Raw genomic sequence first — 89,080 nt, forward strand, 5'->3', positions numbered from 1 at the left:
CACCACCGGGCGGGAAACCGTGAAGAGCATCGATACGAGCGCTCGTAGCGGACCGCTAGGCTTAAACGCCGAAACGGAATAGAATAAGCTGCGCCAAGGTGGCAGAGTTCGGCCCAACGCATCCGCCTGCAGAGCGGAACCCCCGCCGGTTCAAATCCGGCCCTTGGCTTTTGTATCTCCCACTTCGAGAGCGACAGCGCCCATCGAACGGGGGAGATCCTACGGCTCGCTTTCGACGCCGCTGATCTCGAATCTGGCCCCGGCGCCTTCGTTATCGGACACCGAAACCTCCCAGCCGTGCGCGTCGACGATCTGTTTCACGATCGCGAGCCCGTAGCCGGTTCCGTCCGCTTGCGTGGAGTAGCCGTGTTCGAAGATCGACTCGCGGATGGTGTCCGGGATTCCGGGGCCGTCGTCTGCGACGTAGAAGCCGTTTCGATCGGCGAGGCGTCCGACGTCCACAGTACCGCGCCGTTCTGTTGTCTCAGTGTCCGGCGCTCCGTGTTCGATCGCATTCCGAAAGAGGTTCTCGAACAGTTCTTCCAGTCGACTCCTGTCCGCAGTGATGCTCCCGAGGTCAGCTTCCACGTGCAGCGTTGTTTCGCCGGTTTCGACGTTCCGCCAGGAGTCTCGAATGGACCGTTCGAGATCGACGACCTCCGTTTCGCCGATGAAGCGCCCCTGGCGCGACAGCGCCAATACGTCGTCGACGAGGTGGTCGATACGGTCGAGGGCGTCGAGGACCTGTTTCAGTTCGGGGCTCTCTTCGCGCTGTGTGGCCAGTTCCGTGTATCCACGCGCAACCGACAGCGGGTTTCGAATGTCGTGTGCGAGAATGTCCGCGAACTCGTCGAGCCGCTCTTTCTGATCGCGGAGTTCGTCCTCACGGCGACGGCGCTCAGAGATGTCGCGAACGATCCCCGTGAAATACTGTTCGCCGCCGTGGGTGTGTTCCCGCAGGCTGATGAGCGTCGGGACTTCGTGACCGTCTTTGTGTAACGCCGGGAGTTCGACGCCCGCCCAGTCGATGTTGCGGACGCCGGTGTCGACGTAGGCCGCGAGCGCCGCGCCGTGGACCGGTCGCAGTCGCTCCGGAATGATCTTCATCTTCGAGCTCCCGATCAGCTCCTCGGGCGTGTATCCCAGAATGTCTTCGATCGCGGGATTGGCGTACACGATGGTGCTGTCGGCGTCGATCGTTAGCATTCCCTCCGCAGCGCTCTCGACCAGGGTCTGATAGAATGTGTCCGGGCTGACCGGGAGCGCATTCGGTTCCATAGCGTGCTTTCCGTTACGATGTGGCCCGACCCCTAAACACTTGCTGGCGAACGAATGAGCTCCCGCGCTCGCCACCGTATCGCTGTTCTCGTCCGCTGTGACCCTCCCGCGAAACGGTAACCGTTATACGCCACGTGATCAAATCCGGAGATATGCAACGACGCGCCGCGGCGATCTACGTCGCACTCTTCATCGTTATCGGTGCGGCTTCGTACTCGCTCATCGCGACAGCGCAGACGCCGACAGTCGAGTTCGACAGCCCCGAGTACGAACTCGCACAGGACGACCAGCTCCAAGTCGGCGATCGGACCTACACCGTGTCGAGCGTCTCCGGCACGACTGGCGAACTCCAGTACACAGAGGAATCATCGGAGTACACCGAGACGTGGGAGAACGACTCCACGCAGACCGTCGACGATCAGGAGTGGCGAGTCCTCGTCGATAGCGGCGACGACCCCTCCGGGTTCACGCTGCAAGAAGAGATAAACGAGACCGCGATCCTGCAGGATGACCCGGACGCCAGCGAGGAAACGGTCGAGCAGAACGGCACGCGATACGTCGTACTGAACGACTCCGAACTCGTCCCGGCCGACGAGTACTTCCCGGAGCCCGAAACCCGATCGTACGCCGAAGGCGACACGCTCGACTACGAGGGGAACACGACGACTGTCGACTCCGTGGCGACCGACGCGGTCCAGTTGTCGTGGGCCGCCCCCCGAACGAACACGATCACCGCCGAGAACGAGGCGAACGTGACGCTCGGTGAGGAGACGTACCTCGCGTACTTCCCCGACGAATCGACGATGCAGCTCACGCAGGACTTCGAGAACTACAACCGTCAAACCGCCGAGATCGACCGCGTCCAGACGCAGACCAACGGGCTGTGGGGCGTGAGCATCCTATCGTTCCTCGCGGCCGTCTTTATGATCGGCTTCGCGTACCTGCCCTCGCGGTACTGAACTCGCTGCCGACTTCCTCTCAATTTTCGAACCATCGTTCGTTATAGATCGACAGAGTAATGTACACTTACCGGCTCCGTCCGGGTATGTCGATACAGCGGCCGCCGGGCGTCGACGCGAAGGCATGTCCCGACTGCGGCGAGGAAATGTCGTTCAACGGGATTCAACCCGCGGGATACGCGCAGTTCTTCTGTGATCAGTGTCGGTATCGACGGGATACCTTCGTCGGTACCGACGCCGACGCGTAACCGTCGCCATAGAACCGGTCGTCGGTGTCGTGTTCGGGGATCCGGACGTCGGTGCCGCGTCCGGGGAACCGAGTGGCCGGTGTCGCGTCGGGGGAATCGAACGCCGGTGACATCGGTGCCACTCCGACACTTATGGCGGTGGCCGCACTACCAAAGGTATGAGCGACGAACCGCCAGTCACCGCCGAGCGACCGGACAGCCCATTCCACACGACCGGCACGGATCACATCACCATCTGGGGGAGCAACGAGGAGGACACCCTGGCGTTCTACCGGGACCTCCTGGGGATGCCGCTGGTTCTCAGACAGCCGAACCTCGACGATCCCTCACAGACGCATCTGTTCTTCGACACCGGCGACGGCAGAATTCTGACCGTTTTCGTCGGGGACCGCGCCTCGAACCGCGGGCCGCAGCGCGGCGGCACTGGATCCGTCCATCACCTCTGTTTCAGCATTGCGCCGGAGGATTTCGAGGACGTCGCGGGCGCGCTCGACGACGCCGGACGCAACTACAACGTCTTCGACCGCGGGATCTTCTTTTCGCTCTACACCCACGACAACAACGGTCTCGTGATCGAACTGTCGACCGATAAGTACGACATCCCCGACGACCGCCGCGGCGAAGTGCTCGCGAAAGCCCAAGAGCTACGCGTCGAAGACGGCGCGGACTACGCGAAAGACGAACACCTCGCGGCCGCGCTCGAAGCGCTCGGGCTTGACGCCGATCCGTACGACCTCCCCGATGCGGCCTCGGGCGTCGGCGGCGTGAACTGATACGGACTGTCGTCCTCTCGGAGCCGTCGGTGGCGTGACCGGATACCGGCCGACGGCTCACCCCGCGCGGCCTACTCGACTTCGACGAGCACCTTGATCTCCTCGCGCTCGTCCATCGCGCGGTATCCTTCGGCGACGTCCTCCAGTTCGACGGTCTTCGTAAAGACGGGAGCGGGGTCGAGCGTCCCCTGCAACACGTCATCCATCAACTCCTCCGCGTACGCGCGCACGGGAGCGACGCCGCCGCGGAGCGCGATATTGTCGCCGAAGAAGCCGAAGAGGTCCAAGCCGCCGTCGAGGCCGTGCGGGACGCCGACGTAGCCGACGGTTCCGCCCGGCCGACAGACCGCCGCGGCCGTCTCCATCGACGAGGCCGCGCCGACGCACTCTAACACGTGGTTCGCGCCGCCGTTCGTCAGCTCCCGAACGCGTTCGACCGCCTCGTCGCCGCGCTCGGAGACGAGATCGGTCGCTCCGAACTCCGCCGCGAGTTCGAGTCGGTCGTCGTGGTGACCGACGGCGATGATCCGCTCCGCGCCGAGACGGCGCGCCGCGAGGACGCCGCAGAGCCCGACGGCCCCGTCGCCGACGGCCACGCAGGTGTCGCCGGTTCCGACGCCCGCGTTGACCGCCGCGTGGTGGCCCGTCCCCATCACGTCCGTCAGCGGGAGCAGCGATCGGAGGGCGTCCTCGTCGTCGGCGTAGCGGTCCGGCACCCGGACGAGCGTGCCGTCGGCGTGCGGGCAGCGGATCTTCTCGCCCTGTGCGCCGCCGTTGTCGCCGCCCCAGCCGTCGCCGTTGACGCAGGAGGTGTGCAGTCCCTTCCGACAAAACTCGCAGAAACCACAGCTGACTTTAAACGGGGCGAAGACGCGGTCGCCCGGTTCGACCGAGCGGACGTCGTCGCCGACGGCCTCGACGATTCCCATCGGCTCGTGACCCACGGCTGAACCTGGGTCCCGGTCACTCTCGCCCCGATAGAACCACAGGTCCGACCCGCAGACGGCGGTGTGGGTGACGCGGACGAGTGCGTCCGTCGGCGATTCGAGCTCCGGTTCGGCGACGTCTTCGACGCGGACGTCGCGAGGGCCGTGATAGACTGCGGCGCGCATATCGATACTCGGTTCGGCGCGAGGAAAAGTCCGCGGGTCGCGTGTCAGTACCGTGGGTCACGGTATTGAGCCGTTGCCCCGCTTCCTTGGAGGGTCGTAACGATTATCTCTCTTTAGGCATACCTAAAAATATGGCTGACATCGACGACGCCGTTCGCGACCTGACGGCCGCGCGGCGGGCCGTCCGCGACGAACGCCGCGAGACGGAGCGTCAGCAGCGCGGCTTCGAGCAGTTCAGACAGACTGTCGCCGCGTTGGAGGCCGACCGAAGCGTCGGAGGCGGGTCGACTACCCGTACCGTTTCGGCCACACCGGGGTGGTCGACTGGCTCGACGACGACTCTCGCGACGACGACGAACGACCAGTGTCGTCGCGTTCGATCCGCGTTCGAGGAGTACGTCCTCCCGCACGTCGACGACGAGGCCGGGAGCGTCAAGGCGACAATCGCCTCGGAGCTGAGCGCGGAGGTCGCGCTCGCGCTCGCCGCTGAGGGTGGTGGGAATCAATTCACCGAACCGCTTCGGCGGGCGATCCTCGAACGCGCCGACCAGCGCGTCGCCGAGAATCGGGTGATGCTCCGCGCGCTGACGCGCGAGCGCGATTCCCTCGACGAGGCGACCGGACTGCTCAAGCGCGTCGACCGGAAGCTTCCGACGGTCGATGAGTCGGTTCTCCTGCTCTCGACCGACGAGGAACTGTGGGATCGACGGCGACGTGCGGCATCGCTGGAAGCGGATCTCTCTCGCGCGCTCCGAGAGCGTCAATCGACGCTCTCGGCGATGACGGCCTCGGAGGTGAAGGCGGGAATCGCCCACGACACCGTCGTCGAGTACCTCTTCGGCGACCGCGACGTCACCTACCCCGCGCTCGACGCGCTGGTTCGGGGCAACCGCGCGTGTCGGCGACGGATCGAAGTCCTCGACTCGTCGCTCGACCGGAAGTGACGGGAGGGTTCTCTCCCCTCCTGGAAATCGTCGCTCTCACCACTCCAGGGAGCCGCCGGTCTGGTACTCGGTCACCTGCGTCTCGAAGAAGTTCTTCTCTTTGTTCAGATCGACCGCCTCGCTCATCCACGGGAACGGGTTGTCGGTGCCGTAGCTCTCCTCGAGATCCAACTGCCCGAGTCGGCGATCAGCGACGTGTTCGACGTACTCGACGAACTGCTCGGGTCCCATTCCGAGAACGTCCTCGGGGCAGGCTTCCCGTGCGTACGTCGCTTCGAGGTCGACGGCGGTCTCGATCAGGTCGCGCACCTCCGCGCCGAACTCCTCGGTCCACGCCTCGGGGTGCTCCCTGCGGATCTGGTTGATGAGGTCGACGCCGAAGCCGACGTGCAGCGACTCGTCGCGCATTATGTACTCGAACTGCTGGCCGATGCCGACCATTCGGTTCCTGCGCTTCAGCGCGAGCATCATCGCGAACCCGGCGTAGAAGAACACGCCCTCCATCACGACGTAGAAGCCGACGAGATCCCGCAGGAGGTCGCGGACGTCCTCTGTCCCCTCCAGTCGGAACTGCGGGTCGTCGACGTTCCGCGTGAGATCGACGACGAAATCGTCCTTCTCGCGGATCGAGGGGATGCGGTCGTACATCCCGTAGAGGTACTCGGGGTCGAAGCCGAGCGAGTCACAGCAGTAGATGAACGTGTCCGTGTGGATCGCCTCCTCGTAGGCCTGCCGGAGGAGGTACTGCCGACACTCCGGCGCGGTGACGTACTCGTAGATCGCGAGGACGATGTTGTTCGCAGTCAGCGACTCCGCGGTCGAGAAGAAGCCGAGGTTCCACTCGACGAGCTGTCGTTCGGAGTCGGTGAGGTCGTCGCCGTTCCACTGGGTGATGTCCTCCTGCATCGGGATCTCCTCGGGGACCCAGTTGTTGGCGACGCCGTCGCGGTAGTACTCGCGCGCCCAGTCGTAGTCGATCGGCAGGATCTTGTTCGGGTCGTGTTCGGCGTCGTGGTTGAGTAGTGGCATACGCGGTCACCTCACTGGCAGGCCTCGCAGGTCGGATCTTCGACGCCCGGGAGGTCGCTGTCGGCGCTGCCGACGTCGCAAGCGTCATCCGCCGTGTCATCGGATCCGTCCCTCGATGTATCGGCCGTCCCAACGCCGCGGCGTTGCGTCCGACCGTACTCCGCCATATCGAGCGTCGATTTCTCGATCTGTGATGCGCCCAGCGTCCGGAGGTAGTACGTCGTCTTGATTCCGAGCCGCCACGCCGTCTTGTAGACGTCGTCGAGCAACGAGCCGTCGGTGCTCGGGAAGAAGACGTTGTGAGAGATCGATTGATCGATCCACTGCCCACGGTGGGCCGTGAGCCGGAGTTGGTGCCGCGGGTCGATCTCGAACGCACCGCGGTACAGCTCTCTGAGGTCTTCCGGAATCTCCTCGATCTCCTGGATCGAGCCGTCGTGGAACTTGATTCGGTCGAGCATCTCGGCGTTCCAGAGATCCCGCTGTTGTAGCTCGGAGACGAGGTGGTCGTTGACGACCGTGAAGTCGCCGCTCATGTTCGACTTCACGTAGAGGTTCGAGTAGATGGGCTCGATCGATGGGGTGGTGCCGTTGATCGTCGAGACCGTCGCCGTCGGCGCGACGGCCATCGTGTTTGAATTTCTCATCCCGTACTCGGCGACGTGCTCGCGAACGCGACCCCAGTCCATCGTCTCTGATCGATCCGTCGGGATCTCTCGACCGCGCTCGGCTTCGAGCCGATCGACGGTGTCCTGCGGGAAGATCCCGCGGTCCCACTTGCTCCCCTCGAAGGTCTCGTAGGGGCCGCGTTCCTTCGCCAGCCGCGAACTGTTGAGGATCGCGTGATAGGAGACGAACTCCTGCCAGCGGTTCGCCCGCTCGATCGCTTTTTCAGTACTCATCGGCGTCTCGACTCGCATCAGCGCGTCGTGAAAGCCCATTACGCCGAGCCCGATCGGTCGGTGCCGCATATTCGAGCGTTCGGCCTCCTCCGTGGGATAAAAACAGAGGTCGACGACGTTGTCGAGCATCCGCATCGCGGTCTCGATCGTCTCCGAGAGCTTCTCGCGGTCGAGATCGGCGGATTCGCTTCCATCGCCTTCGCGGTGCGTGTTCCCGTCTCCTTCACGACCCGCGTTCTCGCCGCCCTTTCGATCCGTGTTTTCGTCGGCGACGTGGTTCGCGAGGTTGACGCTGCCGAGGTTACAGACCGCCGTCTCGTCGGCGCTGGTGTTGAGCGTGATCTCCGTACAGAGGTTCGAGGAGTGAACGGTGCCGACGTGATCCTGCGGCGAGCGGACGTTGCAGGGCTCCTTGAACGTGATCCACGGGTGGCCCGTCTCGAAGAGCCGCGTGAGCATCGTCCGCCACAGGTCGGCGGCGTCGACGCGCTCGTACTGCCGGAGGTCGCCCGCCTCGGCCTGCGCTTCGTACTCGCGATACAGTTCCTCGAACTCCTCGCCGTAGGTCTCGTGAAGGTCGGGCACTTCGTCGGGTGAGAAGAGCGTCCACTGCTCGTCGGCCTCGACGCGCTTCATAAAGAGATCCGGCACCCACGCCGCGGTGTTCATATCGTGGGTGCGCCGTCGCTCGTCGCCGGTGTTCCGCCGGAGGTCGAGGAACTCCGGGAAGTCGAGGTGCCAGCACGCCAGATACGCGCAGGCGGCCCCCCGGCGCTTCCCCGAGCGGTTGATCGCGGCGGTGACGTCGTTGCTGATCTTCAGGAACGGGACCGTTCCGGTGGACTCGACGCCGGTGCTCTGGATGAGCGCGCCCGCCGCGCGGAGGTTCGTCCAGTCGTTGCCGAGACCGCCGCTCCACTTCGAGAGCTGCGCGTGGTGCTTGTAGGAGTCGAAGATGTGTTCGAGGTCGTCCTCGACGGTCGTTAGATAGCAGGAGGACAGCTGCGGATGGGTCGTCCCGCTGTGGAACAGCGTCGGCGTCGAGGGCGTGAACCGGTGGGTCGAGAGTATCTCGTAGAATTCGAGCGCTCGCTTCTGTGGGTCGTCCTCCTCGATAGCGAGACCCATCGCGACCCGCATCCAGAAAGCCTGCGGGAGTTCGAGCGGCTCACCGTCCTGCTCGACGCGGAGGAAATACCGCTGCGTCAGCGTCGACGCCGCCAGGTACTCGAACTTCCGGTCGCGGTCGAGCGTGAGCGCCGCGGCCAGCGCGTCGAGATCGAAACGACCGTCGACCAGCCGCTTGTCGAGGCGGTCGACGTCCACGCCGCGTTCGACGTTCTCGGTGAACGTCTCTCTGTAAATCGTCTCGTAATCCCCGGTCGCCCCCTCGGATTCGAGGTCGATCGGCTCCTCGTCGGTCACCTCGTGGAAGTACCGATCGAAGTGAAGGTCGGCGGCGACTCGCTTGTAGGCGGGATCGCGCTCGATCCGTGCCGTCGTCACGTTGATGAGCGCCTCGTACACCTCCTCGCGGGAAGCGCCCTCGTATAGGTCGCGCGCCGCCTCTCGTTCCAACTCGGCGGCGGTGTCGTCGTCGACGACGCCCTCGTGGCCGCGTCGCGCTCTGTCCAGTCTCTCTCGCAACTCCGCGTGTCGTGTCGTTGATGCGCTAGCCATTTGTCGATAAGTCGTGATCTGCACCGGAGTCGCGGTCCGCCCGCGATCCCGGGTACGCGTCGGTTTCGTTCGATGCTTCGCTCTCGTCTCTGCTTCGGCTGTGGTCCGTGCGTCGGTTTTCGTCGGCGTTCCGGCCCGCATCGGCTCCGCTTCTCGCCCCGGAATCTTTGTCACCGTCTAACTCTTCGTCGAGAATCTGATCCAGTTCGCGGACGAACTCCTCGGGGTCGGAGAACGCCTTGTACACCGAGACGAATCGGATGTACGCGACGGAGTCGATCGCTCGGAGGTTCTCGGAGACCAGTTCGCCGACGAGCTTCGAGGAGACGATACGCGTTCCCCGCTCGCGGAGTTCGCGTTGGATGTCCTCGATCAGCCGATCGACGTCGTCGTCGCTCACCGGTCGCTTCTCGACGGCGCGCTCGACGCCGCCTCGTATTTTCTCGGCGTCGAACGGCTCGATCGAACCGTCTCGCTTCTTCACCTGAAGCGTCTCCCACTCGGGGCGCTCGTAGGTCGTGAATCGGAACGAACAGCGACTGCACTCGCGACGGCGACGGACGGTCGTCCCGTCCGCACCGCTTCTCGTGTCGATAACGCTCGTCCGGTCGTGTCCGCAGTCGGGGCACTCCATCGTTGTCACTCTTCGTTCCTCCTGGCGGGTAAACCCACATATTGTGGGTGTGCTACCTTGACCGCACTATGTCGTATTCGACGACCCGGCATAAACTTTACCCAATCAAATTGAAGTAAGACAAACTAAGTTGTATTCGATCCTATCCTACTGACTCTTCGGCGGGGCGCGAGAACACAACCCGCGCTGGACGCGAGTGGCCTGACTTGAGACCGGTCACCGCTTCGCGTCGGCGACAGACGTTGCGGCGGGGGAGGTACCGTCGATTCCCGCCGGTTCGGTCCGCCCCTCAACGGCGATGAGGTCGTATCTCGGCAGCGCGGGGTCGTATCGACGGAGCGCGGTCCGGTACTGCTCCGCCGCGCGGGCCGCGAATTCGGCGCGGCGACGAGTCTCGAAGCGATATCCCACGACCGGCACGGGCCGCTCGCCGGTCCGTCCGCAGACGACGGCGAACGCGCCGCCGTCGCTTGCGAGCGCTTCGATGCGGGTTCGGAGGGTTGTGAGCGTCGGTTCTGTCATATTGCGTGCTGGTGTTCGCGGCGGTTCCGCCGACCGCTACTCGTCAATCGCGCGGTGCGGCGCGATGTGCGGACCGGTCGGGCTGTCGGCGTCGACGCTGGCGTCGACGCGGAACACCTCCGAGAGCAGTTCCTCGGTGACGACCTCCCGCGGCGGGCCCCAGTCGTAGGGCTCGCCGTCTTTCATCGCGATGAGGTTGTCCGCGAAGCGCGCGGCCTGGCCGATATCGTGGAGGACGATCCCGACGGTGACACCCTGCTCGCGGTTGAGCGTCCTGACGACTTCCATCACGCGGAGTTGGTGGTGAAGATCGAGGTACGTCGTCGGCTCGTCGAGCAGGAGGACGTCGGTCTCCTGTGCGAGCACCATCGCGATCCACGCGAGCTGCTTTTGCCCGCCGCTGAGGTTCTTCATCGACTTCTCCCGGAGGTGCTCGACCCCCGCCAATTCGATCGCCCGTTCGACCGCGCGGCGGTCGTCGTCGCCGACGGATTCGAAGAACCCCCGGTGGGGGTATCGGCCGTGGTACGCGAGCTCCTCGACGGTGAGGCTCGCCGGGGAGTCGTGTTCCTGTGAGAGCAGGCCGAGGCGTCGCGCGAGCTCCTTCGAATCGAGCGACTGCACGTGTTCCCCGTCCAGTCGGATCGTCCCCGCGTCGGGAGCCAACTGATTCGCCATCGCCTTCAGCAGCGTGCTCTTCCCGCTGCCGTTGGGTCCGACGAGCGCGGTCACTTCTCCGGCTGGGAGCAGGACGCGCTCGCACTCGACGACGGGCTCCGTCGTCGCCGGATAGCCGATTTCGAGGTCTTTGCCCTGTAGTTCGACGGCGTCGGCCGCCGATTTGGCCGTCACGTCGTCGGTGGGTGTGGCTCCCACGCTGTCGGACGGAGCGGCCGTTTTCCCATTCGCGTTTGTCCTTCTCTTCGCGTCTGCATCCGAATCCGCTCGTCCGACGCGCTCGTTCCCCTGCATCAGTCCTCACTCCGTATTTTTCGATACTGCATCAGATCTCACCCAGCGCCTCCTGTTTCCGCATCAGATAGAGGAAGTACGGGCCGCCGACGAGCCCCGTGACGATCCCGACGGGAATCTGCACCGACGCGCCCACGAGCAGTCCCAGCCCGAGCCGAGCGCCGACGTCGGCGGCGACCATCAGCGCCGGACCGGCGAACAGGCAGCCGACGATCAGCTTCCGGTACTCGCTGCCGACGATGTTGCGGACCATATGCGGGACGATCAGTCCGACGAAGCCGACGATCCCGGCGACGGCGATGCTCGCTGCGGCCGCGAGAACGGCGACGCCGGAGAGCGCGAAGCGGACCTTCTCGACCGACATTCCGAGCGACCGCGCCGTTTGCTCGCCGAGGAGCAGGACGTTCAACTGCCGCGCGCCCAGGAGCGACAGCCCCATCGCGACAATCGTCCACGGCAGCGCCATCCGGACCTGTTCCCAGTCGGTGCCGGTCAGCGAGCCGGTCGTCCACGCGATGGCCGACTGGACCACGCCGATATCGTCGGCGAAGAAGAACAGTCCCGTCTGCAACGACTGGAAGACGGTCCCGACGATCACGCCCGCGAGCACGAGCCGCACCGGCGAGGTGCCGTTCTTCCAGGCGATCGCGTAGACGATGAGAAACGCGACCGCGCCGCCGACCGAGGCCACGAGCGGCAAGAACGCGGAGAGCCCCGAAAACACGACGAGCGTGAGCAAGATCAGCAGCCCCGCGCCCGAGGAGACGCCGAGGATGAACGGGCTCGCGAGCTCGTTTCGCGTCACGGCCTGGAAGATCGCTCCGGAAACGGCGAGGTTCATCCCGACCGCGACGGCGACGAACACGCGCGGAAGCCTGATGTTCCAGACGATGAGGCTCCGTTGTTCCATCTCCGGCAGGTCCGCATCCAGGAGGAACGCCTCCCACGCGCGGAGATCGAAGATCACGTCGGGATTGAACACCGCCTGCCAGGCCTGTATGGGGGTCATCGAGTACGAGCCGAAGCTCACCTGGACGAGCCCGCCCGCGACGACGACCAGGACGCTCCCGAGACAGAGCGTCGCGAGCGCCCCGTCGACGTGGTCGAGCAACCGCTCCCGCGGTGCGGTCGATTCCGGCCTCGAAGCGGTCTCCTCACGCATACTGTGTCCGTTCCACCGTCGGGCTGGTTGCGCTGTGAACGGATCGATGCGCTGTCGAAACGGCTCCCACCGACCGCGCGGCGGCCGCCCGGTGCCTCACGACTCGAACGCCCCCGTCACGATGTTTGCGACTCGCTGTCGATCGAACAGTTCCTCCTCACCGAACCGCTCCGGGTAGAGCCCCCGGGCAGCTTCCTCGAGTTGGAACAGGTGAATAATCGGCCCCTGATAGGTCAATCCGCCGTAGAACACGCGACCGTCCTGCACGGCCGTGAGCTGGCTCGCGACGTCGTGCGATTCCATGTGGGCGACGACGTTCTCCCGGAAGTACTCCTCGGAGATTTCCCCCTGAATTCGGACGGCGATCGCGTCGGGATCGATCTCCAGGAGCGCCTCGTAGTCGACTGTGCCGCCACCGGCCTGCGCGTCGGTGACGCCGTGCTGTGCGAGCGCGTCGCCAACCCGCAGGTCTCGCCACTGTTTCGACTGCGAACCCTCACCGACGAGGTAGGGATAGAACGACTCCGGCGGCAACTCCGCAGGGTACAGAACCGCGAGATCGGGCGTCGACGGCGGGAGCCGCGATTCGACGTCTGCGAGTACTTCGCCGTGGTAGCGCTCGAACGCCTCGAAGCGCTCGCGCTCGTCGAACAGGTGAGAGAGCTTCTCGAAGGCTTCATACAGCGAGTAGTACTCGTAGTCGTGCCAGTCGTACACCCTCGTAAAGACCGTGTTCCCGAAGAAGGGCGCGACGGCGGCTTCGATCTCGTCGACGTCCGACTGGCTCCACTGCAGTCGGTTGATCATAAAATTCGGATCGATGACGTGGACGTCGGCGTCGATTTCGTGGAAGAGTTCCTTGCCCGTGCCCCCCTGCCACAGTTCCGTGAGAGACGCGGCATCGACGTCGACCCCGGGCAGTTCGTCGTAGTGGTGTGTCCCGAAGCGGGCGCGAACGCCGATCCCGGCGAGGCCGTCGCCCTGTCCGAGTGCCACGCCCATATCGGCGTAATCGCCGGTGTACGGGAGCCACCGCTCGGGGACCCTCTCGAACGTGACCTCGCCGACGGGCTCCATCGCCACCACGTGCGACTCGTCCGGACGCGTCGTCGCGCTCGTCGACGTGGCGGTTTCGGTGGACTCTCCTTTCGCATCGTCCGCTGGCTCGCCGCCGCTGCCGCCCGTACAGCCCGCTAGCAACCCCGCCGTGAGGGCGGCACTTCCGAACTTCAGGTACCGACGGCGGGTGGGTGTCTTCACGTCCTTCGCGGTCATATTCAGGCGTCTCCGTTCACAATTTCGGCGACCCGCTCCCCGTCGAACAACTCCTCGTCGACGTCGTACAGCGTCCGCGCCAGCCGTTCGGTCACGACGAGGTTGGTGATCGGACCCTGATACAGCGGCCCCGCGCGGTAGACGTCGCCGTTTCCGACCGCGGTGAGTTCGCTCGCGACGTCGTGACTCTCCATGAACGCGAGTACCGTGTCGCGGAACTCTTCGGCGGTCTTCGCTTCCTGCCCGCGAACGAGGAGCACCTCGGGATCGACGTCCAGGAGCGTCTCGTAGTCGATGGCACCGCGGCTGCTGTGGAAGTCCTTGACGTCGGTTTCCGCGAGCGCGTCGCCGACTTCGAGATCGTTCAGGTGCTTGAAGCTTGTTCCCTCGCTCTGAACGTACGGGTAGAACGACTCCGGCTCGTCGCCGCCGCCCCAGACGACCGCCGCCGAGGGGCGTTCGCCCCGTGCCGGAACAATCGACGTCAGCGTCGACTGGAAGTCGTCGTGGACCGCCTCGAAGGCCTCGAAGCGCTCTCTTTCCTGGAAGACCTCGGCGAGTTTCTCGAAGGCCTCATACAGCGTGTAATACCGGTAATCGTCGTGCCAGGCGTACGTCCGCGAGAAGATGCTGTTTCCGAATATCGGGCCGAGCTGCGTCTCCAGTCGGTCAATGTCGTCCTGGGACCACTCCCCGCGGTTCCGCAGGAAGTTCGGATCGAAGACGTGGACGTCTGCATCGAGTTCGTAGAACTGCTCCTTGCCGACGCCGCCGTCCCCCCAGAGTTGCTCGATGGCGTCCCCTTCGACGCTCACTCCCGGGATCCGGTCGTAGTAGTGCGTGTGGTATCTGCTCGGGAGCCAGACGCCCTTCGGCGGCTCCTGTCCGAGTGCGATTCCCATATCGGCCCAGCTTCCGTTGTTGGCGACCCAGGTTTCGGGTACCTCCGCGAAGGAGACCTCGCCGACGGGTTCGATTTCGACGGAGTACGACGTGGATTCAGCGGTCGAATCCGCCTCCGTCGACTCCGACGTCTCTGATCCCGTCCCAGACGGTCCCGTCGTTGACTCCCCGTCCGCACTCCCGGCCGCCGACTCGGTGGAGCCGTCGGATCCGCCCCCGAGACATCCGGCGAGGAGCCCGGCCGTTGTGATTCCTGTGCCGTACTGCAACACGTCGCGTCGCGAAATCCCGTTGTCGCCTCGATTTGCCATACGATTTAGGCCACCCTAAAGGATAAAATCCCTTTCGAAGTTTCGGCGACCCTAAACTTGATAGCTCGGAAGAATTAAGCCCATTGACTATATAGCCTAAATAGAGAAAATACCAGTATATACCAATATGTTCTATCTACGTCGACGCGCTCGGGGGAAGCGGTTGTGATGCTGCAGCTCGGACCGGAGAGCGTCCCGATCAACGCGGACGTCTTCAACCTCTTCGTCGCGGGTGCGCTCGGAATGCTGCTCGGCTTAGAGCGCGAGTGGTCCAACAAGTCCGCGGGCATTCGAACGTTCACCCTGACGAGCCTCATCGGCGTCGCGGCCGCGACGCTCGGGCACACCGTCTTACTGGCGCTCGGTGGTCTCTTAGTGCTCACGCAGGGTATCCTCCTCGGTACGCGCGGGATTCTCGTCGAACTGTCCGACGAATCGAATGAGGGGGGCCTCGCGCTGACGACGTCGACGTCACTGCTGGTCGCCTACGTCGTGGGCGTGCTCGTCGGGATGGACCTTCTGTTGGTCGGTGTCGTCATCGCGATCACGTCGTCGTTCCTGTTGGTCCTCCGACGCGAACTCCACACGTTCGCGAACCGGCTCTCCCACGAGGAAGTGCGCGGTGCGGCCGAGTTCGCGATCATCGCGTTCGTCGTCTACCCGCTCCTCCCGGCCGGTACGTACGGCCCGTGGAACGCGATCGATCCACAACTCATCTGGATGCTCGTGATCGCGGTCAGTGCGATCGGTTTCGCGAACTACGCGATTATGCAGCGCTACGGCGGCCGAGGGATGCTGATCACCGGCTTCTTCGGCGGCCTCGTCAACTCGACGGCCGTGATCGGCGAGATCGCCAATCGGGCGAAAACCAACGCGGGGATCCTCGATCTCGCGGTGGCGACGATCCTCGTCGCCGACGCCGCGATGGCGGTCCGAAACCTCATCATCGTCGTCGCGTTCGTCCCGCAGTCCGCGTTCAGCGTCGGCCTCCCCCTGGGCCTCATCGCCGTCGGCGGCGTGGCGCTCACCGGCTACGAGCGCAACTGGAGCGGTGACATCGAACTCGACCTCGACTCCCCGTTCAGCAGCGCGAACGCGCTGACGTTCGGTGCGCTGTTTCTCGCCGTGCTCGTGATCACCGCGGGCGCACAGCAGATGTTCGGCACCGCTGGATTCCTGGTGACGAGCTTCCTCAGCGGCCTCCTCTCGAGCGGGACGACCACGACGACCGCTGTCTCGCTCGCGAGCACCGGACAGATCACTCCGGCCGTCGCGGCCCAAGGTGTGCTCGCTGGCACGCTCGCGAGTATCTTCGTGAAGGTCTGGCTCGCGGTCGGCATCAACCGAAACCTGTTCGCCCCGGTGGTGAAGCGCTCGGCGTATCTCTCCCTTCTGGGGCTGGCTGGCGTTCTCGCCGTTCAGATCCTGTGATCTCGGCGGAACCGCTCCACAGCTAACAACGCCCTTCGCCGTTGCAGATCGCCGCCAACTCACAGTCGCCGATTATCGCGCCGTCGACGCCGCGGTCTCTGAGTTCGCCGACCGTATCGCGGTCCGCGGCCGTCCACGCGTTGATGTCGAAGCCCCGCTCGTGCGCGCGTTCGACGATGTCGGTGTCGAGACAGAGATTCACGTGTGGGTGGACGTACGCACAGCCGAGATCCCCGGCGATGTCGAGCGCCGAACCGACGTCGAAGTCGTCGTCGATCAGGAACGCGAGTGACGATACCCCCGCCTTTCGAGCATCAGTGACGGTGTCGGGACCAAACGAGGAGACGATCACCTCGTGGTCGTACTCGCTCGCGATGTCGACCACGTCGGCGGCGATTCCCTGCACCTTCAGCTCGATGTTGAGTCCGACGTCTGGGGGAACCGCCTCGAAAACTTCTGACACCAGCGGGGGCGACTCGTCGGTTCCGAGCACGGAGACGTCTCGGAGTTCGTCGAGCGACGTCGAGGCGACCCCGCCGGTCGCGTCGGTCGTGCGATCGAGCGTCTCGTCGTGCAAGACGACCAGCTCTCCCGATCCGCATCGACGGACGTCGAGTTCGATCATCTCGACGACCGCGCTCGACGCTCGAAAGGCTTCGAGCGTGTTTTCGGGATACTGCGCCATACAGCCGCGGTGTGCGATCGCTCGCACGTCAGGGCCTCCGATCGTCCGCAAGCCGCAATCGGGCTCCGGCAACTCGTCGATCCCTCATACCGTGTGTGTTTCTCATACCGTATCCGTCTCTCACGCCCACTGAATAGCTCTTACTGCACAGCGAATACTGCGAGCAGAAACGGGATTTCACCGCATCGGTGCGGAAGAATACGGAAACTGCGGTCCCGGATCGGTTTCAGCGGGCCTTCCGACGCAGATACGCCGACACGACCTCGCTGAAGACGACGATCACGAGAATCGCGAGCAGGATCGTGAGCACCTGCTGCCACGCGAAGAAGTTGATCGACGTGTTGAGTTCGACGCCGATGCCGCCCGCGCCGACGAACCCGATGATCGTCGATGCGCGCACGTTGATGTCCCATCGGTAGGTGGAGACGCCGATGAGCGTGGGCTTGACCTGCGGGAGGATACCGTAGATCGCGGCCTCGATCGAGTTCGCGCCGGTCGCTTTGACCGCCTCGACCTGTCCGGGATCGATCTCTTCGATCGATTCGGCGATCAGCTTCGAACAGAAGCCGATCGAGCGAACGGCGATCGCGAGCGTCCCGGCGAGCGCGCCCGATCCGAAGATGATGACGAAGACCAGCGCCCAGATGATCACGTTCACCGACCGCGACGCGGAGATGATGAACTTTCCGAGGAGGAAGCTCAGCCTGTTGGGCGTCGTGTTCTCCGCACCGAGTAGCGCGACCGGGATCGACAGCAGCACCGCCAGCGTGGTCCCGAGGATCGCGATATGGATCGTCTCGATCATCGGCGAGACGATCTGCCCGGTGTAACCGACGTTCGGCGGATACATCCGGTTGATCAGATCCATAAACTCCGTCGGCGCGGTCCCGATGTAGTCGTAGTTGATCCGCAGCAACCGCCAGGAAACCGCGGCGGCGACGATGGTGAGCAGTCCGGCCAGATAACGGAGGAGCCGCTGTCGCGGTGTCCGCCGTTCCCACGTCCGGTAATCGGTCATTGTATCCGCCCCCGGATGTAGGTGCTGATCAGTTCACCGACCATCACGATGGCGATGATCGCGATGATGATCAACAGGAAGAAGTCGTAGTCGTACTGGTCGAAGGAGTTCAGCAGCGTCGCACCGATCCCGCCAGCACCGACGATGCCGACGATCGTGCTGTGTCGGATGTTGATGTCCCAGCGGTAGATCGTCAGACCGACGATGCGCGGCATCACCTGCGGGAGGACGCCGAAGAGCATCGTCTGGGTTCGGTTCGCACCGGTGGCCTCGGTGGCCTCCATCTGACCGCTGTCGATGTCTTCGATCTCCTCGGCGAGCAGTTTCGCGAAGAAGCCGACCGTCTTGTAGGAGAGTGCGATCACGCCAGCGAGCGCGCCGATGCCGACGGCCTTGACGGCGATGATCGCGATGATGAGCTCGTGGAACGACCGCGAGACGGTGATGATCCCCCGGCCAACCCAGTAGACGGGTTTCGGGGCGATGTTCTCGGCGGCCATGAAGGCGACCGGAATCGAGATGATCACGCCGACGATCGTCGCGATGACCGACATCGCGAGGCTCTCGATGAGTCCCTCGATCAACAGCTCGTTTTTGAACTCCGTGGTGTACTCGGGCGGGAACATCCCGTTGACGAGGCCGACGGCGGCGTCCCACCCGTCCATCACTCGCGCCATCGAAATCCGCATATTCCACGCGCTCCACAGGAGGAAGACCGCGATGATCACGTACACCGCCCACTTCACGTAGTGGTTGTAGAACGCCGTCGGGCGAGTCCAGGATCGACGGTCCGTTTGTTTCGTGGCCATATTAGCTACGTCTTATTTCGCCTTCGTCGCTGGAAACGCCCCCGACGTCCCCGGCTTCCGCGGCCACTTTCCCCGTCGGACCAGCGCCCTCCGGGATCTCTTCGCCGCGGTAGATCTGCCCGCGGGCGGTCTCGTCGAGATCGGCGGGCGTTCCCTCGAAGACCTTCTCGCCGAGGCGGAGGCCGACGATCCGGTCGGCGTACTCCTCTGCGAGGTCGACTTCGTGGATGTTGATCAGGACTGGAATGTCGTCCTCGGCGGCGATCTCGGTCAGCAGGTCCATCACCGCTCTGGACGATTCCGGATCGAGGCTGCTCGTCGGCTCGTCGACGAGCAGAATCTTCGGCCGTTGGAGGATCGCCCGGGCGATTCCGACACGCTGTCGCTGCCCGCCGGAGAGCTCGTCGGCCCGGTTGTTCTCGTGGCCGTCGAGACCGACGCGCTCTAACACCTCGTAGGCGCGCTCGATATCGTCGCCGTCGAAGTTCCGTCGGAACGCGTTCCAAGTGCTAACGTAGCCGAGCCGCCCCGAAAGGACGTTTTCCATCACCGTGAGCCGCTCGATGAGGTTGTACTCCTGGAAGATCATCCCGATGTCGCGGCGCGCGTTCCGGAGCTTTTTCCCGGACAGTCCGGTGAGCTCCAGTCCGTCGAGCTCGACGCTCCCGCCGGACGGTTCGGTGAGCCGATTCACACAGCGGATGAACGTACTTTTCCCGGCACCGCTCGGGCCGATCATCGCCACCGTTTCGCTGCCGGTGACCTCGAGAGAGACGCCTTTCAGGGCCTCGTCGCCGGACGGGTACGTTTTCTGTAAGTCAGTTACTGAGAGCATATCTAATGTGTCGTCGATATCGTGAATGCGTTGCTAAGGAAACGGGTAGAGAACCGACGTTACTCCGAGAGGTTACCCGTCTCGTACTCGACTTCGAGCGACTCCTGGATCTGGAGGATGATGTCCCAGACCGTCGCGTAGTCGATCTCGACCCACGTACCGCGGCCCTCGAACTCCTCGGCGATCGTGGTACCCTGGTAATCGTAATCGAGGAACGCCGCGCGGACGCCTTCCTGAATGTCGGGATGGAGCGTGTTGACGTAGGAGAACGCCGTCGTCGGGAATGGATCTGACGCCCAGATGGCCTTGATCTGCGTCGGATCGAGCTGATCGTCGCGAGCGACGCGAGCGTAACACGTTGAACAGACCGGGGCCGCCTCGTAGTCGTCGTTTGCGACGCCGAGAGAGCTCTGCTGGTGGCCGCCGGAGTAGCTGACCTCGTAGTCTTCCTCGGGCACGACGCCCTCGTTCGCGAACAGCGCGCGCGGGGCGAGGTTCCCGGAGTTCGAGGACGGATCCGCGTGGGCGACGTTCTCCATCGGATCGCCAGCGAGGTCTTCGAGCGAGCCGATATCCGGATTGTCGACCTGCGTGATCAGCCAGAGGCGGTAGCCGAACGAGCCGTTTTCGCCGCTGCCGTCGATCTGGACCGAGAACGGGACCGCGTTAGCGATGTTCACCGCGTACGGGACCGCGCCCGTCGAGAATCCGGCCAGGTGGAGCCGTTCGGAGCGCATCGCTTCGACCTGCGCCGCGTAGGAGTCGAGGGAGGCGTAATTGACCTCTTTGCCCGTCTCCTCTTCGATGTTGTCGAGCAGGGGACGGAGCGTCTCCTCGTAGACGGTCGGGTCTTCCGTGGGCGTCAGGGAGAACTCGAGCGTGTCGGGGTCGAGCCATTCGCTTTCGTCCTCCGGCGTTTCCGCCACCGGCTGTCCGTAGCGCGGCTCGTCCCGCGGGTTCTCCTGCATTCGTTCGAGATCCGACATCGCTCCGGTCTCGAACCCCGCCTCGAGGAGCGTGCTGGTCAACTGCGGGAACTCGGGACTGCTCGGGTCGAAGTCGGGATACGTCGACGGGTCGGTGTGTGCGGGAGCGTCCGAGCCGCCGTCGCCACTCGAGTCTCCGCTCGAGTCGCCACTCGAATCTCCCCCTGAGTCACCACTCGAGTCCCCACCCGAGTCACCGCCGTTTCCACCGCTACATCCCGCCACGCCTGCGAGCGCAGCAGCACCAATTCCACTGACAAACTTCCGTCTATCCACCTGACGCATAAATCAAGGATCGATAGTGACAGAACTTAATTCTTTGGATACGCCTCATAAGCAGTATTCACATAATTATTCTCTGCATATGATTGATACGAATACGTAGTGGAGACCGCGCTCCGGCGAGCATCCCCTTCAACCGCGCCTCGAAGCGTTTCGAGGCCGCTGTCTCTCGGGCACCTGTGCGTTCACCCCGAATCGTAGAGTCACCTCGCGTCGTAGAGCTTCCTGAACGCGCGGGTGGCGAACCGCGGCTCCACGCGGCTGGGCGGCCGCCCCTTCCCCGATGTCGTCCCGTGGGGGACCCGCTCGATGATGCCGGTTTCCGCGAGTTGATAGAGGAACCGCTTGACGGTACTCGGCGACAGCGACACCGACTCCACGGCCGCAATCGTCGACGCCGCGGTCGTGACCGAATCCCTGGCGCTCTCGTCCAGGTCGATCAGCGACCGCAACACCGACTGCTTGTTCTCCGGGAGCGCGAAGATGCGTCCCAGCGACACCCCCGGCCGCGGGACCGAGTCGATGCCCGCCTCGATGTCGGTCTCCCGTACGTGGTTGTTTCCGTCGGATATCGCGGCCTCGGCTGCTCCCAGCAGGGCTGACAGCGCGTCGTGTGCGTCTCCGTCCGCCCACTCCGCGATCCGTCTGGCTCCCGCGTGATTCAGGGATTCGCCGGGGAATCCCTCGTTAGCCCGCGTCATCAGCAGGTCGATCAACACCTGATCCTGATACCGCTTCATCTCGAACTGGGCGTCCGCCTCGACGGGGACTGACGGGCCGGGCGGCGTTCGTCTGATGGCGAGCCACGATAGCTTATCGAGCGGGGAGAGCGCATCGAGCAACCACTCGAGGTCCTCCGATTCCACCTCTCCGAGGTGATCTATCGCAACGACCACGCCCGAGGACTGCCGAGCGAGCGCGCGCTCCAGTCGCTCGAACATCCAGTCGGTGCCGACGCCTTGGTCGGGGACGGAATCGTCGCTCAGCCCGCTGAGGAGGTCGCGGTACAGCGCGAACCGGGTACTCGATTTCCGCGCGTCGATGTAGACGAACGACGGCACCTCGGTCATCTGCACCCGCGTCGCCGTGTGAATCACCGCTCCCGGTTGCAGCGACAGCGACGCGAGCCGATCAAACAGGACGGAGACGACGGCGGACTTTCCGGATCCTTTCGGCCCGTACACACACCCGTTCGGCGGAAGTTCGCCCCGAAACGCCGGATCCAGGTGATCGAGCAACCGCTCGACGACCGGGCCGCGGCCGACGGGGTCGTCCACGTGGGCGACCGGACTGAGTCGGTCGTAATCGACGATCAGACGACGATCGGTCTGCACGCGCTGTCGACGCCTGATCCGGGCATCGATGTCCATGTTAGCGCTCTCGCTCCCAGTTCATCGCTCGCTCGACGGCGTCGGTCCATCGCTCGTACTTGCGGGCCGCGATTTCGGTGTCAATCTGCGGCGAGAACCGACGTACGCGTTGGGTGACCTCCCGTAGCGCGTCCAGTGAGGGCCAGTACCCCACCGCGAGCCCCGCCGCGTACGCGGCACCGAGCGCGTTCGTCGCATCGACCTGCGGCCGCACCACCGGTCGGGCGACGAGGTCCGCCTGCATCTGACAGAAGTAGTCGTTCCTCGTCGCCGCCCCGTCGACGCGGAGTTCCGAGAGCGTGTCGCCGAGGTCGGCCTCGACAGCCGAGACGACGTCGCGAACGCGATAGGCGATCGATTCGAGCGTCGCCAACAACACGTGTTCGCGCCGGGTCTCCCGCGTCAACCCCAGGATCGTCCCCCGCGCCCGAGCGTCCCACTGGGGCGCGCCGAGCCCCGAAAACGCGGGGACCACGTAGACGCCCTCGGAGGAGTCGACGCGCTGGACGGCCGATGCGATCTCCGTGATATCGGTGAGCAGCGAGACGTCGCTGAGCCATTCCAGCGCCGAACCCGCCTCGAAGATCGGGCCTTCGAGCGCGTACCGGGCATCGCCGCCAGCGCGCTGGAACCCGATCGTCTCGATGAGACCGTTCTCCGACCGGACGCGCTCGCGACCCGTGCTCGCCAACAGGAACGAACCGCTCCCGTAGGTGTTCTTCGCCTCGCCCGGCTCGAAGCAGGCCTGTCCGAACAGCGACGCCTGTTGGTCGCCCATCGCGGCGGTCACGGGGACGGACGCACCCAGAAACCCGCTGGAGTCGGTCTCACCGTAAGCGTTCGGATCGCTCGACGGGCACACCGAAGGGAGAACTTCCATCGGGACGTCGAACGCCGCACATAGCCGTTCGCTCCACGACAGCGAGTCGATGTCGAACAGCATCGTCCGCGACGCGTTGGTCACGTCGGTGACGTGTCTCCCCGTCAGGTTGTACACCAGCCAGCTATCGATCGTTCCGAAGCGGAGTTCACCCGCCTCCGCGCGACGGTGGAGATCCCGCGATCCCTCTTCGCCGCCGCGTTCGAGCAGCCACGTGAGCTTCGCCGCCGAAAAGTACGGGTCGGGTTGGAGTCCGGTTATTCGACGGATTCGATGCCCCTCCGCGTCGAGCGTCGTCTCGAACCGCTCGGTCGCCCTGCGATCTCGCCAGCCGATGGCGTCGCCGAGGGGTTCGCCGGTCGACGCGTCCCACAGCAGGGCCGTTTCGCGCTGATTGGCGATGCCGATGGCCGCGATCTGCTCGGGATCCACCGCGGCGTCTCGAAGGCCCTCCCGAACGACAGACTTCGTACACTCCCAGATGCTGTTTGCGTCCTGCTCCATCCGGTTCGGTTCGGGCGTTGATTGTTCGTGCCGCGCGTACGCGCGGCCGACCGGGGCTCCCTCGCGGTCGAAGACGATGAACCGGGTTCCGGTGGTCCCCTGGTCGATTGCCCCGACGAATGTGTGCGTCGTCATTTGAATTGCCGTCCCAACCCGAAGCGGCCGCCTCCCAACAGCCAGATGTGCCTTCGTATATCACGGGTAGGAATAAATGGTTCGCACCGGCACGCGATCGCCGCCGTCCGTCGTTGGGCGCTCTCTCCTCGGATTCGACGTACTGCTCAGCGAGTGATTTCTTTACTGGTGGTATCTCGTTGTATGTGAAAATTAATACGGTGGGGCCGCGCAGACGGTGCTTGTGATGGACTCGTCCGTTTTCCGCTCGCGCCGAAGTCGGCCGTCGCCGCCCGCCCGCGATCCGTTCGCGGAGGCTCTCCGAGTCGGCTCTCGCGGTTTCGGCGTGCGAAACGCGGTGATGGTAACTGCTGAGCCGACACGTCCCGACGAACTGGCGCTCTCTGCTGCGATGGCACCGACCGCCGAATACGACGAGACACCGGGCGGACTCGACGGCGGCGGTGAGCGATGAGCAGACCCCTCGCCATCGATATCGACGGGACGATGACTCGCCCCGACGGAGGCATCGACGAGCGACTGTTCGCGCCGCTGCGCCAGTGGGATGAACCGGTGGTCGTCGCGACCGGAAAATCCTTCGCGTACCCCGTCGCGCTGTGTGCGTTCATCGGCATCCGCGAGCGCGTCATCGCGGAGAACGGGGGTGTCGTCCTCGTCGACGGCGATCTCACGGTCGACGGCGACGCCTCGGCCGCCCGGGCGGTCGCGTCGGACCTCCGCGCGGAAGGCTATCCCGGCGGCTGGCCCGAACCGGATATGCACAACCGCTGGCGGGAGACGGAGCTCTCGGTGACCCGATCGGTCCCGAGGGACCTACTCGAATCGCTCGCCGCCGAGTACGGCCAGACCATCGTCGACTCCGGCTACGCCTACCACGTCAAATCGCCCGACGTGAGCAAAGCAACCGGGCTGCGACGCGCCTGCGAGCGGTTGGACCGCGATCCCGAGGCGTTCGTCGCGATCGGCGACTCCGCGAACGACGCGGAACTGTTCGACCTCGCGGGCTACGCTGTCGCCGTCGCGAACGCCGACGAGACCGCCATCGCGCGAGCAGACACGCAAACGGAGGGCGCGTTCGCCGACGGCGTCCTCGAAGCGCTCGGAGAGGTGGCCTGATCGATGGCGCGCTCCCGGCGGTTCAGATGACCGTGCTCGATCGATTCCGTCGGCCCGAGTACACCGGCGCGAACCGCTGTCGCGCGTGCACGGTCGTCAACGTTGTCGTCTTGGTCGCCGTGGCTGCGGTAGTCGGCGTCTGGACCCCCGGTCTCGGCCTCGCGGTCGCTCTCGTGGGCCTCCTCGCGATCTGGCTCCGCGGGTATCTCCTTCCGTACACGCCGCAGTTCGCCCCGCGGATCGCCGAGCGGCTCCCCGGTTCGTTCTTCGGCCACTCGCGCCGCTCGGATACGCTGGGGGACGTCGGTGGAGTCGCAGATACCGCCGCCACAGATACTGATGATGCCGCAGACGACGGAAACGGGGACGCCACCGCCGAACACGTTCTCGAAGCCCTCGTCGCGGCGTCGGTCGTCGTCGTCGACGACGAGCGCCTGGAACCGGAGAACGCGTTCGCGTCCTCGTGGCGCGCGGAGATGGCCTCGTTGGCCGATCGCTCGGACGTCGCTCTCACCGACATCGTGACCGAGACGGTCGCGAACGCCGATTCGACGCGGGTCGAGGGGAGCGGTTCGGACGTCTTCCTCGTCGTCACCGGCTCCGGCGGATCGACGACGTGGCTCCGCCGACCGGTCGCACTCGCCGAGGTGGGGGCGCTGCGGGCGCTCGCTGAAACCGACGTCCCCGAGAGATTGCGAGCGCAGGCGGCGTACGCGCTGTGTGCGTTCCTCGACACCTGTCCGGAGTGCGGCGACGAACTGGTCGAGAGCAGGCCCGACGACTGCTGCGGACACACGGTCCCCGACCTCGACGGGGAGCCCGCACCGGTCGTCGCCTGTGAGACCTGCGGCGTCGTGTTTTATCAGTTCGAGTGACGGCGCCGCGCTCCACCCGTTTGACTGGGAGAACCCCGGCCTATCCGACGGCCACCGCTTAAGGTGCCCCGACGTGAGTCCGAGACAACGAGCCCATCCGTATGACTGACTCCGCTGATTCGATCGACGTCCTCCACGTCGACGACGACCCCGCGTTCGGCGATCTGGTGACAACGTTCCTCGAACGCGTCGCCCCCCGACTCACGGTCCGATCGGCCACGACCGTCGAAGACGGACGACGGATCCTCGCCGCGCATAACGTCGACTGCGTCGTCTCCGATTACGATATGCCGGGGCGGAACGGCATCGAGTTCCTCGAAACGGTCCGCGAGACGAATCTGGACCTTCCGTTCATCCTCTACACGGGCAAGGGGTCCGAAGAGATCGCCAGCGATGCGATCTCCGCCGGTGTGACCGATTACCTCCAGAAGGGGACGGGACCCGAGCAGTACGAACTCCTCGCGAACCGGATCATCAACGCCGTCGACGCCCGGCAGTCGAACCGGCTGTTGTCGGAGCGAACCCGGCGACTGGAGACGCTCATCGAAAATCTCCCGGGAATGGTCTATCGCTGTCGGAACGAACCGGGCTGGCCGATGGAGACCGTCGAAGGCGAGGTCGAATCGCTCACCGGCTTCACCGCTGAAGCGCTGGAGCGTAACGAGGTGCAGTGGGGGGACGAGATCATCCACCCGGAGGATCGAGACACCGTGTGGTCCTCCGCTCAAGAGGCACTCGCCGCGGATCGAAGGTTTGAGATCACATACCGAATCTCCACTTCGAACGGACACACTCGGTGGGTGTGGGAACGGGGCCGGGGGGTCTACGAGGGAGACGAGTTGATCGCGCTCGAGGGGTTCATCACGGACGTCACGGCACAGAAAGAACGTGAGGAGCGTCTGAAGCGGACGACGGCTCGGTTGGAGGCGCTGTTCGAGAACTCGCCGGATATGATCGATATCCACACCGGCGAAGGGACGATCATCGAGGTGAACAAACGGTTCTGTGAGGTGTTCGAACAGTCCGAGGACGAACTGATCGGAAAGAAGGTGTGGGACGTCGACCGCGACAGCGATCCCCAGAAACTGCGGGAGATCTGGGACGGGATGGACGTCGGCGATCGGTTCGAGATCGAGACCTCCTTCCTGCGCGCCGACGGCGAGAGCTTCCCGGTGAAAGTCCACCTCACTCGGATCCCCGCGGGCGACGCCGAACGGCGGTTTGTGGCTATTTCTCGGGACATCTCCGAACAGATCGAGCACGAGCGATCGCTGCGCCGCTACGAACGGATGGTGAACACGATGCGGGAGGCTGCCTGTATCTACGACGCGGACGGCCGTTTCGAGGTCGTAAACGAGCGGTTCGCGGAGATCTACGGGACGACTCCCGACGCGCTTGAGGGACAGTCGAGCGCGCTGTTAGACCAGCTCAGAGCGGCCGCCGATGGCGATCCCTACCGCGAACTCCTCGACGGCGACCGCGAGGAACTCCGCGGGGAGACTGAACTGTCGTTACCCACCTACGGTCCCACCGTGCTCGAATACCGACTGGCACCGCTCGTCGTCGACGGTGCGGTCGAAGGCGTCGTCGGCGTGACGCGCGAGGTCACAGAGCGCCGTACGCGCGAACGACAGTTCGATCGGATGCGCGATCTCCTCGTTCGAACCGAACACATCGCGGACGTGGGCGGCTGGGAACTCGACCCGGTCACGATGGAGGTGTTCTGGACTGCAAACCTCTATGAGATGTTCGGCGTGAATCGCGACCGCAACCTCTCGCTGGACGACATCATCGGCGCGCACCACGAGGACGACCGAGCGGTGATCGCCGACGCCATCGAAAATGCGCTCGACGCTGGCGAGTCGTTCGACGTCGAGGTACGGTTCTCCGAACCGGACGGTGAACGTCGGTGGCTTCGCGTGCAGGGCGTTCCCACGGTGGAGGACGGGACGGTCGTGACGCTCCGCGGAGCCGTCCAGGACATCACCGAGCAGAAAGTTCGAGAACGCGAACTCGACCGGGCACGCAGGCAGGCCGACGAACTGTTCCACGGGATGAACGACTCCGCGTGGGTCATCGGGCTCGACGAGAGGCTTCGAGCGGTCAACGACGCCGCCGTGGAGGCGCTCGGATACTCCCGCCAGGAACTGCTCTCGATGAAGCCGCAGGACATCGACGAAGGACTCGAAGGCGGTGATATCTCGCGGCTGATCCAAGAACTACCCGAAGACGTAGTGCAGGTCTTCGAGACGGTCCACGAGACGAAAGACGGAGTACGGATCCCGGTCGAAATCAGCTCCAACCTCATTAGCTACGAGGGTGAGAAAGCGGTGTTGAGCATCGCACGCGATATCTCCGAACGGAAGGACCGCGAACGACAGCTCGCGGAGTTCGCCTCCGTCGTGAGCCACGACCTCCGCAACCCGCTCAACGTCGCTCAAGGACGTCTGGAACTCGCCCGCGAGGAGTACGATAGCGAGCATCTCGACACCGTCGCGCGGACGCACGATCGAATGAACGCGCTGATCGACGACCTGCTGACGCTCGCACGGAAGGGGAAATGGGGAACTTCGCGTGACCCGATCGATTTGGCCAGCTTCGCCGCGACCTGTTGGCGAAACGTGGCCACTGCGAACGCGACGGTCGAGATACGGATCGACGGGACGGTTCGAGGGGATCCGACCCGCCTCCAGCAACTCTTCGAGAACCTGTTCCGGAACGCGGTCGAACACGGCGGGCCGGACGTGACCGTCACGGTCGGATCGATGGACGACGGCTTCTACGTCGCCGACGATGGTTCCGGTATCCCTGCCGAACACCGGTCTGACGTGTTCGAGATGGGCTACTCGACCGCCGAGAGCGGAACGGGTTTCGGTCTGAATATCGTCGCCAAGGTCGCCGACGAACACGACTGGACCGTCTCCGTCACCGAGAGCGAGTCGGGCGGTGCCCGGTTCGAGGTCCGAGGCGTCGTTTTCGAGTGAGGGCACAGACCTCGTTTTCGAGTGTGGATTCGAGGCGTCGTTTTCGAACGGCGAAAGAGAGTTCCGCGTTCGGAGGGATACAGACCGGTTCTCGGCTTCTCCGGGCAGCGGCGCACGAGCGGTATACCGCGCTACGTCGAACGCTCCGCGGTTGTATCGTACCGTTTCACCAGCACGCGGAGCCACCAGAACTTCAGCCCGATCGAGGCGATCGTTCCGACGATGGCCCCGAGCGGCCGCCGTCGATACGCGGCGTACAGTGCGTAGCAGAACCCGAACGCGCCCGCCGCGTTGCAGACGTTCGGGTAGTCGAGGCCGACCGTCGGGCGGTCTTCGTCTCGAATCCACCAGCGCTCTGCGAGGACCGCGCGCGTCATCCACGCATCGTCGCTTTCGGGCGGATTGAACAGGATCGGATTTATGACTAGCCAGACGACTGTCGCGAGTAGCAGCCGCCAGTTTCGACGGTAGAGTGCGTAGACGAGAAGCGGGCCCGTGGGTACGCGTGACCAGCCGCTCTTCGGATTCGAGTGTCGTTTCCAGAGGGTCGTTTCAGCACGCTCACGGAGAGACATAGGTGTCCTTGGGAGTTTGGACGGATATAGGTCGGTGCCCACACAATCAAAGCGCTGAGGACTGTGCCCCATCGTTCTTGAGAGGGCAACGTAGCCTTCCAGCGTAGGACCACGGGCGATTCGAGGCGGTACGCCGTCCTCTATTACCTCTGGGATCGGGAGGAAGTCGCTCGCAAGGAACTGGCCAGCGCGATCGACGATCCGCAGTTCGACCTCACGCACCACTTGGGGAAACTCGTCGAAGCTGGCCTCGTTGCTCGAACCGGTGCCCCCGAAGACCAGGATAGTCGGCAGACGTTCTACCGAATCACGCACCTCGGCCGCCAGGAAGTCACATCCGACATCGAAAATATCACCGGCTCTAACCCCCAGTAAGCGGCGTTTGACAACGCCGATATTCGAGACGATACCGGTTCATCAAACGCACATTCCACAAAACGGACCCGACGGGAGTCACGTGAGCGTCAGCGAACGTGACTACGTCGGGGGAGTGAGCGAAGCGAACGGACCCGACGGGATTTGAACCCGCGACATCCTGGTCCGGAACCAGGGACTCTGTCCACTGAGCTACGGGCCCTCGACGCCTCGTAGACCTGCCGGTGATAAAACGATTGTGAACAGAATACAAGAGAAAACCGCCCGTTTCAGGGCGCTTCGCCGGTCTCGATCGTGAAGTCCGCGCGGGGGTAGGCAACGCACGTGAGCGTGTAGCCCTCGTCGAGTTCGGTGTCGTCGAGCATCTGCTGGTTGTCGTGGACGACGTAGTCCTCGGAGTTCCCGCCGGAGGTAATCTGCCCCGCACAGGAGACACACTGCCCCTCGCGACAGGCGTACGGAAGGTCCCAGCCGTTATCTTCGCCCTGTTCGAGGACGGTCCGGTTGTTCGCGAGTTCGATCGTCTCGCCCTGTTTCACGAACTCGACGTCGAAGTACTCGATCTCGTCCTCGGGGATGTCGGCGGGACTCGGTTCGGCGTCGTCGCCGCCTTCTTCGAGTTCAGCGCCCTCCTCGCCGCCAGCGACCGCTCCCGCGGCGACGCCGCCGCCACCGATAGAGCGGTTCATCGGTTCGGGGAAATCCGTTTCCGGGACGGTGCGTGCCCGACGTTCGAGCACCTCCTGGGAGATGTCTCCGGTGGGGGCCCAGCCGGTGCCACGGGCGTAGTGAAGCGACACCGCCAGAAGCGTGAGGGCCACCCCGAGACCCAGCCCCACGAAATTGATTTCGACCATTAGCGGCGGCTACGGAGTCGGGGGTTAAGGAAATTGTGATTGCCGCGGCAGTACGAAGGTTCAGCGGTCGATTGTGGCGTCAGTGCGGCGAAGACGATTCCGGAAGCCCCCGCGGCGCTCGCTGCCTGCGACTCGCCGCGCTCCTCGTCGCTCGCTCTGCTCGCTCCTGCGGTGCTTACTTCGCCTCGGCTACCGAGCGCCGCGGCCCCTTCCAGTCCCATCCGGAGTGGTTGTGCGGTCGTTGTCGTCGGAGCAACGAGTCGTCGTCGACGGTGTTGGGCGTAGCCCTCACCGCGGGTGGCTGTGTGGGCTATTCGTCGCGGCGTTCGACCTCGTGACGGCCGAAACCGTAACGCAGGCGGTTGGCCAGCCGTCGACCGAAGCGGCCGTCGTCGGCTCGGCTGCCGAACCGCTCGGCGAGCGCCTGATAGATGAGCGGCACCGGTACCTCCTGTTCGAGTGCCTCCTGGACGGTCCAGGTTCCCGTCGATCCGCCGGAGACGTGATCGGCGACGTCGCCCAGTTCGTTGCCCTCCTCGCGGAAGGCCTCCTCGCAGAGTTCGAGCAGCCACGAGCGGATGACCGCGCCGTTGTTCCACGTGCGCGCGACGGATTCGAGATCCAGGTCGTAGCGACCGTTCGCGAGAAGTTCGAAGCCCTCACCGTAGGCCTGCATCAGCGCGTACTCGACGCCGTTGTGGATCATCTTCACGTAGTGACCCGAGCCGCTGGGGCCCATCCGGTCGTGGCCCGCCGATCCCGTGGCGACGGCGTCGAAGACGGGCGTCATCGTCTCGTAGGCCCACTTCGGGCCGCCGATCATCAGCGAGAAGCCCAGCTCCGCGCCCGCGGGGCCGCCGGATGTGCCGCAGTCGAGGTACGCCGCGTCCGTCGCGTCGGCCCGCCGGACCGAGGCCTCGAAGTGGGAGTTGCCGCCGTCGACGACGACGTCGTCGGGACCGAGATGCGGTTTGAGTTCCTCCAACGTCACGTCGACTGCCTCGCCAGCGGGCACCATCAGCCAAATCCGCTTGTCGGCACCGAGTCGCTCGACGAAGTCGTCGAGGTCCGCTGCGGGCGTCGCCCCCGCGTCCGCGGCGGTCGCGACCGCCTCCGCATCGAGATCGAACGCTACCACGTCGTGTCCGGCGTCGAACACGCGGTCGACGACGATCTGTCCCATCCGGCCGAGGCCGATGACGCCCAGTTGCATATCTCGAACTCCTCGGCGGAGGTGGTAGTGATTGTGGTTTCGTGGCGAGACGGGCGGTTCAACCGCCTCGACCGACGGTGAGACGGCTACAAACGGTCGAGAAGTGCGTCTGCCAGCCGTCCTCCGGCGTCGTCATCGACCCGGAAGAACAGCTCCGGTTCGATCAGTTCGACTTCCAGCAGTTCGAACTCTGTCGCGTCGGACCCGTCGCTGTCCGTTCCGATTTTCGACCCGCGTTCTTCCCTCGTGATGCCGTCGACCCGCGCGTACAGCGGAACCGGCCCGTCCAGTTCGTTCGTCACCGCGTCGACGACGTCGGCGGCCTGGTCTCGAAGCGACGCTCCCGGCGTCTCGGCATCGACGCTGCCGCCGTGGTCCTCTTGAACGCGGAAATCGCCCGCTTTCGGCCGCTTGACGACACCGTGACTGTACGCGCCGTCGAAGAACACCAGCGACCATTCGCCGTCCGTGATCCCGTCGGCGAACTGTTGGATGAGGACGTCGCGCTCGCCGAGCAGATTGTCGAGCCACGCCTGCTCGTCGGCCGCATCCGTGCGGGCGATTCGTTTCGTCCGAAACGCGCCCGCGCTCACCGCGGGCTTGGCGACGACTTCGTCCCAGCCGCGTTCCGCGAAGACCTCCGCGAGAGCGACGTCATCGCCCCGCTCGACGTACTCCGTCGGCAGCGTCGAGACACCGCGGGCGTCCAAGTCTCGAAGGTAGAACTTGTGGCGGTTCCACCGCACCGTCTCGGGCGCGTTCAGCACCGTCGTCGACGCCGCATCGAGTCGGTCGACCCACGCCGCGAACTCGTCGGGACGACGGTAGTAATCCCAGATCGATCTGATCACGACCGCGTCGAACCGGCCCCACTCCACGGATTTGTCGGACCAGACGACGGGGACCGCGGTTACGCCGCGTTCGCGCAGCGCGGCCAGGAACGAAGCGTCGTCGTCGACGAGGTCGGGCATATCGGCGGCGGTCGCCAGCGCGATAGTTGTCACGTTCGAGGCTCGGCCACGTCGGGCGATAAGCGTTTTTGACCGCGCCCGTCGAGTGGCTCGTATGGACGAACGCATCCGCGAGCACGCCGAGACGCTAGTCGACTGGAGCGCGCGCATCGAATCGGGCGACGACGTCGTTCTCAGCGTCGCCGAAGACGCCCACGACCTCGCCGTCGCCGTCGCCGCGGTGCTCGGCGACCGCGGCGCGAACGTGGTCACGACCTACGCCTCTGAAGAGATTTCTCGCGCGTACCTCCGCGCGCACGACGGCGACTTCGAGACGCCAGCGCACGAACTCGCCCTCTACGAGAACGCGGATTCCGTGCTCTTTCTCGGCGGCGGCCGCAACACGTTCGCCGCGGCGGACGTCGACGGCCAGACGCGGCAGGACGCCGCGCGGGCGAGCCAGCCGATCAAGGAGGCGCGGATGGACACCGACTGGGTGTCGACTGTCCATCCGACGCGATCGCTCGCCCAGCAGGCCGGGATGTCCTATGAGGCGTACCAGGAGTTCGCCTACGAGGCGATTCTCCGCGACTGGGAGTCGCTCGCCGGGGAGATGTCGCAGTTGAAATCGCTCCTCGACGACGGGAGCGAGGTCCGACTGGTGAGTGCAGAGACGGATCTCACGATGTCGATCGAGGGCCGAAGCGCGGTCAACTCTGCCGCCTCAGTCGCCTACGACTCCCACAACCTCCCCTCCGGGGAGGTGTTCACCGCGCCGTACGACGCGGAGGGCGAGGTCGTCTTCGACGTTCCGATGACCATCTCCGGGACACGCGTCCGCGACGTGCGGCTCCGATTCGAGGCGGGCCGCGTCGTCGACTTCAGTGCCGACACCGGGGCGGAAACCATCGCCGACTTGCTCGACACCGACGAGGGAGCGCGTCGGCTGGGCGAACTCGGAATCGGAATGAACCGCGGAATCGACCGGGTCACGGACAACATCCTCTTCGACGAGAAGATGGGCGATACGGTTCACCTCGCGCTCGGACGGGCCTACGACGCGTGTCTTCCGGAGGGAAAAAACGGTAACGATTCCGCAGTTCACGTCGACCTCATCACCGACGTGAGCGAGGATTCGCGCCTCGAAATCGACGGCGATGTCGTCCAGCGAAACGGACGATTCCGCTGGGAAGACGGCTTCGAGGCCTAATCCGCTGTCGGACCGAAGGCGAGCGTCGAAACCGACTCCAACGTCCCGTAGTCGCCCCCTCACGGCCGCATCCTGCCGGGAGTCGCTTTCGACGTACTTTTTATCGGCGGCCGTCTCCTCCCGTCTATGGCTGAATTCAAGGTCGTCGTCTCCAACGAGACCGGACACACAGAGCAGTTCGAGGTCGACGGACAGGACGCGAACCGATTCATCGGGCGCGAACTCGGCGACGAGGTCGACGCCGGTGCCGTCGGTCTCGACGGACAGACCCTGGAACTCACCGGCGGCTCCGACGAGGCCGGACGTCCGATGCGCGCCGACGTCGCCGGATCGAACCTGAAGGAACTCCTCCTCGAGGGCGGCGTGGGCTACGAGCCCTCGCGCGACGGCGAGCGAAAGCGGATCACTGTCCGCGGCCGACAGATCTCCGACGCGACCGCGCAGGTCAACGCGTCGCTCGTCGACGGCACGCTCGGCGACGACGAAGCGGAGGAAGGCGAGGACGCGGCCGACGAAGAGGCTGACGCCGATGCCGCTGCGGACGAAAGCGCCGAGGAGGACGCCGACGACGCCGAAGACGACGTCGAAGCGGACGCTGAGGATGAGGCGGACGACGCCGAAGCCGACGACGAGGACGACGAAGAGTAACCCCCGTGTCCGAACGCGTTCCGAGCGATCACGACTCAGTGCGGAGCCTCCGCGCGTCGCTCGCTCGGAGCGGCGGCACCAGACGACCCTGTCTCCGACTCCCCGACGGTGCCGTCGTCGAGGAGGGCGATTACATCCGGCTGTTGCTCGGCGGCCTGACGACTCACGCGCGAGTCGTCGCCGACGCGTCCGGGCTTCTTCTACGCGGATCGTACGACAATCGACGACTGGCTCGTGAACCGAGAGACGGCGAGAACCGGTTCACCGAGTGGTGTGAGACGCACGACCGCGGTCCGGGTGACGCGGTCGAACTCGACGAACTCGATCCGGGATTCTGCTACGGCCTCCGGGAACCGGGCGAACGGGTCGTCTACGATGTCCCGCGTCGGCCGAACCAGTCGCTGCACCATATCGCCTCGAACCTCGGTGAATGAGGAGCCACCCGGAGCGAGCCCTTGATCGCGATTTCGCCGGGTGAGTAACTCTTACCACGACGCCGAGGCTCTTTCGGGTATGAGCCAGGTTCCCGAGCGAAGCGAAATCGACACCGAGGACACGTGGGACCTCACGAGCATCTATCCCGACGACGAGGCGTGGGAGGATGCCTACGAGTCGATCAACGGACGGATCGAGGAACTCCGAGCCTACGAAGGTCGAGTGACCGAGGACCCCGAGACCCTCTTGGAACTGCTGGAACTCCAGGAGGAACTCCTCCGCGAAGTATCGAAGGTCAGCAGCTACGCGAGCCTTCGAAGTGCGGAAGACACCCGGAACCAGGAGTACCAGGCGATGAGCGCGAAGGCCGAGTCGCTCGCGTCGGCGACGCAGTCGGCGGTGAGTTTCCTCGAACCCGAACTCCAGCGACTCGACGAGTCGGACGTCGAATCGTTCGTCGAGAGCGAACCGACGCTCGCCGACTACGAGCATTATTTCGACGATGTGCTGCGGATGAAGCCGCACACCCGATCGGCGGAGGTCGAGGAGGTCCTCGCCGAACTGGGCGAAGTCGCTGGCGCGTCTTCGGACATCTACGGGATGCTCTCGAACGCGGATATGACGTTTCCGACCGTCGAACGCCCCGACGGCGAATCGGTAGAGATCTCTCAGGGCAATTTCACGAAGCTACAGAAACACCCCGACCGCGAGTTCCGACGGGAGGTCTACGAGCAGTTCTACGACGAGTGGGACGACGTCCGCAACGCCGTCGGGACGTCACTGAAGAACAGCGTCAGAAAGGACGTGAAGTACGCCCGTGCCCGCAACTACGAAACCGCTCGGAAGGCGGCGCTCGACGGCCCCAACGTCCCGGTCGAGGTATACGACACGCTGGTCGATACCGTTCACGACAACCTCGATAGCCTCCATCGACACGCAGAGCTAAAGCGAGACGCCCTCGGTGTCGATGAACTTCGGATGTGGGATCTGTATATGTCGATGACTGGCGACGAAGGGCCGGAGATCTCCTACGAGCGGGCGACGGAGTACATCGTCGACGCGGTCGCGCCCCTCGGCGAGGCCTACCAAGACCGTGTCGAAGCGGGCCTCGACTCCCGCTGGGTCGACGTCTACGAGAACCGCGGCAAGCGCTCGGGCGCGTTCTCCTCGGGCACCTACGACACCCAGCCGTTCATCTTGATGAACTACCAGGACGACATCACCTCGATGTTCACGCTGGCACACGAACTCGGCCACTCGCTGCACTCCGAACTCGCGAAGGACGCCCAGCCGTGGCAGTACGCGGACTACACGATCTTCGTCGCCGAGGTCGCCTCGACGGTCAACGAGACGCTCCTGACGCACCACCTCCTCGAAACCATCGAGGACGACGAGCTTCGAATGCACGTTCTCGACGAGTACCTTGAGCGCTTCCGGTCGACGCTCTTCCGCCAGACGATGTTCGCCGACTTCGAGCTCCGGATCCACGAGATCGCCGAGGACGACGGCGCGCTCACGCCCGATCGGTTCGACGAGACCTACCGCGAGCTCAAGGCGGCGTTCTACGAACCGGCCGCCCTCGACGGCCGGATCGACCGCGAGTGGATGCGCATCCCGCACTTCTACTACAACTACTACGTCTACCAGTACGCGACCGGCATCTCCGCCGCTGTCGCGATTGTTGAGCGAATCCTCGAAGACGGCGAGGACGCGGCGTCTGCGTACCGCGAAGCGTTGGCACTGGGCGGGTCGGAGTACCCGATCGACGTGCTCGAAACCGCGGGCGTGGACATGACTTCCTCTGAGCCGATCGAGTCCGCCATCGCCGTCTACGACGAGTACCTCGATCGGATGGGCGAGCTGCTCGACCAGTAACGGCACGGCTCCTCACCCGGGTAGATCGACCGATCGCGTACAGATCCTCCACGGTTGCCTGCGGTGCAGTCGCTCTCTGGAACGAATGGGCAAACAGTCGGTACCCGCTTGCGACGGCGCAGCATCTTCGAGCGACGTCCCTGGCGTCTCCGAACGAGGTCTCGTTACCGCCATCGAACGACGTCTCGTCACCGCCGTCGAACGATGCCCTCGCCTGCATCGCCGATCTCGAAACCCGCGCCGATGTACCGAACAACCGCTTTCCGGCGCGGGGTGACTCTCAGATCACGGGGGCACTGGCCGCGTGTTCGTATATAAACTCGCGTCCGATCACGGTCACCCCCCGCATCCGTTCGTGATCCCAATCGGTAAGCGACTCGGCTCGTTCGAACCCGTATGGACGCGAACCGGGAGGCGCGGGAAACCGCGTCGAAGCTTCCATTGGATGTGCTCTCCCAGAACCTCGACGGCACTGTCGTCGCTCCTGCTGAGGCTGTTGTCGCTCCCGGCGACACTGACGTCACTCCCGACGACGCCTATGCCGAGGCGAGACGAGTCTGGAACGGGATGATAAACGAGTACCCGGTCGCAATCGCGTACTGCGAATCCGTCGGTGACGTTCTCGCGTCGGTCTCGTTCGCCCGCGAGCGCGACCTCACCGTCGTCGTTCGCAGCGGCGGCCACAGCGTCTCGGGATCTTCGGTCGTCTCCGGCGGTTTCGTCGTCGACTGCTCGAAAATGGAGTGGGTCCGCGTCGACCCCGACGAACGAGTCGCCCGCGTCGGACCGGGTGCGACGTGGGGGACGCTCGACCGCGCGACGCAATCGTTCGGGCTGGCCACGCCCGGCGGTGTCGTCTCCGACACCGGCGTCGCAGGTCTCACGCTCGGTGGCGGCACGGGCTACCTGTCGCCGAAGCACGGGTTCACCGCCGACAACCTCTGCGAGGTCGACGTCGTCACCGGCCGCGGCGAGCGCGTGACCGCGAACGCCGACCGCAACGAAGATCTCTTCTGGGCGGCCCGCGGCGGCGGAACGCCCGGCGTCGTCACCGCGTTCGAGTTCGACCTCCACCCGCTCGATCACGACGTCTGCTACTTCGAGACGTGGCTGCCCGCCGAGGGGGCCGCCCCCGCGCTCGCGGAGTACCGACGCTACCAACGGGACGCACCTGACGAGTCGTGCGTTTCGCCGTATTTCGCACGCGTTCCAGCCGATTCCTGGTTCCCCGACGACCGCCGCGGAGAAGGCGCGCTCGTCCTCTCCGGCGTCTACACGGGCGACCCTTCAGAGGGCAGACTCGAATTCGACCAGTTCTGCGACCGCTCGGATTCCTTCGCCGAGTCCTTCGAGACGATGGCATACACCGAACTCCAGTCGATGATGGACGCGGAATTCCCGGCCGGACGTCGCTACTACTGGAAGTCGGTGCCGCTGGCCGAACTCGACGACGACGCCATCGGGGCGCTCCGGGGGGCGGCCGAAAACGCGCCATCGGATCTCTCGACGATCGTCGTCTGGCCGATGCACGGCGCTGTCGGGCGGTATCCTGACTCGTCGAGTCCGATCGTCGGACGCGACGCCGACGTGGTCGTCAACGTCGAGGCGGCCTGGGACGATCCGACTGCGACTGCCGAGAACGTGGCGTGGGTCAGAGAGGTCTGTCGGCGGTTTCGGAGTTCGACATCGATCGACGGGACGCTCCCGAACTTCGCGGGGGGAACCGAATCCGACGCCGTCGACGTGTACGCGTCGAATGCCGAGCGGCTACGAGCGATCCGCGATCGGCACGACCCCGACGACGTGTTCCTGTACGAGCGGACCTAGGGGCGTGGTCGGGGTGACCGTTCCGTTCGCGTCCCTTCTCGCTCGCTGAGACCAGCCGACACTCTCAATAAAACGCCGCCCAACGTTCGACTATGAACTTCCAGACGCTGGGCGACTCCGACGTCGAAGTGAGCGAAATCGGATTCGGCGCGTGGGTCGTCGGCACCGACTGGTGGGGCGACCGCACGCGAGAGGACTCGATCGAACTCATCCACCACGCGATCGATGAGGGCATCACCTACTTCGATACCGGCGACGTCTACGGTCACGGCGAGAGCGAAGCGCTTCTCGGCGAGGCGCTTTCGGAGCACAGAGACGAGGTCACCGTCGCGACGAAAGTCGGCTACGACTTCTACAACCACCCGCAGGCGGGACACGGCGAACTCCCCAAGGAGATCACCGGCGAGTGGGTCCGCTCGGCGACCGAGAAGAGCCTCGACCGACTCGGGATGGAGTACGTCGACGTCCTCCAACTGCACAACGCGAACGTCGACGAGGTCGACGAGGGCGTGTTGGAGACGCTGGACGAACTGAAAGAGGAGGGACTCATCCGTGCGACGGGCTGGGCACTTGGACCGTCGATCGGCTGGCTCGCCGAGGGCGATATGACCATCGAAGAGGAGTTCGACTCCCTGCAACTGGTCTGGAACCTCTTCGAGCAGGAGGTCGGCAACCACTTCCTCGACACCATCGAGGAGACCGGCTCTTCGACCAGTCTGATCCCGCGCGTTCCCCACTCCTCGGGGCTCCTGAACGAACAGGTGACGCCCGAGACGGGCCACGACCTTGACGACCACCGCGGCTTCCGCCCCGACGCGTGGTACGAAACGGGCTGGGAGAAGATCGAGACGCTCCGGTTCCTCGAACGGGATGGTGAACGGACAATGGGTCAGGCGGCCATCGCGTACCTCCTCAGTCACGACGAGGTCGCGTCCGTGACGCCGACGTTCCACACGAAGGAGGACATCACCGAGTGGGCCGCCGCGTCGGAGGTCCCGAAGCTCTCCGGGGAGGAGATGGCCCGCGTCGCCGACCTCTACGAGACGAACTTCGAAATCGACTGCGAGGATGGAATGGATGAGCTTCGATCCTCCGTGGGCGGCGAGGACATCCGCGCGGCCGGAATCGACAAGCGCGCGACCGCGGGGCCGCGAAACTCCGCGTCGTCGGACTGACCGAAACGATTTTTCTACCGGCAGACAGATCCCTCCGGGATGACAGTCCTCCATCGACTCGGAACGCGACTCTCCGAGTACGTTTCCGCCGTCGCGCGGAGCCCTCCTCTGTTCGGCCTCGTCGTCGGCGTCTGGCTCGCCGTGCTGACGATGTTCACCGCGACTAATCCTGTCACGGCGTTTCTGGTCGTGGCTCCGGCGACGATGATCCTCTGGTACGGCGTGCTGTACGCCGCCGGACGACTCCGTAGGCAGGCGGACGAACCGAATCGTTTCGAGCGGTCTGCAGACGGAGCTGCGTCGCGGACGCTCGGACGCTCGAACGGGTTATTCGGACTCCGCGGCGACGATGATCCGGTCGACGAACGTCCGATCCAGCGACTCCGGACGCGGTACGCCGAAGGTGATATCGACCACGCGGAGTTCGAGCGCCGCTTGGAGGCACTTGTCGAAACGGAGGATCTCCTCGACACGGAGTCCGATGAGGTCGCTACACGGCAAATCGAGCGCGAACGATAGCAACCCCTTCGTTTCGCTTCGAAACCGACACACTGAGCGGCGTCTGACGCTGCAGTCGCAGACGCGTCAGACAGTATAAAAAAGAGCGTCTGCTTCTACGCCAAGAAGACGTGTCGCGGCCGGTCAGCCAGGACGTCGCGACCCCACTGAACCGTGTCGCGGAACTCCTCGGAGCGGAAGAACTCCATCGCGTTCTCGCGGGCGTCCCACTGGCTGGAAATGAACATATCGTTCTCGTCTTCGACGTTCATCATCAGATCGGTATCCTGGTGGCCCTCCATCTCGTCGAGGATTCCCCCGACAGTGCCGAACGTGTCGACGAAATCGCCGTGGTGTTCGGGCTTGACCGTGTAGAACATCCCCATCGTCCCGAACCCGGACGACTCGCCCGCGCGGGAGACGATGCCGGGGAGTTCCGAGAGGAATCCGGCTGCGGTCTCCGCGGCCGACTGCGTCTCCCAGATACTCACGACGGCCGCGCGACCGCGCTCGTGCGCCTCGTAGACGGCGGTCTTTACGTGCGTGCCGTAGTGATCGAAGTTCGCGCGGAGCCCGTCTACCTCCTCGAACAGCTCGTCGGTATCGGCTTCCGAGTAGAGGACCGTCGCGTACACGTCCTCGCCGTGGGGCTGTCCGGCGTAGATGTTCAGGTCGGCGAGTTCCTCGCGGATGTCGTCCACGCCGCCGGATTCGTCGGAATGTCCGTCGTCCTCGGAGCCGTGCGGCGAATCGCCGTGTGCGCTTCCACCGCCGTGACCTCCGTGCGCACCCCCGTGGTCGCTCGACCCACCGTGCGCCGCGTCGCCGTGCGCGTGACCGTGGGCCTCCCCGTGAGCGTCGCCGTGCGACTGTCCGCCACCGTGCTCGCTCGTCGGCACCACGTCGCCGGAGAGATACGCGCCGAGGTCCGTCGGCGGGAAGCGCCGACCGACGTAGAACTGACCGAATTCGCCGTACTTCGAGGAGACTTCGTCGAAACGCATCTCGTAGACGATATCTTTGATGTGGGTCGGATCGTCCGAGAACAGCGTCACCCCCCACTCGTAGTCGTCGAAACCGACCGAGGAAGCGATGACCTGTTTGATCTTCCCGGCGTACTTCTTGCCCGTTTCGGCGTGAGTGGCCATCAGGTCCGCACGCTCCTCGAAGGAGAGGTCGTACCAGTTGTGCTCCTCGCCGCGCCGCTTCGACATCGGGTAGAACGAGACGTACTCGTTCTCGGGCATCTCCGGGTTCTTTTTGCCCTCCATATAGCGACGCAGGCCCTCATCGGCCGACTCGGGGTCCTCGAAGTAGTCGGGACTCGTGTAACCCGATATCTCGGTTACGGAGACGTAGGAGGTCGGTTGATCGGTGAAGCCTGCGAGCGCGGTTCGCTCGAACTGTCGCTCGGCGCGCGAGAGATCGTCGAGCGTCGGTCGGAAGTGGATGACGAGCAGATCGGCTTTGTGGCCGATCACTGAGAAGACGGCGGATCCGCCCTCGTCGGCCTCATCGGCGACGTCCTCGTGACGCTGGAGATACTCGGTCCCTTCCCGGACCGCGCGTTCGCGTTCGCGCTCGGGCGCGTCGCGCCACGCGTCCCAGTCGACGGTCCGGAAGTCGTGCAGCACGAACCAGCCCTCGTCGGTTGGTGGGGCCTCTGGCATACGTTCGCGTTAGGACGCCACCCGTATGGACGTTGCGAGTCCGTTTGCGGCTCGGCGACGGATTCGAAGTGTATGTCTGACATATATTTAAGTGACCCCCTGACCTTGGTAAAATATGACGCGGAAGAGCGGTCCCGTCTCCGAACGAGTTATCCAGTGCGTTGCAGCCACCACCGATCGCGACGAGCTCGACCTCCCGCCGCTGTACGATGCCATTGATCCTGACACGTTGGACGCGGTCGTCTCGACGATGTCGAACGGCGAGCTCACGTTCACGTACGCTGGCCACGAGATAACAGTGGACAGCGAGGGCGAGATCAGCGTCGACGACGAAATGACTCGCGGTTCCACGGCGCAATTCGCCGTCGGCGAAACCTGATCGCATAGCCGCTCGGTTCTGATCGCAATCGACACAGTGCCGTTTTTCCGCCCTTCTCGGAACCCCGTTCGAAGACTCGACCCTTCGAAGACTCGGCCGTTCGCCGACGAGTTCAGCCGAGGAGCGTCGGGCCGAACAGGAGCAGCAGCAGCGACAGCAGCATCGTCACGCCTACGCCGGTCGTGATCGTGCTGACTACCCGGTTTCGATCCGCGACGGGGAGTCGCGAGACGACCGCCTCGACGCTCGTCCGGAGGATTCGCCCCCCATCGAGCGGATAGCCCGGAATGCAGTTGAACAGTCCGAGCTGAAGGTTGATCCACGCCATCCAGAAGGAGACGTTGGCGACGACGAACACCCCGGTTCCGAGGAATCCGAGCGGTCCTCCGATGCTGTAGAAGTTGAACACGCTCGCCGTGAATCCGGGGAAGTTCGGGATTCCGAGCACCAGCGAGGCGAGCGGGAGCACGAGCGAGATGTACACCGTCGCCAGCGGTGAGTCGCCGATGGCTCCCGAGAGCGCGGCCGCATCGGGGCCGCCGTCGCCGCCGAGCAGTTCGAGGTACGTCCCCGCCGGATACGACTGCGTGCCGAAGTCAGTTAGCAAGAGGCCGCTCGTCCCCGGGAAGATGTTGACGCCGAGGAATCCGCTGCCGTCTTGCGGGTTCTCTCCCAGTGTCACCTCGTAGGTGTCGATCTCGCCGTCGTGATACAGCTCGACGGTCACGGTCTCCCCCGGCTCGGTTCCGTCGAGTACGCGCGTCAGTTCCCTCGAGGAGACCACGCGCTCCCCGTCGATCGCGGTCACGATCACGCCCGGCCCGGTGGGTGCGTCCGACGCCGCGAGCGGTCCGTCCTCGGCGATCTGCGTGAGGTACGCGCCGACCGGAATCGTCTCGGTCTGGCCATCGATTTCCAGTTCGACGAAGCGGTCCTCACCGACGACGTCCGCGAATCCAGCGCGCGTGTACACGGGCGACCCGTTGACCGCCGTGACGGGTTTCGCCTCTCCGTCGACACTCACGTTCGCGGGATTTCCTTCGACGTATCCGGTCACGACCAGCGACCGCTCGACGTCGACGGTCCGGGTCTCTCTGTCGGCGGCGCTCTCACCCCTGTCGAGTTCGACCGTCACGGTCCGCTCGTCGCTGGCGAGCAGCGCCGAATCCAATGAGCTCTCGTTGCCGACGGGGACGCCGTCGATGGCGGTGATGCGATCGCTCTGCGAGATTCCCGCTTCCGCGGCGGGCGAGCCGCCGTACGCCCCCTGGACGGCCATCCCCGGAGCGACGCCGACGCTGGCGATCACCGGTCCGAACAGCAGCGCGAACGCGAGGAACGTCACGAAGAAGTTGTTCGTCACGCCAGCGGCGAACATCCGCGTCCGACCGCCGCGACTCGCCTCCCGCTGGCTCTCCTCGTCCGGCTGGACGAACGCTCCGAGCGGGATAATCGTGAACAGAAAGACGCCCATCGACTCGATGTCGATCCCCTCGACCCGACAGAGGATCCCGTGTCCCCCCTCGTGGACCACGAGGCCGACGAGGAGCCCGAAGACGATTTCGGGCGCGACCGAGAGCGGTAGGAAGTCGTTGACCCCGGGGATGACGAGAAAGTTCTGCGGCTGGTTGACAGACGACGCCGGAGGCGGGTTTCTGGCGATTGCGATCCCCTGCACCAGGAGGAAGAAGAACATCCCCGCCATGATGACGAGCGCCGCGCCGACGCCGAGGTTGCTCCACGCCCGCCAGAACCGCTTCGGGGTCGCGATCCAGTCGATGAGGTCGCGCCCCCGCTTCGTGTGCACGGTCGTGAACGGCCCCTGTATGCGGATCGATTCGGGCAACAGCCCGCGCTGAGAGAGGTAGAGCGCGGCCGCCGAGTACGCGACGAGCCCGATGAGCACCCACAGAAGCGTATTCATTGGAAAAGCGAACGAGTCGAGCGCAAAAAGGTGTTCCTCATCCACTTTTTTCTCGGGGGTCCTCGGCGACGGCAGAGCCGTCGCCTCGACCCCTCGACAAAAACCTGGAGGAAAAAAGGCCGCTCGGCTCGCTCCGGCGAGCCTCGTGGTGCGACCGCTGGCTACTCTGCCGCTACCTCACCGCTCCGCTCCGCTCCACCCCGCTCTGCCCCGCACCGCTTCACTGCGTACGCTCTGCTCCGCATCCGCGACGGCAACATCTCCGTTCTGCAGTTGCGCCTCCGTGGTGCGAACCGTTTTAACGCATTCGGAAGAATTGCCCGTAGATGTTCGAGAGCCGCTCCTACGAGGTCCGCCAGAAGATCGCGATCGGGAACAAGTATCGCGTCTACGAGGACGACACGCCGATCCTCGAATCCGCACAGAAGAAGCTCCGACTCAAGGAAGATTTCCGCTTTACCGACCCCGACACCGGAGACGAACGGTTCCGCGTCAAAGCCGACAGCATCCTCGATATCTCCGCCGCGTACGACATCGTCGACTCACAGACCGACGAACGCGTCGGCTCGGTCAAACGCGAAGCGATCTCGTTTTTCAAACACGAGTACACGCTTCTCGGCCCCGACGGCGACGTCGTCGCCACGATCCGCGAGGACAACGTTCCGCTCGCGATCGCCCGACGCCTGCTGACGACGCTGATCCCGTTCTCCTACGAGATCGTGACGCCGGACGGCCGCGGGGTCGGACAGGCCAAGGGCGCGTTTTCGCTCCGAGACAAATACTCGATCGAACTCCACGGAGACGACATCGACCCCCGACTCGCCGTCGTCGGTGTCGTCGTCATCGACGCGATCGAAGAAAACTAACCCACCTTTTTACTGCGGAGGGGTCCGACGGACCCCTCCGCGCAAAAACCTGGAGGGAAAAAAGACCCGCGAGGCTCGCAAAGCGAGCCTCGCGGTACAATCGCTAGCGGCTTCCGCACCGCCTCCGCGACCGCGACAGCACCGTACCGCCTCCACGACCGCACCGCGTCGCTACGATTCGCGGCGCAGCCTGGCGACGACGAACTCGGTGTCGAGTTCGCCGAGGAACTCTCCCAGTCTCGGCCCCTGCGGCTGATCGAAGAAGAGCAGATACCCCGACTCGAAGAAGTCGCCGATCTCGATGTCGTGCGCTCGGGCGGTCTCGTACATCTCGCCCTGGATCTCCTCGCCGTCGTGCCCGGCCTCGACGTACGCCGCGAGGTCGTCGAGCGCGGCTGCGACGTCGTCGTCGAACTCGACGTCCGGGAGACCCTCCTGCAGGCGGTAGTTGTACGCGTTGTCCTCGCGGACCGCCCACGCGCGCGCCCGGTCGACCCGTTCGAGCGCCTCCTCGATCGCCCATTCGGGCGTGTCGTCGTCGACGTACCCCTCGTTCCGCGCCATCTCGATCCGCAGGTCGCGGTCGTCGGTCATCCCGAGAACGGCCGCGAAGGTGTACGGCAGTCGGACGCGATCTGCGCGCACCTCGCTGACGACGAACGGATAGGCCCGCTCGGCGAACGCCGTCAACGCCTCGTCGTCGACGTCGCCGAAGTACGCTCGCTCGAAGCGATCGAAGTCGTCGACGAGCTGATCCAACCGGGAGATGTCGAGATCACGCGCCTTCCGCGGGTTGAGCGCGAAGAAGTACTTGAGCACCTCCGGCTCCAACAGTTCGAGCATTTCTGATACCGTGACGATGTTCCCCGCCGACGAGGAGAGCGCCTCGCCGTTGAGCGTGAACCACTCGTACACCATCGGAACGGGCGGCTCGATGCCGAGAACGTTGCGCGCGATGTCCTCGCCGGAGGGCCACGACCCCTCGGCGTGGTCCTTCCCGAACGGCTCGAAGTCGACCCCGAGCACCTGCCACTGCGCGGGCCACTCGAACCGCCACGGGAGCTTTCCGTCGCGGAACGTCGCGGTCCCCTCGTGGCCGCACCCCTCGATGGTGTTGTCGCCGACGGTCATATCCGTGCAGACGTACTCGACGGTTTCGGCGTCGAGGTCCACCGACGTGACCGTCTCGGTGATCTTCCCGCAGTTCTCACAGACCGGATTGAACGGGACGTAGTCTGCGTCGACCTTCGATTGGTACTCGGATAACACCTCGCGCGCGACGTCGACGCGTTCGAGGACGTGACCGACGACCTCGTCGAAGGTGCCCTCCTCGTACATCTCCGTGTTCGAGAGCATCTCCACCGGGACGTCGAGTCGGTCCGCGTCGGCTTTCAGGAGCGCCGCGAAGTGCGCCGCGTACGACTCCGACTCGCCGAAGGGGTCGGGGATGTCGGTGTACGGCTTCCCCAGGTTCCGCCCGAGCGCCCCGGCGTCGACGTCGCCGAGGCCGACGATGTTGCCGTCGACGTCCGCGAGCTTTCGCGGCAGCTTTCGGAGCGGGTCGCGGTCGTCGCTCGTGAAGACCTGTCGAACCTCGTGACCGCGCTCCCGCAGGACGGCGGCGACGAAGTACCCGCGCATAATCTCGTTGAAGTTGCCGAGGTGTGCGACGCCGGAGGGAGAGACGCCGCCTTTGATCACGATCGGGTCCTCCGGACCCCGCGACTCGATCTCGTCTGCAACCTCGTCGGCCCAGAACGCGTGCCGCGGTTCGTCGTTCCCGCTGTTCGATTCGCGTCCGTTGTCCGATTCGCGTCCGTTGTCCGATTCGCGCCCGTTGTTCGGTTCGCCTTCACTGTCTCCACCGTTCTCGTCGGTAGAGACTTCGACGTCGGATTCTCCGCCCATCGCTTACCCCTGTGCCCAGTAGGTCGGTTCGCGTTCGACGCCGCTCGGTACGATATCGGTCCCGCCGTGTTCGCCGCGGAGGACGGCATCCTCGATTCGCGTGGGGTCGGTGCCGTCGAGGACGATCGTTCGCATCTCCGAGCGCTCGATGAGTTTCGCCGCGAGGAGATCGACGGGTGCGGACGCGCCCGCGTCGCGACTCATCGGCGCGATCACGTCGACGAGTTCCTTGCCGGTCAGCGTCTCGTACTTCTCGGCGTCCGCATCTGCGCTCGGATCCGCGCTGTAGACGCCGTCGACGCTCGTCGCGTAGACGAGCAGGTCGGCGTCGACGTACTCGGCGAGCGCCGCGGCGACGGCGTCGGTGGTCTGGCCGGGCATCACGCCGCCCATCACCGACACGTCGCCGCGTCGGATGGCGTCGCCGGCGCCCTCGTAGTCGTGTGCGACCTTGGGATCGACGTTCGAACCGAGCGCCGCGATGAGCAACCGCGCGTTGATGCGGGTCACGTCGATGCCGATCTGGTCCAACTGCACCTCGTTCGCGCCCAGGTCGCGGGCCGTCCCGATGTAATCGCGTGCGACGCCGCCGCCGCCGACGACGGCACCGATTTCACAGCCCTCGTCCGCGAGCGTCTCGACCACTGTTGCGTGTCCCTCGGCCCGTTGGGCATCGAGGTCGGGGGCGAGAACGCTTCCCCCGATAGAAACGACGACTCTCATTGTCCCGTCGTTGCCGCGAACCGGGCTTAAGGGTTGTCAACCGAGAACGACGAGACGGGGGCTCCGCGGCGGGCAACGCGTGTTACAGGGTGATGGCTGCGGCCACTCCGACCGTCTCAAACGCGGTGGCCGCTGTCACAGCCGACAGTCTCAAGCCGGTCGGTGCCCCGATTTCGGAGTATGCAACTCCTCGGTATCGTCGGCCCGGAGGCGCGATCGCTCTGTGAGCAACTCTCCGCGCATCTCGACGGGCGCGTCGCCCTCGTCGAACGCCGCGACGGAGGCGAAGGGCTGAACGCGCCCGCCAGTGGCGCCGACACGGCCTACGAACTCGACGCCGACGGCGGCTGGTCGGCCGTAGGAACGGACCGAACGTTCGACGATATCCTCGATGACCTCTCGGCGACGTACGATCACGCGCTCCTCGCTGGCTTCCCCGACGCCGACGTGCCGACGGTCGCACTCGGCGACGCGGACGTTACTGATCCGGCGATAGAAGCCGATACGGCCGAGGACGTCGATGTCGCTGAGGCCGTCGACGCGCTCGCGACGGCCGAACCGCACGTCACGCTCGAAACGCTCGTTGAACGGGTCAAGGCGTCGCCACGGGCGGCACACGCGGGCGCAATCGCGACGTTCACGGGTCGCGTGCGGACCAAGGACGGCGACGCGGATCCCGAAACGCTCAGTCTCACCTTCGAGAAGTACGAGGACGTCGCCGAAGAGCGACTCCACGCGATCGAGTCCGAACTGATGGAACGCGAGGGCGTCCAGGAGGTCGCGATGTTCCATCGGACCGGGCGAATCGAATCGGGCGAGGACATCGTCTTCGTCGTCGTACTCGCGGGACACCGCGAGGAGGCGTTCGAGACCGTCTCCGACGGCATCGACCGGCTGAAAGACGAGGTTCCGATCTTCAAACACGAGACGACCGTCGAGGAGGACTTCTGGGTGCACGATCGGCCCTGATCCGGCCGCGAACACCGTCTCGAAATGGACCTCGCCAGTCGAGAGCACTGTCTCGAAACGGCTCTCACAGCACCGCGAGCAAGATATTTCCACATTTTTTAGGAAGAAAGAAAGTCTAACACTCTCGATTTAACCGTTATCTGCGCACTATTATTTCTGTAAAATTAGGTGGAAATAAATCCTTAGAAAGTACAATAAAATTTCTAGACTATCCCAGGCCGGTATTGAAATATTCCTTTTTACATCGAGATCCGGTAAATAGAGCCGAATTGCACCTAACGTTCCTCCGTTTATATACTCCCCCGACTACAAGGCGGGGATGAGGTCACACAGATGAGCGCAACCGCGACACCCTCCACCGAACCCGTCAGCGACGATCTGTCCAAAGAGGAGCGACTGAAGTCGTACCTGCTCGCGAAGGCACAGGACGGCGAGATGTACTTCAAATCGAAGTTCATCGCCGACGAGGTCGGCCTCTCGCCGAAAGAGATCGGCGCGCTGATGGTGAAACTCAGCGACTCCGCGTCGGAGTTGACCGTCGAGAAATGGTCGTACACGAGTGCGACCACCTGGCGGATCGAACCTGCACAGGACCCCGCCTGATCCCCCACACGCTCGCGGCGTGAAGGCCACAGACTGCCCTGATTCCCCTCTTCGCTGTTCGATCGGAGAGCCTCCGGTTTTGAATCCCCTCGTCGTCACGGACCCCGCGGTGCGGTCTGTCGTGGCGTTTATCAGATCGCATCTCGTAATCCGTATCAATGGATTCCCCGGATTCGGCGGGTGAACCGCCGATCGAGGCCCTTCGAACCGTCTTTCACCTCCACGAGACGCAACACGATGGCGACCGACTGCTGTTTTTCGGCGAATCGCTCGTTCCCGAGCGAATGCTGATCGAGGAGGTGTGGACACCGTTCCGCGAGGCGGGTTACGAGATCCAGATCGCGAGCACCCGCGGCGGTCGCGAGGACGTCGTCGTTGCCCATCCCGTGAACCGAGGAATCGACGGCATTCCGTGGAAGAATCTCGGGCTCTTCGTGGCGACGATCGTTTCGACGCTGCTCGTCGGATCGCTGACGTGGTATTACACGCCGCTTTCGGAGCTTCTCGCCGATCCGCTGTTGGTGCTGCAGGCGTGGCCGTTCACCGCGGCCATCCTCGGCGTGCTCGCGACCCACGAACTCGGCCATTACGTGATGGGCCGGTACCACGGCGTCGACGTGTCGCTGCCGTACGTGATCCCCTTTATCTTCCCGTTCGGCACGCTCGGCGCGGTAATCCGAATGCGCGGGCAGATGCCCGACCGGAAGGCGCTCTTCGATATCGGCGTGGCGGGGCCGATCGCGGGGCTTGCGGCGACGGTCGTCGTCACCGCGATCGGCCTCTCGCTGCCGCCGATCGCGGTTCCCGAGTGGGCGGTACAGAACTCGGGGCAGGTGATCGTGTTCAATAATCCGCCGCTTTTGGATCTCATCGCCGGGGCGCTCGGTCGACCGACCGAGTACGCCGACGCGTCGACCGCGGTCAACCCGGTCGTCATCGGCGGCTGGGTCGGGATGTTCTTCACTGTCCTGAACCTGCTCCCCGTCGGCCAATTGGACGGCGGACACATCCTCCGCGCGATGTTGGGAGAGTCCCAAGAACGCGTCGCGGCGGTCGTTCCGGCCGTCCTGTTCGGCCTCGCTGCGTACCTCTACTACAGCCTCGGCTACGCGCTGAACGAGTCGGTCGGGCTGTGGGGGTTCTGGGGGCTGCTCTCGGCGCTGGTCGCGTTCAAAGGACCGGCCAACCCCGTGGACGACTCACCGCTCGGACCCGCGCGCCTCGCTGTCGGGATCGCGACGTTCGCGCTCGGTTCGCTCTGCTTCCTGCTCGTTCCCATCGAAGTGATCGCCGTCTGAGCGGGGTTGCTCCGGGCGGTGTTCGCGGTTCCGTCCTGACCGCTCGGCTTCCTCACCGTGTCGGGGACCCCCGGCGAGATCGATGCCGCGAACGACGATGTAGATGAGGACGACGCCGGTTCCGATGGCGAGTACGAACTGGCCGACGACGGCCAGCACCGCGCCGACGGGCGAACTTCCGAAGAGGAAATACACGAGCGCGAACGGTATCGCGGCGACGGCGACGAAAAACAACACGAGCTTCGCGAGCGGAACGGCTTCGAGGAGGACTTGGTTCCTGTCGACCGAGCCGGTTTCGGCGTCGATAAATGGGCGGCGAGAGGGCATCGTTCCCCCGTCCCGAGCGACGACATTAGAACTTGGTGTCCGGCTCTACTCGGTGTTCGACTCTATTCGTGCGTGTAACCCTCGTCGGGGAGGATCTCACCGTCCATCCGAATTCCGTCGTCGACGACGTCGCCGACGACCGTGAACGGGACGGAAACGGCGCTTTGGGCGTCTTCGATCGCCTCCCTCGGAACCGTGCACACGAGCTCGAAGTCCTCGCCGACCGTCGTCGTCATCTCTCGTTTCTCCGCTTCGTCGGCGGCGTAGTCGTCGACGGCGTCGTGGACCGGAACCGCGTCCCACGAGACGTCGAATCCGACCTCGGACGCTTCGGCGAGCTGATGGAGCGACCGCGCGAGGCCGTCCGAGGAGTCCATCATCGCGGTGGCGTACGGGGCGAGCGCGACGCCCGCGGCGACTCGCGGCGGAAATCGAAAGAGGTCGTTTCCGCGGTCGACGTCGCCGGACTCGAACGCGCGGAGTCCGGCGGCGCCCCGGCCCAGTGCGCCGGTCACGCAGACGACGTCTCCCGGTTTCGCTCCGGAGCGGCGAACGGGCGCGTCGGTCTCGCCCAGCGCCGTCGTCGAAACGGTGAACTCGCGCGTGGTGTCGAGGTCGCCGCCGACGTACTCGGCGTCGACGGACTCGCAGACGTCGACCGCGCCGTCGACGAACGCGTCGAGTTCGTCCGCCTCCAGCGTCGGAGCCGCGTAGGCCGCGACCGCGGCCGTCGCTGCCGCTCCCATCGCGGCGACGTCAGAGAGCGACGCGCCGACCGCCCGCCAGCCCGCCGTGTGGCGGTTCGTCCCCGCCGGGAAGTCCGTCGACTCGTGGAGCATATCGATCGTCACGACGAGGCCGTCCACGACGGCGGCGTCGTCGCCCGCGGTCGGGAGCGCGGCCGCGAGTCGACGGAGCGCCGATCGTTCGTCCATAGCGGGCGTGCGGTCCGGCCGGGCAAAAAGCCGACGTCACGCTCGTCGACGATCCGACGGACGCTCGTCTACGGTTCAACGGACGCTCGTCTACGGTCCAACGGACGCTCGTCTACGGTCCGACGCTCGCTTTGTAATCTGTCGGCGCGCACGGGTTTCGATGGCTTGATGCCGAGACGAACGGACGGTGTGATATGATCCGCGAGAACCTTCGAGCCACAGTCATCGGGTTCCTCGCGGCCGTCGGCGTCTTCGCACTGCTGTTCTACTTCGCGGGCGTCGACGAACTCGTTTCGACGCTCACGCGAGCCGAACCCGCGTATCTCGCACTCATCGTTCTTACGACGCTGGCGTGGCTGGTGGCGTGGAGCTTCTCTCTGAACACCGTTCTCGACGTACTCGGCGTCGAGCTCTCGTATCTCTCCTCGTTTCTCGTCTTCGCGGGCGCGACGTTCTCGAACAACATCACGCCGTTCGGACAGGCTGGCGGCGAACCGGTGACGGCGTACCTCATCTCCCGCGCGGCCGACGCCGAGTACGAACGCAGCCTGGCCGCCATCGCCAGCGTCGACACGCTGAACTTCGTCCCGTCGATCACGATCGCGCTCGTCGGCGCGGGCTACTTCGCCTCCGAGGTCGCGCTCGGGGCGAACGAGAACCTCCTCGCGGCGATCGCCGCTGTGGGAGGGCTCGCCGTGGTCGTCCCCGCCCTCATTTACGCTGGCTGGAAGCGACGCTACCGTCTCGAAGCCCGCGTTATCGACGCGTTGACGCCGATCATCAGGTCGATCGCCGACTGGATCCCGCGGATTCGCGTTCCCACTCCCGAGGGTATCGAACGCCGGATCAACGGGTTCTTCCGGGCGATCGAGCGCATCGCCTCGAACCCCCGCGGGCTCGCGCTCGCGCTCGCGGCGTCCACCGTCGGGTGGCTCTGTCAGATGATCGGACTCTGGTTGGCGTTCGCGGCGATCGGGGTCGACGTGCGGCTCTCGATCGCGCTCATCGTGGTTCCGATCGCGGCGATCGCGGGCGTCACGCCGCTTCCCGGCGGTGCTGGCGGGATCGAAACCGTGCTCGTGCTCCTCCTGCTCGCCGCGCCGCTCCCGCAGGTGACCGAACCGACCGCCGTCGCCGCCGTCGTCATCTTCCGCGGGGCCGTCTACTGGATCCCGACGGTCATCGGCGGACTCGTTGTCGGCTGGATCGGGACCGGTCTCGGAATCAGCGGGGACGAGTCCTAGGCGTCGGATTCGTGTCGGCCGATGGCGACGCCCCAACCACCCCAGACCGTCTGAGAGTCCGTCTCACGCGCCGTAGGCCCGATACGATGGCTTTAAACGACGCGGACAGGAACCAGTACCTATGGTAAGTGTCTACGACGTTCCGGCCGACGCCCTCATCGAGGACGTCGCCGACCGCCTCGCGGATCGAATCGAAGAGCCCGACTGGATCGAGTTCGCGAAGACCGGTGAAACCCGTGAACTCCCGCCCGCTCAGGACGACTTCTGGCACGTCCGCGCGGCGTCGCTCCTCCGCAAAGTCGCTAAAGAGGGCCCGATCGGCGTCGACCGACTCTCGACGGAGTACGGCGGCCGAAAGCGCGGCTCCACCCGCTACCGCGTCTCCGGCAACAGCTCCGCGCCGGGAAGCAAGAAGGTCATCCGGCAGGCGCTCCAGCAGCTCGAAGAGGAGGGTCTCGTCGAGACGGCGAAGGGACAGGGCCGCCGCATCACCAGCGAGGGGCAGAGCTTCCTCGACAACGCCGCGGCCGACGTCCTCGACGAGCTGGACCGACCGGAACTCGAACGCTACGCGTAGGCGCGACTCGCTGTTCGAGGCTGAACGACGTAACCGTTTTTAGCGCTGCGACAGAACCTTACGACGATGAGTGGAACCCCCGACGACGACCGACTGGAGGAACTGCGCGAAAAGAAGATGCAGGAGCTCCGCGATCAGGCCGACGGGCAGGGCGGCGGGTCCAACGAGGCCGCACAGGAGGCCGCCCGCGAGCAGGCGGAGGCCAAACAGGACGCGATGCTGAAGCAGTATCTGACCGACGGGGCGCGCCAACGACTCAACGCCGTCGAGATGTCGAAACCCGACTTCGCCGAGTCGGTGAAGAAACAGATCCTCGCGCTCGCACAGAGCGGCCGCATCCAGAACCGAATCGACGAAGACCAGATGAAGGACCTGCTCCGAGAGCTCCAGCCCGAATCGAAGAGCTTCGATATCCGCCGTCGATAGCGAACCCGTGGATCTCGCACTCCTCTACAGCGGTGGGAAGGACTCGACGCTCGCCGCGCTGTTTCTCGACTCTTTTTACGACGTCCAACTCGTCACCGGTCACTTCGGGATCACCGACGACTGGAAACACGCCGAAGCGGCGGCAGAACGCCTCGGCTATCCGTTCGAGGTCGTCGATCTCGACCCGTCCGCCGCCGAGGAGGCGGTCGAACGGATGCTCGAGGACGGCTACCCCCGAAACGGCATCCAGCGCGTCCACGAACACGCGCTCGAACGGGTTGCGTCCCTGGACGTCGACGCCGTCGCCGACGGCACACGCCGCGACGACCGCGTCCCCACGATCTCGCGCGCACAGGCGCAGAGCCTCGAAGACAGACACGACGTCGACTACCTCTCCCCGCTCGTCGGACTCGGCCGGAACGCCGTCGACACGCTCGTCGCGGAGCGCCTCTCGGTCGAAACCGGCCCCTCGGCGCAGGTTCCGAAGGGCGACTACGAGGCCGAGTTGCGGGCGCTGATCGCGGAGACAGCGGGTGCCGATGCGATCGGATCGGTGTTCCCCGAGCACGAGCAGTCGTACGTGCGCGGCCTGAGGGAGTGACCCTCTCGCCGCACTTCCAGTTCCGGATGACCGCACGGTATCGATCTCGAATCCGAACACATTTCTCCCGGTGAGGGTCATCTGCGAGCGTGTTCTCCCTCCCTCCCGGAATCGGTTACTCTCTCCTCGCGGCGCTCGTGTGGGGGACGTACATCTTCGTCCTCAAGCAGTACTTCGAGAAGTACCCCAGCACGGTCCTGACTGTCGGGATCAACGCCGCGGCAGTCCTGTGGTATCTCCCGCTCACGCTGCGGCGGACGGATCCGGCAGACGTCCCCTCGCTCTCGTCGTTCGGCGCGCTCGAAGGCGTGCTCGTCCTCGGTACGATCGTCGCGACGGCCGCGGCGTTCCTCGTCTTCCTCTGGGCGCTCGACCTCGGGGAGGTCTCTTACGTCGCGCCGATCAGCAAGATCGTCCCCGTCTTCGTCCTCCCGATCGAAGTCGTGTTCCTGCAGGAGCACCTCACCCCGGTCCAGGTGACGGGCGTCGTGATCGCCACGCTCGCGGTCTACGTCGCGAACTACCGGACCGGTTCCCTGCTCGATCCCGTCCGGAAGGCGGCGACCTCGCGAGCGGCGCAGTTCGGCCTGCTGAGTGCGGCCTGTTTCGCCGTCAGCGACGTCGGGAAACGCGTCGCGCTGCAGGAACTCGGATTCCCACTCGAACTGTGGGTCCCGACGGTCCTCGGCGGCGTGCTCGTCGTCGTCCTACCGCTCGCGGCGCGCGAGTGGGTGCCGATCCGCGACGCGCTTCCGAAGTTCGCTCTCGCGGGCGGCGGCGTCGCGCTCGGCGAGCACGCCACCTCGCTGGCGTTCTCGACCGTTCCCGCGTCGATCGCGTCGCCGATCATCAACACGCAGGCGGTCGTTGCGGTCCTCCTCGGCGGGATCTTGCTCCGCGAGGACTCCTTCGGAATCCGTCTCGTCGCCGCCGCCCTCGCCGTCGTCGGCGTCGGTTTGATCGCGGCGTAACGGGTAGGTGCTCCGCCATCGGCTGGATTCGAGTCTGGGTGCCCGCGGCGCGCTTCAACAGTTTCAAGCGCGCCACCGCCGAATCCGCCCGTATGTACGACCGACTCAAGGGCTTTCGGGACTTCTACCCCGAGGAGATGGCCCCTCGGCGGCAGGTCATCGACATGCTGGAGGACGCCGCCGCGAGCTACGGCTTCCGCGAGATTTCGACGCCCGCACTCGAACGAACGCAGATGTACGTCGACAAGAGCGGCGAGGAGATCGTCGACGAGCTGTACGCCTTCGAGGACGAGGGCGGCCGCGAGGTATCGCTGACGCCGGAGCTGACGCCGACGGTCGCGCGGATGGTCGTCGCCAAGCAGCAGGCGCTCTCGAAGCCGATCAAGTGGTACTCGACGCGGCCGTTCTGGCGCTTCGAGCAGGTCCAACAAGGGCGGTTTAGAGAGTTCTACCAGACGAACGTCGACATCTTCGGCTCTTCCGAGCCCGAAGCCGACGCGGAGATCCTCGCGTTCGCCGCCGACGGGCTCACGAACCTGGGACTCACGGGCGATGACTTCGAGTTCCGCGTCTCGCACCGCGACATCCTCGGTGGGCTGCTCCGCGCATTCGACGCCGACGTCGACACCCGCGCGGCGATCCGCGCGGTGGACAAGCGAGCGAAAGTCGAGGAGACGGAGTACCTCGGCCTGCTCTCGGACGCCGGACTCTCCTACGGACAGGCCGAGGAGTTCGACGACCTCGTCACCGCGGGCGACCTCGACGAAATCGCGGAATTCGGCGGCGACGACGTCGAGAAAGCGGTCGAGAACCTCCGAGAAGTGCTCGCGGCGGCCGAGGACTTCGGCGCGCGCGAGTTCTGTGACGTCTCGCTGACGACCGCCCGCGGACTTGATTACTACACGGGCGTCGTCTTCGAGTGCTTCGACTCCACGGGCGAGATCTCGCGATCGGTCTTCGGCGGCGGCCGCTACGACGATCTCATCGAGAGCTTCGGCGGTCAGCCGACCCCGGCCGTCGGCGTCGCGCCCGGCCTCGCCCCGCTGTCGCTGCTCTGTCAACGCGCTGGGGTCTGGCCCGACGAGGCGCTCGCGACTGACTACTACCTCCTCACCGTCGGCGACACCCGCGACGTCGCCTCCCGGATCGCTCGCGACCTTCGCGCGGGCGGCAACGTCGTCGAGGTCGACGTCTCGGGCCGAAGCTTCGGCGCGCAGATGGGCTACGCCGACGGCATCAACGCCGAAACGGTCGTCATCGTCGGCGAGCAGGACCTCGCGAACGGCGAGGTAACGGTAAAAGATATGGACTCCGGCGAGCAGACGACCGTTCCGGTCGAGGAGTTCCCGGGCGAGCGCGCGTCGCCGACGCTCGAGGATCTGCGCTGATCCGGGTGCGGGACGGCAGACAACGCCGTCGATCGTTCGTCCCTCGCAATGACGGTTTCCTGTCGCTCGCGGTGACGTTTTACCATTCCTCGCGTAATCTAGCGGTATGTATGAGAGGATTCTGGTCCCGGTCGATGGCAGCGCGCCGAGCGATGCGGCCGCCGACCACGCCATCACATTGGCTCGCGACGCTGATGCCGCGCTGTCGGTCGTCTCCGCTGTCGACGTCCACGCGCTCGAAGCGGCAAAGCTCGACTCCGAGGCGCTACTCGACGCCTACGAGGCGGAGGCCGAGAAGCACGTCGCGGCGGTCGCAGACCGCGCTCGCGCCTCCGGAGTCGACGTCGACACCGCTGTGATCCGCGGCGCGCCCTATCGCGCGATCCTCGACCGTATCGACGCCGTCGACGCGGATCTCGTCGTGATGGGTAGCCACGGTAGACGGGGACTCGAACGCTATCTGCTCGGTAGTACGACGGAGCGCGTGCTCCGACTCTCGGCAGTCCCCGTGCTCGTCCTCCGCCGCGACGAAGGTGATTATCGAGACCCCGAGGAACCGGAGTCGCTCGATCCGACCGGTTCGGATCCGACTGATGAGTAGCGACGCGAGGAAACCGGTCGCTGACGATCGAAAACGTGCCTTTCGAATCGCCTACGACGGGCGACCGTTCCACGGGTTTCAGCGCCAACCGTCGGTCCCGACCGTCGAGGACTCGATCTTCGATGCGCTCGATTCCCTCGGCGTGTTCGATCGCGAGGGGCGACACCGCCCGCGCGGGTACGCCGCCGCCGGTCGCACGGACGCGGGAGTCTCCGCGCTGGCGCAGACCGTCGCGTTCGAGTGCCCCGAGTGGTGCACGCCGCGAGCGCTGAACGCCGAGCTTCCGCCGACCGTTCGCGCGTGGGCGGCCGCCGAGGTACCCGCTGATTTTCACGCGACCCACGATGCGACCCGCCGGGAGTACGTCTACGACCTGTACGCGCCCGCCCTCGACGACGAACGCGCGGCTGCGGCCGCTGAGGCGCTCACCGGCGACCACGACTTCCACAACCTCACGCTGGATGACCGCGGGACGGTCCGCGACGTCTCGGTTTCCGTTCGACGCGACGGCGATTTCCTGTCGATTCGCGTCGTCGCTGGCGGCTTCCCGCGGGAGCTCGTTCGCCGTCTCGCGTCGGTGATTCGCGGTGTCGCCGCAGACGAGTTATCGATGGCGGATCTCGAACGGCTTCTGGGATCGGACCCGCTCGACGGACCCGACGGGATCCCGTCGGCCGCACCCGAACCGCTCCTCTTAGCGGCGGTCTCATACCCCGAGATCGACTTCGAGCGCGATCCGCGTGCTGCAGAAAGCGCCGCTTCGGTGTTCCGCAGTCGCCACCGGGACGCCCTCGTGCACGCCCGCGTCGCCGAACGCGTCGTCGAGGGGATCGTTCACGGCGAATCGGTCTGAAGGGTTTTTCACGACGCTGACTCACATTGAACGTATGAGCTCCCGCTCGTCGGTTCCCTCCAAGACACAGCCGCACCGCGACGCCGCGTATCAGTTCGCAGTGGGCGCGTTCTACTTCGCGATCATCTCCGGCGTCGGTTCGCTCCTCGCGCTGCTCTTCGGCGCGTTCGGCATCGTCGTGAGCGTTCTCGTCTCGCTCGTCGGCGTCTACTACGGGGGCATCGAAGTCGCCCGCGGCATCGACATCGTCGTCCGCCACGCTGTCAGCGAATCTGCCGCTCACTTACACGATGAGGGCGTCTAACGGACGCTGACCGGGACCCGATGGACACCCATCGGTACACGATCATCGTACACGATCGATTGGTCGGAGATAATATACTTGCCCCTAAATATTATCTCGATTCAATACAAATCGCCGACCGATGCCGAACTGCGAGAACTGCGGGTCCTTCGTAACCGCGGAGTACGTCCGGGTGTTCGCACCGAACGGGATGGACCAGCCGCGGGTCTGTCCGAACTGCGAGGACAAGGTCCGCGACGGGGCCGACGTCCGCGAGGCGCGCGCGACGAGACATTAGCTGATTTCACGCGGCTTTTAGCCCTCCGCGACCTCTCGGCGGTATGAGCAAACTCGACGAGTTTCTGGCGGGCGACAGACACGACGACGTCGCGCTGTTTCTGACCGAGGAGTACCTCGACAGTCAGGGGAAGCTCCCGAAGATGGGAGAGACGGTCGACGCGGGCTACGTGCTCGTCGTCCCCGGCGACGACGGCCGCCGGGCGTTTTCCGCCGGGACCGGGATGGACGCGATGGAGTTCGCCCGCGGCGCGATGGCCGCGCGCGGACACGTCTCTCGAACGCTCGACGGCGGCGAGTGTCCCGAAGCCGTCGCTGATGATGACGACGCGCACGACGTCGAGTTCATCTTCGCGTTCTCCGAGGCGCAGAACGAGGAGGTCGGGGGACTCTACGCCCGCGGTGAAGTTATCCACGCGTACGCGCACTGCACCTGTGGCGCGAGCTACTCGGACAAGTGGGTCGTCGGCGAGGAGACAGAGACGGGCGTCCAGCCCGGCGGCTCCGAACCGGTCGAAGGGACTGAGTAGGGCAAACAGCCGACAACCGCTCGCGCCGGGACCGCTCCCGGCGCACCACCCGCGTCGGCGTGTCGGACAACCGCTGATCGACGCGGGGCGAACGTCACGTCACGTCACGCGGGGTCTGGTCCCGCCACCGTATATAAACTCGCCGTCGGCCGGGCTGCTGTCTCTTCGATGCGGCGGTTTCTCCGCTCGATTTCCGAAGGTGATCCGTCCTACTCGTCAGTTCCGTCTTCGCTCGCGTCGCCGTCCGCGTTGTCATCGGCCACGCCGCTCTCTCCGTCGTCATCGGTTGCATCGCCGTCGTCGGTAACGACGTCCCCGTCGCGCTCGTCTGCTTCGGCGTCCGTCTCAGCGTCTTCGACCTCGGCGGCGACTCGCTCGAAGGCGCGAAGAATGACGCGCTTCGTCGTCGCACCCTGCGTCGTCCAGTGGTGGGCGTAATCCAGCATATCGTCGTAGATGTCGGGTTTACACCCCGCGGCTCTCGGATGGCCGCCGCCGTTGACTAACCGCGCGACCTCGTGGGCGCGCTCGAATCCCTCGGATCCGCGGATACTCGCGCTCCCGGCGGGTTTGACGACGACAGCCGCGTCCGCTCCCTCCTCGCGGAGCGCGTCGGCGACCTCGTTCTGTGAGCATCGACCGTAGGTGACGCCGACCGTCCACGGGCCCACCTGTTTTATCTCCGCACGGGAGACCGCGGCCTCGATCAGCGCCTGCTTTTCGACGCGCCGGAGGCTGATGTACTGCTCGACGATATCGGGGAGATCCACGCCGAAGTTCCCGATCACCGAGACGTACTCCTCCGCGTCCGTCCAGTAGGCGTAGTCCGCGAGGTCGTCGCTGCGGGCGTCTTCCTTCAGCCAGAGGTCGTGATCGCGCGTGACTTCGGCCAGTTCGATCCAGCGGTCCTCGAAGTCGTAGTCGAGCGATCGAAGCGTCACGTCGACGGTGCACTCCTCGTCGGATTCACCGATCACGAGGTCGACACCCGCCTCGCGGACGGCGTCTGCCGTTCCGTCGTCCCACTGGTGGTGATCGTACCAGGAGACTGATGAGGCGACCGACCGCGCCGCGTCGAGCTCCTCGGCGATCCACTTGTACTCGTCGGGACACAGATCGCAGACGTAGAGATCGATTCCCTCCGGCGCGTATTCCGCGACGTTTTCGAGGGCTTCGTCCAGCGAGTACGGACCGGCACCGACGAGCGCGACCGTCGACCGCGGTCGATCGGCGTCTTCAGATTCGGGGTCGGCGTCGTCGCTGCCATCGTCGTCGGAACCGGTGCCTTCCCAGCGCGCGACGCGTTCGACGAGGTCGTCCTCGAACGTCGCCCATTCGAGGGTCGCACCGTACGCTTCGCGGATCAGCGCGACGCACCCCAGTCCGTCCGCGTCGGTGTCAGCGACGACGACGGCCTCCGCACCCTCGACGGCCTCGGCGACCCGCTCTTCGGATCGGTCCTCGTCGAGGGAGTCCGGGTAGAAGAATCCCGTACCAGGAAGCTGCGATTTCCGGGTCAGCGAGAGACTCGCGCTATCGATGAGTTCGTCTTCCATATCAGAGAGCGACGGTCCCCCTCGTGAAAACCGGCGTGGTTCCGACCCCGGTGTGGTTTCGACCCCGGCGTGGTTGGCTGGCCGAGATCGGTGATCTCCGAGCGATTTCAGCTTCTCTCCGGCGTTCCGGTGAGTTCCGTCTCGCCCTCGTCGTCGGCGAGTTGGCGAACCGTCAGCACGGGTATCGGGCACGTCCGAACAACTCGCTCCGCGACCGAGCCGATGAGAAACCGGTTTTCCCCGTGTCGGCCGCGGGTCCCCATCGCGACGACGTCGGCGTCGACGTCGCGGGCGTACTCGTCGATCACGGAGGACGGGCGTCCCTCCGTGATCGCGGTGATGACGTCTCGGTCCGTCGACTCGCGGACTTCGTCGATCGCCTCTTCGCCCCGGTCGATCAGCGCGTTCTCCATCTCCTCGCGGAGGCGCTCCGGCGCGGACGCGACGTCGCCCTCGTCGACGACGTACAGACAGTGCACTTCGGCGTCGAAGCGATCGGCGAGATCGAGTGCCACGTCGACGGCCCGTCTGACGCTCTCGGAGCCGTCCGTGGCGATGACGATCGTCTCGAACATAGCCGTCCGTTCACCGTCGCTCGGGATAAACCCCGTCGGCTCGGAGCGGTCAGATCAATCGCTGTCCCGTGCAGATTCTTCGTTGTCTCCGCGCAGATTCTTCGTTGTCTCCGTGCAGACGCTGTATCTTCACTCCGAAACGCTATCTCGACTCCGCCATCGGCGGACGGATTCCGCGAGCCGACCGTCGTCGATGCGGACCGCGAGTTCGACGCTCGCTGCCGCGACGATAATTCCGGCGACGACGTCGGTCGCCCAGTGGATTCCCAGGTACATCGTCGAGATGATGATCGAGACGGCCAATACGGTCGCGATCGGCAGCCACCGCGGATAGATGGACCGAAACCGGTACGCGACCAGCGCGACCGTTGCCGACAGCGACGTGTGTAGCGACGGGAAGACGTTCGTGTTCACGTTGACCTGCGCGACCAGCAGCTGCGACTGCGGCCAACTCGTGTACAGCAGCGGCTCGACCAGTTCCGGCATATAGTTCCGTGGGCCGTATGCAACGACCAGGACGTAGCAGACGACGCCGATCCCGTAATTCAGGATGTAAGTGAGAAGCAGCACCCGAAGCGGTTGCGATCGCTCGTATACCGCGTACGCGAGGACGGGGAACGTCAGGAGGAACGTGTAGCCGAAAATGTATACGAACCCGAAATATGTCGTCAACAACGGATTCGCGTAGCTTTGCAGGACCGCGACGAACTGCGATTCGAGCAGGTAGATATATCGGGTCAGGTTGACTCCGAGGAGCCACGAGAGTTCGACGCCGATGTCTCGGACTACCTTGTTAATCGTGAGAACCACCGCGAGGACGCCGAGCGTCGGCATCACCTCCCGGAGGTTCCGTCGCAGGCGATACCGGAGGCGTGGCTCGTCCGACGCGGTCGGACGCGGGTCCCACCCGACCACGATGAGAAACGCGAGAAGGTGCCCGAGAGCGACGACGAGGCCGACCTGGAGGAGTACGTCTACGAGCGCCATTACGTTCCTCTCACGAGTACGCCGTCTTCGTACTGAAACCCCGCGTTTCTGAACTCCTCTCTGACCCGCGCGATGTCCAACTCGCCGTCCGTACCGAGGAACGGCGTCGTCGGATCGTCGCCGTCCCACCTGAGGTCTTCCGGTACCCATTCGGTCCCGTCGAGCAGCGTCACCGCGGGATTCGCGTATCCGTTGAAGACGTCCGAAACGAGGAAGGAACGATCCACCAACCGCGCGAGCGCGTGCCTGAATCGCGGGTTGGTGAGTGGGGGAATCTGGGTGTTGTATCCGAGGAGATACGGGGATGTCGACCGATTCACGACGAGTTCGAGGTCACTGGCCCGTCCGATCTGCGGAACGGTGTCCGCTCCGACGGGCGTCGCGGTCACGTCGGCGTCGGCGTCCGCGACGACTCCTACGGCCGCGTTGTCGGAGCCGACGATCTGCAACTCCAAGCGGTCGAATTGCGGGGCACCGATCTGTGCGATGCCCCTCTCGTCGGAGTCGTCGGCGAGGAAGTGATCCTCGAACGGTTCGAGGACGAGCGAGTCTCGGGGCGTGTTCTGGACGAACCGGAGGGGGCCGCTTCCGACGGGTTCGATGTTGTTCGTCACGAGCGCTTCGGTCGCATCGCTGATCTCGATCCCACTGATAGAGACCCGATCCGTTCGCTCTTCCCAGACGTGCTTCGGGAGGATCGGGACGGTGAACGCCCGCGTCGCGACTCGGGGGGAGCAGTCAGTGAACTGAATGACGGCGACGGTGTCGCTCGTGACGGTGACCTCGTCGACGAGCTCACTACGTCCGTAAAAGCGTGGCGACGGGACTTGCGTGTCCGCTTCGGTCTCGTCATCTTCGGTTCCGTCATCGGACGAGCCCAGCGTGGTATCCGAAAGCATCGCGAAAGTGAACGCCACGTCTTCGGCGGTTAGCGGTTCCCCGTCGTGCCAGGTCCGGTCCGGGCGCAATCGCACCGTCGCTTCGGGGCCGCCGTCGCCGTCGGAGAACGACCACGACTCCGCGAGCCACGGAGACATTCCGTCTGACGTGGCGTAGCCGATCGGATCGTACAGCAGTCCCGTCAGAACCCCCGAGCGCCGATGTTCCACCGAGAGCGGATTCAAGTTCTCCGTCGGACGCCTGTCCGTTCCAACGATTCGCAGCGTGGCCTCCTCGGATTCGCTCCCGTCGTCGGTCGACCCGGTCTCGGATACGCGTTCGAGCGCCAGATACCCGTAGGTCGAGTGGAGGCTCGCGCCGTACCAGTTCCGATAGTTCTCCCGACGTGCGGCCCGAATCTCGTCGGCGGAACAGAGGACGGTAAACGGCTGTGAGCGGCTGCTCGATTCCAAGAGGTCGCCAACGATATCCTGTCTCCGCTCGCCGGTCGCCCGCCGTTGCTCTTCGAGCCACTCGTCGACATCCAGATCAGCGAACCCGAACGGATTCTGCCAACCACGGGTGTCGGCGAAGCGAGAGTGGAGGAGTCCATAGAGGATATCGGGGTCCTGTTCCCGTGTCGGGCTCCTGGCGAGAAATATCTCGAAATCGTTCCCTAAGAGCACTTGCCGCAGGAGTTCTTCCTCGGAGACCGGAACTACTTGGGCGTCGATCCCGGCGGCCTGATACCACGACGTGATCATCCGAGCGGCGTGGAGCGCGTAGGGATCCGAGTCCGCTGGGAGGGTCTTGATCCGGAGCGAGACCTGCTCCATGGAATCCCACCCGGCGACAGACCGCGCGCGACGGAGGCAGCCGCTGACGCTCGCGGTCGCTCCCGCTGCGAGCGTCCCGAGCACGGCCCGACGCCGGATGCCCATCCCGTTCGACGACTGCACCATACCCAACTAGTTGCCGTACGACGGTAATAGCGCTTGGGTCTCGACCCGACCGACGGTGATTCGAGCGTGTCTCCGGTGACGATGAGAACGCGTTATTATCGTTCGGTGAGAGATCCGGATATGGCCCTCTCCCGTCGGACGTTGCGCATCTTTCTCGCTGCCGTCGTCGGCCTCTCCCTCCTCGCGCTGGTCGGCGGATACGTTCACGCCGAGCGCACGAACGATCAGGTGACGGGCGACCCCGCAGTCGAACAGGTGTTCCGCAGCGGCGATCGCTCGCCGGTCGTCGACTCGCGGTCGAACGTCACCGTGGTCGCCACCGACTCGAACGCCTTCGTCGCGGACGAGAACGACGCGCCCCGCGCACAGGCCGAACTCGTCGCGTTCGCCCCCGACGGGAGTATCTACTACTACGACGACCGGCACACGCGCTACTGGGACGTCGACCCCGTTTCCGGAACCGACGCGACCGTCGAGTTCGTCTACGCTGACCACCTCGACGCCGACGAGTGCGGCGGCGAATCCGTCTGCACCCGAAACGGCGTCGAGCGCGTCAATCTCACGACCGGCGAGCGGACGGACGTCTTCAGCCGGATCACGCCCGGCAAGCACTCGACTCGATGGCACGACGTCGACCGCATCGGCGACGCGCGTCTGCTCGTGGCCGACATCGATCGGGATCGGATCTTCGTCGTGAACACGACGACGGGACTCACCGAGTGGGAGTGGGACGCGCAGTCTGACTACGACGTCGAGAGCGGCGGGCCGTACCCCGAGGACTGGACGCACCTCAACGACGTGGAGCACGTCGAGATCGACGGGCGGGACGCCGCGATGATCAGCCTCCGGAACCACGACCAGGTCGCGTTTATCGACTTCGAGCGTGGCCTGATGGAGGACTGGACGCTCGGGACCGACGGCGACTACGACACGCTGTACGAACAGCACAACCCCGACTACATCCCGCCGGAAGACGGCGGTCCGGCGGTGCTCGTCGCCGACTCGGAGAACAGCCGAATCGTCGAGTACCAGCGCGCGAACGGCTCGTGGGAGCGCTCCTGGACCTGGAGCGACGAGCGGATGCAGTGGGCGCGCGACGCCGACCGACTGCCGAACGGAAACACGCTCGTCACCGACTCCAACGGCGACCGCGTCTTCGAGGTCGACACCGGCGGCGAGGTCGTGTGGTCCGCGACGGTCGGGTTTCCCTACGAATCCGAACGACTCGGCACGGGCGACGAGAGCGCTGGCGGACCGAGCGCGGCGTCGATCGACCTGCCGTCCCGCGCTCCCGACCCGGCCGCGGGATCCCTCACGGATCGCCTCGTCGACGCGCTTCCATCGAAAGTCGCCAACGGACTCTCGTATCTGTTCCCGCGGTGGATCGGCGTCGTCGAAGGGCTCTCCGCGGGCGCGCTGATCGTCGCGGTCCCCGCGTGGGCGCTGGCGGAGTACCGCTGGTCCGCGTACGCGATCGACCTCCGGACGCCGCTCCGACTCAAACGAAAATGAGCGAAAGCGACTCTCCAGCGTCCCGCGGACGCCGGATTTTCACTGCCCTCCGTGCGGCAATTCCGTTCGACAGCGATGACGGCCGGTGGCTCGCTCTGGGGTTGCTTCCCGGCGTCGTCGCGATCGCGATCTACCTCGCGACGAACCCCTACCCCGCCTACGGTGCGGGGCTGTACGCGAAGATCTCCGCCGAACTCGTCGCCAACGGGTACGCGCTCCCGGCGCGGATCCCGGGCTACACCGCCGACGGAGTGCCGTTCGCGTATCCGCCGCTGCAGTTCTACCTGTACGCCCTGCTCTTAGACATCGGTGGAGATCCGGTCGCAGTCTCTCGATTCCTTCCGGCCGTCGGGATGGTGACCGCGCTGGTGCCGACGTATCTGCTCGGCCGCGACGTCGCGGGCTCGCGACCGGCCGGAACCGCGGCGGCCGGGCTGGTGGCATTGAATCCGCAGATCCTGGAGTGGCACCTCTCGGCGGGCGGCGTGGTCCGCGCGTTCGCGTTCTGCTACGCGCTGGTCGCGGTCTACGCCGGATACCGGCTCTTCGCGTTCGACGGCGGCGCTGCGGCACCGTCGAACAACGAGCCAGGGGGGAACAACCCCAGTCGCTACCCGCGCGGTCTGGTCATCCTCGGTGCGCTCGCCTTCGGGCTGACCGTGCTCACCCATCCCGTGTACTCGCTGTTCGTCGTCGTGAGTTACGTCCTCTTTTGGCTCCTGTGTGACCGATCGATATCGGGCTTTCTCACCGGGCTGGCGGTCGGGCTCGGAGGTGCACTGCTCGCGTCGCCGTGGCTCGTCTGGGTCCTCACGACGCACGGCATCGACGTGTTCACGGCGGCGTCCGGAACGCACGGCGGCGTCGGAGGCGGCGCAGACGCGCTCTCGGGTGCGGTTTCGGTGGGTACGGCCGTCGCGTTGGTGCCCGCAATCTACCTCCTAATTCGACGCGACTACCTGCTTCCCGCCTGGCTCGTCGTCGTCGAAGTGTTGTTCAGACAGCCGCGGTTCGCCTACACGGTAGGCGCTGTGCTGATCCCCGCCACCGTTGTGATGGTCGTGCGGGCTCGCGACGTCGACCGGGACAGCACTTCTGCTCTCGACCGAGACAGCACTTCTGCTCCCCACCCCGACAGCGGCCCCATCACCGACCGCGACAGTGGACCCGCCACCGATCGCAAGCGAGCGGGAACCGCCTCCACGCCGGGAACGCGACCGGAACGCACCGCCCTCAACGCCGATCGTCGTGCGGTAGCGGCCGCGATTGTCATCCTCTTGGGGACGGTCGTCGGCGGGGCGTACTTCGCCTACGAGACGACGCTCGTGACAGACCCCTCCACGCCGGAGTTCCTGGACCGGGAGTCCGTCGAGGCGATGGCGTGGATTCAAGCCGAAACCGATCCCGACGCGACCTTCGTCGCGATGGGAGACGCCGCCGAGTGGCTCCCCGCGTTGACCGATCGAACACTACTCGTCGGTTTCTGGGGCGTCGAATGGGTCGATTCGGACCGGTTCGCACAACAGGAAGCGGCGTACGAGTCGGTATCGAGGTGTCAGAGCGTCGCGTGCGTCGAATCTATCGCCGACGACATCGGCGAACGGCCGACGCACGTGTACGTGCCGAAAGGTCAGTACACGGTCCGCGGTGACACCGCCGCGCAGTTCGGCACGGTCGAACGGTCCTTCGAGCGGTCCGACCGCTGGGAACGCGTCTACGAGAACGACGGCGTCGTTATTTACGCTGCGACAGGCGTCGAAAGATCGTAGCTCGACTCGACCGTTCCGGTTCGGATCGCTCGCTCACACCATCCCCAGAAGCGTCGCCGCCAGAACCCCGAGCCACAGGACCACTCCGATCCCGGCTAACTGCCGATCCCCGTCGGCGACGCCGAGCGTGAACAGTCCGAGGGTTCCCATCAGCGCCGTTCGTTGCAGCACGAGTTGGATCGGCACGACACTCACGCCGACGCTGCCCAAATCGAGCACGAAGCCAGCACCGAGCCCGACGGCTGCGAGAAGCGCTATGCGCGTGGCGGGGCGGTTGCGAGCCAAGATCCAGCTAGCGACGAGCGGCCCCGCGACCAGTACCGGATAGAGGAGTCCGGCGAATACCTTCGGATTAGTCGCGGGGAACACCCCTTCAGCGACGATTCCGAGCGATCGGACGCCGAGGACGAGCGCGATCAGAGCGATCGGGAGCGCGAGATCCCGCAGTTCCCGTAGGTCTCGCCGCCGAACCGGGGACGCAGCGACCGCGAGCACCGCCGCGGCGGGGACGATACCGACGACGCCGAGCGTCGTCGAACTCGGGCGTTCGGTGGACTCCTCTGCGGACGCCGACGGGACCAGTGACCAGTTCGCCGACGTCAGTCGGATCACCGAGAGCCAGCCGTCGCTCCCGCCGCCGCCGTTCCCGTGGTACACCCGGTTGACCTCCGCGACGAACGGTTCGTCTCGGAGGTCGCGCTCGACGGTCCGTCCGCCCTCCGAGATGCCGGTCACCGAGTGTCGCAACCGGAACCAGTCCCAGTACTCGGTGTGCGCCTGTAGCGCCGTCCAGTTGTCCGATGGTCCGGGATAGGCGCGAATGTGCGTCCGGCTGCCGAGGTACGCCCCGGTCGCGAGTTGATAATCAGCTTCGACCCACTCTCCCGAACTGAGATTGTCCGCCACGTAGGTGTACCGCGAGGACCCGCGGGCGGTCTGCCACGGTGATATCGACACCGATTCGTTGAGCTGGCCGAGTGACCCTGACCCGTCCAACTGCGCCTGCGACCCGGATTCGTTGTCCTGTGATCTCTGTAGAGATTCGTTGATGTCTGCGATCGACACGGTATCGTTTACGCTGTGGTCCTCGTCGGCGGTCGTCCACTCCAGTTCGGAGCGATCCATCAGGATGGTACGGACGTCGTCCGGCGTCCCGACGATCACGACGTTCAACGCGAGGGTTCGCCCCTCCACTGAATGACTCCGACTGGTGTACGGCCAGACGTAGCTCTCCGCCTCAGCTGGTCGGATGAGTTGCTCCGGTGGGGGGTCCTGGCCGCTCGCGACGCCCCCGGGACCGAGTAACCCGCTCCCGAGCGACGCGGCCACGAGGATGGCGACGAACAGCAATGCCAAGCGATACCGCACACACGTACTATACCAGTCTCGCTATTGAGCGTGTCGCCCGTCCGGATTCTCGGAGTGGCCCGTCCTGACTCTCGAAGCGACCGTTCGGACTCTCGGAGTGAACTGTCCGGATTCTCGAAGCGGACCGTTCGCCCGGCGACCTGATACCGTCGACGTCGAAGTGAGGATTTTTGCCGTCGGCCGCCACAGGTGCGGGTATGACCGAACGCCGACCGCTGTCTGTCGACCTCGTGCTCGCCCCCGTGGACACGAGCGACGAGTCGGACGACGCGGTAGCGCACGCCGTTGCGATCGCCGCGAAATACGATGCGACGGTTCACGTCGTCCACGTGCTCGGAGAGGACGTGGTTCGAGCGATCGAAGACGGCGTCGTCGACGACGCGCAGGTCGCCGCCGACGGCGAGGCGATCACCGAGACCGCAGCGCGGATCGCGGCCGAGCACGACGTCCCGCTGTCGACGTCGGTCGCGTACGGGTTCTCGACGAAAATGAAGCTCCGCCATCCCGGCAGCGTCGTCCTCGATACGGCCGACGAGGTCGATGCGGACTTTTTGGTGGTGCCGCGGGAACCGATCTCCGGCGATCCCGGCGAGGTGCTCGCGAAGGCCGCGGAGTACGTCCTCCTGTACGCGAGCCAGCCCGTCCTCTCAGTGTGAACGGCCTCGTCCTCTCAGTGTGAACGGCTCCATCCCTCGACTGGACGACAAACACCGTCGCCGAAGCGCGGTCTACGCCGACTAACCGCCGTTCGCTATCCGCTTTCGTCGGCGCCGTCGCCGATCCGGATCGCCATCTCCATCTCGAAGCTCTCGGAGTCGCTGATCTCGAAGCCGATCTTCTTGTACAAGCCGACGGCTGGCTGATTCCACCGTTCGACGGTGAGCCACACCGTTTCGACGCCGGACTCCGCACCGTAGCCGAGGAGGCCTTTCATCAGACGCGTCCCGATTCCGGCCTCCTGGTACGCTTGGAGGACGAAAATCGCCAGTTCGTAGTCGTCGTTATCGGGGACGAGCGTGGCGTGTCCCGCCGCCCGATCGCCGTCCCACGCGACGACGTTCAGGCACTCGCCGGAGAGGATGTTCTCGAGCCACTCGCGGATACGCCGCTCGTCGCTCGGGGGGATCCCCTGGGCGCGGTCCGCCGGATCGAACTCGTCGTACATCGACGCGATCGCCTCGTACTCGCGCTCGCTCTCGTCGTGCGCGCGGATCTCGATCTCGCGGCCCGCCTTGTCGGTGAAGCGTATCGGCGGGCCCTCGAACGGGCCGGTAACCGTGTCGGGGAAGCGGCGATCGTAGCTCATCTGATGAGGGTGACGCTGACGTGGGAGTTCAAGAGAACGAACTCTGCGATGCTTCCGATCTTGATCTTACCCATCGGACTGGTCGTCCCGCCGCTGAGGACGATCCGATCGAACCCCTCCGATTCGGCGATCGTCACGAGTTCGCTGCCCGGCTCGTCGTCGACGTGACGAACCTCGGCATCGACGGTTCCCGAATCAAGCGCCGCCTCGACGCGGGATTCGATCTCATCGGTCGAACGGTCTGGACTGTCGTCCTCGATGATCGCGACGGTCAGTTCGTCGCCCGCTTCGACCGCCCGTTCGACCGTCTGCTCCAGCGCCCGGAGCGACCCGTCCGACGCTCCGACGCCAACGAGGATTCTCATACGCCGAGATGTCGTCGGGGGAGTAGAAAAATCGTCGGGTGTCGCCCGCGTCCTGTGAGCCAGATCCTCGGCGTGACCTCGCTCGCTCGAAATCGATCGCGACAGAACGCTTTTTTGCGTCGGCGCGACACCCGGCAGTATGGCAAACGACGACGCCGACGCGTCACCTCCCGACACCTCACCGACCGCGGCGGATGAGTCGATGTCCGCCGCCGACACCGACGCGACCGGGTCGGCCCCCGAGACAGCCTCCGAGGAAGACGCGTCGAAGTCGCCACCGGGCGATGCCGACGACTCCGGCGTCGAACCACCATCCAACGAGGATACTTCGGATTCGCCCGAGGGGGGTCCCGCGTCCGGTTCTGCCGCGGCTGCCGAGGAGGCGGAAGCACCAACCCACGAATCAGGAGTACCATCTGACGGAGCACCATCTGACGGAGCGGAACCGCCGTCGGACGTCCAGAAGTATGCCCGGTTCAAAAAAGTAGACGGCGCGCAGTACGACCGCGTCAACGACTTTCTCCGGGACCGGACATACATCACGGCGCGCGAGTGGGCCATCGCTCGACTGTGCGCCGACTTCCGTACGGAGACCGGCGTCGAGATGACGAAGATCGGCGAGAACCTTCCGGAGCTGGTCCCGTTTATGACCGATACGTACACGCCGCAGGCGGTCAATCAGGCGCGCTCGTCGTTCGAGGGCAAAATACGGAAGTCGGGTGCGACGTTCCTCTACGGCGCGATGTCCGGCTTCTTTACCGCCGAGGAACTGGACGAACTGATGTACGAGGTAACCGAAATCGCGAAGTTCCTGCTCGAAGTCGAGGGCGTCGACCTCTCGGTCGAGGAGGAGTTGGAGGCCGAAGAGCGCATCTCGAGCGTGATGCGCGAGGTCAGAGAGGCGAGCGCGGACCTCCGCGCTGAGGAGTTGACCGGAGAGGATGGAGACGGCGGAAGTACCGAAAGCGACGTGTCCGCCGGTTCCGGTGGCAGTGCATCCACCGATTCCGGCGACGATACACCCGCCGATTCGGACGACTAACTTACCCCCGGAACCGCCGTTTCTTAGTTGCACTTGCTCCGAAGAGCAGAACACATTTACTCCGGTAGTCTCTGTATTAATTATGAAAATTGATGAACTATCCGCCTATCTCGAAGACGAACTGGAGTATCCGATCGCCCACGAGCGGGTAATCGAAGCGATTGGTTCCGTCGATATCGAGGCCCCTGACGTCGAACAGACCGAAACGGTCGGAACGATCGTTAGCACCGTCGGTCAGGAAACGTATGATTCCGCCGAGGAGTTGTTCAACACGATCATCGGCAACGTCAGCGACGAGTACATCGGACGGAAGTTCTACGACGACCGCGGCAGCAACCCCGCAGAGACCGTCTCGGGCCCGAAAGACGAAGAAAACGTCTCGTTTTGAGTCTTGCCCACCCGCGTCCTGAACGCCGACGGGACGGAGAAGAACCGAATTAGCCGCGGCTCCAACGACTTGTTCTAGACGTCACGGATACAGACCGCTCCGGAGGGGGGACCGGCTCGCACCGAATTGCGACTGCGAGGGCGATCGCGCGTCCGAGCAAACCGATCGACGGCGTCAAACGACCGGAGCCGCTACCTCGTCGCAATGGAGATCCGGTTCTTGGGCGGCGCTGGCGAGGTCGGGCGGAGCGCGATTCTCGTCAACGACTCGCTGCTGCTCGATTTCGGAATGCTCGCGGGGAACCCGCCACGGTTCCCTGTCGACACGCCGGACCCCGACGCGGTCGTGGTGAGCCACGGCCACCTCGATCACGCGGGAGCGATCCCGACGCTGCTCTCCGGCTCCGCCCGCCCGTCGATTCACTGGACTCCGCCGACGCGCGAACTCGCGTTGACCCTCGCGCGCGACACGCTCAAACTGCACGGCGGCACGTTTCGCTGTCCGTTCACCGAGACAGACGTCCAGCGCGTCACGCAGGTGTCCGAACCGCACGACTACGGGGAGACGTTCGAGGCGGCCGGTCACGAGGTCACCTTCTACAGAGCGGGACACATCCCCGGAAGCGCGCACGTGCTGGTCTCTGATGGGGACACGCGACTGTTCTATACCGGCGACTTTCACACGGACAATCAGCGGTTGGTCGCCGGAACGACGGACCGCCCCGACGCCGACGCCGTCATCTGCGAGAGCACGTACGCCGACGTCGAGCACGATCCGCGAGCGGCGGTCGAGCGCCGCTTCGTCGAGAGCGTGGAGACGACGCTCTGGGAGGGCGGTTCAGTCGTCGTCCCGGCGTTCGCCATCGGCCGCACGCAGGAGTTACTGCTCGTCTGCGAGCGGTACGACATCCCGTGCTACGTCGACGGGATGGGGAAAGCCGTCACGCGGATGCTCCGGCGACATTCGGCGTACGTTCGGGACGCCGACGCGCTCGGACGCGCGGCCGCCCATGCGCGGTTCGTCACCGGGAAGAACGGACAGCGAAAGCGCATCGCCGACCAGCAGGCGGCGATCGTCACCACGAGCGGAATGCTCTCGGGCGGACCGGCGATGACGTACATCCCCGAGGTCCGCTCGAACCCGACGAACAAGATCACGATGACCGGCTATCAGGTCGAGGGGACGCCGGGCCGCGACCTCCTGGAGACGGGCAGCGCCGAGATCGACGGTCGGGTGATGCCGGTGAGCGCGCAGGTCGAACAGTACGAGTTCTCCGCGCACGCCGACCGGGACGGAATCCGCGGTCTCCTCGACGCCTACCGTGACGCGGAGATTCTGATAAATCACGGGGACCGCTGTGCGGCGTTCGCTGCGGAACTGGAGCGAGACGGATTCAGCGCGAGCGCTCCGGCGGTCGGCGAGACGCTCTCGATCTGATCTTGTTTCTGCGGCGTCGGCGGGACATCACTTATGCGGCGGTTGTCGTCTCGTACCGACGGCGCGGCACCGAGGGAGGGACCGCTGGTACATAGCCGACCGTATCAATCCTCAGTCGGCACAGCCCGGACCTCGAATTCGCGGTAGCCGCCGTAAGCGGTCTCCAACGCGCCCAACCACCAGTTCCAGCGGTCGGCGACGCTCGACTCAGCGGGCGCGTCTTCGAGGTTCCGGACGATCTCCTCGATCGTGAGCGGTTCTCCGCGGTCCCGAGCGGCGATCCCGGCGTCGGCGAGGTCACGGGCCTGCCTGGCGACGACACGGAACTCCGCGTGATCGCCGTCGAACGCCGCTTCGAGCGATTCGGCCAGTTCTGCGGCGGTGAAGCCCGCTGTCTTCAACGGGGCGTCGCCACCGGCGTTGCTGTGCTCCGTCATAGTCGATTGTACGTTCCCCACCGAAAAGAATCCGCCGCTGGATTGCGTTGGTTTGGTTGCGATTAGCTGTGAGGCCGAATCAGTCACAGTCGAGGCAGATCCCAGTCGGCACGGGCTACTCCCACCACTCGCCGCGGCGTTCCTCGTAGGACGCGTCACGGAACGGCGAGGGCTTTTCGCCGTCGTCCTCGGCCCCGAATCCGTGGGCGAGCCAGTAGCCGACGTGCCACCCGACGGCGTCGGTGTCGAGATCGACGAGCGAGATTCGCAGCGCTGTGTAGACTTCGATCTCACCGTCGCCGTCGGAGTCTTCCCCGGCGGTCGCACCACAGGAGGCGGCACCCTCACCGCACGGCGACGTCTCTACCGGGCGGATCACGATCTCGGCGTCGTCGGGGTCATCGACCATCGTGAAGGTGAGGTTCGTCGGCATTCCCTCCGGGTCGTCCTCGTAGTACGCCAGCGCGTGCCGGACCTGCGTCCGCATCCCCTCGGGATCGCTCGCGTTCGCGTCGTCGACGTAGACGGTGAAGTCGGCGTCCTTCCACGGGAACGCGCGCTCGGTCGCGTTCGGCTGTGGTTCGGCGTACAGCACCGAGTGGCTGGCCATTATCTCCTCGGGCGCGTCCTCGTGGGTGAGCCCGAGCGTGTGCCCGAGCTCGTGCTTCGTCACCTGGACAGTCGATTCGTCCGAGAAGCCCGTTCGAACGAAGACCGTCTCGGGACGGTCGATCTGTCTGCGGTCCTCGATCAGCGGCGCACAGCCCGCGGCGTCGCTCAGGTTGTCGCACTCGGGAATCTCGTCGACGAACTCGACGACGAGGTCGGGATCCGACGCGTCCGGCCGAACCTCGTAGTCGACGGGGAAGCCCGCATAGCGTTCGGCGTCGGCCTCCCAGTAGTCCGTCGCCTCTCGGACCAGCGGCGTCCACTCGCGGTCGGTCCCGGCCGCGTCGCGGACGGCGACGACGATGGGATCTGAGCCCCACGGATTCGACGCGTCGGGGGCCGCCGTCGCGGACGACTGTCCGGGCGACGGTTCCGCGGGTGACGTGGCATCACCGTCGGATGCGGTCGACGTGGCGCTGCCGTCCGGCGTCCCCGACACCGCTCCCGAACCGTCGTCGGGAAGCTCCGGTCCCGGGATATCGACGACCGACCCGGCGCAGCCCGAGAGCGCGATGAGAAGCGCCAGGGCAACGGCAGGGAGTCGGCGAGACCGATTCGACATAGCCGCCGGGAGGGCGCTCACCGATAAGAACCTTCGGCACCGTCTCGGTTACGTGTCTTCTGTTGTCATTTCGCCGACGACGACGCCGTCGCTGGCGTGCGAAAAGCGGCTGAGAGGAGTAAGCCCCCTTCTGTTCGTCTCGGCATTCGGCTGAGCGGCCGCGCCCTGTCCGGACTACCTTGGCGGCGCGGACTTGCACCGGTGAAGATTCGCCGTTCCATCCGTTCTCGACCGTCTGCGATCGCGAAGCGATCGGTCTGCCCTCGACGGGTTAGCTCCCTTCCCTCGCGGGTCGGTTCGCACGCCCGCGGGTCGCCCCGCGAGCGCCGGCGGCAGTTCGCCGCCGCGTCTCATCGGTCGGGCCGAGGGGTCTCGTCTCTGTTCCAGAGCCAGCCGTCTCCGGCTCCGGGCTTGCGCCCGGTCACCTGTCCGGACGGTGGGGGGACTTTCCTCATCAGTCCGAGCGGACCGACGGGAGCCGAGCTCTCTCTGCCGTTCGATTCGAGGGGAGAGCGTCCAATAAGCCGTTCGGTCGCACGATTGCCCAACCATTCGATCGTCTGATAGTCCGACCGTTCGATCGAGCGATCGCCCGGTGACCCACCACGATTTCGGGCGTTCGTCACGGCTGATCTATTCGATCACCCGGCAACCGACACCATCGCGCAGTAATCGTACATCTATCCCGAATATTTTGGTACAATCGGGCCGCCTCGTTTTCTCGGAGCCCCGATCCGTCTCAAACGCGCTCCTCCGGCCGTTTACCTCCGAGAATGAAGGGAAGCGTTCAAGTTAGGTGAGTTCCTCTACGGACATATGTCCGAGGCGCAGACCGTTCGTCTCACCTACGAGGATGGGGCGAGGGCGGTCGAATTAGCGCGTGAATCGGTCGAATCGTACGTTTTACACGGACAACGGGAGCAACCGGGGAGTATGCGTGATGCCTTCTACGCTCGCACCGGCGCGTTCGTCCGAATCCGATCGACGCGTGGCCGCGGACGACTTCGGGGCTGCGCCGGCGCGTACCGGGGATCAGACCAACTGGGCCACGCTATCGTCGACGCGGCCATTCAGGCTGCCTCGGGCGACTCCTGCGGCTCCGAGATCGAACAACCGGAACTCTCGAACCTCACTATTTCCGTCTGCGTCGTGTGCGATTACACCCAGACGACCGACCCGCTCGGGGACATCGAACTGGGAACGCACGGCGTCGTCGTCGACCGAGACGGCAGCCACGGCTGGCTCTACCCCACAATTCCCGTGGAGAACGGCTGGAACGAAGAACAGTTCCTCACCCACGCCTGCCGGAAAGCGGGTCTCTCGCCGCTGGCGTGGCAGGACGACGAGACGACGATCACGCTGTTCGACGGACAGGTCTTCCGCGAACGCGCCGACGGCGGCAGCGTCGAAGAACTGTAGGTCGCCGACTCCGACTACTCGTTTCCGGCGGCGTCCGCTCCGTATCCGCATAGCTCAGCGTCGCGAGCGGCGCGTTCGACGGCCGCATCGATTCCGAGGTCGACGTCGTCGACGAGTTCGCCGTCCCGAAGCAAGGGCCGGAGCAGCGTCTCGGAATCCTCGGGCCCGGAGCGGTCTCGGAGGCCGACGTGATGGCCGCCGTCGGCCGTCCGGTAGACGGCCTTCGCGCCGGTGAGTTTCCCGCGCTTGGCGGCCGGTTCCCCGTCGAGTTCGACGATGTCGAGCGCGAAGTCAACGGGGTCGGCGTTGGAGACGTAACCGCCGACGCCGAATCCGTCGGCGACGTCTCGGAGTTCAACCAGGTCCGACGGGTCGAGTCCCCCGGAGACGAAGATGTCGACGTCCTCGTGACCGTACGCGTCCAGCGTCCAGCGCACTTCTCTGATGATGTGTCTGAAGTCGCCCCGCCGCGAGCCGGTCGTGTCGAGCCGGACGCTGTCGAGGCGGTCGCCGAGGGCCTCCGCGGCCCGAAGCGCCTCGTCGGTCTCGTCGGAGTAGGTGTCGCACAGCGCTACGCGCGGCACGTCCTCGTCGACGGCGTCGTCGAACGCCTGCCACGCCTGCTCCTGGTTGCCGCGCCCGAAACAGATGAGCAGTGCGTGCGGCATCGTCCCGCCCGCCTCGCGGCCGATCACCGCTCCGGCGGCGACGTGCGAGAAGCCGTCGAGTCCGGCGACGAGCGCGCTCCGCTCGATCATCGCCGCGATCGACGGATGGACGTGCCGCGCGCCGAAGGAGAGGACGGTCGAGTCGGGTGCCGCTCGTCGCACATCGAGCGCGGCGGTCGCGACGCCCGAGGCGTGCGAGAGAAAGCCCAGAAGCGACGTCTCGAAGCGTGCGAACTCCAGGTACTCGCCCTCGATCCGCATCACGGGACCGCCGTCGAACAGCCGTCCCGGCGGGACGACGTCGACGTCGACGTCTCTGCCCTCTAAGAGCGCCGCGGCGTCTTTCACGCCCGCGAGCAGTTCGTAATCGCCGTCGGGGAACTGGTCGGCGGTCACCTCCGCGACGACGCGCGGGTTTCGTCCTGCGTGACGGAGCGTCGTCTCCGTCCGATCGAAGTACGCGTCGGTCGCCGACCCCTCGGCGATGGCGTCGGGACCGACGATGTCGAACTCCATAGACGATATTTGCGGGGGCGCGTTGAAAAATACATTCGTTCGGCTTCAGTGACCGAAGGTGATTCCTCTTCAACCTCGGACCGACGAGCGGCAGGTTCGACGGACGGCAGGTTCGACGGGCGGCTTCATTGCCACTTCGACTCGTCGGCGGCGCGACGGCCCGATTGCCTGCCCCGTCGGACGTCACTCCGGCGTATCAGGACTGCCGCGGCCGGATGTCGTCGAGATCGGACGTGCTCGGTCCGTTCACGATCGTCACGCGCGTGCCGGACCTGGTGACCCGGAACGCGTCGGCGAACTCGCCGTCGGGGACGACGTAGGTGTTCGTCGCGCGCTCGTCGGCGTCGTGGGCGTCGAGGATCGCCCGGTACGCGCGCTGGAACTCCCGCGCGTCTCGCTCCGAATCCCACTCGGTCGTCCAGACGTAGCCGTACGCCGTCTCAGAGTCTGTCGTTTTCTTGTACGGGAACAGCTTGTCGTTGCCCCAGCCCGCGGATGGCTCGGCGTCGTAGTTGTACGTGTCGTATCGGTTCTCGACGTTGCCGATCGTTCGAGGCTCGATCGTGTCCGCACCGTAACGCTGGGCCTGATACCAGAACATCACGTACATCGATGCCTCGCCGACGGTGTCGGCCCCGTCGACGCCCTGCTCATCGAACGTCTCCCAGCCGTTTCGCGCCCGGTCGCGGTACTCGATCGAGACGGGCGTCTCGTCCGTTCGGTGGATGATCTGCTCGGAGGACGTCGGGGGCGTCTCGAAGCGGTCGTCGATGGCGTTCCAGCCCTCGCGGTCGACGAGGTCGTGCACGTACACCGGCCCGTCGGAGTAGGGCTGGAAGATCGTCAGGAAGATCCCGAGATTCGGCGTGCCGCCGCCCCCGCCACCTCCGCCGCCGCTCGACGGCGTCGCGACGCACTCCCACGCGCCGCCGCAGCGATCGGCGTACCGCTGTTCGACGTACTTCGCGTCGCCCTCCACGAGTCCGTCGGCCGCGAGCTGTTCGTCCTGCGTTTCGCCGCCGTACTTCTCTTTCGTCAGGTCGTAGCGCTGGTCTTGGAGCGCGTGGACGAGCTCGTGAACGAGTGTCGCGTTGTTGATCGTCGGCGATTCGGGGTTGTCCGTGATGATCTTTATCTCGTCGTCCGCGGGCGAGTAGAACCCGGCGACTGCGGCGCTTCGGGTCTCGCCGATCGCATCACCGCTGCTCTGGGACTCGCCGGTCACGAACAGCGCCTCCCACACTTGGTCGTTCCAGCGCTCGTACTGGTCGACTTCTCCGTCGCTCGAACCGCCCGAAGATCGGTTACGGTACTCTTCGCGCGAGATGACGTTCACGGGAACCCGAGCGTCGAACTCCTCGCCGCGGACGTACTCCACTCTGGCCATCGAGCGAGCCACGTACGCGTCCAACTCCTCGTCGGAGAGACCGTCGGACTGATCGACGTCGATCGACTCGTTGTGCCAGTAGCCCCCCTCCCAGCCGAGGACGTCGCGTTCGGGATCGTCGAAGTCGTCGTTGGGGGCGGCGACGGCGTCGCTCCCGGCCGGAGGGACGGGATTTGACTCCATCATCGGTGCGCTACATCCAGCGAGGACGAGCAGCAGGGCGAGGGCTGCGGCGAGCACGCCGCGGTTCCGCGTCATTGCCGAAACAGACGGCCCACTGAGGGAAGTACCTTTCCGCACGCTCCTCGACCGACCTCCGCCCATCGGGCGAACGCCTTTGATCGTAGCGGACCGACACTCCAGTATGTCCCTCGAAGCGTTCGATCCCGAGCGTACCGCCGTTGTCGTGGTCGATATGCAGAACGGGTTCTGTCATCCCGACGGGAGCCTCCACGCACCCGCGAGCGAAGCCGTCATCGACGACGTCGTGGCGTTGGTCTCCGAGGCCCGCGACGCGGGCGCACGCGCGGTCTACACCTGCGACGTCCACCCGCCCGAGCAGTTCGACGACGCGCACTACTACGACGAGTTCGACCGGTGGGGCGAACACGTCGTCGAGAACTCCTGGGAGGCCGATCTCGTCGATGAACTCGACGTCCGTGAGAGCGATCACGTGGTCGAGAAGCACACCTACGACGCGTTCTACGAGACCGAACTCGACGGCTGGTTATCGGCGCGGGGCATCGACGATCTGCTTATTTGCGGGACGCTCGCGAACGTCTGCGTCCTCCACACGGCGGGGAGCGCGGGGCTCCGCGACTACCGGCCGGTGCTCGTCGAGGACGCGATCGGTGCCATCGAGGAGGGCCACAAAGAGTACGCACTCGATCACGCCGATTGGCTGTTCGGCGAGGTCGCGACGCGTGCGGAACTCTCGTTCGAGTAGCCACCTCGATTTATCGAACTCACTCTCGGAACAGCCGGTACGACGCCTGTCCGGTCGCGACGGCTTCGCCGGACGGCGTGCCCTCCCACCGATGCGATGCGTCCTCGTCGACGCGTTCGGGCGTTCGACTGACGACCGTCACGGTACTCACGCCGATGGTCCCGCCCGCGCGGACGACCTCGGCCGTCGCGGTCAGATCACCGGATGCCCGACGCAGGTAGTTGACGTTGAGATTCACGGTAGCGACGCCGCCGTCGAGCGGATCGTCGAGCAGCGTTCGCTGGGCGATGCCGCCCGCGGTGTCGATGAGCGTCGCCGCGATGCCGCCGTGGACGGTCGGCGGATTGGTGGTGTTGGTCAGCTTCTCGTCGTACGGGACCGTCATCACGACGCGACCGGACTCCATCGAGTCCACGCGCGTTCCGAGCCACGACAGGTAGCCGTGCTCCTGTTCGATGTACGCTTGGACGAACGCGGCGGCATCGTCCCGAAGGCCTGACGGTTCGCTATCCCCCGACGCTTCGGCGTCCTCGTCGGTCATATCACATCCGCGTTCGGAGTGCGTATGTACCCCGCGGTCCCTTCTCGTCCACTCTCACCCCCTCACCTACCGTTCGATGACGGGTGTCCCTGAGTATTCGCCGCCGACGGCACACTATCCGAGGCGGATCGGATCCTCGCTCTCGCGCACGGAGACCTCGACGCGCTCGCCGACGCCGAACTCGCGCTCCGGGCAGACGAGTTTGACTCCGAACTCGGGACCGACCCGGGAGAACAGCGAGAGTCCGGTGATCCGATCGCCGTTCGCGAGGACGTCGACGTCTCTCCACGTCACGGTTCGTCCCGACGCGTCGCCGATCTGACGACCGAGAAATGACACCGGCTGGTGTCTGTCGTCCGTCGGTGCGAGCGAGCGACCCAACGCACCACCGTTGACGTAGTGGGCGAGACCGCCGTCGAGGACGACGCGCCGCCCCTCTTGCGCCGTCGATTCGGCGGACTGCTCTCCGGGGGAATCCGCTTCGGAGTCCTCAACTGTGCCCGCGATTCCGGCGAATCGATCCCCCGGGCTGGGGTGTGCTGGCGCGTCGAGGAGCGCGTACGTGTCGCCCGTCTCGATGACCGTTCCGACGCCGTCCCATCTCACGGGTTCGACGTCGACGCCGGGGGAAATCCGGAGCGACCCGCCCGCGCGATGGAGGTTCTGTTCGGCGCGTCGGAACCCCACGTGGACGTGATTTCCGACCCACGGCGCAAAGAACCCCGAGCGGATCATCGGCCCGAGCGAGTCGCCGACGGCAACCGTCTCGCCCGGTTCGACCATCGGACGAACGTGGAGAATCCGCGCGACGAGGCCACTGTCGTCCCGAATTTCGATCTCCGCGTCGCCGTCAGCGATATCGATCCGGCTCCGTTCGCAGTCCACGTCGATCAAGATCAGGTGCTCTGCATCGTCCGCGTATCCCTTCGGTGGCGCTCGGACGGTCCGCGTCTCCAACACCTCGCCCGCGACCGGAGAGCGCCCCTCGTTCGTCGCCGGGTAGAGGTCGATCGCACAGCCCGCGTCGTGTGCGGGGTACGGCGAGTTGTACAGCGAGAACCGACGATAGCGCCGGAGCGTTGACTCCGGGATAACGACGCCCTCGCCGGACGGCTGCGACCCCCGTGTCGCGGTCGATTCTCTGTGCCGACGATTGCTTCCCGAGGTCACGCCCGCTCACCGCCCATACGTTTCCGCGGGACCGGGAGCGCTTAGGTGCGTCGGCACCGAGGCTCGACTGTGATGGACCGTCTCGTTCCGGGCTGTCAGCGCGTTCGAACCGTTCGCGGGCGCGCGCCGTCGATCGAAGCCGATCGGGCGGTCGTCGAGAACCTCACCGACGCGGTTGCCCAGACTGATGTCCCCGCGGTCCGCGTTTGGAAGCCGCACAAACAGGTGGCGTTCGGTCGCCGCGATACGCGCGCGGACGGGTACGACCGTGCTCGCGAACGCGCCGAGGCGCGCGGCTACCCCACGGTCGAACGGAGTGTCGGTGGTCGGGCGGTGGCCTACACCGGCACGACGGTGGCGTTCGCCGCGGTGGTTCCCACCCCGACGCCACGCCGCGGTACGGGGGAACGGTACGAAGCGGCGACGACCGGCGTCGTTCGCGCGTTGCGGTCGCTGGGCGTGCCCGCCCGTCGGGGGGAGCCGGACGCCTCTTTCTGCCCCGGCGAGCACTCCGTGCAGGCGCGCGGGAAGATCTCGGGTATCGCGCAGCGAATCCAGCGAGAGACGGTCCGAGTCTCGGGGATCGTCGTCGTCGACGGACACGACGAACTCGCGGCGGTGCTCGACGCCGTTTACGACGCGCTCGACGTCCCCTTCGACCTTGACTCGGTCGGGAGTATCGCCCGCGGAGGTGGACCCGCCGACTCGGACGCGGTCGTCGACGCGCTGTTCGACTCCTTCTGTGACGACTGCCGACGCGATCCGATCTCTGCCGATTCGGTGGATTCTCTGGAGAGTGGCGCGTTCGAGCCGTAACGTTCGGCCCGCAGTGTCCGCTCTTCGCGTTGAACCGCCGCGTTTAGGTCGACAGCGGGTGACGCGGACGTATGCCGACACTCTTCCGCGATGCTCGCCTCGCCGACGGACGGGTACGGGACGTTCGGACCGACTCGGACCGGATCGTCGCTGTCGCCCGATCCGTTGACGCCGGGGCCCACGACCGCGTGATCGATGCCAACGAACGCCTGCTGCTCCCCGGTGCGATCGATGCGCACGTTCACTTCCGCGAACCGGGACATTCACACAAGGAGACGTGGACGACCGGGTCACGGAGCGCGGCCGCTGGCGGCGTGACGACGGTCGTCGACCAGCCGAACACGACGCCGCCGACGACCTCCGGGGACGCGTTCGACGAGAAAGCGTCGCTCGCGGCGTGCTCGTGCGTCGACTACGGGATCAACGGCGGCGTCACGCCCGAGTGGGATCCCGATTCGCTGTTCGATCGGCCGCTGTTCGCACTCGGTGAAGTGTTCCTGGCCGACTCGACCGGTGATATGGGCATCGAGGCCGACCTCTTCGCCGATGCCGTGGAGCGAGCGGCCGAGGCAGACGTCGTCGTCACGGTCCACGCCGAGGACGCGGACTTGTTCGACGAAACGGCCCGCGAGCGCGACGCTGGCGGCGTCGGTCGCGACGCCGACGCCGATCTCTGGAGCCAGTACCGCCGGGCGGAGGCGGAGGCCGCGGCCGTCGAGCGGGCTGTCGACGTCGGTTCGGAATCCGGTGCGGACATCCACATCGCGCACACGAGCACGCCCGAGGGCGTCGACGCCGCCGCTGGCGGCGCGACCTGCGAGGTGACGCCGCACCACCTGTTTCTCTCCCGCGACGACGCGGCCGACCTCGGTACGTACGGACGAATGAACCCACCCCTCCGCAGCGAAGAGCGGAGAGCGGCGCTCTGGCAGCGGCTCGTCGACGGCGACGTCGACATCGTCGCCACTGATCACGCCCCGCACACTGTCGAGGAGAAGGAGGTCGGTCTGTGGGACGCACCCAGCGGCGTCCCCGGCGTCGAGACGAAGCTCCCGCTGTTGCTGGAGCGCGCACGGTGTGGCGAAATCTCCTACGAGCGGGTTCGCGACGTCACGGCGACGAACGCCGCGGAGATATTCGACCTCCCGCGGAAGGGGCGCGTCGCCGAGGGCTACGACGCGGATCTCGTGCTCGTCGACCCCGACGCGTCGCGAGAGATCCGCGGGTCGGACCTCCACTCAAAGTGCGGATGGACGCCGTTCGAGGGGATGGACGGCGTCTTCCCGTCGCTGACGCTGGTTCGAGGGGAGATCGTCTACGACGGCGATGGAATCGTCGACGGGGCGCTCGGTGGCGACGATGATGGTGGGGGCGACGGCGACGATGAGGTCGACGATGACGGTTCGATGGGCGCTCCCTCCGGGGAGAACGTCCGTCGGTAGACGTTTTTTCAGCGCCGCGGCTATCGGACGCACAGTTGCGAACAGCCAGCACCCGCGCGGGCGACACGCATACCGTCTCGAATGTATGCGCCGCCTCTGGTCCTCGCGCCGACGTGCCGGACAACCGCTGACCGACGCGAGACGGACGTCACGTCACGGTGACGTTGGTCCCGTCTTCGGGGATAAACGCTCGTAGTCGGCCGACACTCAGAGCCGCCGGTCTGCGAGCGCCGGGAACGACTCGCGAGTCTCGCGAACCTCGTCGAGATCGACGGTCGTGTGTACCGTTCGCTCCCCGCGTCCGGCGTTCGCCCGCTCGACGCCCCACGGGTCGACGACGACGCTCTCGCCGCCGAGTTCGACGTCGCAAATCGAACCGGTGAGGTTCGCGGCGACGAGGATCGACTGATTCTCGACGGCCCGCGTTCGGGTGAACAGGTGCCAGTGATCCATCCGTTCGCGGGGCCACGCCGAAGTGACGAGCAGTATCTCGACGCCCGAATCGACGAGCGAGCGGTAGAGCTCCGGAAATCGGAGATCGTAGCAGGTCGTCAGGCCGACCGTTCCGAGGTCGGTTTCGACTGCACACGCCTCGGATCCGGGTGAGAGCAGCGCCGATTCCTCGGAGTCGTATCCAAAGAGGTGGACCTTCCGGTAAGTACACAAGAGCCCGCCGTCGGGTCCGAACAGGACGGAGGTGTTGTAGAGATTCGCGTCAGAACCGCCGTCGTCGTCGCGTTCGACGAGGCTCCCGCCGTGAAGGTGGATCGATAGTTCATCCGCGAGCGCGGCGAGCCAGTCAGTCGTGGGTCCCGGGATCGACTCCGCGGCGTCGCGGTAAGCGTCGAACGCGAAGTAGCCGACCGGCCACAGTTCGGGGAGGACGACCAGATCCGCGCCCTCGGCCGCGGCCGCGCGGATCCACGATTCAGCCCGCTCCCGATTCGATTCGGGATCGCTTCGAGCCAGGAGTTGGACGGCGGCGACCTGCATTCGGCTCACTCCTCGTCTCGGGCCCAATCGCGAGAGCGTTCGACGGCCTCCTGCCAGCGGGCGTACCGGTCCTCGACGTCGTCCGCGCGGTCGGGCTCGAACTCCCGATCGACGCGCCAGTTCTCGCGGAGTTCGTCGAGCGACTCCCAGTAGTCGACGGCGAGGCCAGCGGCGTAGGCCGCGCCCAGCGCGGTCGTCTCGTCGACCTCCGGGCGGACGATGTCCGTCCCGACGACGTCGGCCTGCAGCTGACAGAGGAAGTTGTTCTTCACCGCGCCACCGTCGACGCGCAGCCCGGCGAGCTCGATACCGCTGTCCTCGAGCATCGCCTCTGCGACGTCGCGGGTCTGATACGCAATCGACTCCAACGTGGCGCGGACGATGTGCTCTCGACGCGTCCCGCGGGTCATCCCGACGATCGTTCCGCGCGCGCGCTGGTCCCAGTGCGGCGCGCCGAGCCCGGTGAACGCGGGCACGACGTAGACGCCGTCAGTGGAGTCGACGGCGCGGGCGAGCGCCTCGCTCTCGGCGGGGTCGTCGATGAGCGTCAGATCCTCCAGCCACTCGATGGCCGCGCCGGTGATGAAGATCGAGCCCTCCAGCGCGTACTGCGCCGGTTCGCCCGATCGCTGAAAGCCGACCGTCGTCAAGAGTCCGTTGTCGGAGGTGACGGCCTCGCTCCCGGTGTTCATCAGCATAAACGAGCCCGTCCCGTAGGTGTTCTTCGCGTCGCCCGCGTCGAAGCAGGTCTGGCCGAACAGCGCCGCCTGTTGGTCGCCGAGCGAGCCAGCCACGGGGATGGCCGCGCCGAGGAACCCCTCGGGGTCTGTCACCCCGTAGTGGTCGTCGTCGGAGGACGGTCTGACGTCCGGGAGTATCGCGGCGGGCACGTCGAACTCCGCGAGCAGTTCGTCGTCCCACGCGAGATCGTGGATATCGAACAGCATCGTCCGCGAGGCGTTCGTGACGTCGGTAACGTGCTCGCCGGTCAGCTTGTAGATCAACCACGAGTCGATCGTGCCGAAGCAGAGTTCGCCAGCCTCCGCGCGGTCGCGGACGTCCTCGGGACGCATCCGCTGAAGTTTGATCGGATCGGCGTTGTCCAGGAGCCACTCGACCTTCGTCGCCGAGAAGTACGCGTCGGGTTCGAGACCCGTTCGCTCGCGGATCCACGCGTCTTTTCCGTCGCGTTCGAGCGATTCGATTCGATCGGTCGTCCGCCGGTCCTGCCAGACGATCGCGTTGTACACCGGCGTCCCCGACTCGCGGTCCCAGACGACGGTCGTCTCGCGCTGGTTCGTGATGCCGATCGCAGCCAACTGCGCCGCCTCGATGCCCGCGGCGTCGAGCGCGCGCCGAATGACGCTCGTGGTGTTCTCCCAGATCTCCTCGGGGTCGTGTTCGACCCACCCCGGTTCTGGATAGCGCTGTTCGTGCGTCTCGTAGGCGTTCGCGACGGGCTGTCCGCCGTGATCGAAGACGATGAATCGCGTTCCGGTCGTTCCCTGATCGATCGCGCCGACGTATGTGCGTTCGTTCATTCGTGGTTGGTGCCGTGTGTGGTTGGTGCCGCGTCTGGCCGTTGCGGCGTGTTCGGGTCGATGTCGCGTCTCGCGCGTTCGATTCACCGTTCTCGCTCGGTGTCGCCGGAATTCGGCAAGCTCGATACCCGCCCGAAACCTCCGACGAGTGAGTTGTCGGTACAGTTCGGGGGCGAGGGGTGCTAAAACCCGGCGTTGTCGACCCGAGTAGCACGCGTTGTCTGGGTGGCCGTTGTCGTTCGGCGTCGACGACGCCGTTCGCGTGTGGCCGTTCTCTTCTATGCGCCATCAACGCCGTTCGCGTGTGGCCGTCATCTTCCCTACGCTATCAACGCCGTTCGTGCGCGACCGACGCCGTCCGGCGAAAGTTATCTACTCCCGGCGACCGCACGTCGTCGTATGTCCGATCCCTTCGTGGTCGTCGGCGGTGACGCCGCCGGACTCTCCGCGGCCAGCAAGTGCCTTCGTACTGACCCCGACCGCGACGTCGTCGTCTTCGAGAAGGGCGAGTGGATCTCCTACGCCCACTGCGGGACGCCGTACTTCGTGAAAGGCGAGGTCGATCGGTTGGAAGACCTCCTGTCGCTCTCGCCAGCCGAGGCCGACGAGCGCGGTATCGACCTCCGCCGCGGCCACGCGGTCGTCGCCGTCGACACCGACGCGCGGACGGTCACCGTCGAGGCCGGAGGGACGACGTTCGAGCAACCCTACGGCGACCTCCTGATCGCGACCGGCGCGCACGCCGTCTCGGAGCCGATCGAGGGCTCATCGCTGGACGGCGTCTTCACGCTCCACGGCCTCGATCACGCCGCGGCGATCCGCGCGTATCTCACTCCCCCCGACGAGTTCGACGTCGAATCCCTCGGCGGCGGTGACCCCCTCGACGAGTCCGTTGCCGAACACTACGGTGCGATGACGCCGCCGGAGACTGTCGCGGTCGTCGGCGCGGGCTACGTCGGCGTCGAGATGGTCGAGGCCTTCGATGCGTGGGATGTCGACATCCACCTGTTCCAGCGGTCCGGACGCCCCGTCCCGGCCTTCGGCGAGGCAGTCGGCGACGCGGTCACCGAGCACCTTCGCGAGTCGGGCGTCACGCTGCACTTCGGCGAGGAAGTCGCTCGGCTCGACGGCGCGGACGGGCACGTCCAGCGCGTCGTCTGCGAGAGCGGCTCCGAACTCGCGGTCGACGCCGCGCTCGTCGGGATCGGCATCGCTCCCAACACGGACTTGCTCGAGGGCACGCCGGTCGAACTCGGCGAATCGGGGGCCGTCGCGACCGACGCGTGCGGTCGGACCTCTGTCGAGGACGTCTACGCCGCGGGCGACGTCGCGGAGATGTCTCACGTCGTCACCGGCGAACCGACGTGGGGCCCGCTCGGCCTCCCCGCCAACAGGGCCGGGCGAGCCATCGGGGCGACGGTCGGCGGCGATCAAACGCCCGTCGGCCCCGTCGCGGGCACGGCGATGGTGAAGGCCTTCGATCTCGAATGCGGGCGGACGGGGATCCTCGACCGCGACCGCGCTCGCGAGGCCGGATTCGACCTCGTTTCGGAAACGATCACGGCTGGGTCGCGATCGGGGTACTACCCCGGCGCGGCGGAGACGACTGTCACGCTCACCGCCGACCGCGACACCGGCCGACTGCTCGGCGGCAGTATCGTCGGCACCGACCGCGCCGCCATCCGAATCGACACGGTCGCGACGGCGCTCGGCGCGGATCTGACCGTCGCGGAACTCGAACGGCAGGACCTCGGCTACGCGCCGCCGTTCAGCCCCGTCTGGGACCCCGTCCTCGTCGCCGCGAAGGTGCTGAACGGCTCGCTGGAGTGAATCCGGGAGGGCTTTCGGCCGCCATCTGGCGCGTGCTGGCGGGCGCTCCGTCGTCCGCCACACGCACGCGAGGGACGACGAGCGAGCGTCGCGAGCGAGGAGTCGGTTGGGGAGGACGTGGTGGCGGTGCGGCGCAGGCGGGCGGGGACTTGCAAGTCCGCGTCATCACCGATCTGATTCGAGTTTTCGACGAGTAAGCTCATCGCTCTTCACTTCGTTCGGAGACGGCTTACGGGCCGGGAGGGACTTGAACCGGAGCAAGACGGTCGCGCTCACCCCGTTCGCGCGCTGCGACTTGCAGGGTTCAAGTCTCCCGGGTAGTTGCGCCGCTCCTCACGTTGTTCGGAGACGGCTTACGGGCCGGGAGGGACT

At 65.5% G+C, this 89,080-nt stretch carries 83 protein-coding genes, 3 tRNA genes, 1 other RNA gene and 3 pseudogenes (1 of these 90 cut by a window edge); 45 read left to right on the forward strand and 45 right to left on the reverse strand.

What is annotated here, in order from left to right:
• Window positions 1-92 precede the first annotated feature (92 nt).
• A tRNA-Cys gene (locus FJT57_RS13620) sits at window positions 93-169 on the forward strand.
• A 50-nt stretch (window positions 170-219) separates the two neighbouring features.
• Here FJT57_RS13620 and FJT57_RS13625 read toward each other — a convergent pair.
• A complete protein-coding gene (locus FJT57_RS13625) occupies window positions 220-1,278 on the reverse strand; it encodes a two-component system sensor histidine kinase NtrB (protein ID WP_144906152.1) in 1,059 nt (352 codons plus the stop codon).
• 152 nt (window positions 1,279-1,430) lie between these two features.
• Here FJT57_RS13625 and FJT57_RS13630 point away from each other — a divergent pair, with 152 nt between their 5' ends.
• The 3 genes from FJT57_RS13630 to FJT57_RS13635 all read left to right on the forward strand — a co-directional run bounded on the left by FJT57_RS13630 (window position 1,431) and on the right by FJT57_RS13635 (window position 3,258).
• Complete coding sequence (locus FJT57_RS13630) at window positions 1,431-2,237, forward strand: hypothetical protein (RefSeq protein ID WP_144906154.1); 807 nt, start codon at window positions 1,431-1,433, stop codon at window positions 2,235-2,237.
• An 86-nt stretch (window positions 2,238-2,323) separates the two neighbouring features.
• Window positions 2,324-2,485, forward strand: a complete 162-nt coding sequence (locus FJT57_RS16450) for an HVO_2142 family zinc finger protein (protein WP_162524365.1) — start codon at window positions 2,324-2,326, stop codon at window positions 2,483-2,485.
• 158 nt (window positions 2,486-2,643) lie between these two features.
• Window positions 2,644-3,258 carry a VOC family protein gene (locus FJT57_RS13635; protein WP_144906156.1) on the forward strand — a complete coding sequence of 205 codons (615 nt, stop codon included), beginning with the start codon at window positions 2,644-2,646 and terminating at the stop codon, window positions 3,256-3,258.
• Between the two features lie 71 nt (window positions 3,259-3,329).
• Here FJT57_RS13635 and FJT57_RS13640 read toward each other — a convergent pair whose 3' ends face one another.
• Window positions 3,330-4,370 carry a zinc-dependent alcohol dehydrogenase family protein gene (locus tag FJT57_RS13640; RefSeq protein WP_144906158.1) on the reverse strand — a complete coding sequence of 347 codons (1,041 nt, stop codon included), beginning with the start codon at window positions 4,368-4,370 and terminating at the stop codon, window positions 3,330-3,332.
• Between the two features lie 131 nt (window positions 4,371-4,501).
• Between FJT57_RS13640 and FJT57_RS13645 the strand changes: the two genes are divergently transcribed.
• On the forward strand, window positions 4,502-5,314 hold the full coding sequence (locus FJT57_RS13645; RefSeq protein ID WP_144906160.1) for a DUF7260 family protein: 813 nt from the start codon (window positions 4,502-4,504) through the stop codon (window positions 5,312-5,314).
• Between the two features lie 36 nt (window positions 5,315-5,350).
• Here FJT57_RS13645 and FJT57_RS13650 read toward each other — a convergent pair whose 3' ends face one another.
• From FJT57_RS13650 to FJT57_RS13685, 8 genes and pseudogenes are all read right to left on the reverse strand, one after another.
• Window positions 5,351-6,343 carry a ribonucleotide-diphosphate reductase subunit beta gene (locus tag FJT57_RS13650; protein WP_144906162.1) on the reverse strand — a complete coding sequence of 331 codons (993 nt, stop codon included), beginning with the start codon at window positions 6,341-6,343 and terminating at the stop codon, window positions 5,351-5,353.
• A gap of 11 nt (window positions 6,344-6,354) precedes the next feature.
• On the reverse strand, window positions 6,355-9,066 hold the full coding sequence (locus FJT57_RS13655) for a ribonucleoside-diphosphate reductase subunit alpha (protein WP_144906164.1): 2,712 nt from the start codon (window positions 9,064-9,066) through the stop codon (window positions 6,355-6,357).
• A 34-nt stretch (window positions 9,067-9,100) separates the two neighbouring features.
• A pseudogene (gene nrdR, locus FJT57_RS13660) lies at window positions 9,101-9,559 on the reverse strand (transcriptional regulator NrdR); the annotation flags it as partial.
• A 216-nt stretch (window positions 9,560-9,775) separates the two neighbouring features.
• Complete coding sequence (locus FJT57_RS13665; RefSeq protein WP_144906166.1) at window positions 9,776-10,081, reverse strand: DUF7552 domain-containing protein; 306 nt, start codon at window positions 10,079-10,081, stop codon at window positions 9,776-9,778.
• Window positions 10,082-10,117: 36 nt separating this feature from the next.
• On the reverse strand, window positions 10,118-11,053 hold the full coding sequence (locus FJT57_RS13670; protein ID WP_144906168.1) for an ABC transporter ATP-binding protein: 936 nt from the start codon (window positions 11,051-11,053) through the stop codon (window positions 10,118-10,120).
• A 31-nt stretch (window positions 11,054-11,084) separates the two neighbouring features.
• Window positions 11,085-12,215, reverse strand: a complete 1,131-nt coding sequence (locus FJT57_RS13675; protein ID WP_144906170.1) for a FecCD family ABC transporter permease — start codon at window positions 12,213-12,215, stop codon at window positions 11,085-11,087.
• Between the two features lie 96 nt (window positions 12,216-12,311).
• Window positions 12,312-13,490, reverse strand: coding sequence for an ABC transporter substrate-binding protein (locus FJT57_RS13680; protein ID WP_144906172.1), 1,179 nt, complete (start codon window positions 13,488-13,490; stop codon window positions 12,312-12,314).
• Window positions 13,491-13,492: 2 nt separating this feature from the next.
• Window positions 13,493-14,704, reverse strand: coding sequence for an ABC transporter substrate-binding protein (locus tag FJT57_RS13685; RefSeq protein WP_144906174.1), 1,212 nt, complete (start codon window positions 14,702-14,704; stop codon window positions 13,493-13,495).
• A 168-nt stretch (window positions 14,705-14,872) separates the two neighbouring features.
• Between FJT57_RS13685 and FJT57_RS13690 the strand changes: the two genes are divergently transcribed.
• Window positions 14,873-16,135: an MgtC/SapB family protein gene (locus tag FJT57_RS13690; RefSeq protein WP_144906176.1), complete on the forward strand. Its 1,263-nt coding sequence runs from the start codon at window positions 14,873-14,875 to the stop codon at window positions 16,133-16,135.
• Window positions 16,136-16,157: 22 nt separating this feature from the next.
• Here FJT57_RS13690 and FJT57_RS13695 read toward each other — a convergent pair whose 3' ends face one another.
• The 7 genes from FJT57_RS13695 to glpK (FJT57_RS13725) all read right to left on the reverse strand — a co-directional run bounded on the left by FJT57_RS13695 (window position 16,158) and on the right by glpK (FJT57_RS13725) (window position 23,639).
• Window positions 16,158-16,847 (reverse strand): glycerophosphodiester phosphodiesterase, encoded by a 690-nt coding sequence (locus FJT57_RS13695; protein ID WP_144906178.1) that lies wholly within the window; start codon window positions 16,845-16,847, stop codon window positions 16,158-16,160.
• 199 nt (window positions 16,848-17,046) lie between these two features.
• Window positions 17,047-17,838: a phosphonate ABC transporter, permease protein PhnE gene (phnE, locus tag FJT57_RS13700; RefSeq protein WP_144906180.1), complete on the reverse strand. Its 792-nt coding sequence runs from the start codon at window positions 17,836-17,838 to the stop codon at window positions 17,047-17,049.
• Entirely contained in the window at window positions 17,835-18,647 is an 813-nt protein-coding gene (gene phnE, locus FJT57_RS13705) for a phosphonate ABC transporter, permease protein PhnE (protein WP_144906182.1), read from the reverse strand. Before phnE (FJT57_RS13705) ends, phnE (FJT57_RS13700) begins: the two co-directional genes overlap by 4 nt.
• Before the next feature lies 1 nt (window position 18,648).
• Window positions 18,649-19,482 carry a phosphonate ABC transporter ATP-binding protein gene (gene phnC, locus FJT57_RS13710; RefSeq protein ID WP_144906184.1) on the reverse strand — a complete coding sequence of 278 codons (834 nt, stop codon included), beginning with the start codon at window positions 19,480-19,482 and terminating at the stop codon, window positions 18,649-18,651.
• A gap of 59 nt (window positions 19,483-19,541) precedes the next feature.
• On the reverse strand, window positions 19,542-20,753 hold the full coding sequence (phnD, locus tag FJT57_RS13715; RefSeq protein WP_144906186.1) for a phosphate/phosphite/phosphonate ABC transporter substrate-binding protein: 1,212 nt from the start codon (window positions 20,751-20,753) through the stop codon (window positions 19,542-19,544).
• A gap of 200 nt (window positions 20,754-20,953) precedes the next feature.
• The gene (locus tag FJT57_RS13720; RefSeq protein WP_144906187.1) at window positions 20,954-22,120 is read right to left on the reverse strand and encodes a Cdc6/Cdc18 family protein; all 1,167 of its coding nucleotides are present in this window, start codon (window positions 22,118-22,120) and stop codon (window positions 20,954-20,956) included.
• Window position 22,121: 1 nt separating this feature from the next.
• Window positions 22,122-23,639: a glycerol kinase GlpK gene (gene glpK, locus FJT57_RS13725; protein ID WP_144906189.1), complete on the reverse strand. Its 1,518-nt coding sequence runs from the start codon at window positions 23,637-23,639 to the stop codon at window positions 22,122-22,124.
• A 226-nt stretch (window positions 23,640-23,865) separates the two neighbouring features.
• Here glpK (FJT57_RS13725) and FJT57_RS13730 point away from each other — a divergent pair, with 226 nt between their 5' ends.
• The 4 genes from FJT57_RS13730 to FJT57_RS13745 all read left to right on the forward strand — a co-directional run bounded on the left by FJT57_RS13730 (window position 23,866) and on the right by FJT57_RS13745 (window position 28,614).
• Complete coding sequence (locus FJT57_RS13730) at window positions 23,866-24,093, forward strand: hypothetical protein (protein WP_144906192.1); 228 nt, start codon at window positions 23,866-23,868, stop codon at window positions 24,091-24,093.
• Window positions 24,090-24,755, forward strand: a complete 666-nt coding sequence (locus tag FJT57_RS13735; RefSeq protein ID WP_144906194.1) for an HAD hydrolase family protein — start codon at window positions 24,090-24,092, stop codon at window positions 24,753-24,755. The genes FJT57_RS13730 and FJT57_RS13735 overlap by 4 nt, the downstream gene beginning before the upstream one ends.
• A gap of 26 nt (window positions 24,756-24,781) precedes the next feature.
• Window positions 24,782-25,630, forward strand: coding sequence for a hypothetical protein (locus tag FJT57_RS13740; RefSeq protein ID WP_144906196.1), 849 nt, complete (start codon window positions 24,782-24,784; stop codon window positions 25,628-25,630).
• 101 nt (window positions 25,631-25,731) lie between these two features.
• Window positions 25,732-28,614: a PAS domain S-box protein gene (locus FJT57_RS13745; protein ID WP_144906198.1), complete on the forward strand. Its 2,883-nt coding sequence runs from the start codon at window positions 25,732-25,734 to the stop codon at window positions 28,612-28,614.
• A 131-nt stretch (window positions 28,615-28,745) separates the two neighbouring features.
• Here FJT57_RS13745 and FJT57_RS13750 read toward each other — a convergent pair whose 3' ends face one another.
• Complete coding sequence (locus FJT57_RS13750; RefSeq protein WP_144906200.1) at window positions 28,746-29,189, reverse strand: DUF6653 family protein; 444 nt, start codon at window positions 29,187-29,189, stop codon at window positions 28,746-28,748.
• 135 nt (window positions 29,190-29,324) lie between these two features.
• Here FJT57_RS13750 and FJT57_RS17380 point away from each other — a divergent pair.
• Window positions 29,325-29,564, forward strand: a pseudogene (locus tag FJT57_RS17380) (helix-turn-helix domain-containing protein); the annotation flags it as partial.
• A 129-nt stretch (window positions 29,565-29,693) separates the two neighbouring features.
• Here FJT57_RS17380 and FJT57_RS13765 read toward each other — a convergent pair.
• The 4 genes from FJT57_RS13765 to FJT57_RS13780 form a co-directional block, all read right to left on the reverse strand.
• Window positions 29,694-29,766: transfer RNA gene (locus FJT57_RS13765), tRNA-Arg, on the reverse strand.
• A gap of 67 nt (window positions 29,767-29,833) precedes the next feature.
• Window positions 29,834-30,421, reverse strand: coding sequence for a 2Fe-2S iron-sulfur cluster-binding protein (locus FJT57_RS13770; protein ID WP_144906202.1), 588 nt, complete (start codon window positions 30,419-30,421; stop codon window positions 29,834-29,836).
• A gap of 310 nt (window positions 30,422-30,731) precedes the next feature.
• The gene (gene gnd / locus FJT57_RS13775; RefSeq protein WP_144906204.1) at window positions 30,732-31,634 is read right to left on the reverse strand and encodes a phosphogluconate dehydrogenase (NAD(+)-dependent, decarboxylating); all 903 of its coding nucleotides are present in this window, start codon (window positions 31,632-31,634) and stop codon (window positions 30,732-30,734) included.
• An 86-nt stretch (window positions 31,635-31,720) separates the two neighbouring features.
• On the reverse strand, window positions 31,721-32,638 hold the full coding sequence (locus FJT57_RS13780) for an ATP-grasp domain-containing protein (protein WP_144906206.1): 918 nt from the start codon (window positions 32,636-32,638) through the stop codon (window positions 31,721-31,723).
• A gap of 61 nt (window positions 32,639-32,699) precedes the next feature.
• Between FJT57_RS13780 and FJT57_RS13785 the strand changes: the two genes are divergently transcribed.
• From FJT57_RS13785 to FJT57_RS13815, 7 genes and pseudogenes are all read left to right on the forward strand, one after another.
• Window positions 32,700-33,794, forward strand: coding sequence for an aminopeptidase (locus FJT57_RS13785; protein ID WP_144906208.1), 1,095 nt, complete (start codon window positions 32,700-32,702; stop codon window positions 33,792-33,794).
• 126 nt (window positions 33,795-33,920) lie between these two features.
• Window positions 33,921-34,319: pseudogene (locus FJT57_RS13790) on the forward strand (30S ribosomal protein S6e); the annotation flags it as partial.
• A gap of 128 nt (window positions 34,320-34,447) precedes the next feature.
• Window positions 34,448-34,876 (forward strand): DUF7112 family protein, encoded by a 429-nt coding sequence (locus tag FJT57_RS13795; RefSeq protein WP_144906212.1) that lies wholly within the window; start codon window positions 34,448-34,450, stop codon window positions 34,874-34,876.
• A 79-nt stretch (window positions 34,877-34,955) separates the two neighbouring features.
• Entirely contained in the window at window positions 34,956-36,752 is a 1,797-nt protein-coding gene (pepF, locus tag FJT57_RS13800; RefSeq protein WP_144906214.1) for an oligoendopeptidase F, read from the forward strand.
• A 396-nt stretch (window positions 36,753-37,148) separates the two neighbouring features.
• Window positions 37,149-38,579 carry an FAD-binding oxidoreductase gene (locus tag FJT57_RS13805; RefSeq protein WP_144906216.1) on the forward strand — a complete coding sequence of 477 codons (1,431 nt, stop codon included), beginning with the start codon at window positions 37,149-37,151 and terminating at the stop codon, window positions 38,577-38,579.
• Window positions 38,580-38,671: 92 nt separating this feature from the next.
• Window positions 38,672-39,754, forward strand: a complete 1,083-nt coding sequence (locus tag FJT57_RS13810; RefSeq protein WP_144906218.1) for an aldo/keto reductase — start codon at window positions 38,672-38,674, stop codon at window positions 39,752-39,754.
• 39 nt (window positions 39,755-39,793) lie between these two features.
• Entirely contained in the window at window positions 39,794-40,273 is a 480-nt protein-coding gene (locus FJT57_RS13815; RefSeq protein WP_203229192.1) for an SHOCT domain-containing protein, read from the forward strand.
• A 95-nt stretch (window positions 40,274-40,368) separates the two neighbouring features.
• Here FJT57_RS13815 and FJT57_RS13820 read toward each other — a convergent pair whose 3' ends face one another.
• The gene (locus tag FJT57_RS13820) at window positions 40,369-41,922 is read right to left on the reverse strand and encodes a heme-binding protein (protein WP_144906220.1); all 1,554 of its coding nucleotides are present in this window, start codon (window positions 41,920-41,922) and stop codon (window positions 40,369-40,371) included.
• Window positions 41,923-42,037: 115 nt separating this feature from the next.
• On the opposite strand from FJT57_RS13820, the gene FJT57_RS13825 reads away from it, so the two are divergent.
• The gene (locus tag FJT57_RS13825) at window positions 42,038-42,301 is read left to right on the forward strand and encodes a HalOD1 output domain-containing protein (protein WP_162524367.1); all 264 of its coding nucleotides are present in this window, start codon (window positions 42,038-42,040) and stop codon (window positions 42,299-42,301) included.
• 112 nt (window positions 42,302-42,413) lie between these two features.
• Here FJT57_RS13825 and FJT57_RS13830 read toward each other — a convergent pair whose 3' ends face one another.
• Window positions 42,414-44,225, reverse strand: a complete 1,812-nt coding sequence (locus tag FJT57_RS13830; protein WP_144906222.1) for a site-2 protease family protein — start codon at window positions 44,223-44,225, stop codon at window positions 42,414-42,416.
• Between the two features lie 326 nt (window positions 44,226-44,551).
• Between FJT57_RS13830 and FJT57_RS13835 the strand changes: the two genes are divergently transcribed.
• The gene (locus tag FJT57_RS13835) at window positions 44,552-45,091 is read left to right on the forward strand and encodes an LURP-one-related/scramblase family protein (RefSeq protein ID WP_144906224.1); all 540 of its coding nucleotides are present in this window, start codon (window positions 44,552-44,554) and stop codon (window positions 45,089-45,091) included.
• A 171-nt stretch (window positions 45,092-45,262) separates the two neighbouring features.
• On the opposite strand, the gene lysS is transcribed toward FJT57_RS13835, so the two are convergent.
• Window positions 45,263-46,999, reverse strand: a complete 1,737-nt coding sequence (lysS, locus tag FJT57_RS13840; RefSeq protein ID WP_144906226.1) for a lysine--tRNA ligase — start codon at window positions 46,997-46,999, stop codon at window positions 45,263-45,265.
• Between the two features lie 3 nt (window positions 47,000-47,002).
• The gene (pyrH, locus tag FJT57_RS13845) at window positions 47,003-47,722 is read right to left on the reverse strand and encodes a UMP kinase (RefSeq protein ID WP_144906228.1); all 720 of its coding nucleotides are present in this window, start codon (window positions 47,720-47,722) and stop codon (window positions 47,003-47,005) included.
• A gap of 180 nt (window positions 47,723-47,902) precedes the next feature.
• Between pyrH and FJT57_RS13850 the strand changes: the two genes are divergently transcribed.
• The 3 genes from FJT57_RS13850 to FJT57_RS13860 all read left to right on the forward strand — a co-directional run bounded on the left by FJT57_RS13850 (window position 47,903) and on the right by FJT57_RS13860 (window position 50,592).
• Complete coding sequence (locus FJT57_RS13850) at window positions 47,903-48,691, forward strand: molybdopterin synthase (protein ID WP_144906230.1); 789 nt, start codon at window positions 47,903-47,905, stop codon at window positions 48,689-48,691.
• Window positions 48,692-49,024: 333 nt separating this feature from the next.
• Window positions 49,025-49,294, forward strand: coding sequence for a DUF7123 family protein (locus FJT57_RS13855; protein WP_144906232.1), 270 nt, complete (start codon window positions 49,025-49,027; stop codon window positions 49,292-49,294).
• 158 nt (window positions 49,295-49,452) lie between these two features.
• Window positions 49,453-50,592: a site-2 protease family protein gene (locus FJT57_RS13860; protein ID WP_144906234.1), complete on the forward strand. Its 1,140-nt coding sequence runs from the start codon at window positions 49,453-49,455 to the stop codon at window positions 50,590-50,592.
• Here FJT57_RS13860 and FJT57_RS16720 read toward each other — a convergent pair.
• Together FJT57_RS16720 and thiL are read right to left on the reverse strand one after the other, a co-directional pair.
• On the reverse strand, window positions 50,494-50,919 hold the full coding sequence (locus FJT57_RS16720) for a hypothetical protein (protein ID WP_203229193.1): 426 nt from the start codon (window positions 50,917-50,919) through the stop codon (window positions 50,494-50,496). The genes FJT57_RS13860 and FJT57_RS16720 overlap by 99 nt on opposite strands.
• 62 nt (window positions 50,920-50,981) lie before the next feature.
• Entirely contained in the window at window positions 50,982-51,854 is an 873-nt protein-coding gene (gene thiL / locus FJT57_RS13870; protein WP_144906236.1) for a thiamine-phosphate kinase, read from the reverse strand.
• Window positions 51,855-52,048: 194 nt separating this feature from the next.
• On the opposite strand from thiL, the gene FJT57_RS13875 reads away from it, so the two are divergent.
• The 11 genes from FJT57_RS13875 (at window position 52,049) to FJT57_RS13920 (ending at window position 59,625) form a co-directional block, all read left to right on the forward strand.
• Window positions 52,049-53,098 (forward strand): lysylphosphatidylglycerol synthase transmembrane domain-containing protein, encoded by a 1,050-nt coding sequence (locus tag FJT57_RS13875; RefSeq protein WP_144906238.1) that lies wholly within the window; start codon window positions 52,049-52,051, stop codon window positions 53,096-53,098.
• A gap of 121 nt (window positions 53,099-53,219) precedes the next feature.
• Entirely contained in the window at window positions 53,220-53,675 is a 456-nt protein-coding gene (locus FJT57_RS13880) for a 30S ribosomal protein S19e (protein WP_144906240.1), read from the forward strand.
• Between the two features lie 66 nt (window positions 53,676-53,741).
• On the forward strand, window positions 53,742-54,101 hold the full coding sequence (locus FJT57_RS13885) for a DNA-binding protein (RefSeq protein ID WP_144906242.1): 360 nt from the start codon (window positions 53,742-53,744) through the stop codon (window positions 54,099-54,101).
• 7 nt (window positions 54,102-54,108) lie between these two features.
• Window positions 54,109-54,702: a DUF7411 family protein gene (locus FJT57_RS13890; protein WP_144906244.1), complete on the forward strand. Its 594-nt coding sequence runs from the start codon at window positions 54,109-54,111 to the stop codon at window positions 54,700-54,702.
• An 89-nt stretch (window positions 54,703-54,791) separates the two neighbouring features.
• Entirely contained in the window at window positions 54,792-55,673 is an 882-nt protein-coding gene (locus FJT57_RS13895) for a DMT family transporter (RefSeq protein ID WP_144906246.1), read from the forward strand.
• A gap of 92 nt (window positions 55,674-55,765) precedes the next feature.
• Window positions 55,766-57,061 (forward strand): histidine--tRNA ligase, encoded by a 1,296-nt coding sequence (hisS, locus tag FJT57_RS13900; RefSeq protein ID WP_144906248.1) that lies wholly within the window; start codon window positions 55,766-55,768, stop codon window positions 57,059-57,061.
• A gap of 106 nt (window positions 57,062-57,167) precedes the next feature.
• Window positions 57,168-57,662 carry a universal stress protein gene (locus FJT57_RS13905; RefSeq protein ID WP_144906250.1) on the forward strand — a complete coding sequence of 165 codons (495 nt, stop codon included), beginning with the start codon at window positions 57,168-57,170 and terminating at the stop codon, window positions 57,660-57,662.
• Entirely contained in the window at window positions 57,655-58,515 is an 861-nt protein-coding gene (gene truA, locus FJT57_RS13910; protein WP_144906252.1) for a tRNA pseudouridine(38-40) synthase TruA, read from the forward strand. The genes FJT57_RS13905 and truA overlap by 8 nt, the downstream gene beginning before the upstream one ends.
• A 34-nt stretch (window positions 58,516-58,549) precedes the next feature.
• The gene (locus FJT57_RS13915; protein ID WP_144906254.1) at window positions 58,550-58,819 is read left to right on the forward strand and encodes a hypothetical protein; all 270 of its coding nucleotides are present in this window, start codon (window positions 58,550-58,552) and stop codon (window positions 58,817-58,819) included.
• Between the two features lie 121 nt (window positions 58,820-58,940).
• The gene (locus FJT57_RS16725; RefSeq protein ID WP_203229194.1) at window positions 58,941-59,096 is read left to right on the forward strand and encodes a DUF7563 family protein; all 156 of its coding nucleotides are present in this window, start codon (window positions 58,941-58,943) and stop codon (window positions 59,094-59,096) included.
• 43 nt (window positions 59,097-59,139) lie between these two features.
• A complete protein-coding gene (locus FJT57_RS13920) occupies window positions 59,140-59,625 on the forward strand; it encodes a DUF5807 family protein (RefSeq protein WP_144906256.1) in 486 nt (161 codons plus the stop codon).
• Window positions 59,626-59,834: 209 nt separating this feature from the next.
• On the opposite strand, the gene FJT57_RS13925 is transcribed toward FJT57_RS13920, so the two are convergent.
• The 4 genes from FJT57_RS13925 to FJT57_RS13940 form a co-directional block, all read right to left on the reverse strand.
• Complete coding sequence (locus tag FJT57_RS13925) at window positions 59,835-61,181, reverse strand: DHH family phosphoesterase (protein ID WP_144906258.1); 1,347 nt, start codon at window positions 61,179-61,181, stop codon at window positions 59,835-59,837.
• Between the two features lie 107 nt (window positions 61,182-61,288).
• On the reverse strand, window positions 61,289-61,756 hold the full coding sequence (locus FJT57_RS13930; protein ID WP_144906260.1) for a universal stress protein: 468 nt from the start codon (window positions 61,754-61,756) through the stop codon (window positions 61,289-61,291).
• A gap of 129 nt (window positions 61,757-61,885) precedes the next feature.
• Window positions 61,886-62,743 (reverse strand): phosphatase PAP2 family protein, encoded by an 858-nt coding sequence (locus tag FJT57_RS13935; RefSeq protein WP_144906262.1) that lies wholly within the window; start codon window positions 62,741-62,743, stop codon window positions 61,886-61,888.
• Window positions 62,743-64,584, reverse strand: a complete 1,842-nt coding sequence (locus FJT57_RS13940) for an ABC transporter substrate-binding protein (protein WP_144906264.1) — start codon at window positions 64,582-64,584, stop codon at window positions 62,743-62,745. The genes FJT57_RS13935 and FJT57_RS13940 overlap by 1 nt, the downstream gene beginning before the upstream one ends.
• A gap of 120 nt (window positions 64,585-64,704) precedes the next feature.
• On the opposite strand from FJT57_RS13940, the gene FJT57_RS13945 reads away from it, so the two are divergent.
• Both FJT57_RS13945 and FJT57_RS13950 read left to right on the forward strand, forming a co-directional pair.
• Entirely contained in the window at window positions 64,705-66,096 is a 1,392-nt protein-coding gene (locus FJT57_RS13945; RefSeq protein WP_144906266.1) for an aryl-sulfate sulfotransferase, read from the forward strand.
• Window positions 66,093-67,865: a hypothetical protein gene (locus FJT57_RS13950; RefSeq protein ID WP_144906268.1), complete on the forward strand. Its 1,773-nt coding sequence runs from the start codon at window positions 66,093-66,095 to the stop codon at window positions 67,863-67,865. Before FJT57_RS13945 ends, FJT57_RS13950 begins: the two co-directional genes overlap by 4 nt.
• Before the next feature lie 33 nt (window positions 67,866-67,898).
• On the opposite strand, the gene FJT57_RS13955 is transcribed toward FJT57_RS13950, so the two are convergent.
• Window positions 67,899-69,233 carry a hypothetical protein gene (locus tag FJT57_RS13955; RefSeq protein ID WP_144906270.1) on the reverse strand — a complete coding sequence of 445 codons (1,335 nt, stop codon included), beginning with the start codon at window positions 69,231-69,233 and terminating at the stop codon, window positions 67,899-67,901.
• A gap of 197 nt (window positions 69,234-69,430) precedes the next feature.
• Here FJT57_RS13955 and FJT57_RS13960 point away from each other — a divergent pair, with 197 nt between their 5' ends.
• The gene (locus tag FJT57_RS13960; protein WP_144906272.1) at window positions 69,431-69,889 is read left to right on the forward strand and encodes a universal stress protein; all 459 of its coding nucleotides are present in this window, start codon (window positions 69,431-69,433) and stop codon (window positions 69,887-69,889) included.
• Window positions 69,890-69,984: 95 nt separating this feature from the next.
• Here the strand turns inward: FJT57_RS13960 and FJT57_RS13965 are convergent, their stop codons facing one another.
• Window positions 69,985-70,539 carry a GNAT family N-acetyltransferase gene (locus FJT57_RS13965; protein WP_144906275.1) on the reverse strand — a complete coding sequence of 185 codons (555 nt, stop codon included), beginning with the start codon at window positions 70,537-70,539 and terminating at the stop codon, window positions 69,985-69,987.
• On the reverse strand, window positions 70,536-70,904 hold the full coding sequence (locus FJT57_RS13970; protein ID WP_144906277.1) for a universal stress protein: 369 nt from the start codon (window positions 70,902-70,904) through the stop codon (window positions 70,536-70,538). The genes FJT57_RS13965 and FJT57_RS13970 overlap by 4 nt, the downstream gene beginning before the upstream one ends.
• 139 nt (window positions 70,905-71,043) lie before the next feature.
• On the opposite strand from FJT57_RS13970, the gene FJT57_RS13975 reads away from it, so the two are divergent.
• The 3 genes from FJT57_RS13975 to FJT57_RS13985 all read left to right on the forward strand — a co-directional run bounded on the left by FJT57_RS13975 (window position 71,044) and on the right by FJT57_RS13985 (window position 73,771).
• On the forward strand, window positions 71,044-71,946 hold the full coding sequence (locus FJT57_RS13975) for a DUF5806 family protein (protein WP_144906279.1): 903 nt from the start codon (window positions 71,044-71,046) through the stop codon (window positions 71,944-71,946).
• A gap of 82 nt (window positions 71,947-72,028) precedes the next feature.
• Window positions 72,029-72,334, forward strand: coding sequence for a DUF5789 family protein (locus FJT57_RS13980; RefSeq protein ID WP_144906281.1), 306 nt, complete (start codon window positions 72,029-72,031; stop codon window positions 72,332-72,334).
• 204 nt (window positions 72,335-72,538) lie between these two features.
• Window positions 72,539-73,771 (forward strand): MBL fold metallo-hydrolase, encoded by a 1,233-nt coding sequence (locus FJT57_RS13985; protein ID WP_144906283.1) that lies wholly within the window; start codon window positions 72,539-72,541, stop codon window positions 73,769-73,771.
• A gap of 104 nt (window positions 73,772-73,875) precedes the next feature.
• On the opposite strand, the gene FJT57_RS13990 is transcribed toward FJT57_RS13985, so the two are convergent.
• The 3 genes from FJT57_RS13990 to rnpB form a co-directional block, all read right to left on the reverse strand.
• Window positions 73,876-74,208 carry a hypothetical protein gene (locus FJT57_RS13990; protein WP_238994006.1) on the reverse strand — a complete coding sequence of 111 codons (333 nt, stop codon included), beginning with the start codon at window positions 74,206-74,208 and terminating at the stop codon, window positions 73,876-73,878.
• 115 nt (window positions 74,209-74,323) lie between these two features.
• Window positions 74,324-75,439 carry a matrixin family metalloprotease gene (locus FJT57_RS13995; RefSeq protein ID WP_144906285.1) on the reverse strand — a complete coding sequence of 372 codons (1,116 nt, stop codon included), beginning with the start codon at window positions 75,437-75,439 and terminating at the stop codon, window positions 74,324-74,326.
• A gap of 107 nt (window positions 75,440-75,546) precedes the next feature.
• Window positions 75,547-75,933: RNase P RNA component (gene rnpB / locus FJT57_RS14000), an RNA gene on the reverse strand.
• Window positions 75,934-76,255: 322 nt separating this feature from the next.
• On the opposite strand from rnpB, the gene FJT57_RS14005 reads away from it, so the two are divergent.
• Complete coding sequence (locus tag FJT57_RS14005) at window positions 76,256-76,858, forward strand: TIGR00296 family protein (RefSeq protein WP_144906287.1); 603 nt, start codon at window positions 76,256-76,258, stop codon at window positions 76,856-76,858.
• Window positions 76,859-76,872: 14 nt separating this feature from the next.
• Here FJT57_RS14005 and FJT57_RS14010 read toward each other — a convergent pair whose 3' ends face one another.
• Together FJT57_RS14010 and FJT57_RS14015 are read right to left on the reverse strand one after the other, a co-directional pair.
• Window positions 76,873-78,042 (reverse strand): nicotinate phosphoribosyltransferase, encoded by a 1,170-nt coding sequence (locus tag FJT57_RS14010; RefSeq protein ID WP_144906289.1) that lies wholly within the window; start codon window positions 78,040-78,042, stop codon window positions 76,873-76,875.
• 196 nt (window positions 78,043-78,238) lie between these two features.
• Window positions 78,239-79,687: an Hvo_1808 family surface protein gene (locus tag FJT57_RS14015; protein ID WP_144906291.1), complete on the reverse strand. Its 1,449-nt coding sequence runs from the start codon at window positions 79,685-79,687 to the stop codon at window positions 78,239-78,241.
• A 106-nt stretch (window positions 79,688-79,793) separates the two neighbouring features.
• Between FJT57_RS14015 and FJT57_RS14020 the strand changes: the two genes are divergently transcribed.
• Complete coding sequence (locus FJT57_RS14020) at window positions 79,794-80,375, forward strand: cysteine hydrolase family protein (RefSeq protein ID WP_144906293.1); 582 nt, start codon at window positions 79,794-79,796, stop codon at window positions 80,373-80,375.
• A gap of 19 nt (window positions 80,376-80,394) precedes the next feature.
• Here the strand turns inward: FJT57_RS14020 and FJT57_RS14025 are convergent, their stop codons facing one another.
• Together FJT57_RS14025 and FJT57_RS14030 are read right to left on the reverse strand one after the other, a co-directional pair.
• Window positions 80,395-80,916: a PaaI family thioesterase gene (locus tag FJT57_RS14025; protein WP_144906295.1), complete on the reverse strand. Its 522-nt coding sequence runs from the start codon at window positions 80,914-80,916 to the stop codon at window positions 80,395-80,397.
• Window positions 80,917-81,030: 114 nt separating this feature from the next.
• Complete coding sequence (locus tag FJT57_RS14030) at window positions 81,031-82,008, reverse strand: hypothetical protein (RefSeq protein ID WP_144906544.1); 978 nt, start codon at window positions 82,006-82,008, stop codon at window positions 81,031-81,033.
• Window positions 82,009-82,158: 150 nt separating this feature from the next.
• On the opposite strand from FJT57_RS14030, the gene FJT57_RS14035 reads away from it, so the two are divergent.
• Together FJT57_RS14035 and FJT57_RS14040 are read left to right on the forward strand one after the other, a co-directional pair.
• Complete coding sequence (locus FJT57_RS14035) at window positions 82,159-82,902, forward strand: lipoate--protein ligase family protein (protein ID WP_144906297.1); 744 nt, start codon at window positions 82,159-82,161, stop codon at window positions 82,900-82,902.
• Between the two features lie 71 nt (window positions 82,903-82,973).
• Entirely contained in the window at window positions 82,974-84,344 is a 1,371-nt protein-coding gene (locus FJT57_RS14040; RefSeq protein WP_144906299.1) for a dihydroorotase, read from the forward strand.
• A gap of 207 nt (window positions 84,345-84,551) precedes the next feature.
• On the opposite strand, the gene FJT57_RS14045 is transcribed toward FJT57_RS14040, so the two are convergent.
• Together FJT57_RS14045 and glpK (FJT57_RS14050) are read right to left on the reverse strand one after the other, a co-directional pair.
• On the reverse strand, window positions 84,552-85,337 hold the full coding sequence (locus tag FJT57_RS14045; protein WP_144906301.1) for a carbon-nitrogen family hydrolase: 786 nt from the start codon (window positions 85,335-85,337) through the stop codon (window positions 84,552-84,554).
• A 5-nt stretch (window positions 85,338-85,342) separates the two neighbouring features.
• On the reverse strand, window positions 85,343-86,878 hold the full coding sequence (gene glpK, locus FJT57_RS14050) for a glycerol kinase GlpK (protein ID WP_144906303.1): 1,536 nt from the start codon (window positions 86,876-86,878) through the stop codon (window positions 85,343-85,345).
• 399 nt (window positions 86,879-87,277) lie between these two features.
• Here glpK (FJT57_RS14050) and FJT57_RS14055 point away from each other — a divergent pair, with 399 nt between their 5' ends.
• Entirely contained in the window at window positions 87,278-88,708 is a 1,431-nt protein-coding gene (locus tag FJT57_RS14055; RefSeq protein ID WP_144906305.1) for an FAD-dependent oxidoreductase, read from the forward strand.
• 356 nt (window positions 88,709-89,064) lie between these two features.
• Here FJT57_RS14055 and FJT57_RS14060 read toward each other — a convergent pair.
• Window positions 89,065-89,080 (reverse strand) — tRNA-Lys (locus tag FJT57_RS14060); it runs 62 nt beyond the window's last position.

This window comes from Halobellus captivus (assembly GCF_007655485.1).
Taxonomy (GTDB): Archaea; Halobacteriota; Halobacteria; order Halobacteriales; family Haloferacaceae; genus Haloquadratum; species Haloquadratum captivum.

Excerpts from the sequence above, each read along its gene's own strand:
- FJT57_RS13625 (WP_144906152.1), bottom strand. The coding sequence starts at position 1,278 with ATGGAACCGAATGCGCTCCCGGTCAGCCCGGACACATTCTATCAGACC.
- FJT57_RS14055 (WP_144906305.1), top strand. The coding sequence starts at position 87,278 with ATGTCCGATCCCTTCGTGGTCGTCGGCGGTGACGCCGCCGGACTCTCC.
- FJT57_RS13690 (WP_144906176.1), top strand. The coding sequence starts at position 14,873 with ATGCTGCAGCTCGGACCGGAGAGCGTCCCGATCAACGCGGACGTCTTC.
- FJT57_RS14025 (WP_144906295.1), bottom strand. The coding sequence starts at position 80,916 with ATGACCGACGAGGACGCCGAAGCGTCGGGGGATAGCGAACCGTCAGGC.
- phnC (WP_144906184.1), bottom strand. The coding sequence starts at position 19,482 with ATGCTCTCAGTAACTGACTTACAGAAAACGTACCCGTCCGGCGACGAG.
- FJT57_RS13985 (WP_144906283.1), top strand. The coding sequence starts at position 72,539 with ATGGAGATCCGGTTCTTGGGCGGCGCTGGCGAGGTCGGGCGGAGCGCG.
- FJT57_RS13785 (WP_144906208.1), top strand. The coding sequence starts at position 32,700 with ATGGACGAACGCATCCGCGAGCACGCCGAGACGCTAGTCGACTGGAGC.
- FJT57_RS13640 (WP_144906158.1), bottom strand. The coding sequence starts at position 4,370 with ATGCGCGCCGCAGTCTATCACGGCCCTCGCGACGTCCGCGTCGAAGAC.
- FJT57_RS13920 (WP_144906256.1), top strand. The coding sequence starts at position 59,140 with ATGAGCAAACTCGACGAGTTTCTGGCGGGCGACAGACACGACGACGTC.
- FJT57_RS13805 (WP_144906216.1), top strand. The coding sequence starts at position 37,149 with ATGGACGCGAACCGGGAGGCGCGGGAAACCGCGTCGAAGCTTCCATTG.
- FJT57_RS13990 (WP_238994006.1), bottom strand. The coding sequence starts at position 74,208 with ATGACGGAGCACAGCAACGCCGGTGGCGACGCCCCGTTGAAGACAGCG.
- FJT57_RS13925 (WP_144906258.1), bottom strand. The coding sequence starts at position 61,181 with ATGGAAGACGAACTCATCGATAGCGCGAGTCTCTCGCTGACCCGGAAA.
- FJT57_RS13630 (WP_144906154.1), top strand. The coding sequence starts at position 1,431 with ATGCAACGACGCGCCGCGGCGATCTACGTCGCACTCTTCATCGTTATC.
- FJT57_RS13685 (WP_144906174.1), bottom strand. The coding sequence starts at position 14,704 with ATGGCAAATCGAGGCGACAACGGGATTTCGCGACGCGACGTGTTGCAG.
- phnE (WP_144906180.1), bottom strand. The coding sequence starts at position 17,838 with ATGACCGATTACCGGACGTGGGAACGGCGGACACCGCGACAGCGGCTC.
- FJT57_RS13815 (WP_203229192.1), top strand. The coding sequence starts at position 39,794 with ATGACAGTCCTCCATCGACTCGGAACGCGACTCTCCGAGTACGTTTCC.
- FJT57_RS13745 (WP_144906198.1), top strand. The coding sequence starts at position 25,732 with ATGACTGACTCCGCTGATTCGATCGACGTCCTCCACGTCGACGACGAC.
- FJT57_RS13980 (WP_144906281.1), top strand. The coding sequence starts at position 72,029 with ATGAAAATTGATGAACTATCCGCCTATCTCGAAGACGAACTGGAGTAT.
- FJT57_RS13645 (WP_144906160.1), top strand. The coding sequence starts at position 4,502 with ATGGCTGACATCGACGACGCCGTTCGCGACCTGACGGCCGCGCGGCGG.
- FJT57_RS13635 (WP_144906156.1), top strand. The coding sequence starts at position 2,644 with ATGAGCGACGAACCGCCAGTCACCGCCGAGCGACCGGACAGCCCATTC.
- FJT57_RS13825 (WP_162524367.1), top strand. The coding sequence starts at position 42,038 with ATGACGCGGAAGAGCGGTCCCGTCTCCGAACGAGTTATCCAGTGCGTT.
- FJT57_RS14040 (WP_144906299.1), top strand. The coding sequence starts at position 82,974 with ATGCCGACACTCTTCCGCGATGCTCGCCTCGCCGACGGACGGGTACGG.
- FJT57_RS14035 (WP_144906297.1), top strand. The coding sequence starts at position 82,159 with ATGGACCGTCTCGTTCCGGGCTGTCAGCGCGTTCGAACCGTTCGCGGG.
- FJT57_RS13945 (WP_144906266.1), top strand. The coding sequence starts at position 64,705 with ATGGCCCTCTCCCGTCGGACGTTGCGCATCTTTCTCGCTGCCGTCGTC.
- FJT57_RS13820 (WP_144906220.1), bottom strand. The coding sequence starts at position 41,922 with ATGCCAGAGGCCCCACCAACCGACGAGGGCTGGTTCGTGCTGCACGAC.
- FJT57_RS13665 (WP_144906166.1), bottom strand. The coding sequence starts at position 10,081 with ATGACAGAACCGACGCTCACAACCCTCCGAACCCGCATCGAAGCGCTC.
- FJT57_RS16450 (WP_162524365.1), top strand. The coding sequence starts at position 2,324 with ATGTCGATACAGCGGCCGCCGGGCGTCGACGCGAAGGCATGTCCCGAC.
- FJT57_RS13650 (WP_144906162.1), bottom strand. The coding sequence starts at position 6,343 with ATGCCACTACTCAACCACGACGCCGAACACGACCCGAACAAGATCCTG.
- FJT57_RS13855 (WP_144906232.1), top strand. The coding sequence starts at position 49,025 with ATGAGCGCAACCGCGACACCCTCCACCGAACCCGTCAGCGACGATCTG.
- phnE (WP_144906182.1), bottom strand. The coding sequence starts at position 18,647 with ATGGCCACGAAACAAACGGACCGTCGATCCTGGACTCGCCCGACGGCG.
- FJT57_RS13655 (WP_144906164.1), bottom strand. The coding sequence starts at position 9,066 with ATGCGGGCCGGAACGCCGACGAAAACCGACGCACGGACCACAGCCGAA.
- FJT57_RS13875 (WP_144906238.1), top strand. The coding sequence starts at position 52,049 with ATGATCCGCGAGAACCTTCGAGCCACAGTCATCGGGTTCCTCGCGGCC.
- FJT57_RS13970 (WP_144906277.1), bottom strand. The coding sequence starts at position 70,904 with ATGAGAATCCTCGTTGGCGTCGGAGCGTCGGACGGGTCGCTCCGGGCG.
- FJT57_RS14010 (WP_144906289.1), bottom strand. The coding sequence starts at position 78,042 with ATGGAGTTCGACATCGTCGGTCCCGACGCCATCGCCGAGGGGTCGGCG.
- phnD (WP_144906186.1), bottom strand. The coding sequence starts at position 20,753 with ATGCGTCAGGTGGATAGACGGAAGTTTGTCAGTGGAATTGGTGCTGCT.
- FJT57_RS13940 (WP_144906264.1), bottom strand. The coding sequence starts at position 64,584 with ATGGTGCAGTCGTCGAACGGGATGGGCATCCGGCGTCGGGCCGTGCTC.
- pepF (WP_144906214.1), top strand. The coding sequence starts at position 34,956 with ATGAGCCAGGTTCCCGAGCGAAGCGAAATCGACACCGAGGACACGTGG.
- FJT57_RS13950 (WP_144906268.1), top strand. The coding sequence starts at position 66,093 with ATGAGCGAAAGCGACTCTCCAGCGTCCCGCGGACGCCGGATTTTCACT.
- FJT57_RS13730 (WP_144906192.1), top strand. The coding sequence starts at position 23,866 with ATGGACTCGTCCGTTTTCCGCTCGCGCCGAAGTCGGCCGTCGCCGCCC.
- FJT57_RS16725 (WP_203229194.1), top strand. The coding sequence starts at position 58,941 with ATGCCGAACTGCGAGAACTGCGGGTCCTTCGTAACCGCGGAGTACGTC.
- FJT57_RS13960 (WP_144906272.1), top strand. The coding sequence starts at position 69,431 with ATGACCGAACGCCGACCGCTGTCTGTCGACCTCGTGCTCGCCCCCGTG.
- FJT57_RS13810 (WP_144906218.1), top strand. The coding sequence starts at position 38,672 with ATGAACTTCCAGACGCTGGGCGACTCCGACGTCGAAGTGAGCGAAATC.
- FJT57_RS13905 (WP_144906250.1), top strand. The coding sequence starts at position 57,168 with ATGTATGAGAGGATTCTGGTCCCGGTCGATGGCAGCGCGCCGAGCGAT.
- FJT57_RS13835 (WP_144906224.1), top strand. The coding sequence starts at position 44,552 with ATGTTCGAGAGCCGCTCCTACGAGGTCCGCCAGAAGATCGCGATCGGG.
- FJT57_RS13740 (WP_144906196.1), top strand. The coding sequence starts at position 24,782 with ATGACCGTGCTCGATCGATTCCGTCGGCCCGAGTACACCGGCGCGAAC.
- hisS (WP_144906248.1), top strand. The coding sequence starts at position 55,766 with ATGTACGACCGACTCAAGGGCTTTCGGGACTTCTACCCCGAGGAGATG.
- FJT57_RS13675 (WP_144906170.1), bottom strand. The coding sequence starts at position 12,215 with ATGCGTGAGGAGACCGCTTCGAGGCCGGAATCGACCGCACCGCGGGAG.
- lysS (WP_144906226.1), bottom strand. The coding sequence starts at position 46,999 with ATGGGCGGAGAATCCGACGTCGAAGTCTCTACCGACGAGAACGGTGGA.
- FJT57_RS13830 (WP_144906222.1), bottom strand. The coding sequence starts at position 44,225 with ATGAATACGCTTCTGTGGGTGCTCATCGGGCTCGTCGCGTACTCGGCG.
- pyrH (WP_144906228.1), bottom strand. The coding sequence starts at position 47,722 with ATGAGAGTCGTCGTTTCTATCGGGGGAAGCGTTCTCGCCCCCGACCTC.
- FJT57_RS13680 (WP_144906172.1), bottom strand. The coding sequence starts at position 13,490 with ATGACCGCGAAGGACGTGAAGACACCCACCCGCCGTCGGTACCTGAAG.
- FJT57_RS14005 (WP_144906287.1), top strand. The coding sequence starts at position 76,256 with ATGTCCGAGGCGCAGACCGTTCGTCTCACCTACGAGGATGGGGCGAGG.
- FJT57_RS13850 (WP_144906230.1), top strand. The coding sequence starts at position 47,903 with ATGCAACTCCTCGGTATCGTCGGCCCGGAGGCGCGATCGCTCTGTGAG.
- FJT57_RS13735 (WP_144906194.1), top strand. The coding sequence starts at position 24,090 with ATGAGCAGACCCCTCGCCATCGATATCGACGGGACGATGACTCGCCCC.
- FJT57_RS14045 (WP_144906301.1), bottom strand. The coding sequence starts at position 85,337 with ATGCAGGTCGCCGCCGTCCAACTCCTGGCTCGAAGCGATCCCGAATCG.
- glpK (WP_144906189.1), bottom strand. The coding sequence starts at position 23,639 with ATGACGACGCACACATTCGTCGGGGCAATCGACCAGGGGACCACCGGA.
- FJT57_RS13670 (WP_144906168.1), bottom strand. The coding sequence starts at position 11,053 with ATGCAGGGGAACGAGCGCGTCGGACGAGCGGATTCGGATGCAGACGCG.
- FJT57_RS13930 (WP_144906260.1), bottom strand. The coding sequence starts at position 61,756 with ATGTTCGAGACGATCGTCATCGCCACGGACGGCTCCGAGAGCGTCAGA.
- glpK (WP_144906303.1), bottom strand. The coding sequence starts at position 86,878 with ATGAACGAACGCACATACGTCGGCGCGATCGATCAGGGAACGACCGGA.
- FJT57_RS13770 (WP_144906202.1), bottom strand. The coding sequence starts at position 30,421 with ATGGTCGAAATCAATTTCGTGGGGCTGGGTCTCGGGGTGGCCCTCACG.
- truA (WP_144906252.1), top strand. The coding sequence starts at position 57,655 with ATGAGTAGCGACGCGAGGAAACCGGTCGCTGACGATCGAAAACGTGCC.
- FJT57_RS13995 (WP_144906285.1), bottom strand. The coding sequence starts at position 75,439 with ATGTCGAATCGGTCTCGCCGACTCCCTGCCGTTGCCCTGGCGCTTCTC.
- FJT57_RS13860 (WP_144906234.1), top strand. The coding sequence starts at position 49,453 with ATGGATTCCCCGGATTCGGCGGGTGAACCGCCGATCGAGGCCCTTCGA.
- FJT57_RS13750 (WP_144906200.1), bottom strand. The coding sequence starts at position 29,189 with ATGTCTCTCCGTGAGCGTGCTGAAACGACCCTCTGGAAACGACACTCG.
- FJT57_RS13915 (WP_144906254.1), top strand. The coding sequence starts at position 58,550 with ATGAGCTCCCGCTCGTCGGTTCCCTCCAAGACACAGCCGCACCGCGAC.
- FJT57_RS14015 (WP_144906291.1), bottom strand. The coding sequence starts at position 79,687 with ATGACGCGGAACCGCGGCGTGCTCGCCGCAGCCCTCGCCCTGCTGCTC.
- FJT57_RS13975 (WP_144906279.1), top strand. The coding sequence starts at position 71,044 with ATGGCAAACGACGACGCCGACGCGTCACCTCCCGACACCTCACCGACC.
- FJT57_RS13965 (WP_144906275.1), bottom strand. The coding sequence starts at position 70,539 with ATGAGCTACGATCGCCGCTTCCCCGACACGGTTACCGGCCCGTTCGAG.
- FJT57_RS13880 (WP_144906240.1), top strand. The coding sequence starts at position 53,220 with ATGGTAAGTGTCTACGACGTTCCGGCCGACGCCCTCATCGAGGACGTC.
- FJT57_RS13935 (WP_144906262.1), bottom strand. The coding sequence starts at position 62,743 with ATGGCGCTCGTAGACGTACTCCTCCAGGTCGGCCTCGTCGTCGCTCTC.
- gnd (WP_144906204.1), bottom strand. The coding sequence starts at position 31,634 with ATGCAACTGGGCGTCATCGGCCTCGGCCGGATGGGACAGATCGTCGTC.
- thiL (WP_144906236.1), bottom strand. The coding sequence starts at position 51,854 with ATGGACGAACGATCGGCGCTCCGTCGACTCGCGGCCGCGCTCCCGACC.
- FJT57_RS13720 (WP_144906187.1), bottom strand. The coding sequence starts at position 22,120 with ATGGACATCGATGCCCGGATCAGGCGTCGACAGCGCGTGCAGACCGAT.
- FJT57_RS14020 (WP_144906293.1), top strand. The coding sequence starts at position 79,794 with ATGTCCCTCGAAGCGTTCGATCCCGAGCGTACCGCCGTTGTCGTGGTC.
- FJT57_RS13885 (WP_144906242.1), top strand. The coding sequence starts at position 53,742 with ATGAGTGGAACCCCCGACGACGACCGACTGGAGGAACTGCGCGAAAAG.
- FJT57_RS16720 (WP_203229193.1), bottom strand. The coding sequence starts at position 50,919 with ATGCCCTCTCGCCGCCCATTTATCGACGCCGAAACCGGCTCGGTCGAC.